Origin of the sequence: Variovorax sp. J31P179, assembly GCF_030316985.1 — a bacterium.
Classification (GTDB): Bacteria; Pseudomonadota; Gammaproteobacteria; order Burkholderiales; family Burkholderiaceae_C; genus Variovorax; species Variovorax ginsengisoli_B.
Window position 1 is genome coordinate 279042 of the sequence record NZ_JASZYL010000004.1, and the last position, 111768, is coordinate 390809.

103 protein-coding genes (2 of these 103 running past the window's edge) are annotated in these 111768 nt (G+C 69.1%); 70 read left to right on the top strand and 33 right to left on the bottom strand.

The window, feature by feature from the left end; all coding sequences use genetic code 11:
- The 3 genes in view from QTI17_RS12360 to QTI17_RS12370 are tightly spaced (at most 16 nt apart) and all read left to right on the top strand, a layout consistent with a single transcriptional unit that may run on beyond the window.
- A protein-coding gene (locus QTI17_RS12360) for a cytochrome c oxidase subunit 3 family protein (RefSeq protein ID WP_286533450.1) crosses the window boundary here: on the top strand, positions 1-187 show its 3' end. 437 nt of this gene lie to the left of the window's left edge; only the last 187 of its 624 coding nucleotides appear in the window; its start codon lies beyond the left edge, outside the window; the stop codon is at positions 185-187.
- A 16-nt stretch (positions 188-203) separates the two neighbouring features.
- The gene (locus tag QTI17_RS12365; RefSeq protein WP_286519804.1) at positions 204-902 is read left to right on the top strand and encodes a heme-copper oxidase subunit III family protein; all 699 of its coding nucleotides are present in this window, start codon (positions 204-206) and stop codon (positions 900-902) included.
- A gap of 8 nt (positions 903-910) precedes the next feature.
- A complete protein-coding gene (locus QTI17_RS12370; protein ID WP_286533452.1) occupies positions 911-1228 on the top strand; it encodes a cytochrome C oxidase subunit IV family protein in 318 nt (105 codons plus the stop codon).
- Positions 1229-1249: 21 nt separating this feature from the next.
- Here QTI17_RS12370 and QTI17_RS12375 read toward each other — a convergent pair whose 3' ends face one another.
- Together QTI17_RS12375 and QTI17_RS12380 are read right to left on the bottom strand one after the other, a co-directional pair.
- On the bottom strand, positions 1250-2875 hold the full coding sequence (locus tag QTI17_RS12375; RefSeq protein ID WP_286533453.1) for an MFS transporter: 1626 nt from the start codon (positions 2873-2875) through the stop codon (positions 1250-1252).
- Between the two features lie 6 nt (positions 2876-2881).
- A complete protein-coding gene (locus tag QTI17_RS12380; RefSeq protein ID WP_286533454.1) occupies positions 2882-3400 on the bottom strand; it encodes an Lrp/AsnC family transcriptional regulator in 519 nt (172 codons plus the stop codon).
- Positions 3401-3571: 171 nt separating this feature from the next.
- Between QTI17_RS12380 and QTI17_RS12385 the strand changes: the two genes are divergently transcribed.
- The 5 genes from QTI17_RS12385 to QTI17_RS12405 all read left to right on the top strand — a co-directional run bounded on the left by QTI17_RS12385 (position 3572) and on the right by QTI17_RS12405 (position 13092).
- Positions 3572-7180, top strand: coding sequence for an indolepyruvate ferredoxin oxidoreductase family protein (locus tag QTI17_RS12385; protein ID WP_286533456.1), 3609 nt, complete (start codon positions 3572-3574; stop codon positions 7178-7180).
- 201 nt (positions 7181-7381) lie between these two features.
- Complete coding sequence (gene yajC / locus QTI17_RS12390) at positions 7382-7711, top strand: preprotein translocase subunit YajC (RefSeq protein ID WP_286509705.1); 330 nt, start codon at positions 7382-7384, stop codon at positions 7709-7711.
- Between the two features lie 52 nt (positions 7712-7763).
- Positions 7764-9641, top strand: coding sequence for a protein translocase subunit SecD (gene secD / locus QTI17_RS12395; protein ID WP_286533458.1), 1878 nt, complete (start codon positions 7764-7766; stop codon positions 9639-9641).
- A gap of 12 nt (positions 9642-9653) precedes the next feature.
- The gene (gene secF / locus QTI17_RS12400; RefSeq protein WP_286519811.1) at positions 9654-10607 is read left to right on the top strand and encodes a protein translocase subunit SecF; all 954 of its coding nucleotides are present in this window, start codon (positions 9654-9656) and stop codon (positions 10605-10607) included.
- Positions 10608-10707: 100 nt separating this feature from the next.
- Positions 10708-13092, top strand: coding sequence for a DUF1631 family protein (locus tag QTI17_RS12405; protein WP_286533459.1), 2385 nt, complete (start codon positions 10708-10710; stop codon positions 13090-13092).
- Here the strand turns inward: QTI17_RS12405 and QTI17_RS12410 are convergent, their stop codons facing one another.
- Positions 13093-13608, bottom strand: coding sequence for a Smg family protein (locus QTI17_RS12410; RefSeq protein WP_286533460.1), 516 nt, complete (start codon positions 13606-13608; stop codon positions 13093-13095).
- 393 nt (positions 13609-14001) lie between these two features.
- On the opposite strand from QTI17_RS12410, the gene QTI17_RS12415 reads away from it, so the two are divergent.
- The gene (locus QTI17_RS12415) at positions 14002-14697 is read left to right on the top strand and encodes an outer membrane protein (protein WP_286533461.1); all 696 of its coding nucleotides are present in this window, start codon (positions 14002-14004) and stop codon (positions 14695-14697) included.
- 37 nt (positions 14698-14734) lie between these two features.
- Here the strand turns inward: QTI17_RS12415 and dprA are convergent, their stop codons facing one another.
- Both dprA and QTI17_RS12425 read right to left on the bottom strand, forming a co-directional pair.
- Positions 14735-15889, bottom strand: a complete 1155-nt coding sequence (gene dprA / locus QTI17_RS12420; protein ID WP_286533462.1) for a DNA-processing protein DprA — start codon at positions 15887-15889, stop codon at positions 14735-14737.
- An 18-nt stretch (positions 15890-15907) separates the two neighbouring features.
- A complete protein-coding gene (locus QTI17_RS12425) occupies positions 15908-17128 on the bottom strand; it encodes a LysM peptidoglycan-binding domain-containing protein (protein ID WP_286533463.1) in 1221 nt (406 codons plus the stop codon).
- A gap of 160 nt (positions 17129-17288) precedes the next feature.
- Here QTI17_RS12425 and def point away from each other — a divergent pair, with 160 nt between their 5' ends.
- The 5 genes from def to QTI17_RS12450 are packed head-to-tail and all read left to right on the top strand — an operon-like array spanning position 17289 to position 20353.
- Complete coding sequence (def, locus tag QTI17_RS12430; protein WP_286519816.1) at positions 17289-17822, top strand: peptide deformylase; 534 nt, start codon at positions 17289-17291, stop codon at positions 17820-17822.
- A 2-nt stretch (positions 17823-17824) separates the two neighbouring features.
- A complete protein-coding gene (locus QTI17_RS12435; RefSeq protein ID WP_286533465.1) occupies positions 17825-18313 on the top strand; it encodes a hypothetical protein in 489 nt (162 codons plus the stop codon).
- On the top strand, positions 18310-19269 hold the full coding sequence (gene fmt / locus QTI17_RS12440; RefSeq protein WP_286533466.1) for a methionyl-tRNA formyltransferase: 960 nt from the start codon (positions 18310-18312) through the stop codon (positions 19267-19269). The genes QTI17_RS12435 and fmt overlap by 4 nt, the downstream gene beginning before the upstream one ends.
- Positions 19269-20006 (top strand): AzlC family ABC transporter permease, encoded by a 738-nt coding sequence (locus QTI17_RS12445; RefSeq protein ID WP_286533468.1) that lies wholly within the window; start codon positions 19269-19271, stop codon positions 20004-20006. Before fmt ends, QTI17_RS12445 begins: the two co-directional genes overlap by 1 nt.
- Positions 20007-20017: 11 nt before the next feature.
- Positions 20018-20353: an AzlD domain-containing protein gene (locus tag QTI17_RS12450; protein ID WP_286533820.1), complete on the top strand. Its 336-nt coding sequence runs from the start codon at positions 20018-20020 to the stop codon at positions 20351-20353.
- A 22-nt stretch (positions 20354-20375) separates the two neighbouring features.
- Here QTI17_RS12450 and QTI17_RS12455 read toward each other — a convergent pair whose 3' ends face one another.
- The 5 genes from QTI17_RS12455 to QTI17_RS12475 are packed head-to-tail and all read right to left on the bottom strand — an operon-like array spanning position 20376 to position 24879.
- Positions 20376-21335: an MBL fold metallo-hydrolase gene (locus QTI17_RS12455; protein WP_286533469.1), complete on the bottom strand. Its 960-nt coding sequence runs from the start codon at positions 21333-21335 to the stop codon at positions 20376-20378.
- Positions 21332-21565, bottom strand: a complete 234-nt coding sequence (locus QTI17_RS12460) for a DUF2783 domain-containing protein (protein WP_286533470.1) — start codon at positions 21563-21565, stop codon at positions 21332-21334. Before QTI17_RS12460 ends, QTI17_RS12455 begins: the two co-directional genes overlap by 4 nt.
- Positions 21562-23202, bottom strand: coding sequence for an FAD-dependent oxidoreductase (locus QTI17_RS12465; protein ID WP_286533471.1), 1641 nt, complete (start codon positions 23200-23202; stop codon positions 21562-21564). The genes QTI17_RS12460 and QTI17_RS12465 overlap by 4 nt, the downstream gene beginning before the upstream one ends.
- Before the next feature lie 8 nt (positions 23203-23210).
- A complete protein-coding gene (locus tag QTI17_RS12470) occupies positions 23211-24332 on the bottom strand; it encodes an alpha/beta hydrolase family protein (protein ID WP_286533472.1) in 1122 nt (373 codons plus the stop codon).
- Complete coding sequence (locus QTI17_RS12475) at positions 24325-24879, bottom strand: VOC family protein (RefSeq protein ID WP_286533473.1); 555 nt, start codon at positions 24877-24879, stop codon at positions 24325-24327. The genes QTI17_RS12470 and QTI17_RS12475 overlap by 8 nt, the downstream gene beginning before the upstream one ends.
- Before the next feature lie 159 nt (positions 24880-25038).
- Between QTI17_RS12475 and QTI17_RS12480 the strand changes: the two genes are divergently transcribed.
- The 7 genes from QTI17_RS12480 (at position 25039) to QTI17_RS12510 (ending at position 32430) form a co-directional block, all read left to right on the top strand.
- Positions 25039-25950 carry a LysR family transcriptional regulator gene (locus QTI17_RS12480; protein ID WP_286533475.1) on the top strand — a complete coding sequence of 304 codons (912 nt, stop codon included), beginning with the start codon at positions 25039-25041 and terminating at the stop codon, positions 25948-25950.
- Between the two features lie 57 nt (positions 25951-26007).
- Positions 26008-27204, top strand: coding sequence for a phosphoglycerate kinase (locus QTI17_RS12485; protein WP_286533476.1), 1197 nt, complete (start codon positions 26008-26010; stop codon positions 27202-27204).
- 119 nt (positions 27205-27323) lie between these two features.
- On the top strand, positions 27324-28772 hold the full coding sequence (pyk, locus tag QTI17_RS12490; protein ID WP_286519829.1) for a pyruvate kinase: 1449 nt from the start codon (positions 27324-27326) through the stop codon (positions 28770-28772).
- A gap of 106 nt (positions 28773-28878) precedes the next feature.
- Complete coding sequence (fba, locus tag QTI17_RS12495; protein WP_286533477.1) at positions 28879-29943, top strand: class II fructose-bisphosphate aldolase; 1065 nt, start codon at positions 28879-28881, stop codon at positions 29941-29943.
- 106 nt (positions 29944-30049) lie between these two features.
- The gene (locus tag QTI17_RS12500) at positions 30050-30955 is read left to right on the top strand and encodes a phosphoribosylaminoimidazolesuccinocarboxamide synthase (protein WP_286533478.1); all 906 of its coding nucleotides are present in this window, start codon (positions 30050-30052) and stop codon (positions 30953-30955) included.
- A gap of 118 nt (positions 30956-31073) precedes the next feature.
- Complete coding sequence (locus tag QTI17_RS12505; protein ID WP_286533480.1) at positions 31074-31742, top strand: helix-turn-helix transcriptional regulator; 669 nt, start codon at positions 31074-31076, stop codon at positions 31740-31742.
- Between the two features lie 40 nt (positions 31743-31782).
- Entirely contained in the window at positions 31783-32430 is a 648-nt protein-coding gene (locus QTI17_RS12510; RefSeq protein ID WP_286533481.1) for a Crp/Fnr family transcriptional regulator, read from the top strand.
- A gap of 10 nt (positions 32431-32440) precedes the next feature.
- Here the strand turns inward: QTI17_RS12510 and QTI17_RS12515 are convergent, their stop codons facing one another.
- Both QTI17_RS12515 and QTI17_RS12520 read right to left on the bottom strand, forming a co-directional pair.
- Entirely contained in the window at positions 32441-32890 is a 450-nt protein-coding gene (locus QTI17_RS12515) for an META domain-containing protein (protein WP_286533482.1), read from the bottom strand.
- Between the two features lie 88 nt (positions 32891-32978).
- Positions 32979-33905, bottom strand: coding sequence for a tetratricopeptide repeat protein (locus tag QTI17_RS12520; RefSeq protein WP_286533483.1), 927 nt, complete (start codon positions 33903-33905; stop codon positions 32979-32981).
- 36 nt (positions 33906-33941) lie between these two features.
- On the opposite strand from QTI17_RS12520, the gene purE reads away from it, so the two are divergent.
- From purE to QTI17_RS12535, 3 genes are read left to right on the top strand one after another with little or no spacing between them, the layout of a single operon-like run.
- Complete coding sequence (gene purE, locus QTI17_RS12525; RefSeq protein WP_286533484.1) at positions 33942-34484, top strand: 5-(carboxyamino)imidazole ribonucleotide mutase; 543 nt, start codon at positions 33942-33944, stop codon at positions 34482-34484.
- A 55-nt stretch (positions 34485-34539) separates the two neighbouring features.
- A complete protein-coding gene (locus tag QTI17_RS12530) occupies positions 34540-35706 on the top strand; it encodes a 5-(carboxyamino)imidazole ribonucleotide synthase (RefSeq protein ID WP_286533485.1) in 1167 nt (388 codons plus the stop codon).
- A gap of 14 nt (positions 35707-35720) precedes the next feature.
- On the top strand, positions 35721-36722 hold the full coding sequence (locus tag QTI17_RS12535; protein WP_286533821.1) for an L-threonylcarbamoyladenylate synthase: 1002 nt from the start codon (positions 35721-35723) through the stop codon (positions 36720-36722).
- Here QTI17_RS12535 and QTI17_RS12540 read toward each other — a convergent pair.
- Complete coding sequence (locus tag QTI17_RS12540) at positions 36719-38266, bottom strand: alpha/beta hydrolase family protein (RefSeq protein WP_286533486.1); 1548 nt, start codon at positions 38264-38266, stop codon at positions 36719-36721. The genes QTI17_RS12535 and QTI17_RS12540 overlap by 4 nt on opposite strands.
- A 95-nt stretch (positions 38267-38361) precedes the next feature.
- Positions 38362-39801 carry a D-alanyl-D-alanine carboxypeptidase/D-alanyl-D-alanine endopeptidase gene (gene dacB, locus QTI17_RS12545; protein ID WP_286533487.1) on the bottom strand — a complete coding sequence of 480 codons (1440 nt, stop codon included), beginning with the start codon at positions 39799-39801 and terminating at the stop codon, positions 38362-38364.
- A 78-nt stretch (positions 39802-39879) separates the two neighbouring features.
- Here dacB and QTI17_RS12550 point away from each other — a divergent pair, with 78 nt between their 5' ends.
- The 8 genes from QTI17_RS12550 to QTI17_RS12585 all read left to right on the top strand — a co-directional run bounded on the left by QTI17_RS12550 (position 39880) and on the right by QTI17_RS12585 (position 47793).
- Positions 39880-40887, top strand: a complete 1008-nt coding sequence (locus QTI17_RS12550; RefSeq protein WP_286533488.1) for a DMT family transporter — start codon at positions 39880-39882, stop codon at positions 40885-40887.
- Positions 40880-41557, top strand: a complete 678-nt coding sequence (gene tsaB, locus QTI17_RS12555) for a tRNA (adenosine(37)-N6)-threonylcarbamoyltransferase complex dimerization subunit type 1 TsaB (RefSeq protein WP_286533489.1) — start codon at positions 40880-40882, stop codon at positions 41555-41557. Before QTI17_RS12550 ends, tsaB begins: the two co-directional genes overlap by 8 nt.
- Complete coding sequence (gene rimI / locus QTI17_RS12560) at positions 41554-42135, top strand: ribosomal protein S18-alanine N-acetyltransferase (protein ID WP_286533491.1); 582 nt, start codon at positions 41554-41556, stop codon at positions 42133-42135. The genes tsaB and rimI overlap by 4 nt, the downstream gene beginning before the upstream one ends.
- On the top strand, positions 42132-42923 hold the full coding sequence (locus QTI17_RS12565) for a uracil-DNA glycosylase family protein (protein WP_286533492.1): 792 nt from the start codon (positions 42132-42134) through the stop codon (positions 42921-42923). The genes rimI and QTI17_RS12565 overlap by 4 nt, the downstream gene beginning before the upstream one ends.
- Before the next feature lie 37 nt (positions 42924-42960).
- Positions 42961-43785 carry an orotidine-5'-phosphate decarboxylase gene (gene pyrF / locus QTI17_RS12570; protein ID WP_286533493.1) on the top strand — a complete coding sequence of 275 codons (825 nt, stop codon included), beginning with the start codon at positions 42961-42963 and terminating at the stop codon, positions 43783-43785.
- A 179-nt stretch (positions 43786-43964) separates the two neighbouring features.
- Entirely contained in the window at positions 43965-45770 is a 1806-nt protein-coding gene (locus tag QTI17_RS12575; RefSeq protein ID WP_286533494.1) for a DUF1800 domain-containing protein, read from the top strand.
- 11 nt (positions 45771-45781) lie between these two features.
- Positions 45782-47257 carry a DUF1501 domain-containing protein gene (locus QTI17_RS12580; RefSeq protein WP_286533495.1) on the top strand — a complete coding sequence of 492 codons (1476 nt, stop codon included), beginning with the start codon at positions 45782-45784 and terminating at the stop codon, positions 47255-47257.
- 44 nt (positions 47258-47301) lie between these two features.
- A complete protein-coding gene (locus tag QTI17_RS12585; RefSeq protein ID WP_286533496.1) occupies positions 47302-47793 on the top strand; it encodes a GFA family protein in 492 nt (163 codons plus the stop codon).
- Here the strand turns inward: QTI17_RS12585 and QTI17_RS12590 are convergent.
- Positions 47774-48601: an IclR family transcriptional regulator gene (locus QTI17_RS12590; RefSeq protein ID WP_286533497.1), complete on the bottom strand. Its 828-nt coding sequence runs from the start codon at positions 48599-48601 to the stop codon at positions 47774-47776. The two genes, QTI17_RS12585 and QTI17_RS12590, sit on opposite strands and share 20 nt — an antisense overlap.
- A gap of 119 nt (positions 48602-48720) precedes the next feature.
- Here QTI17_RS12590 and QTI17_RS12595 point away from each other — a divergent pair, with 119 nt between their 5' ends.
- From QTI17_RS12595 to QTI17_RS12620, 6 genes are all read left to right on the top strand, one after another.
- Entirely contained in the window at positions 48721-49680 is a 960-nt protein-coding gene (locus tag QTI17_RS12595; RefSeq protein WP_286533498.1) for an MBL fold metallo-hydrolase, read from the top strand.
- Positions 49681-49684: 4 nt separating this feature from the next.
- Entirely contained in the window at positions 49685-51364 is a 1680-nt protein-coding gene (locus QTI17_RS12600; RefSeq protein ID WP_286533499.1) for an FAD-dependent oxidoreductase, read from the top strand.
- A 6-nt stretch (positions 51365-51370) separates the two neighbouring features.
- Positions 51371-51562: a DUF2783 domain-containing protein gene (locus QTI17_RS12605; protein WP_286519852.1), complete on the top strand. Its 192-nt coding sequence runs from the start codon at positions 51371-51373 to the stop codon at positions 51560-51562.
- Positions 51563-51581: 19 nt separating this feature from the next.
- The gene (gene hmgA / locus QTI17_RS12610) at positions 51582-52886 is read left to right on the top strand and encodes a homogentisate 1,2-dioxygenase (protein ID WP_286533500.1); all 1305 of its coding nucleotides are present in this window, start codon (positions 51582-51584) and stop codon (positions 52884-52886) included.
- Positions 52883-54154, top strand: coding sequence for a fumarylacetoacetase (gene fahA / locus QTI17_RS12615; protein ID WP_286533501.1), 1272 nt, complete (start codon positions 52883-52885; stop codon positions 54152-54154). Before hmgA ends, fahA begins: the two co-directional genes overlap by 4 nt.
- Positions 54155-54232: 78 nt before the next feature.
- Complete coding sequence (locus QTI17_RS12620) at positions 54233-55174, top strand: hypothetical protein (RefSeq protein WP_286533502.1); 942 nt, start codon at positions 54233-54235, stop codon at positions 55172-55174.
- A 16-nt stretch (positions 55175-55190) separates the two neighbouring features.
- Here the strand turns inward: QTI17_RS12620 and QTI17_RS12625 are convergent, their stop codons facing one another.
- Positions 55191-55637 (bottom strand): acyl-CoA thioesterase, encoded by a 447-nt coding sequence (locus QTI17_RS12625; protein ID WP_286509763.1) that lies wholly within the window; start codon positions 55635-55637, stop codon positions 55191-55193.
- 102 nt (positions 55638-55739) lie between these two features.
- Between QTI17_RS12625 and QTI17_RS12630 the strand changes: the two genes are divergently transcribed.
- The 5 genes from QTI17_RS12630 (at position 55740) to QTI17_RS12650 (ending at position 61184) form a co-directional block, all read left to right on the top strand.
- Complete coding sequence (locus tag QTI17_RS12630; RefSeq protein WP_286533503.1) at positions 55740-56723, top strand: Bug family tripartite tricarboxylate transporter substrate binding protein; 984 nt, start codon at positions 55740-55742, stop codon at positions 56721-56723.
- Positions 56724-56785: 62 nt separating this feature from the next.
- Complete coding sequence (locus tag QTI17_RS12635) at positions 56786-57766, top strand: Bug family tripartite tricarboxylate transporter substrate binding protein (RefSeq protein ID WP_286519858.1); 981 nt, start codon at positions 56786-56788, stop codon at positions 57764-57766.
- On the top strand, positions 57763-59109 hold the full coding sequence (locus QTI17_RS12640; protein ID WP_286533504.1) for an FAD-dependent oxidoreductase: 1347 nt from the start codon (positions 57763-57765) through the stop codon (positions 59107-59109). Before QTI17_RS12635 ends, QTI17_RS12640 begins: the two co-directional genes overlap by 4 nt.
- A gap of 78 nt (positions 59110-59187) precedes the next feature.
- A complete protein-coding gene (locus QTI17_RS12645; RefSeq protein WP_286533505.1) occupies positions 59188-60075 on the top strand; it encodes an acyl-CoA thioesterase in 888 nt (295 codons plus the stop codon).
- Positions 60072-61184 (top strand): NADH:flavin oxidoreductase/NADH oxidase, encoded by a 1113-nt coding sequence (locus QTI17_RS12650; protein ID WP_286533507.1) that lies wholly within the window; start codon positions 60072-60074, stop codon positions 61182-61184. Before QTI17_RS12645 ends, QTI17_RS12650 begins: the two co-directional genes overlap by 4 nt.
- Positions 61185-61198: 14 nt before the next feature.
- On the opposite strand, the gene atpE is transcribed toward QTI17_RS12650, so the two are convergent.
- From atpE to QTI17_RS12670, 4 genes are all read right to left on the bottom strand, one after another.
- Positions 61199-61438 (bottom strand): F0F1 ATP synthase subunit C, encoded by a 240-nt coding sequence (atpE, locus tag QTI17_RS12655; protein ID WP_286509773.1) that lies wholly within the window; start codon positions 61436-61438, stop codon positions 61199-61201.
- Positions 61435-61695 carry a hypothetical protein gene (locus QTI17_RS12660; RefSeq protein ID WP_286533509.1) on the bottom strand — a complete coding sequence of 87 codons (261 nt, stop codon included), beginning with the start codon at positions 61693-61695 and terminating at the stop codon, positions 61435-61437. The genes atpE and QTI17_RS12660 overlap by 4 nt, the downstream gene beginning before the upstream one ends.
- 197 nt (positions 61696-61892) lie before the next feature.
- Positions 61893-64937 (bottom strand): excinuclease ABC subunit UvrA, encoded by a 3045-nt coding sequence (uvrA, locus tag QTI17_RS12665; RefSeq protein WP_286533511.1) that lies wholly within the window; start codon positions 64935-64937, stop codon positions 61893-61895.
- 47 nt (positions 64938-64984) lie between these two features.
- Positions 64985-66355, bottom strand: coding sequence for a chloride channel protein (locus QTI17_RS12670; protein WP_286533513.1), 1371 nt, complete (start codon positions 66353-66355; stop codon positions 64985-64987).
- An 87-nt stretch (positions 66356-66442) separates the two neighbouring features.
- Between QTI17_RS12670 and ssb the strand changes: the two genes are divergently transcribed.
- Both ssb and QTI17_RS12680 read left to right on the top strand, forming a co-directional pair.
- The gene (gene ssb / locus QTI17_RS12675) at positions 66443-66970 is read left to right on the top strand and encodes a single-stranded DNA-binding protein (RefSeq protein WP_286533514.1); all 528 of its coding nucleotides are present in this window, start codon (positions 66443-66445) and stop codon (positions 66968-66970) included.
- A gap of 103 nt (positions 66971-67073) precedes the next feature.
- Positions 67074-68300: an MFS transporter gene (locus QTI17_RS12680; protein WP_286533515.1), complete on the top strand. Its 1227-nt coding sequence runs from the start codon at positions 67074-67076 to the stop codon at positions 68298-68300.
- 9 nt (positions 68301-68309) lie between these two features.
- Here QTI17_RS12680 and QTI17_RS12685 read toward each other — a convergent pair whose 3' ends face one another.
- Entirely contained in the window at positions 68310-69041 is a 732-nt protein-coding gene (locus QTI17_RS12685) for a carbonic anhydrase family protein (protein ID WP_286533516.1), read from the bottom strand.
- Positions 69042-69270: 229 nt separating this feature from the next.
- On the opposite strand from QTI17_RS12685, the gene QTI17_RS12690 reads away from it, so the two are divergent.
- Genes QTI17_RS12690 through QTI17_RS12705 form a run of 4 tightly spaced genes read left to right on the top strand, consistent with a single transcriptional unit; the run spans position 69271 to position 71814 of the window.
- Entirely contained in the window at positions 69271-70701 is a 1431-nt protein-coding gene (locus QTI17_RS12690; RefSeq protein ID WP_286533518.1) for a basic amino acid/polyamine antiporter, read from the top strand.
- Between the two features lie 13 nt (positions 70702-70714).
- A complete protein-coding gene (locus tag QTI17_RS12695) occupies positions 70715-71125 on the top strand; it encodes an SH3 domain-containing protein (protein WP_286533519.1) in 411 nt (136 codons plus the stop codon).
- Between the two features lie 38 nt (positions 71126-71163).
- Entirely contained in the window at positions 71164-71388 is a 225-nt protein-coding gene (locus QTI17_RS12700; protein WP_286519871.1) for a LapA family protein, read from the top strand.
- 48 nt (positions 71389-71436) lie between these two features.
- Complete coding sequence (locus QTI17_RS12705) at positions 71437-71814, top strand: SHOCT domain-containing protein (RefSeq protein WP_286533520.1); 378 nt, start codon at positions 71437-71439, stop codon at positions 71812-71814.
- A gap of 18 nt (positions 71815-71832) precedes the next feature.
- On the opposite strand, the gene QTI17_RS12710 is transcribed toward QTI17_RS12705, so the two are convergent.
- Complete coding sequence (locus QTI17_RS12710; protein ID WP_286533521.1) at positions 71833-73401, bottom strand: phospholipase D-like domain-containing protein; 1569 nt, start codon at positions 73399-73401, stop codon at positions 71833-71835.
- A 76-nt stretch (positions 73402-73477) separates the two neighbouring features.
- Between QTI17_RS12710 and QTI17_RS12715 the strand changes: the two genes are divergently transcribed.
- Positions 73478-74473, top strand: a complete 996-nt coding sequence (locus tag QTI17_RS12715; RefSeq protein ID WP_286533523.1) for an LLM class flavin-dependent oxidoreductase — start codon at positions 73478-73480, stop codon at positions 74471-74473.
- A gap of 52 nt (positions 74474-74525) precedes the next feature.
- On the top strand, positions 74526-75629 hold the full coding sequence (mnmA, locus tag QTI17_RS12720; RefSeq protein ID WP_286533524.1) for a tRNA 2-thiouridine(34) synthase MnmA: 1104 nt from the start codon (positions 74526-74528) through the stop codon (positions 75627-75629).
- Between the two features lie 7 nt (positions 75630-75636).
- Here the strand turns inward: mnmA and QTI17_RS12725 are convergent, their stop codons facing one another.
- Genes QTI17_RS12725 through QTI17_RS12735 form a run of 3 tightly spaced genes read right to left on the bottom strand, consistent with a single transcriptional unit; the run spans position 75637 to position 77852 of the window.
- Positions 75637-76101 (bottom strand): NUDIX hydrolase, encoded by a 465-nt coding sequence (locus QTI17_RS12725; RefSeq protein WP_286533526.1) that lies wholly within the window; start codon positions 76099-76101, stop codon positions 75637-75639.
- Positions 76102-76103: 2 nt separating this feature from the next.
- Positions 76104-77132: a sensor histidine kinase gene (locus tag QTI17_RS12730; RefSeq protein WP_286533527.1), complete on the bottom strand. Its 1029-nt coding sequence runs from the start codon at positions 77130-77132 to the stop codon at positions 76104-76106.
- The gene (locus QTI17_RS12735) at positions 77133-77852 is read right to left on the bottom strand and encodes a response regulator transcription factor (protein ID WP_286533528.1); all 720 of its coding nucleotides are present in this window, start codon (positions 77850-77852) and stop codon (positions 77133-77135) included.
- Between the two features lie 229 nt (positions 77853-78081).
- Between QTI17_RS12735 and QTI17_RS12740 the strand changes: the two genes are divergently transcribed.
- The 10 genes from QTI17_RS12740 to QTI17_RS12785 all read left to right on the top strand — a co-directional run bounded on the left by QTI17_RS12740 (position 78082) and on the right by QTI17_RS12785 (position 89243).
- Positions 78082-79212: a Re/Si-specific NAD(P)(+) transhydrogenase subunit alpha gene (locus tag QTI17_RS12740; protein WP_286533529.1), complete on the top strand. Its 1131-nt coding sequence runs from the start codon at positions 78082-78084 to the stop codon at positions 79210-79212.
- Between the two features lie 28 nt (positions 79213-79240).
- A complete protein-coding gene (locus tag QTI17_RS12745; protein WP_286519879.1) occupies positions 79241-79576 on the top strand; it encodes an NAD(P) transhydrogenase subunit alpha part 2 in 336 nt (111 codons plus the stop codon).
- The gene (locus tag QTI17_RS12750) at positions 79573-81060 is read left to right on the top strand and encodes an NAD(P)(+) transhydrogenase (Re/Si-specific) subunit beta (protein WP_286533530.1); all 1488 of its coding nucleotides are present in this window, start codon (positions 79573-79575) and stop codon (positions 81058-81060) included. Before QTI17_RS12745 ends, QTI17_RS12750 begins: the two co-directional genes overlap by 4 nt.
- Before the next feature lie 117 nt (positions 81061-81177).
- Complete coding sequence (locus QTI17_RS12755) at positions 81178-82857, top strand: long-chain-fatty-acid--CoA ligase (protein WP_286533532.1); 1680 nt, start codon at positions 81178-81180, stop codon at positions 82855-82857.
- Positions 82858-82910: 53 nt separating this feature from the next.
- A complete protein-coding gene (locus QTI17_RS12760; protein ID WP_286519883.1) occupies positions 82911-83915 on the top strand; it encodes an ABC transporter permease subunit in 1005 nt (334 codons plus the stop codon).
- Positions 83912-84811 carry an ABC transporter permease subunit gene (locus QTI17_RS12765; protein WP_286533533.1) on the top strand — a complete coding sequence of 300 codons (900 nt, stop codon included), beginning with the start codon at positions 83912-83914 and terminating at the stop codon, positions 84809-84811. The genes QTI17_RS12760 and QTI17_RS12765 overlap by 4 nt, the downstream gene beginning before the upstream one ends.
- Position 84812: 1 nt before the next feature.
- The gene (locus QTI17_RS12770) at positions 84813-85832 is read left to right on the top strand and encodes an ABC transporter ATP-binding protein (RefSeq protein ID WP_286533534.1); all 1020 of its coding nucleotides are present in this window, start codon (positions 84813-84815) and stop codon (positions 85830-85832) included.
- Complete coding sequence (locus QTI17_RS12775; protein ID WP_286533535.1) at positions 85829-86830, top strand: dipeptide ABC transporter ATP-binding protein; 1002 nt, start codon at positions 85829-85831, stop codon at positions 86828-86830. Before QTI17_RS12770 ends, QTI17_RS12775 begins: the two co-directional genes overlap by 4 nt.
- A gap of 14 nt (positions 86831-86844) precedes the next feature.
- Positions 86845-88467, top strand: coding sequence for an ABC transporter substrate-binding protein (locus QTI17_RS12780; protein ID WP_286533537.1), 1623 nt, complete (start codon positions 86845-86847; stop codon positions 88465-88467).
- A complete protein-coding gene (locus QTI17_RS12785) occupies positions 88464-89243 on the top strand; it encodes a 5'-methylthioadenosine/adenosylhomocysteine nucleosidase (RefSeq protein WP_286533538.1) in 780 nt (259 codons plus the stop codon). Before QTI17_RS12780 ends, QTI17_RS12785 begins: the two co-directional genes overlap by 4 nt.
- Here QTI17_RS12785 and corA read toward each other — a convergent pair.
- Positions 89236-90222: a magnesium/cobalt transporter CorA gene (gene corA, locus QTI17_RS12790; protein WP_286519890.1), complete on the bottom strand. Its 987-nt coding sequence runs from the start codon at positions 90220-90222 to the stop codon at positions 89236-89238. The two genes, QTI17_RS12785 and corA, sit on opposite strands and share 8 nt — an antisense overlap.
- A gap of 209 nt (positions 90223-90431) precedes the next feature.
- Here corA and QTI17_RS12795 point away from each other — a divergent pair, with 209 nt between their 5' ends.
- From QTI17_RS12795 to hprK, 4 genes are all read left to right on the top strand, one after another.
- Positions 90432-92552 (top strand): ATP-dependent helicase, encoded by a 2121-nt coding sequence (locus QTI17_RS12795; protein ID WP_286533539.1) that lies wholly within the window; start codon positions 90432-90434, stop codon positions 92550-92552.
- Positions 92553-92906: 354 nt separating this feature from the next.
- Complete coding sequence (gene hpf, locus QTI17_RS12800) at positions 92907-93236, top strand: ribosome hibernation-promoting factor, HPF/YfiA family (RefSeq protein WP_093381418.1); 330 nt, start codon at positions 92907-92909, stop codon at positions 93234-93236.
- A 90-nt stretch (positions 93237-93326) separates the two neighbouring features.
- Positions 93327-93794: a PTS sugar transporter subunit IIA gene (locus QTI17_RS12805; protein WP_286372102.1), complete on the top strand. Its 468-nt coding sequence runs from the start codon at positions 93327-93329 to the stop codon at positions 93792-93794.
- Positions 93795-93822: 28 nt separating this feature from the next.
- Complete coding sequence (gene hprK, locus QTI17_RS12810; protein ID WP_286510392.1) at positions 93823-94782, top strand: HPr(Ser) kinase/phosphatase; 960 nt, start codon at positions 93823-93825, stop codon at positions 94780-94782.
- 22 nt (positions 94783-94804) lie between these two features.
- Here hprK and fur read toward each other — a convergent pair whose 3' ends face one another.
- A complete protein-coding gene (fur, locus tag QTI17_RS12815; protein ID WP_286533540.1) occupies positions 94805-95224 on the bottom strand; it encodes a ferric iron uptake transcriptional regulator in 420 nt (139 codons plus the stop codon).
- An 87-nt stretch (positions 95225-95311) separates the two neighbouring features.
- Between fur and QTI17_RS12820 the strand changes: the two genes are divergently transcribed.
- From QTI17_RS12820 to QTI17_RS12835, 4 genes are all read left to right on the top strand, one after another.
- Entirely contained in the window at positions 95312-95872 is a 561-nt protein-coding gene (locus QTI17_RS12820; protein WP_286533541.1) for an outer membrane protein assembly factor BamE, read from the top strand.
- A 73-nt stretch (positions 95873-95945) separates the two neighbouring features.
- Complete coding sequence (gene dapB / locus QTI17_RS12825) at positions 95946-96776, top strand: 4-hydroxy-tetrahydrodipicolinate reductase (protein WP_503011044.1); 831 nt, start codon at positions 95946-95948, stop codon at positions 96774-96776.
- A gap of 78 nt (positions 96777-96854) precedes the next feature.
- A complete protein-coding gene (locus QTI17_RS12830; protein WP_286533542.1) occupies positions 96855-97553 on the top strand; it encodes a MotA/TolQ/ExbB proton channel family protein in 699 nt (232 codons plus the stop codon).
- A 17-nt stretch (positions 97554-97570) separates the two neighbouring features.
- Entirely contained in the window at positions 97571-98029 is a 459-nt protein-coding gene (locus tag QTI17_RS12835) for an ExbD/TolR family protein (RefSeq protein ID WP_286533543.1), read from the top strand.
- Here the strand turns inward: QTI17_RS12835 and QTI17_RS12840 are convergent.
- From QTI17_RS12840 to QTI17_RS12865, 6 genes are read right to left on the bottom strand one after another with little or no spacing between them, the layout of a single operon-like run.
- Entirely contained in the window at positions 98001-100514 is a 2514-nt protein-coding gene (locus tag QTI17_RS12840; RefSeq protein WP_286533544.1) for a glycogen/starch/alpha-glucan phosphorylase, read from the bottom strand. The two genes, QTI17_RS12835 and QTI17_RS12840, sit on opposite strands and share 29 nt — an antisense overlap.
- Positions 100511-101983 (bottom strand): glycogen synthase GlgA, encoded by a 1473-nt coding sequence (gene glgA, locus QTI17_RS12845; RefSeq protein ID WP_286533545.1) that lies wholly within the window; start codon positions 101981-101983, stop codon positions 100511-100513. The genes QTI17_RS12840 and glgA overlap by 4 nt, the downstream gene beginning before the upstream one ends.
- Positions 101984-101988: 5 nt before the next feature.
- On the bottom strand, positions 101989-103281 hold the full coding sequence (gene glgC / locus QTI17_RS12850; protein WP_286533546.1) for a glucose-1-phosphate adenylyltransferase: 1293 nt from the start codon (positions 103279-103281) through the stop codon (positions 101989-101991).
- Between the two features lie 59 nt (positions 103282-103340).
- Positions 103341-105380 (bottom strand): glycogen debranching protein GlgX, encoded by a 2040-nt coding sequence (glgX, locus tag QTI17_RS12855; RefSeq protein WP_286533548.1) that lies wholly within the window; start codon positions 105378-105380, stop codon positions 103341-103343.
- 16 nt (positions 105381-105396) lie between these two features.
- Positions 105397-107556, bottom strand: a complete 2160-nt coding sequence (glgB, locus tag QTI17_RS12860; RefSeq protein ID WP_286533549.1) for a 1,4-alpha-glucan branching protein GlgB — start codon at positions 107554-107556, stop codon at positions 105397-105399.
- Positions 107546-109168, bottom strand: a complete 1623-nt coding sequence (locus tag QTI17_RS12865) for an alpha-glucosidase (RefSeq protein ID WP_286533550.1) — start codon at positions 109166-109168, stop codon at positions 107546-107548. Before QTI17_RS12865 ends, glgB begins: the two co-directional genes overlap by 11 nt.
- Positions 109169-109338: 170 nt before the next feature.
- On the opposite strand from QTI17_RS12865, the gene leuS reads away from it, so the two are divergent.
- On the top strand, positions 109339-111768 hold the 5' portion of the coding sequence (gene leuS / locus QTI17_RS12870; RefSeq protein ID WP_286533551.1) for a leucine--tRNA ligase. The gene runs 210 nt beyond the window's last position; the window shows 2430 of its 2640 coding nt (coding positions 1-2430); it begins with the start codon at positions 109339-109341; its stop codon lies off the right edge, out of view.

The window sequence follows — 111768 nt, forward strand, 5'->3', positions numbered from 1 at the left end:
GATGGGCGGGCTGGCCGCATGGGCCTGGACGGTGCACGCCGCCTGGCCCGACCCCGCCGCGGCCGCCTGGCGGATCGCGCTGTGCGCGCGCTACTGGCATTTCCTGCTGGCGGTGTGGGGGGTGCTGTTCGCCCTCTTGGGCTGGGTGACGCCGGAGGTGGCGCGTGCCATCTGCGGCACGCCGTGAAGAGTAGGAGGCCGCGATGAACGCCGTGTCGATCGCACCAGGGATGCCGAGTGCTGCCACGCCGGCCACCGGATGGCGCGGGCTGATCGCCGACTGGTCGTCCGACCGCCAGGCCTTCCACGTCTCGTGGGGCAAGGCGATGATGTGGATCTTCCTGTTGAGCGACACCTTCGTCTTCAGCTGCTTCCTCACCGGCTACATGACGGTGCGGGTCTCGACCACCGTGCCGTGGCCGAACCCGAGCGAGGTGTTCGCGCTGCATGTGGGCGGGGCCGACATTCCGCTGCTGCTGATCGCGATCATGACCTTCGTGCTCATCAGCAGCAGCGGCACGATGGCGATGGCGGTCAATTTCGCCTACCGCCGCGACCGCGTGAACGCCGCCACGCTGATGCTCGTGACCGCCACCTTCGGCGAGCTCTTCGTCGGCATGCAGGCCTTCGAATGGTCCAAGCTGATCCTCGAAGAGGGCGTGCGGCCCTGGGGCAACCCGATGGGGGCGGCGCAGTTCGGCTCGACCTTCTTCATGATCACGGGCTTCCACGGGCTGCATGTGTCGGCCGGTGTGGTGTTCCTGTTCATCGTCGCCTTCAAGCTGGTCCGCGGCGACTACGAGAAGACCGGCAACTACCAGATCGTCGAGATCGCCGGCCTGTACTGGCATTTCGTCGACCTGGTGTGGGTGTTCATCTTCGCGCTGTTCTATCTCTGGTGAGGTCGATCATGAATCCCGGCACCGCCCAGCAACAACATCCGATCAGCCTCTACCTCAAGATCTGGGGCCTGCTGTTCGTGCTCAGCACGCTGTCGTACCTGGTCGACTACTTCCACTTCCAGGGCTATCTGCGCTGGGGCCTGATCATCCTCTTCATGCTGCTGAAGGCGGGCCTGATCGTCTCGGTCTTCATGCACATGGCCTGGGAGCGGCTGGCGCTGGTCTATGCGATCTTGCTGCCGCCGCTGTGCCTGCTGGTGCTGGTGGGACTGATGTTCGCCGAGGCCGGCCACACCTTGCTGACGCGGCTGCTTTTCTTCCACTAGGAAGGCGCTGGCCCGACGCGCTCAGCGGTGCACGATGTAGCGCGTCACCACCGGCAGCGTCTCGCCCACGTGGAACGCCAGCCGCCGCTCGCGCAGCGCCATGTCGGCCGCGGTCGCGCGATGGAATCGCCGCAGGTGCTCGGTCCAGGTCTCGTCGACGATCTGCTCCAGGTAGCGGCCCGGTTCCCCGATGTCGTGCAGCAGTTCCCAGGCGATCGCGCCCTGGCTCAGCCGCGCGCGCCGGGTCTGGTGCATCACCAGGTGGAAGGCGGCGGCGCGCGCCGGGTCGATCAGGTACTCGACGGTGACGACCACCCGGCCGGCCTCGTCCGGCGCGCTGGCCGGCGGACCGGCGGCCCAGCCGTGCTGCGCCGGGCGGGTGTCGTCGTCCTCGCCCGCGCCGTCGGTCACGTAGCGCAGCGCCAGCCACATGCACAGGACCCCGGTGGTCGCGGCGACGCCCAGGCTGACGTAGATCGAGCTGAGCTCGGCCACCTGGCCCCAGAGCGCCGCGCCCAGGGCGCTGGCGCCCATGATCGCCATCTGGTACATCGACATGCCGCGGGCCCGCACCCAGTCCGGCAGTGCCAGCTGGGCCGACACCGAGAGCGAATTGGCGACCGTGATCCAGGCCATGCCGCCGAGGAACATCGCCGGCACCGCCACCCAGGCGTTGGGCGCGACCGCCATCACCGCGGTGGCGCCGGATTGCAGCAGGGTGCCGCGCATCACCAGCTGGTCGCGCACCAGGGCCTGGCGCAGCCGCGGCAGGAACAGCACGGCCACGATGGCGCCCGAACCCATGGCGGCCAGCAGCAGCGTGAAGGTGCCGGCGCCGCCGCCCTGGAGATTGCGCGCCAGCAGCGGCAGCAGGGCCAGCACGGCGGTCGAGTGAAGGAAGAAGATCGAGATCCGCGTCAGCACGGCGCGCATGCGCGGCGACTGCCGCACGAACTGCACGCCGACCCGCATCGCGCTGATCAGCCGCTCGCGGCCCAGGGGGTTGGGCGTGTGCTCGCGCCGCCAGTGCAGCACCACGAAGCCCGAGGCCACGCAGAGCACGGCGTTGAGCGCGAACACCCAGACCGTGCCGGCGCTTGCGATCAAGGTGCCGGCGACCAGCGGGCCGATGATGCGCGAGGCGTTCATCGAGATGCCGTTGAGTCCGAGCGCGGCCGGCAGGTGGCTGCGCGGCACCAGCTCGGGCACGATGGCCGAGAACACCGGCCAGCGCAGCGCCAGCCCGATGCCGTTGGCGAAGGTCAGGGCCAGCAGCAGCGGCGCGCTCATGAGGTCGAAGACCACCGCCGCGCACAGCACCACGGCCGAGCCGGCGAGCCAGAACTGGGTGGCGACCAGCCAGCGCCGGCGGTCGAGGATGTCGGCCAGCGCGCCGCTCGGCAGCCCGAGCAGGAACACCGGCAGGGTCGAGGCCGACTGCACCAGCGCGACCCAGATCGGCGAGGTGGTCAGCGAGGTCATCATCCAGGCCGCCGCGACGTCGTTCATCCACATGCTGACGTTGGCGATCAGCCAGGTGCTCCACAGCATGCGGAACACCGGGATCCGCAGCGGCTCCAGCGGGCCGACCCGGGAGGCTGGGACGGGCGGCGTGACGGGAGTTTCCTGGGGCGAGATCGGCGGCATCGCGGCCTATTGTCTTCGGCCCGGCCGCGCCGGCGTGTCGGCCGGGCGCCCGGGCGCCAGATGCTCGAGCGGCAGGGCCCGGCTGGCCTTGACCTCGCCGAGCGAGAAGCTGGTGTGCAGGTCCTTCACGTTGGGCAGGCTCATCAGGTGCTGCAGCGCGAAGCGCGAGAAGCTGTCGAGGTCCTGCGACACCACCTGCAGCTCGAAGGTGCCGGTGCCGCTGATGTAGTGGCAACTGGTCACCTCGGGCAGCCTGCGGATGGCGTCCTCGAGCTTGCGCGTGGCGTCGACCGTGACCCGCTCGGTGTCGACGCGCACGAAAGCGAGCACGCCGAGCCCGATCTTGTGGCGGTCGATCTCGGCGTGGTAGCCCTTGATGTAGCCGGCTTCCTCGAGGGCGCGCACCCGGCGCCAGCAGGGGGCCGCCGACAGGCCCACGCGCTGCGACAGCTCGGCATTCGTCAGGCGGCCGTCGGCCTGCAGTTCTTGCAGGATCGCGAGGTCAAACTTGTCGATGCCTTCCATTTGGTGCCATTTTAAGCAAGAGTCTTTCAAGAAGGTGGCTTGAATGGGTACAAAACGCAAACACCTGTCGAGACAGCAGGCATACACTTTGCGTCATGATGGCCGAGGGGCAGCCGACCCGGCTGCCCCGCAAAGCCACGCCCACAAGGCCCAGCCCTGGAGACAGACACGATGAACGCCCCCCTGCCCGAGCACATCCGCCGCGCCCTCGAAACGGTCACGCTCGACGACAAGTACTCGCTCGACTACGGCCGCGCCTTCATGAGCGGCGTCCAGGCGCTGGTCAAGCTGCCGATGCTGCAGCGCCTGCGTGACCAGCAGCAGGGCAAGAACACGGCCGGCTTCATCAGCGGCTACCGCGGCTCGCCGCTGGGCGGCTACGACCAGGCGCTGTGGAAGGCCAGCAAGTTCCTGAAAGAGCAGAACATCGTCTTCCAGCCCGGCGTCAACGAAGAGCTGGCCGCCACCGCGCTATGGGGCACCCAGCAGCTGGGTTTCTCGCCGGCGGGCACCAACAAGTTCGACGGCGTCTTCGGCATCTGGTATGGCAAGGGCCCGGGCGTGGACCGCTGCTCGGACGTCTTCAAGCACGCCAACATGGCCGGCACGACCGAGTTCGGCGGCGTCATCGCGGTGGCCGGCGACGACCACATCTCGAAGAGCTCGACCGCGGCGCACCAGAGCGACCACATCTTCAAGGCCTGCGGCACGCCGGTGTTCTTCCCGGCCAACGTGCAGGAAATCCTCGACCTCGGCATCCACGCCTTCGCGATGAGCCGCTTCGCCGGGATCTGGTCGGGCATGAAGACGATCCAGGAGATCGTCGAATCCAGCGCCACCGCGATGATCGACCCCGAGCGGGTCGACATCGTCATCCCGACCGATTTCCAGATGCCGCCCGGCGGGCTGCACATCCGCTGGCCCGACCATGCGCTCGAGCAGGAAGCGCGGCTGATGCACTACAAGTGGTACGCCGCCCTCGCCTACATCCGCGCCAACCGGCTCAACCACAACGTGATCGAAGGCCCGAACGACCGCTTCGGCATCATGGCCAGCGGCAAGGCCTTCAACGACACGCGCCAGGCCCTGATCGACCTCGGCCTCGACGACGCCGCCTGCCGCCAGCTCGGCATCCGGCTGCACAAGGTGGCCGTGGTGTGGCCGCTCGAGGCGCAGCTCACGCGCGAATTCGCCACCGGCCTGCAGGAGATCCTGGTGGTCGAGGAAAAGCGCCAGGTCATCGAATACCAGCTCAAGGAAGAACTCTACAACTGGCGCGGCGACGTCCGGCCCAACGTGGTCGGCAAGTTCGACGAGGGCGAGGTGCACGAGGCCGAGGGCTATTCGGGCGGCGAATGGTCGATGCCGAACCCGACCGCGCACACGCTGCTGCGCGCCAACGCCGACCTGAACCCGGCGCTGATCGCCAAGGCGATCGCCCAGCGCCTCAAGAAGACCGGCCTGCTGGCTGCGGCCGGCGCCGACATGGCGGCTCGCATCGACGCCCAGCTGGCGATCCTCGAGGCCAAGGAGCGCGCGATGGCCGCGCCCAAGTCGCTCGGTGCCGCCGACGCCACCCGCCAGCCCTGGTTCTGCTCGGGCTGCCCGCACAACACCAGCACCGTGGTGCCCGAAGGCTCGCGCGCGATGGGCGGCATCGGCTGCCACTTCATGGCGACCTGGATGGACCGCTCGACCATCGGCTTCACGCAGATGGGCGGCGAGGGCGTGCCGTGGGTCGGCCAGCAGCCCTTCACCACCGACCAGCACATCTTCGCCAACCTCGGCGACGGCACCTACTTCCACAGCGGCCTGCTGGCGATCCGCCAGAGCATCGCGGCCGGCGTCAACATCACCTACAAGATCCTCTACAACGACGCGGTCGCCATGACCGGCGGCCAGCAGGTGGGCGAGCGGCCCGAGGGCCATTCGGTGCTGCAGATCGCCGAGAGCCTGCATGCCGAAGGCGCGGTCAAGGTGGTGGTGGTCACCGACGAACCCGAGAAGTACCAGGGCGTCAACGTGCCGGGCGAGAACGTCAAGGTGCGCCACCGCGACGAGCTCGACGAGATCCAGCGCGAATTCCGCGAGATCAAGGGCACCACCGCCATCATCTACGACCAGACCTGCGCCACCGAGAAGCGGCGCCGCCGCAAGCGGGGCACGGCGGTCGATCCGGCGGTGCGGGTGGTCATCAACGAGCTGGTCTGCGAAGGCTGCGGCGATTGCAGCGTCAAGAGCAACTGCCTGTCGGTGGAGCCGCTGGAGACCGAATTCGGCCGCAAGCGCACCATCAACCAGAGCACCTGCAACAAGGACATGAGCTGCCTGAAGGGCTTCTGCCCCAGCTTCGTGACGGTCGAGGGCGGGCAGCTCAAGAAGAAATCGAAGAGCAAGGGCGCCTCGCCGGCCGAGCTGGGTGCGCTGCCCGACCCCGAGATTCCGGTGCTGGGCGAGGGCCAGGTCTGGGGCGTGGTGGTGGCCGGCGTCGGCGGCACCGGCGTCATCACCATCGGCCAGTTGCTCGGCATGGCGACCCACATCGAGGGCAAGGGCATCGTCACCCAGGACGCGGCCGGCCTGGCGCAGAAGGGCGGCGCCACCTGGAGCCACGTGCTCATCGGCGAGACCCAGGACGCGATCCGCACCACCCGCGTCGGCACCGCCGCGGCCGACCTGGTGCTGGCGGCCGACCCGCTGGTGGCGGTCAATGCCGAAACCACGGCGCGCATGCGCGAAGGCCGCACGCGGGTCGCGCTCAACAGCCACAGCACGCCGACCGCCGCTTTCGTGCGCAACGCCGACTGGGTCAACCCGCAGCAGGATTGCGCCAACGAGATCGCGCGGGTGGTCGGCGCCGATGCGGTCGGCGCCTTCGACGCCGATGCCGCCGCCACCGCGCTGATGGGCGACAGCCTGTACGCCAACCCCATGCTGCTGGGCTTCGCCTGGCAGAAGGGCTGGATTCCGCTGGACCACGCGTCGCTGATGCGGGCGATCGAGCTCAACGCCGTGGCCATCGACAACAACAAGCAGGCCTTCGAGTGGGGCCGCCAGGCGGCCGAACGCCCGGCGGAGCTGCAAAAGCGGGTGCAGCCGGGGCAGGTCATCGAGTTCAAGCGGCGCGAGACCGTCGAGGCCCTGGTGGCGCGCCGCGCCGAGTTCCTCACCGGCTACCAGAACGCCGCCTACGCCGACCAGTACAAGGCCTTCGTCGCCCGGGTGCAGCAGGCCGAATCGGCGCTCGGCAAGAGCAGCCTGACCGAGGCCGTGGCCCGCTACCTGTTCAAGCTGATGGCCTACAAGGACGAATACGAAGTGGCGCGGCTGCACGCCGACCGCAGCTTCCTCGACCGGGTCGAGGGCATGTTCGAGGGCGACTTCAAGCTCAACTACCACCTGGCGCCGCCGATCATCGCGAAGAAGAACGCCAAGGGCGAGCTGCAGAAGCAGAAGTTCGGCCCGGCGATGCTGACCGGCTTCAGGCTGCTGGCGAAGCTCAAGGGCTTGCGGGGGACCGCGCTCGACATCTTCGGGCGCACCGAGGAGCGCCAGACCGAGCGCGCGCTGATCGGCGAATACCGCGCCAGCATCGAGGAAGTGATCGCCGGCCTGACGGCCGCCAACCACGCCACGGCGCTGGAAATCGCCGGGCTGCCCGAGCAGATCCGGGGCTACGGCCACGTCAAGGAGCGCAACCTGGCCGCGGCCCGGGTGCGCTGGGCCGAGCTGATGGCCAAGTGGCGCCATCCCGAGGCGGCCGCCCGCGCCGCCGCCTGAAGCACCGGCGCCAGGGGCCGCAAAGCCCCGAAAACCCCAAGCACGGCCCCGGAATAGGGTCGTCTGCCCTCTATACAATGCCCGGTGCTGTGCGCGGCCAGGTTCCGCGCTGCGTGGCCGCTGGGTGCGGCCGCGGATGCACCGGTCCTTTCCCATCCGGAGGGCCGGCGCTCCTCTTCTTTCCCTCTGTTGGAGACTCCCTTGTTCATTTCTTCTGCTTTCGCCCAGGCCGCACCCGCCGCCGGTGGTGGCGACATGATGTCCTCGCTCGGCAGCATGCTGCCGCTGGTGCTGATGTTCGTGGTCCTGTACTTCGTCATGATCCGCCCGCAAATGAAGCGCCAGAAAGAAGCGCGCGCCATGATCGAGGCCCTGGCCAAGGGCGATGAGGTCGCCACCTCGGGCGGCATGCTCGGCAAGATCACCCAGCTCGGCGAGCAATACCTGACGGTCGAGATCGCCAAGGGCGTCGAAGTCCAGATCCAGCGCAGCGCCGTGATCCAGGTCTTGCCCAAGGGCGCGATCAAGTAAGTAGTGCCACAACACGGGCGCCGGACACCGCGCGCCCCCGAAGGTTGAATCGATGAACCGATATCCGGTCTGGAAGTACGCGATCATCGTGGTCGTGCTGCTGGTGGGGCTTGTCTACGCCTTGCCCAATTTCTTCGGCGAGGCGCCCGCGGTGCAGGTGTCGTCGGCCAAGTCAACCGTCAAGGTCGACGCCGGCACCCAGGCCCGCGTGGCCGAGGCGCTGAAGGTCGCCGGGCTGGTGCCCGACCTGCTGACGCTCGACGCCACCTCGGTGCGGGCCCGCTTCGCCTCCACCGACGACCAGCTGAAGGCGCGCGACACCCTGCAGCACGCCCTGGTGCCCGACCCGAGCGACCCGCCGTACACGGTGGCGCTCAACCTGGTGTCGCGTTCGCCGAGCTGGCTCACTGCGCTGCATGCCTTCCCGATGTACCTGGGCCTCGACCTGCGCGGCGGCGTCGACTTCCTGCTGCAGGTCGACATGAAGGGCGCCATCGACAAGCGCGCCGAATCCTTCGCCAGCGACCTGCGCACCGGCCTGCGCGACAAGAGCGTGCGCGGCAGCGCGGTCAGCCGCAACGGCCAGACCATCGAGATGCGCTTCCGCGATGCCGCCGGCCTGGATGCCGCCAAGCGGCTGCTGCAGGACCAGTTTCCCGACCTCACGGCGGTCGAAAGCCAGGAAGGCACCGACTTCAAGCTGGTCGCCTCGATCAAGCCCGAGGCCGTGCGCCGGCTGCAGGACGCGGCCCTGAAGCAGAACATCACGACCCTGCACAACCGGATCAACGAACTCGGCGTGGCCGAACCCGTGATCCAGCAGCAGGGCCTGGACCGCATCGTCGTCCAGCTGCCCGGCGTCCAGGACACGGCCAAGGCCAAGGACATCCTGGGCCGCACCGCCACCCTCGAGATGCGCCTGGTCGACGAGAGCGCCGAGGGCCGTGCCGCCGAATTGGGCACCGGCCCGGTCCCCTTCGGCTCGGAGAAGTTCCTCGACCGCCAGGGCCGCCCGGTGATCGTCAAGAAGCAGGTGCTGGTCACCGGCGAGAACCTCACCGACGCCCAGCCCGGCTTCGACTCCCAGACCCAGCAGCCCAAGGTCGACCTGACCATGGACGCCAAGGGCGGGCGCATCATGCGCGACGTCAGCCGCGAGAACTTCCGCAAGCGGATGGCGATGCTGATCTTCGAAAAGGGCAAGGGCGAGGTGCTGACCGCGCCGTCGATCAACGGCGAGCTCGGCAACCGCTTCCAGATCTCGGGCTCGATGAGCGTGGTCGAGGCCAACGACCTGGCGCTGCTGCTGCGCGCCGGTTCGCTGGCGGCGCCGATGGAGATCATCCAGGAACGCACCATCGGCCCGAGCCTGGGTGCCGACAACATCAAGAAGGGTTTCGACAGCGTGATGTACGGCTTCGCCGCGATCATGGTGTTCATGTGCCTGTACTACGCGCTGTTCGGCGTCTTCTCGTCGATCGCGCTGGCGGTCAACCTGCTGCTGCTGGTGGCGATCCTGTCGATGCTGCAGGCCACGCTGACCCTGCCCGGCATCGCCGCCATGGCGCTGGCCATCGGCGTCGCGATCGACTCCAACGTGCTGATCAACGAGCGCATCCGCGAGGAACTGCGCGCCGGCGCCTCGCCGCAGGCCGCCATCCACGCCGGCTACGAGCGCGCCTGGGGCACGATTCTCGACTCCAACGTCACCACGCTGATCGCGGGTGTCGCGCTGCTGGCCTTCGGCTCCGGGCCCATCCGCGGCTTCGCGGTGGTGCATTGCATCGGCATCGTGACCTCGATGTTCTCGGCCGTGTTCTTCTCGCGCGGGCTGGTGAACTTCTGGTACGGCAGCAAGAAGAAGCTCAAGACGGTGTCGATCGGCACCGTCTGGAAGCCCGACACCACCGCCGTGGCCAACGCGAAATAAGGGACACGACAAATGGAATTCTTCCGGATCCACAGGACCATCCCGTTCATGCGCCACGCGCTGGTGCTGAACGCGGTGTCCTTCGTCACCTTCGCCCTGGCGGTGTTCTTCCTGTTCCATCGCGGGCTCCACCTGTCGGTCGAGTTCACCGGCGGCACGGTGATGGAGGTCGCCTCCCAGCAGTCGGTCGACGTCGGCCGGGTGCGCGAGACCATCGCCAAGCTGGGCTACCAGGACGTGCAGGTGCAGAACTTCGGCACCTCGCGCGACGTCCAGATCCGCCTGCCGGTGCAGAAGGGCCAGACCTCGGCCCAGCAGAGCGAGCAGGTCATGGCCGCGCTGAAGGCGGTCGACCCGACCGCCATCCTGCGCGGCAACGAGTTCGTCGGCCCGCAGGTCGGCGAGGAGCTCACCACCAACGGCCTCAAGGCCCTCGGCATGGTGGTGGTCGGCATCATGATCTACCTGGCCTTCCGCTTCGAATGGAAGTTCGCGCTGGCGACCGTGCTGGCCAACCTGCACGACGTCGTGATCATCCTGGGCTTCTTCGCCTTCTTCCAGTGGGAGTTCTCGCTGGCGGTGCTGGCGGCGGTGCTGGCGGTGCTGGGCTACTCGGTCAACGAGTCGGTCGTGATCTTCGACCGCGTGCGCGAGAACTTCCGCCGCTTCCGCAAGCTGAGCACCCCCGAGGTGATCGACAGCGCCATCACCTCGACCATCAGCCGGACCATCATCACCCACGGCTCGACCCAGCTGGTGGTGCTGTCGATGTTCTTCTTCGGCGGCCCGACCCTGCACTACTTCGCGCTGGCCCTGACCATCGGCATCTGCTTCGGCATCTACTCCTCGGCTTTCGTGGCGGCATCGATCGCGATGTGGCTGGGCGTCAAGCGCGAGGACCTGGTCAAGACGCCGACCAAGCGCGAGGGCGATCCGGACGACCCGAACGCCGGCGCCACCGTCTGATCTTGGGGTTGCCGAGCATGGAGAGCCCTTGTGCGGTTACGCTTCCCGATGCAAGCTCGTCCTTGTCGTCGAATCGAATCCATTGCCGTCCTGACCATCCATGATCCAGCGGTCCCATGCAGCCTCCCTTCAACTCTCCCGAGAGACGCGCGAGCGTTTCGTCGCCGCCACCGAGCCGCTGATCGCGCCGGTCGCCCGGGCCATCGGCGAACGGCTGACGGCCCTGGCCTCCCAGACCGGCAATGCGCGCGAGATGCAGGAGAACCGCGACGGTTTCCTGGCCTTCCAGACCCACGGCGCGAACTGGGTGGCGCAGTCGCAGGCGGCCTGGCGCAAGGCGCTGGCCAGCAGCGCGATCGAAGGGGCGTCCTCCAACTCGCTGTCGCGCCTCGAATTGATCGGCGACGAGGTGGTCGAGACCGGCATCTTGTCGTCGCGGCTCGCGCAGGCGATCCAGGACAAGGCCAGCTTCGAGCTCAACGACCTGCGGCTGCGCATCCAGCATCTCGAAGGCACCCATGAACTGGACGCCAGGGACATCCTGAAGCCCGAGGCACTGGCCAAGGTCCTGGTCGACCAGTGGCTGGCGACCGGCCTGAGCCGCGGCCTCTGGACCAAGGTCCAGGAGCAGGTCCAGCAGCACATGGTCGAGCCGGTGGTCAAGGCCTACAAGGACGCCAACGCCTTCCTGGTCGGCAAGGACGTGATGCCCGAGATCGATCTCAAGAGCTTCGTGCGCCGCACCGGATCGGTCGGCTCCGGCAGCGCGCCGCTGGGTGGCAGCTTCGCGGGCGGCGCGAGCGCCAGCGCTTCGATGGGCATCGGCCAGACGCGGATGGTGCCGGGCGGCTTCGGCGCGCCGGCCGGCAGCTTCGCGCCGGCGGCGATCGGCGTCGGCCGCGGTCAGGCCGGCATGGGCCAGCAGGCGGGTGGCGACACGCTGGTGGCCACCGGCGGCTCGCCGCTGCTGATGGCGCGCCAGCGGGCCCAGGGGGTGCTGCTCAATCTCAAGCGCTTCGTGACCGCGCGCATCGGCGGCGACATCACGCTGCCGCGCGGCCAGGGCGGCGGCGAGATGGCGGGCGGAGCCGGCGGCGCCGCCTCTCCGGCCTTCGTCGCCGCGATCGCCGACGCCGAGGCGGCCTACCAGGTCGCGGCCTCGCAGTACGTGGTCGGTGAAGAGGCCACGGCCATCCACAACGCATCGGCCGAACTGCGCCGGCGCACCAGCGAACTCAAGAAGAAGGCGCCCACCACCGCCGACAAGGCCACGGTCGAGATCGTGGCGCTGATGTTCCAGGCCATCCTGGCCGAAGAGCGGATCCCGTTCTCGGCCCGCGTCTGGTTCGCGCGGCTGCAGATGCCGGTGCTGCGCGTGGCCATCGCCGAGCCCGAATTCTTCGGCACCTTGCAGCATCCGGCGCGCATGCTGATCGACCGCATGGGCTCCTGCGTGATGGGCTTCGATGCCGCCGCCATTTCGGGCAGCGCGCTCGAGGGCGAGATCCGCCGCGTGGTCCAGGTGATCGAGCAATATCCGGAAACCGGCCAGCGGGTGTTCAAGCTGGTGTTCGACGAATTCGTCGCCTTCCTCAACAAGTACCTCACGCAGAGCGACACCACCCAGCGGGTGATGAGCGTGGCGCAGCAGGTCGAGCAGAAGGAGACGATGGCGATCCAGTACACCATCGAGTTGCGCAAGATGCTCAACGACATGCCGGTGCGCGAGGAGATCCGCGAGTTCCTGTTCAAGGTCTGGGCCGAGGTGCTGGCCATCGCCGCGCTGCGCTACGGCGCCCAGGACGAGCAGACCGTGACGCTGAAGCGGGTCGCCTCCGACCTGGTCTGGGCGGCCAGCGCCAAGCCGAACCGCAACGATCGCACCCGCGTCATCCAGGACCTCCCCAAGCTGCTGCAGCGGCTGCGCCAGGGCATGACGCTGCTCGGCATCGTGGGCGAGCCCCAGGAAGCGCACATCAAGACCATCGGCGCGACGCTGTCCGATGCCTTCCTGTCGAAGACCGAGGCGATCCCGCCGGCCAAGATCGAAGCCATGGCCAAGCGCCTGGCCAACCTCGAGGACTTCGTCTCCGACGAGGGCACCACCGACCTGCCGCTGGACGCCGCGAGCATCGAGCTGCTGCTCGGCGTCGATGCCGCCTCGATCGAGGTCGTGCCCGACACCGGCACCAAGGTCAGCGAGGACATGCTGGCCTGGGCGCACGAGCTGCAGGTCGGCACCTGGTTCATGCTCGACCACAACGACCGTGTGAGCCAGGTCCAGTTCGTCTGGCGCAGCGACCGCAAGCAGCTGCACTTGTTCGCGTCCAGCGACGGCCGCAGCTTCCTGATCCAGGTCGGCCGCCTGGCGTCCTACCTGCAGGCCGGCCTGCTGGTGCCGGCGGAAGAAGAAACCTTGACCGTGCGGGCCACGCGCGAAGCGCTGGCAAAACTCGACGCCAACCCCGAGCGTCTGCTGAATTAGCTAGTGCGCGACGCGGTCGCTCGAAGCGTCGCAGAGCTCGTCCAGCACCAGCGCGTCGGGTTCGACGCCAGTGCTCCAGTGCACCATCAGCACGATGATCTTGAGTTCGTCGAGCGCCAGCGGCTCGCCCGGCGTGGCCATGGCGCGCTCGACCACGATCTCGCGCATGCCGCCCGGCAGCACGCTCGCGGATTCGAGGAAGCTGATGAAGCCCAGGCACTCGGCGCCGATGTGCTCCTGCTCGGCACTGGAGTAGACGCGCATCGCATCGGCCGACTGGGGCAGCGCGGCGTCGGCCGCGATGCCCGGCAGCACGGTGGCGCTGGTGCCGTCGGCATGGCGCTCGAGCTGGACGCCCCGGGTCGCCAGGCTCAGGCCGTCGAGCCAGTGCAGCGCCTCGCGGATTTCGTCCGCATCGAAGCCTTGCGCGCTGAGCTTGCGCCCCAGCTGCTCGGGTTCGGGGCAGGCGTCGCCGCGCCAGTAGTTTTCGTAGACATACACGAGCACTTCGAACATGGGTTCAATATAGCCCACTGGAAGCGCCGGCCGTCGAAAGTTGCGCCGACACGACGTTGACCGGTCCGGCGTCCGGCCGCGCAAGGCGGCCTGCGGCCCCTCGGGAGCTGCGACGCACACGCGGACGGACCCTGGTTGATGCCCCAGGAAATGTTGCAAGTCTTCCTTCGCTTGCTGCTCGGCATTCGGAAGAAACTGCCAATTCTGTCGTGATCAATTCCTGCGGACGCTCCGTAGTATTACGGACTCTTCGCGTATTCGCACGAGTATCGGTGCAGCGCCTTCTTCGAAACAATTCTGATCGGCCTTGACGTCTTGCTTTCAAAAGACGATGCGTCGGCAAGGCCGTGGCCACGATGGCATGTTCAATCAGAAAACAGGGAAGGCATCTCCGTGAAGATAAAAATGACGCTGTCCGCAATCAGCGCAATATGTGGAATTCTGGCAGCTCCGGTTGCCATCGCAACGCCAAACGAGGAGTTGGGCTGGTATGGCTCCATCAAGGCCGCACAAACTTCCCAGCGCGTCAGCGACATGGAAGATTCGTTGCGTCCGGCAGGCGCGGTGCTGCCGCAGGAGACGAGGCAAGAATTTGTCAATGGCTCCTTGGGGATGGGTTACCAGTTTGGCGCTGGCTGGCGTGCCGAGGTGGAATACACCTTGCCCCAGAAACAGGAGTACACCAGCGACGTCGCAGGGCGATTTCGTGGCAGCCTGAATCACCATGAAGTGGATGCCGAGCGCATGATGGCCAATGCCTATTACGATTTGCCCGTCAAGGAAGATATCGCCGTGTTTGCTTCTGCCGGTCTTGGCTGGGCCAAAGTCAAGTCTTCCGGTTGGCAGGGCAATGTCGCCCGTCAATTCGAAAGCAAAACTGTCAATAACCTGGCCTACTCGGTAGGCGCAGGGGTGACGTATTCTCCCGTGAAGAAAATCTCGCTCGACGTGGGTTACCGCTATGTTGATATGGGCCGCATTGAAAGCGGCTTGAACAACTTCGCCAATGCTCGTGGTTTGCGCGATGAAAAAATGAAGGCCAAACTGGTCAGCCACGAGATTTATATTGGCGGCCGTTATCGCTTTTGATGGCGGCCTGCGGCTCCTTCGGGGCCAGTGGCGCCATTCAACCAACCGCGATGCGCTGAAACAATCCGCCCGGCAGCCGCGCGACGTGGCCGGAAAGCTCGAGTTCGAGCAGACGGACTTGCAGCATGGCTGGAGAAAAACCGGTGCGGGCGCACAAGGCGTCGAGGCTGACCGGGTCGAAGCCTACAGCGCGCAGCAGCGCCGGTTCGGCCGCCTCGGCGTCGGCACCGGAATCGGCGGAATTGGCGGAGACGAAGGGGCGGGGCCGCGCAGGCTCGTCGGCCAGCCGCAACTCCTCCAACACGTCGGCCACCGATTCAACCAGCTTGGCGCCTTGCCGGATCAATTCGTGGCAGCCCCGCGATTGCGGCGAGTGGATCGAGCCCGGAATCGCGAAGACCTCCCGCCCCTGCTCGGCCGCGAGCCGGGCCGTGATCAGCGAGCCGGAGCGCAGCGCGGCCTCGATCACCAGAGTGCCGCGCGCGAGCCCGGCGATGATCCGATTGCGCTTGGGGAAGTTCTGGTTCAGCGGCGGCGTGCCCAGCGGGTACTCGCTCACGATCAGGCCACGCCCGGCGATCCGGTGCGCGAGCTCGCGATGGCGGGCGGGGTAGACGCGGTCGAGTCCGGTGCCGACCACCGCCACCGTGGCCAGCCGGTCAGGTCCGCCGGCCTCGAGTGCACCTTCGTGGGCGGCACCGTCGATGCCGAGCGCCAGACCCGAGACCACGGGAATCCCGGCTTCGCCGAATGCGCGTCCGAAGGCTCTTGCATTCTGGGTGCCTTGCGCCGTCGGATTCCGGCTGCCGACGATCGCGATGCTGGGGTCCAGCTGCGCGAGCTCGAAGCCGGGCGCACCGAGCAGATAGAGCAGCAGCGGCGGATCGCCCGTTTCCAGCAGCGAGGCCGGGTAGCCCGGGTCGCCGAGCGTCAGGAGACGGCGGACGGCACCCTGGTCGTCGCTGCCCTGAAGCCAGTCGAAGGTGCGCTCGAGCAGCGGGGCCAGCGTGGCAGGCAAGCGCTGCAGCGCCCCGGCCTGCGCGTTGCCGACGACCTGCAGCAGGGCCTCGTGCGATTGCGTGAAGATCGCGGCCGGCAGTCCGAAGGCCGCGAGCAGCGTGCGGGCGGTGGCGTTCCCGATGCCTGGCGTCAGCGAGAGGCGGAGCCAGCTCGCGAGTTCCTCACGTTCCACGCCAAGATGACGCTCGCGTCAGGGGTTGACCAGCAGGTCGCCGACCCGCGGGGTGTCGTTGATCTCGAGCACCAGCGCGTAGGAGGCCTTTTCGAACGGCCGGAACACCATCAGCAGGCCGATGCGCTCGTTCGGCAGCTTGAGCACTTCCTTGCCGGTGTCGTTGGGCGCGCCGGCGCGGTCGACGATGGTGTCGCCGTTCTTCAGGATGGCCAGCACGTGGCCGGACTCGATGCCGTCGCGGGTTCCCTTGTTGATGACCACCACCTGGTTCTGGGCCGCGAACTGCACCGCGTTGCCGTAGACCGAGACGATGCGCCCGTCGATGATCTGCTCGGGCGCGCGCGGTGCATAGCTGAGCAGCTGGCGCGTCGGCTCGGGCAGCAGGCGGTCGCCCGCGCGCATCTCCTCGCGCGCGGCCACGATGTCGATGGTCGCGGGGACCACGTTGACCACGTCCTTGCCCTCGACCAGTTGGGTGGCGACGGTCTGGCTGCGCTTGAGCTGGGCCTTGCCGAGGTAGGCCGCCTCGTAGCCGAGCAGTTCGCCGGTGGCGGGGTCCTTCAGCGGCGTCGCGTTGCGGAAGATGCGGTAGGTCTTGATCGGGCCGGCGGTCTCGATCAGCTGTTCGTCGGCCTGGCCCAGTGCGTAGGCGCGGTCGCCGCGGGCCAGCAGCACGCGGCTGTCGTTGCCGGCCACGATGTGGGGCGCGGCCTTGAGGGTGTCCTCGTCGACGATGATCGGCTCGCTCAGGAAAGGCTCGATCAGGCTCGGGTTGAGGGTCGGCAGCGCCATCCCCGACAGCGACTCGTAGCGAGCGCGCGGCGACAGCTTGATGGTGCCGTCGGAGGCGCCGCCGCGGCGGGTGCTGAGGCGGGCCCGGCCGCCGCTCTTTTCCAGGTAGAGCACCTGGCCCGGGTAGATCCGGTGCGGGTTCGAGATCTCCTTGATGTTCATGCCCCAGAGCTCGGGCCAGCGCCAGGGGCTGCGCAGGAACAGGCGGGAGATGGCCCACAGCGTGTCGCCGGGCTTGACCGTGTATTCGTCAGGCGCGTTGGGCGCCAGTTCGCCGATCGGGATGCCGGCCTGCGAGGTCTGCTGTGCCACCGCCCGCTGTTGTGGCGTGACCGGATAGTTCTGCGCGAAAGCGGTCGTCGCGCCAGCGGCCCCGAGGGCGACGGCCGCCAGGGTGGCCAGAAGGCTGGGTCGCAGGCTATCGTTGATTCGGAGTTTGGTCATGGTTTATGGTGTGCACACACTACGCCACGCAGGATGTACGAATCCTCACAATTTGCTACGAATTTTGCGCTGAAGCCCTTGATAGGGCAACGTATTCGGGCTGTTCCCCGGCAGGGCGTCGCGGAAATGGCGAAAATAGCGACAACTTCTCCTCGCTTTCATGGCAAAAAGAACCATTTTGAGTTACCCGGATCCCCGCCTGCACACGGTGGCCAAGCCGGTCCAGGGCGTCGATGCGCGCATCAAGACGCTGGTCGCCGACATGCTCGAGACCATGTACGACGCCAGCGGCATCGGCCTTGCGGCGACCCAGGTCGACGTCCACGAGCGGCTGGTGGTGATCGACATCTCCGAAGAACGCGACAAGCCGATCGTCCTGATCAATCCCGAGATCGTCTGGGCCAGCGACGAGAAGGTGCTCAATGAAGAAGGCTGCCTCTCGGTGCCGGGCATCTATGACGGCGTCGAACGCTCGACCTCGGTGCGCGTGACCGCGCTCGATGCCGACGGCGAACCGCAGACGATCGAGGCCGAGGGCCTGCTCGCGGTCTGCATCCAGCACGAGCTGGACCATCTGCTGGGCAAGGTGTTCGTCGAATACCTGTCGCCGCTGAAGCGCAACCGGATCAAGAGCAAGCTGCTCAAGCAGCAGCGCGAAGACCAGAAATCGGAACAGCGCGAAGGGCGGCGTTGAGCATGCGGGGCCTGTGGCCGGCGGCGGCGGCGCTGCTGGTGGCGCTGTCCGGCTGCGCGCTCGACCCGACGCGGCTGCCGCTCGGCAGCACCCGCGCCGAGACGTTCCAGAAGCTCGGCCAGCCGACCGCCACCTATGCGATGCCGGGCGGCGGCGAGCGGCTCCAGTATTCGCGTGCGCCATCGGGCTTCGCGGTCAACAACGTCGACCTCGACGCCGGCGGCCGGGTGGTCTCGATCCGCCAGGAGCTCGAAGACGGCATGTTCGACATCACGATCAAGCCCGGTGTCTGGCGGGTCGACGACGTCCTGCGCAGCTACGGCCGGCCGTTCGAGATTTCGCAGGTGCGGCCCTTCGACGGCGATGTCTGGGCCTGGCGCTTCAAGTCGCAGAACAACCCGCGGCTGCTCTATATCTATATCGACCTGGACGGCGTGGTCGACCACTACCACACGGCTGACGACCTGCGCCAGCTGATGACGGACCAATGAGCTCACTGAAAGTCGCGTTCGCGGGCACGCCCGAGTTCGCCCGGGTCGCCCTGGAGGCGATCGCGGCGGCCGGATTCGAGATCGTCCTGGTGCTGACCCAGCCGGACCGTCCCGCCGGCCGCGGCATGAAGCTGCAGGCTTCGCCGGTGAAGCAGTTCGCGGTCGGCCGAGGCTGGCCGGTGGCGCAGCCGCGCAGCCTGAGGCTCGACGGCAAGTATCCGGACGACGCGGCCGCCGCGCGCGAGGCCATCGCGGCCGCGGGGGCCGACGTGATGGTGGTCGCCGCCTACGGCCTGATCCTGCCGCAGTGGGTGCTGGATGCGCCGCGGCTCGGCTGCCTGAACATCCATGCCAGCCTGCTGCCGCGCTGGCGCGGCGCGGCGCCGATCCACCGGGCCATCGAGGCCGGCGACGCGCAGACCGGCGTCACGATCATGCAGATGGACGCCGGCCTCGACACCGGCGACATGCTGCTTCGCGAAGCGCTCGAGATCGGCGCAGACAGCACCGCGCGGCTGCACGACCGGCTGGCCGGAATGGGCGGCCGGTTGATCGTCGATGCCTTGAGGCAGGCGGCGGCCGGCACGCTGAAGGCCGAGCCGCAGCCGACCGAAGGCGTGACCTACGCCCACAAGGTCGAGAAGGCCGAGGCCCAGATCGACTGGTCGCTGGACGCCGCGGCGATCGCGCGCCGGGTGCGCGCCTTCGACCCCTTCCCCGGCGCCAGCAGCCTGCTCGACGGCGAGACGATCAAGCTGTGGGCCGCCGAGGCCGAGCCGGGCGGGCCCGTGGAGGCGCCCGGCACGGTGCTGGCCGTGACGCCTTCGGGCATCGCCGTCGCGGCGAAGGACTCCGTGCTGCGGGTCACCGAACTGCAGCGCGCCGGCGGCAAACGCCTGGCGGTCGCCGACTTCCTGCGTGGATTCGACGTCAAGCCCGGCCAGCGCTTCCACTGATGTTTCTCTCCTCCGCGATCCGGCGCCAGCCGGAATTCCGCCAGGGCGTGAGAGACATGTCCACGGTCGCCGTGGGCATCGGCGCCTGGGGCCTGATGACCGGCGTGGCGATGCTCAAGTCGGGCATGAGCGTGTTCGAGTCGGTGGCGATGACGCTGCTGGTCTACGCGGGCAGTTCGCAGCTGGCCGCCATCCCGTTGCTGATGGCGGGCGCGCCGGCCTGGGTCATCCTGGCCACGGGCTTCTGCGTCAACCTGCGCTTCGTGGTCTTCAGCCTGCACCTGCGGCCCTATCTGATGCACATGCCGCGCTGGCGCCGCATCACCCACGGCTATCTCACGGCCGACATGAGCTATGCGCTGTTCACCCGCAAGTACGCGCAACCGCCGCGCACCCGCGCCGAGGAGCAGGCCCAGGAGGCCTACCTCACCGGCAACTACTGCGTGACCTGGTGCGCCTGGATGAGCATGAGCCTGCTCGGCATCGTGCTGGCCAACATGATTCCGCAGAGCTGGGGCCTGGGCTTCGCCGGCGTGCTGAGCCTGGTGGCGATCGTCTGCTCGATGGCGACCACGCGGCTTCGGCTGCTGGCGGTGCTGATCGCCTCGGCCACCGCGGTGGCGGCCTATGCGCTGCCGCTCAAGCTCAACATCGTGGCCGCCATCGGCGTCGCGGTGCTGGCCTGCTTCTGGCTCGAGAAGCAGTTCGGGCTGGATGTCGATGCGGAGGATGACTAGTGAGCGCAGTAATCGAGGGCACCGACCTCTGGACGCTGGCCGTGATCCTCGGCCTGGCCGGCGTCACCGTGCTCACGCGCTGCTTCTTCTTCATCCTCGACCGGCCCTGGGGCCTGCCGGAGTGGGCCCACCGGGCGCTGCACTACGCGCCGGCGGCGGCGCTGGCGGCGGTGATCGCGCCCGAGATCGTCATGACGCAGGGCCACCTGATCTCGACCCTGCACGACGCCCGGCTCTACGGCGCCGTCGCCGGCACCGCCTATTTCTTCTGGCGGCGCGGCGTGCTCGGGACGATGCTGGCGGGGATGGCGGTGTACCTGCCGCTGCACCTGGGGCTGGGCTGGTAGCAGGTCCGCCGCCGGGCCGCCCTCAGCCGCGCAGCGTCTGCCACAGTTCGCGGTCGCGCTCCGCGGTCCAGACCACCGGGTGCTCGATGCCGCGCAGCTCGTCATAGGCGCGCGACACGTCGAATGGCAGCACGTGCTGGAACACTGGCCAGTCGCCGAAGCGCGGCTTCATCGCCAGCTCGGCGCGCTCGAAGCAGCCGCGCAGGCTGTCGCCGGCAACGATGCCCGAGCGCACGCTGGCCAGCAGCGTCGACAGGAAGGCTTTCGTGAGTTCGATCGCCTCGGCGCAGCCCGCCGCGCCTTTCACCACCGCGCCGCGACCCGGCACCAGCACCTCGGGGTTGAGTGCGGCGACGGCATCGAGCGTGCCGGCCCAGTCCTGGATGTAGGCGTCGCCGGCATACACGCCGCAGCGGTTCTCGACCACGTCGCCCGAGAACAGCACGCCGCAGTCGGGCAGCCAGGCGACCGTGTCGCCGCCCGAGTGGCCACGGCCCAGGCACATCAAGCGCACCTCGCGCGGGCCGAGCCACAGGCTCATCTCGCGCTCGAAGCTCATCGTCGGCACCGTGAGTCCGGGGATCTCCTCGACGCCGGCAAAGAGGCGCGGAAAGCGCCCGACCTCGGAATCGAAATCGGCCTGCCCGCGCTCGCGCACCCAGTCGAGCGTGCCCTGGCTGGCGATGATGGCCTGGACCTCGTCGAAGGCGCTGGCGCCCATCACGCGCACCGCGTGGTAGTGCGTGAGCACGATGAACTTGATCGGCTTGTCGGTGACCGCGCGGATGTCGGCCAGGAAGTCGCGCGCCATGCGCGGCGTGGGCCGCGTGTCGATCAGCACCACATGCGCATCGCCGACGATGAAGCCGCAGTTGGGATCGAAGTCGCTGATGTAGCCGTACACGTTGGGCGCGAGTTCGCGCACCTGCGGCTTCTGCTCGCGGGTGTCGGAGGCGGAGGCGAAGGAAACGGAAGCGGTCATGCGGGGCTTCGAGGTGGGGTTTCGGACGGCGTGCCGGCTTCTCGCGCGGCATCGATGCAGGCCAGCAGCACGGCCTGGTCGCCGCACTGGTTGGCCAGCAGCAGCACGAGGCGGGCATTGAAGTCGGCGCTCTGCGCCTCGGTCAGCCCTTCATGGGCGCCGACCCAGGCCGCGTAGAAGCCGTCGGGATGGGGATGTGGGGTTCGGTGATCATGTCTTGTGACCTTCAACGGTGCGCCAGCGCGGCGTGGACCGCGGCCGAGATCGACGCCGGCGTGGGCTTGTCCAGCAAGGTGGCGCGATAGGCGTCCGGACGCACCAGGCACAGGCTGCCGGGCGTCGCGTTGCCGAGGTGGCGCGCCAGTGCCTCGTCGGGCTGCAACGTGGCCAGGTCGCTGTCGCCGCCCACCGCGACCAGCCGCAGCGGCAGCGAGGCCGCGACATCGGCCGCGGCTTCCGCCTGCGCGCGCGTCGGCGCGAACCACAGGCCCAGGCAGCGGGTGCCGTCGGCCAGCAGTTCCATCAGCGTGGTCGGCGTGCCGTCGAGGTGGCGCAGCGGCAGGTTCTGCACGCTGCGTCCGCCCTCGGGCAAGTGAGGTGCCGCAGGGTAGTCGTTGGCGACCGACATGCGGCCCGTGTTCACCAGTGCGCGGGCGAAGGAATGGCGCGATGCGAGCGCGACCACGGCCCGGCGGAGCGTGTGCTCGGCCGGCGTCCGCGGTGCGAGGAAGCGTGCCGAGCGGCTGGTGACGCGGAGGTTCTCGATCGCCGCCGGGCGGCGTTCGGCGTCGTAGGTGTCGAGCAGCGCATCGCCGGCAAGACCCTGCGCGACCAGCGCCAGCTTCCATCCGAGGTTGGCCGCGTCCTGGATGCCGCTGTTGCCGCCGCGGGCGCCGAACGGGCTCACGACGTGGGCCGAATCGCCGATGAACAGGATGCGCCCGTGCCGGAAGTTGTCGAGCAGATGATCGCGGTAGCCGTACGGGCCGATCCAGACGAACTCGAATTCCACGCCGGGGCCGAGTTGCTCGCGCAATCGCGCACCGGCCACTTCGGGCCGGCTGATGTGGGCCGTGTCGCAGTCCTCGGGCATCTGGTAGTCGATGCGCCAGACGCCGTCGCCCATCAGGTGCTGCCACACGGCGCGGCCCTCGTTGAAGGGCGCATCGACCCAGGTCCAGCGCTCGGTCGGCAGCGGCTTCTTGAAGCGCACGTCGCTGATGCACCAGCGGTCGGTGCTGCGCGATGGGTGCGCGTCGATGCCGAGCCGGGTGCGGATCGGGCTGTTGGCGCCGGTGGCGTCGATCAGGTGGTCGGCTTCGATCGTGTAGCGGCCGGCGGGTGTTTCGACCTCGATGCGCACGCCGTCGGCGAGCGGCGTCACGTCGACCACGCGGTTCTTCCAGCGCAGGTCGGTCAGGCCGAGTTCGATGATGCGCTCGACCAGGAACCACTCGATGTAGAACTGCTGCAGGTTGATGAAGGGCGGCTGCGCCGAGACGCTGTCGGTCTTCAGGTTGAAGTTGTAGACCTCCTGCTGGTCCGAGAAGGTGCGGCCGAAGGACCAGGTGATGCCCTTCTCTGCGACGCGCTCGTAGATGCCCAGCCGGGCGAATATTTCCAGGCTCTTCTGCGCATAGCAGATGCCGCGCGACGAGGCGCCGCGCACGCCGACCGTGTCGTCCTCGTCGAGCAGCAGGGCGCGCACGCCGCGGCGGGCGAGATCGCAGGCCAGCGTGAGTCCCGCCGGGCCAGCGCCGACGATCACGATCGGGTGGCGCGCGACGCTGTCGCTGCCGAGTTCGGGCGGCGCCACGAAGGGCCAGCTTGGCAGTTCGTAGGCGGGGGCGAACTTGTACCTTTCCATGGCAATGCTCACAGCGCGTGCGCCCATTCGGCGATCGCATCGGCGGCTTCCTGCACCAGTTGCGGCTGGCCCGCCAGGTAATGGTTGCCGCCGACGATGTCGACGTTGCGGATGCGCGCACCGCCGGCGGCCAGCCAGGCATCGCGGGTGCTCGGGAAGGTCGACTGGTCGCCGGTGTAGGTCAGCAGCAGCGTGGGCACCGTGGTGCGCGCCAGGTTCGACGGGCCGTCGGCCTGAGAGCGCGACGACCACTGCGAGAGAAACGCGGTCAGCGAGGTGGTGCGCCCCATCGCGTTGGCTGAATAGTTGACCTGCCGCGCATCGCCCCAGACGCTGCCGGGCGCGCGGTCGTTGGCGTCGATCGACAGGTCGACGCAGCGCGGATCGGCATGGGTGCGGTAGACGATGAAGGCCTGGTCGCGCGGCGCGCCCGGGGTGCTGCGCAGCTGGCGAAGCCGTTCGAGCGACCAGCGCTCGATGCGCTCGAGCCGGGCCTGCTGGGCGGCGCTGAAGCGGGCCAGGAATTCGTCGCTGTACGGCAGCGCGTGGCGGGTGTCGTACATGTCGAGTTCGGGGTCGACCGACAGCGGGTCGTGCTCGTCGGTCACCGAGGGATCGATCCAGTCACGCATCAGCTTCGAGCGGCCCTGGTGCGCTGCGCAGAGCGAGATGCCGTCCACCGGCGGCAGGTCGTCCGGGTGCAGGTGGGTCGGGTCGCCGTCGGCGAAGCGGTGGGCCGTGAGCTGCTCGGCCTGCGCCTGGTAGAAGCTGGCCAGCGCGGCGCCGCCCGAGTTGCCGATCAAGACGACCTTCTCGTAGCCGGCCGCGCGCAGGAACTGCACGCCGGCGCCGAGGTCCTGGATCGCGCGCTCCATCAGCAGCACCGTGTCGTTGCCCATGTAGCGCGAGTTGAGCCCCATGCAGCAGATACCGCGCGCGGCCAGCGGGCCGATCAGGTAGTGGCCCATGAAGTTGCTCGTGGGATGCATCACGATCGCGGCGACCTTCTTGGGGCCGGCCGGCGCCTGGTAGGCGCCATAGATGCGCGGGCGCAGCATCTGCAGGCCGGACTGGCTTTCGAGCGAGGCGCCGGGCTTGACGTCGATGACGGCGAGTTGCAGCTCAGGCATGCGCAGCCTTTCCGGCGGCGGCCGCGCGCAGCCCGGCCTTGCGCTGCGTCCAGGCGTCGAGGTCGGCGCGCGCATGCAGCGCGTGGGCGTCCATCTCGGCCTGCGGAACGGTCGGCGTCGTCAGCTCGACGCGGATGCCGTTCGGATCGAAGAAATAGATCGATTCGATGATGTGGTGGTCGGTCGGGCCCAGCACCTCGATGCCGGCAGCTTCGAGCCGGGCCTTGGCGGCGCGCAGCTCGGCCTGCGAATCGACCCGCAGGGCAATGTGGTTGACCCAGGCCGGCGTGTTCGGCGAAGGCAGCGCCGCGATGTCGTCGCCGAGGTCGAAGAAGGCGATGTACGAGCCATCGCGCATCTGGAAGAAGATGTGGACGTAGGGGCAGTACTCGCCGGTGCTCGGCACGTGGTCGCTCTTGATCACGTGCACCAGCGGCAGGCCGAGCAGGTCTTCGTAGAAGCGGCGGGTCTCCTCGCTGTCGCGGCAGCGCCAGGCGAAGTGGTGCAGGCCGCGCACGGGCACGGGGGGGGGTGGGGGGTGGGGCATGGTGCGTCTCTCTTTAGTCAGTTGAGGACAGAGCAAAAACTGCTGCGCAGTTTCTTGGTCTGTCCCGCAAGGTCTCAGGCTTGCAGGGTCGGAGCGATTGGGCCGCCATTCTTCTTATGATTCAATCGAAATAAATTCATCGATTGATGAAGCGAGGCCATGAATCTGACCCTGCGCCAACTGCGCGCCTTCGCCGCCGTGGCCGAGACCGGCAGCTTCACCGCTGCCGCCGCCACCCTGCACCTGACCCAGTCGGCGCTCAGCGTGCTGGTGCGCGAGCTCGAACGCGAAATGGGGGTGCAGCTGTTCGACCGTCACACCCGGCGCGTGCTGCTGTCCGAGGCCGGGCGCGAATTCCAGCCCTCGGTCCAGCGCCTGCTGGCCGACCTGGCGGGCGCGGTGGCCGGCGTCACCGACCTGCGCGACAAGAAGAAGGGCGTGCTGCGGCTGGCGGCGCCGCAGCTCATGGCCTGCACGCTGATGCCGCGCGTGATCGCGGCCTATCGCGAGCGGCATCCCGACGTCGATGTCCGGCTGGCCGACACGCTGCCCGAGCACCTGCTCGACGGCCTGCTGTCGGGCGAGGTCGAGCTGGCGGTCGGCCAGGATGTGGCGGTGGACGCCGCGCTGGTCGAGCGGCGGACGCTATTTCGCGACCGGCACTGGCTGATCTGCCCGCCGGGCCATGCGTTCGCGCGCCGCCGCCAGGTCCGCTGGAGCGAACTCGGCCCCTACGTCTTCATCGCGCCGACGCGCGACTTCCGCCAGCGCGTGCTGCCCGAACTCGCCGCCGACACGCGCGACTTGATGCTGCGCGCCAGCACGCAGGAGGTCTCGTATATGACGACCGCGCTCGGCATGGTCGCCTCCGGGCTCGGGCTCACGGTGTGCCCCACCTATTCGGCCTCGCTGGTGCGGGCCCACGGGCTGCAGATGGTGCGGCTCGACCGGCCCGACTTCCACCGCGAGGTCTGCGTCTACGGGGCGGCGAAACGCTCGCTGTCGCCGGCGGCGGCCAGCTTCGTCGAACTGCTCCAGCAGGTCGCCCGCGAGCCGGGCCTGGCGGGCTGAAACCTACAATGGCGCTGCCCGTTGTGGCCCCCTCCATCCGCTTTCAGATTGCCACCCATGAACGTCCTTCGATTCACCGACCTCTGTGCGCAAGGCAAAGTCGCCGGCCAGCGCGTTTTCATCCGAGCCGATCTCAACGTGCCGCAGGACGACACCGGCCGCATCACCGAGGACACCCGCATCCGCGCCTCGGTGCCCTGCATCCGCGCGGCGCTCGACGCCGGCGCTGCCGTGATGGTCACCTCGCACCTCGGCCGGCCCACCGAAGGCCAGTTCAAACCCGAGGATTCGCTGGCCCCGGTCGCCGCCCGCCTGGGCGAACTGCTCGGCCGCGAAGTGCCGCTGGTTTCCAACTGGGTCGATGGTGTCCAGGTGCAGCCGGGCCAGGTCGTGCTGCTCGAAAACTGCCGCCTCAACAAAGGCGAGAAGAAGAACGACGAGGCGCTGGCGCGCAAGCTGGCCGCGCTGACCGACATCTACGTCAACGATGCCTTCGGCACCGCGCACCGGGCCGAGGCCACCACCTATGGCATCGCCCAGTTCGCCAAGGTCGCCTCGGCCGGCCCGCTGCTGGCGGCCGAGATCGATGCCATCACCAAGGCCCTGGCGCAGCCGCAGCGGCCGCTGGTGGCGATCGTCGCCGGCTCCAAGGTCAGCACCAAGCTGACCATCCTGAAGAGCCTGGCCGAGAAGGTCGACCAGCTGATCGTCGGCGGCGGCATCGCCAATACCTTCATGCTGGCTGCCGGGTTGAAGATCGGCAAGTCGCTGGCCGAGCCCGACCTGATCGACCAGGCCAAGGCCGTGATCGATGCCATGCGCGCGCGCGGCGCGGCGGTGCCGATCCCGGTCGACGTGGTGACGGCCAAGGCCTTCGCGGCCGACGCGGCGGCGACCATCAAGGACGCCACCGACGTCGCCGATGACGACCTGATCCTCGACATCGGCCCGAAGACCGCCGAACTGCTGGCCGCCCAGCTGCGCGAAGCCGGCACGATCGTCTGGAACGGCCCGGTGGGCGTGTTCGAGTTCGACGCTTTCGCCAACGGCACCAAGACCATCGCCCAGGCCATCGCCGAGAGCAAGGCGTTCTCGATCGCCGGCGGCGGCGACACGCTGGCGGCCATCGCCAAGTACGGCATCGAGGACAAGATCGGCTACATCTCGACCGGCGGCGGCGCCTTCCTGGAAATCCTCGAAGGCAAGACACTCCCCGCCTTCGAAATTCTTGCCAAGCGCGCAGCGGGTGGATAAAGCTCTTCCGGTACTCCTATAAAGTGTATACAGTACGGCATACAAACACTTTGCGGGACAGACCAAGAAACTGCCCGGCAGTTTTTGCTCTGTCCTCAACTGAATAAATGGAGACAACGATGAGCACGCCCCGCCTGCCCCGCCACGCCACCAAGATCGTCGCGACCCTCGGCCCCGCCTCGAACACGCTCGAGCTGCTCGAGCAGATGATCCACTACAAGGTCAGCGTGGTGCGGCTCAACTTCAGCCACGGCACGGCGCAGGACCATATCAACCGTGCCGCGATGGTGCGGGAGGCGGCCCGGCGCAGCGGCCGGGAGGTGGCGATCATGGCCGACCTGCAGGGCCCGAAGATCCGGGTCGGCAAGTTCGCCGAGGGCAAGGTCTGGCTCGAGCCCGGCGCCAAGTTCATTCTCGATGCCTCGCGCACCGAGCCGGGCGACGTCGACGCCGTCGGCCTCGACTACAAGGACCTGCCGCGCGACGTCAAGCCGGGCGACAGCCTGCTGCTGAACGACGGCCTCATCGTGCTGACGGTCGACGCGGTCAAGGGCGATGCGGTCCACACCACGGTGCGCCTGGGCGGCGAGCTGTCCAACAACAAGGGCATCAACAAGCAGGGCGGCGGGCTCACCGCGCCGGCGCTGACCGCCAAGGACATGGAGGACATCAAGACAGCGATGAGCTTCCAGGCCGACTACGTGGCGGTGAGCTTCCCCAAGAACGCGACCGACATGGAGATGGCGCGCCAGCTGTGCAACGTGGCGGCGGCCGAGTTCGGCCACAAGCCCGGCATGATCGCCAAGATCGAGCGCGCCGAGGCGATCCCCAAGCTCGAGGAGATCCTGCGCGCCAGCGACGGCATCATGGTGGCCCGCGGCGACCTGGCCGTCGAGGTCGGCAACGCCGCCGTGCCGGCGCTGCAGAAGAAGATGATCCGCATGGCGCGCGAGATGGACAGGGTGGTCATCACAGCGACCCAGATGATGGAGTCGATGATCACCAATCCGGTGCCGACGCGGGCCGAGGTCAGCGACGTCGCCAACGCGGTGCTCGACGGCACCGACGCCGTGATGCTCTCGGCCGAGACCGCCTCGGGCCGCTACCCGCTCGAGACGGTGCAGGAGATGAGCAAGATCTGCGAGGCCGCCGAGGCCGCCGAGGACCTGCAGCTCGACGCCGACTTCAGCGGCAAGAACTACAGCCGGATCGACCAGTCGATCGCGATGGGCGCGCTGTTCACGGCCCACCACCTGGGCGCCAAGGCGATCGTCGCGCTGACCGAATCGGGCTCGACCCCGCTCTGGATGAGCCGCCACCGGGCGCACATCCCGATGTACGCGCTGACCTCGCGGCTCTCGACCCAGCGCAAGATGGCGCTGTATCGCAACGTGCGGCCCTTGCTGATGGATTCAGAGAGCGATCGGGACACGGCGCTGGAGCAGGCCGAGGCGCATCTGAAAAAGCGCGGCATCGTGCAGACCGGCGATGTCTACGCGATCACCTGCGGCGAGCCGATGGGCGCGCCCGGCGGCACCAACATGCTGAAGATCTGCCGCGTCAGCTAGCGCGTCCTCGCGGTTGCACGGGCCATCGGAGCCGTCCTACAAGGGCCCTCGGTAGAATCCCGGGAGTTCTTTTGTCTTCATCCCTAGATTCCCGCGAGGTATTTCCATGGCACTCGTCTCGATGCGCGAACTGCTCGACCATGCCGCCGCCAACGGCTACGGCATTCCGGCTTTCAACGTCAACAACCTCGAACAGGTGCAGGCCGTGATGGAGGCCGCCAAGGAAGTCGGCGCCCCCGTCATCCTGCAAGCCAGCGCCGGCGCCCGCAAGTACGCCGGCGAAGCCTTCATCAAGCACCTGATCCAGGCCGCCATCGAGGCCTATCCCACGGTGCCGCTGGTGATGCACCAGGACCACGGCCAGAGCCCCGATGTCTGCCGCGGCGCGATCGACCTCGGCTTCAGCTCGGTCATGATGGACGGCTCGCTCGAAGCCGACGGCAAGACCATCGCCAGCTACGACTACAACGTCGACGTCACGCGCAAGGTGGCCGACATGGCGCACAAGGTCGGCGTCACGGTCGAAGGCGAACTCGGCTGCCTGGGCTCGCTCGAGACCATGAAGGGCGACAAGGAAGACGGCCACGGCACCGACGACACCATGACCCGCGAGCAGCTGCTGACCGACCCCGAGCAAGCCGCCGACTTCGTCAAGCGCACCCAGATCGACGCCCTGGCGATCGCCATCGGCACCAGCCACGGCGCCTACAAGTTCACCCGCGAACCCACCGGCGACATCCTGGCGATCGACCGCATCAAGGAAATCCACCGCCGCATCCCGAACACCCACCTGGTGATGCACGGCTCGTCGAGCGTGCCGCAGGAGCTGCTGGCGATCATCCGCCAGTACGGCGGCAACATGAAGGAAACCTACGGCGTTCCGGTCAAGGAAATCCAGGAGGCCATCAAGCACGGCGTGCGCAAGATCAACATCGACACCGACATCCGCCTGGCGATGACCGGCGCGGTGCGCAAGTTCCTGGCCGAGAACCCCGAGAAGTTCGACGCTCGCGAATGGCTCAAGCCGGCGCGCGAAGCCGCCCGCCTGATCTGCAAGCAGCGCTACCTCGAGTTCGGCTGCGAAGGCCAGGGCCCGAAGGTCAAGGGCGACACCCTGCAGGTGGTCGCCGCCAAGTACGCCAAGGGCGAGCTCGCGCAGCAAGTGGTCTGACCCTTCGCTTGCGCCTGAAAGCCACCTTCGCGGTGGCTTTTTTCTGCGCCCGCCGCTGCGCGCGCACAATCTCCGGCGTCACCCGCCCCGCTTCATCCATTTCGCCATGACCACCGTCCATACCTCCTCCATCAAAAGCCTTCCGCTGCTGGCGCGCGGCAAGGTGCGCGACAACTATGCGGTCGGCACCGACCGCATCCTGATGGTCGCGAGCGACCGCCTGTCGGCCTTCGACGTGATCATGGGCGAGCCCATCCCTGGCAAGGGCGTGATCCTGACGCAGATGGCGCTGTGGTGGTTCGACCGGCTCGGCCACCTGTGCCCGAACCATCTGACCGGCGACGCGCCCGAAAGCGTCGTGACGCCCGAGGAGGTCGCGCAGGTCGAAGGCCGCTCGATGCTGGTCAAGCGGCTGACGCCGATCCCGGTCGAGGCCGTGGTGCGCGGCTACCTGGCCGGCAGCGGCTGGAAGGAATACCAGGACAACCGCGCCGTCTGCGGCGTCCCCCTGCCCGAGGGGCTGACCAACGCCAGCAAGCTGCCGCGGCCGATCTTCACGCCCGCCGCCAAGGCGGCGGCCGGCGCGCACGACGAGAACATCAGCTACGACAAGGTGGTCGAGGTGGTCGGCCCGAAGCTGGCCCAGCAGATCCGCGAGACCAGCATCGCGATCTACGAGGCCGCGGCTGCGATCGCGCTGACCAAGGGCATGATCATCGCCGACACCAAGTTCGAGTTCGGCCTCGACGAGGCCGGCACGCTGGTGCTGATGGACGAGGTGCTGACGCCCGACAGCTCGCGCTACTGGCCGGTCGAAGGCTACGAGGCCGCGCTGGCCGCCGGCACCAACCCGCCGAGCTACGACAAGCAGTTCGTGCGCGACTGGCTCGAGGCCACGAAGATCAACGGCAAGCCCTGGGACAAGACGCCGCCGGCGCCGCGCCTGCCAGCCGAGGTGATCGAGAAGACGGCCGCGAAGTACCGCGAAGCCCTTCAGCGGCTCACAGGCTGACTGCTGCCTGATCCGGCCGCGGAATGTAAATAGATCACAAAATCCGCGGCAATACTCACCGCACGCCAGCCTCGCAGTCTTCCAAACTCTTTTCATCCCCCCAGATGAGGAGAGCACCATGGAAACCGCAGCAGATTTCGAGATCACCTACCTGGAGCGCTTTGGCCGCGACGTCACCGCCTCGCCGCCGGACGCGCTGCAGCCCGGCATGCTGGCCCGGGTGCTCGACGAGATCGACCATGGCCTGCTGCTGCTGGACCTGACCGGCCGCATCCTGCATGCCAATTTCCCGGCCCGGCGCGAACTGGCCGCGGCGCGCGCGCTGCGCAGCGGCGAGGGCATGCTCTGCGCCGGCAACGCCGCCTCCCAGGCGAAGATCCGCCAGGCCCTCAAGGATGCCGAGCGCGACTGCCGCAGCATCGTCGAGCTCGAGGACGGCGAGGATTCGCTGTCGGTGGCCTTCATTCCGCTGGCCGCGGTGCACGGCAGCGGTACCGTCGACACGGTGCTCGTGATGTGCAGCCGCCGTCCCGGCTGCGAGACGCTGACGATGCAGATGTTCGCCCGCGCCCGGCACCTGACGCGGGCCGAGCAGAACGTGCTGGCCCGGCTCTGCGCCGGCCATGGCGCCGAGGAGATCGCCTGCCTCGAAGGCATCCGGATGTCCACGGTGCGCACCCACATCAAGAATGTCCGGCAGAAGACCGGCAGCAGCAGCATCCGCGAGGTGGTGCACCGCGTCTCGCGGATGCCGCAGATCGTGTCGGCGCTGAGATTCGGCGAGTGACGGCCGGCGGGGGCGGCCCCGCTGACCTTATATTCGACGGATGCCCGCTGCCTCCGGTGTCGAAAACGTCCCACTCCCGCCCGCCCTGCTGCAACTCGCCCAACGCGGCATCCAGCGCCGCTACCGAACGCGGGCGCGGCTGATCGAGGAAGGCGAGCAGGGCGGCTCGATCTACATCGTGCTGTCTGGACGGCTGCGGGCCTTTCTCTCGGACGCGCGCGGCCGCGAGATCACGCTGGGCCTGCACGGGGCGGGCGAATATGTCGGCGAGATGTCGCTCGACGGCGGCCCGCGTTCCGCCAGCGTGGAAGCGGTCGAGCCGACCGTCTGCGCCGTCGTCACCCGCGAAACCATGTTGCAGCACATCGCCGACCATCCCGATTTCGCGCTGGCGCTGATCGTGCGGCTGATCCGCCGCGCCCGGCTGGCCACCGAGAGCGCGCGCAGCATGGCGTTGCTCGACGTCTACGCGCGCCTGAAGCGCCTGCTCGAGGAACGCGCGTCGGCGCCGGCGGCGGACGGCAGCCGGCCGATCGCCGAGCGGCTGACGCACCAGGCGATCGCCAGCGAGATCGGCTGTTCGCGGGAAATGGTGAGCCGGCTGCTCAAGGACCTCGAGCAGGGGGGCTACGTGGCGGTCGCGCAGCGCCAGCTGACGCTGCTGCGGGAGTTGCCGGCGCGCTGGTAGCCGGGGGGTCTCAGCGCGCCGCGCTCAGCGTCGCCACGGTGCGACCGCTCGCATCGAGCAGGGCCAGCCGGGTCGGACTCTGCAGCCGGTAGCTGGCGGTGGCCTGCAGGGCGGCAAAGAACTGTTGCTCCTTGGTGCCGAGCGCCGGGTCGGCGCAGGCCATCCGGGTCGAGGCCAGCTGGCTCAGCTTGAGCGTGCTGCCGCTGCGCTCGAATGTGCCCGACAGCTGGTTGCAGCCGCCCGAGCCGCTCACGCGTCCGCTGCTGCGGTTGAACACCACCTGCGGATCGCGCCGCGGATCGCTGCCGGCGGCCACCGGCTCGCCGCCGAGCTGGTCGAGGCGCCAGACCGGGCCTTCGATCGGTTCGTCGAGCGGGATGCCGCTGCCGCAGCCGGCCGTCAGCATCGCTGCCAGCAGGGCGGCCGTGAAAAGGGGGATGGCGGCAGGGCGGGAGCGCATGGGCTGTGTGTCCTTCTGCAACAAATTGATATTTGCGCCATCGTATGCGACCGCGCCCGGCGCGCCAACGCCTCGCGCTTCTTGGACCTCAGCTGAGGACCACGCTGCTCAGTCGACGCCGGTAGCTGGCCACGGTCGGGTCGTCCGGCGGAATCTGGCCGTCGGCGACCTTGACCTTCGGCGGTTCGATGATGTCGAGCACCGCGATGTAGGTCTTGCGCGCCAGGTCCTCGTTCCAGCTCTTGTCACGCATCAGGATGTCGAGCAGCTCATCCATGGCGTCGGTCCAGCGCCGGGCGGCCATCAGCAGGCGGGCGCGGTCGAAACGGGCGTCGAAGTCGCGCTTGTTGGCGGCGATCCGGCCGTCCAGGTCGGCCAGCGCGGGTGCCGCCGCCCCCGTGGCCGGGGCCGCGAAGTCGATCGCGTCCATCCAGCGCTGCAGCGAATCGAAGCGGCGCACCAGCGAGGTCTTGGCGATCACCGGGGCGAACGCGACCTTGGCGTCGTCGGTGCGGCCTTCCTGCAGCAGCAGCTTGACGTAGTCGAAGCGGGCGTCGTCGTTGGCCGGGTCGGCGGCGACCGCGTGCTGCAGCTTCTCGAGCGCGCCCTGGGTGTCGCCCTCGGCCAGCGCCTGCTGGGCCGAGACTTCTTCGTCGAGCGGCGGCGCGTCCTCGTCGCCCGGCGGCACGTGCTTGTCGAGGAAGGTGCGGATCTGGTCGGCCGGGATCGCGCCGACGAAGCCGTCGACCGGCTGGCCGTCCTTGAACATGACGCAGAACGGGATGCTGCGCACGCCGAACATCTGGCTCAGCTGCTCGGAGATCTGCGGCACCTTGTCGGCATCGAGCTTGGCCAGCGTGAAGCGGCCGGCGTACTCGACTTCGAGCTTTTCGAGCACCGGCCCGAGCTGTTTGCAGGGCCCGCACCATTCGGCCCAGATGTCGAGCAGGACCGGCGTGGTCATCGAGCCGTCGATCAGCTCGGACTGGAAATTTTCGAGGGTGATGTCGATCATCGCGGGAAGGTGGGGGTGAAACGTAAAATTGGAACCATGAAGCAAGCAATTCAGGTCGGCGTGGTGATGGGCTCGAACTCCGACTGGGAGACGATGCGCAACGCGGTCGAGATTCTCCAGCAATTCGGCATCGCCCACGAAGCCCGGGTGGTCTCGGCCCACCGGATGCCCGACGATTTGTTCGCCTACGCCGAAAGCGCCGCGCCGCGCGGGCTGGCGGCGATCATCGCCGGTGCCGGCGGGGCCGCCCACCTGCCGGGCATGCTGGCGGCCAAGACCACGGTGCCGGTGCTCGGCGTGCCGGTCGCCAGCCGGCACCTGCAGGGCCTCGATTCGCTCTACAGCATCGTCCAGATGCCCAAGGGGGTGCCGGTGGCGACCTTCGCGATCGGCAATGCCGGGGCGGCCAACGCGGCGCTGTTCGCGGTCGCCATGCTGGCGGTCGGGGATCCGGCGCTGCGGGCGCAGCTCGACGCCTTCCGGCTGCGGCAGACCGAGGCCGCGCAGGCCATGACCTTGCCGCCGGGCGATGCCGAGCCGGTGTCGCCGTTCTCGCCGCAGGGCGGGGGGGCATTGTGAGCCGCCGGGCCGCTCCCAAGGCGAACACCGCAGCGCGCAGCGCGGAGGTGTCGAAATGAGCGTCGTGTTGCCGGGCGCCACGCTGGGGGTGCTCGGGGGCGGCCAGCTGGGGCGGATGTTCGTGCATGCGGCCCAGACCATGGGCTATTTCACCGCGGTGCTCGACCCCGACGCCGACAGCCCCGCCGGGCGGGTGAGCCACCACCACATCCACACCGACTACACCGACGTCGACGGCCTGGCGCGGCTGGCCGGCCTGGCCGACGCCGTGACGACCGAGTTCGAGAACGTGCCGGCGCCCTCGCTCGCGCACTTGGCGACGGCCCGGCCGGTGTCGCCGGGCGCCGACGCGGTGGCGATCGCCCAGGACCGGATCCGCGAAAAAAGCCACTTCGTGCGCTGCGGCGTCGAATGCGCGCCTTACGCCGTGATCGAGACCGACGAGCAGCTGGCGGCCGTGGCGGACGAAGTGCTGCCCGGCATCCTCAAGACCGCGCGGCTCGGCTACGACGGCAAGGGCCAGCGCCGGGTGGCGACCCGGGCCGAGCTGCAGGCCGCCTGGCACGACGCCGGCGACGTGCCTTGCGTGCTCGAGCAGCTGCTGCCCCTCGACTTCGAATGCTCGGTGATCGTCGCCCGCGGCGAGGACGGGCAGATGGTGAACTTCCCGGTGCAGCGCAACCTGCACCGCGACGGCATCCTGGCCGTCACCGAGGTCCATCCCCACAACATGCCCGAGTCGACCGCCCGCCGCGCCGTGGCCGCGGCCCGCTCGATCGCCGAAGGGCTGGCGTACGTCGGGGTGCTGTGCGTCGAGTTCTTCGTGCTCGGCGACGGCCGGCTGGTGGTCAACGAGATGGCGCCGCGCCCCCACAACAGCGGCCACTGGACGGTGGACGCCAGCGATGTCTCGCAGTTCGAACTGCAGGTGCGCACGCTGGCCGGCCTGCCGCTCAATCCGCCGCGCCAGCACAGCGTGGCGATCATGCTGAACCTGCTGGGCGACCTGTGGTTCGTCGACGGCGAGACGCCGCAGGAGCCGCGCTGGGCCGACGTGCTGGCCCTGCCCGGCACCCACCTGCACCTCTACGGCAAGACCGAGGCGCGCCGCGGCCGCAAGATGGGCCACCTCAACATCACCGGCGACGGCATCGAGACGGTCCGCAGCACCGCCGACTTCGCGGCGGCGTTGCTGGGGCTGGCGATCCCGTTGTCCGAATGAGCGGGGGCGCCGGGATGATCCGCGATGGCCGCCTGCCCGAGGCGATCGCCGAGGCGTCGCAGGTCCTGCGCGCCGGCGGCCTGGTCGCCTTCCCGACCGAGACCGTCTACGGACTGGGCGCCGACGCCGGCAGCGATGCCGCGGTTGCCGGCATCTTCGCGGCCAAGGGCCGGCCCAGCGACCACCCGCTGATCGTCCACGTGGCGGCGGGCGCCCGGGGCACCGAGGCGCTGGCGCATTTCGCCCGGCCCCTGCCGGCCTTCGCCCAGAAGCTGGTGCGCGCCTTCTGGCCCGGCCCGCTGACGCTGATCGTCGAACGCCAGCCCGGCGTCGGCGCCGCGGCCGCCGGCGGCCAGGACACCATCGGCCTGCGTTGCCCGGCGCATCCGGTGGCGCAGGCCCTGCTGGCCGCCTGCGCCGAACAGGGCGTGCTGGGCGTCGCCGGGCCGAGCGCCAACCGTTTCGGCCGCGTCAGCCCGACCACCGCGCTGCACGTGCAGCAGGAGTTCGGCGACACGCTGCTGGTGGTCGACGGCGGACCGTGCGAGGTCGGCATCGAATCGACCATCGTCGACTGCAGCCGCGGCGCGCCGGTGCTGCTGCGTCCCGGCGCGATCACGCGCACGCAGATCGAGGCCGCCGGCGGCGAGCCGCTGCGCGACAAGGACTCGCTCGGGGCGCCCGACCCGCGGGCCTCCGGCACCCTCGAAGCGCATTACGCGCCGAGCGCCAAGGTGCGCCTGATGGACGCCAAGGCCTTGCAGGCCGGCCTCGACGTTCTGGGGGCGAGCGCCGCCAACATGGCGATCTGGTCGCGGACCGTGTTGAACAGCCGGTCGCAGCGCCTGCTGCAGCGGCGCATGCCCGACGACGCAAGCGCCGCGGCGCAGCAGCTTTTCGCGGTGCTGCGCGCCTTCGACGCCGAGGGCGTCAAGCTGATCTGGGTCGAGACCCCGCCGCCCGGCCCCGAGTGGGAAGGCGTGCGGGACCGGCTGACGAGAGCGTCGAAGGGTTAGCCCCCCGAAGCCAGCACCCCTACAAAAAACCCCCGCGCCGCCGCAATGCAGAACGGCGGCACCAGCGTGCCGTGATAAGCCTGCACCACCGCCTGCTGCTGGTTCGCGGTCGTTCCGCCGGCGCTGGTCGCGGCGCCGATCTTGGCCTGCGCGAAGCCGGCCCGCGCGGCCGAGAAGGCGTCGGTGGCGTTGATGTCCTCGAGGTCGACGACGGTCAGCGCCGAGGCCGGCATGCCGCTGGCGCGGAAGTAGCCGGCCGTGGCCCGGGTGCTCAGGAAGTTCACGGTCGGGTCGTTGGCGCCGCCGCACATCAGCACCGGGCGCGTCGGCAGCCAGTTGCGCAGGTCGTTCGCCAGCGCCGCCCTGCGGAAGCCGAGCAGCGGCTGGCAGCCCAGCGGCGACGCGTTGTTGAGCGAGGCCGGCGTCGCCGGCAGCGCATTGCCCGGGCAGGGGTTGACCTGGATGTCGGTGGCGGCCTGCGTCAGGTAAGTCTGGCGGACCAGGTTGTTGGGCGCATAGAACATGGCGAACGAGGGATCGACCGGGCCCGGCACCGCGTTCGGCGGAAAGAGCGCCAGCGGTGGCAGCTTGCCGGTGGTGTAGAGCGTGTTGCTCGGCGTCAGGCTCGGCAGCAGGGTGTCGATGCCGGCGGCGTACTGGGTTTCGTAAATGTCGGCGGTGTTGTTGTAGACGTAGCCGAACTGCTTCTGCCAGCTGGTCGACAGCAGCGGCGTGAACAGCGTGCTGCCCAGCGCCGGCCAGCCGCTGAAGGTGTAGTCGGTCAGCAAGCTGATGGCGGCCGGCGCGGACAGCGGCGCCGACGCCGCCACCTTCGCGCCGATGGCCTGCAGCTCGCGGTGCGCCGCCAGGGCGACATAGCCGCCCTGCGAATAGCCCGTCACGAACAGCGCGCCGGCGTCGCTGGCGTCGATGAAGGGGAAAGTCTTGCGCGCCGCGGTCAGCGCATCGACCATGTCCTTGCCCTGCTGGTTGCCGTTGAGGTAGGGGTGGTAGGTGAGGGTCGACTTGTCGTAGCCGGCGTAGTTCGGCGCCACCACGATGAAGCCCTGGGCCGCGAACATCGCCGCCACGATCACCCCTTCGGCTGCCGCCGGCTGGCTGGTGTCGGTCCAGCGGGCGATGTTGTAGCTGCGTTCCACGGCGGTGCCGTGCGCGTACAGCACCACCGGGCGGGGACCGTTGCAGGCCGGGTCGGTTCCGGCCGGCACCATGATCGCGGCGGTCGCGTTGGTGGCCTCGCCCTGGCCGCCGATGGTGCGGTATTCGAGGTAGCGCAAATCGACGCCGCACTTCGGCGTGCCGGCGATGGTCTGCAGCGAACGGCCCTGCGCAGTGACCTGCAGCAACGCCGTGAACTGGTCGGTCGTGAGCCGCTGCACCCGCTCCGGCGGCTGGGTCACGACCGAGCCGCGCCCGGTGTCCGCCGGCACGTTGACGGCGAAGCCGTCGTTGCCGCCGCCTCCACAGCCGGCGAGGATCATCAGGGCGACGCCCGAGAGGGCGAGGGCTGGGAGTCTGTTCATGGGATGCGTCTCCTGCGGGGTTTCGACCGGCAATCGATTCTGGTCACCGCCCGCCCCATGCGCAAGCGGCCGCCGCCTACACGGCGAGCGCGGGGTCAGTCCTGGGCGGCCCAGTCGACCAGGGCGTCGAAGGCCGGACGCGCCGCGACCGCATTGGCGTGGTTGGCGATCGCGACCACCACCCAGCGCCGGCCGCTGGCTCCGTGCACGTAGCCGGCCACGCCGGCGGCATCGCGCAAGGTGCCGGTCTTCAGGTGCGCGGCACCGCCCGAGCGCAGCGCGCGCTTGCGCAGGGTGCCGTCGACGCCGGAGGCCGGCAGCGAGGACGCCAGCTCCGGCATCAGAGGAGAGCGCCAGGCCACCTGCAGCATCCTGCCCAGCGCGGCGGCGCTGATGCGCTCGTCGCGCGACAGGCCCGAGCCGTTGTCGATCACCGGCTGGCCCTCGCCGGTGCCGATGCGCTCGTTCCACCACTGGCGCAAGGTGGCGCGCGAGGCGTCGAGCGTGCCGCGCTTCTTCTGCTGCAGCCCGAGCGTCAGGAAGAGCTGCTGCGCCATCACGTTGTTGCTGTACTTGTTGATGTCCCGGATCACTTCGGCCAGCGGCGGCGATGCCGCCTCGAACGCCGGCCGCAACCCGGCGGGGACCCGGCCGTCGCGCACCTGGCCCTGGAGCCGGCCGCCCATCTCGGCCCAGAGGCCGCCGACGGCGCGCTCGGCGTAGCTGCGCGGATCGGCATAGGCCACGGCCCAGGTCTTTTCGCCGCAGGCGGCCGGAAAGCTGCCGGCGAATCCGAGCCGCGCCGGATCGGCGAAGTCGCTGCCCAGGGCGCTGCGCCAGTCGCCGCACTCGCCGGCCGCCAGCGGCACCGCCGCCTGCATCGCGACGCCGGCCAGCGGGGGTTCGTAGCTCACCCGCGCGGTCTGCGCGCCGCGGTCGGGCACGAAGGTCATGACCACCGACTTGAAGTTCACCAGCAGGGCGTCCGGGGCGGCGTTGTAGGGGCGCTGGCCCTCGCCGTCGAAGGAATTCGGATCGCTGGCGGCCACCTCGAAGGCGCTGCGATCGAGCACGATGTCGCCCTGCACGGCCTGGATGCCGAGCCCTTTCACCCGGCGCAGCAGCAGCCACAGCCGTTCGATCACCAGCTTCGGGTCGCCCTGGCCCTGGATGTAGAGATTGCCCTCGAGCACGCCATTGCGCACCGGGCCGTCGACGTACACCGGCGTCTGCCAGGTGAAGGCCGGGCCCAGCAGGTCGAGCGCCGCATAGGTGGTGACCAGCTTCATGATCGACGCCGGGTTGACCGGCACCTGGGAGCGCCAGGCGAGCCGCGGCGGCTGTACGCCCTCGGCATCCACCACCAGCATCGTGACCGCGTCGCGCGGCACCTTGGCGCGGGCCAGCGCCGCCTCGACCTCGTTCGGCAGACCCTGGGCCAGGACCGGCGCCGCGGCGGCGGCGAGTGCGAGGACGAAAGCCAGGGGGCGGGCAAGGCGCGAGCGGCGGTGCTCGGACGGCGGGGCGACGGTCATGCCGGGATTATCCCGGGCCGGCGCCGGCTCTCGCGGCCGGCGGCTGCAGGCCGGCCGCCCACCCTGGATAATCCCCCGATGCCCGCAGCCCCCCGTTTCTCAGCCCGCACCATCGGCATCGGCGCGGCCGTCGTCACGGTGGGGGTCTGGACCGCGTTCATCGTCATCGCGCGCGCTTCCGCCGGGCGCTCGCTGACGCCCTTCGACCTCGCCTTCGCCCGCATCTGCGGCGCCAGCCTGGTGCTGCTGCCCTGGGGCGCCTGGCTGGTCATGCGCGCCCGCGCCGAAGGCTCGGCCCGCGACTCCTTCTTCGGCCTCTCGCCGCTGCCGCTGCGACTGACCGCGCTGGCCGGCGTCTGCGGCGGCCTGGCCTACGCGCTCCTGGCCTATACCGGGTTCTTCTTCGCGCCGGCCAGCCACGCCTCGGTGCTGATGCCCGGCAGCCTTCCTCTGTGGACCACGCTGCTGGCGGCCCTGATCCTGCGCGACCGCATCACGCCGCTGCGCGCGCTCGGGCTGGCGCTGATCGTCCTCGGCGACCTGTTCGTCGGCGGCGCCAGCCTGCTGCACGCGCTCGAAGGCGGCCAGATCTGGAAGGGCGACCTGCTCTTCATGAGCGCGGCCTTCAGCTGGGCCTGCTACAGCATCGTCGTCCGGCGCCACGGGCTCGAGGCGGTGCGCGCCACCATCGCCATCACCGTGTTCGCCTTCGCGGCCTTCGTGCCGGCCTATGCGCTGCTGACCGCGGCCGGCCTCGTCCGCAGCCACCTGGCCAGCGCGCCGGTCGGCGAGATCCTGTTCCAGATGGCTTTCCAGGGCCTCGGTTCGGTGGTGATCTCGGGCATCGCCTTCACGCGGATGATCCAGTACTTCGGGCCGGTGCGCTCCACCATGATCACGGCGCTGGTGCCGGGGCTGTCCGCGTTCGGCGCCGTGATCTTCCTCGGCGAACCGCTGAGCTGGAGCCTGTTCGCGGGCCTCATGCTGGTGACCGCCGGCATCCTGTTCGGCGTCCAGCGCAGCCGGGCGCCGGGTGTGCGGCCGATTCCCGGGGTGGCCGTGGCCGGAGGGCGTGCCGATGGCTAGGCTGCTCGCCTTCGACACCAGCACCGAGGCGCTGTCGATCGCGGTGCGCCACGGCGACCTGCTGTTGGAGCACAGCGGGACCGGCGGTGCGCAGTCGTCGGCCAGCCTGATTCCCCTGATCCAGCAGCTGCTCGGGGCCGCCGGCCTGAGCTTGCGCGAACTCGACGCCATCGCCTTCGGCCGCGGACCGGGCTCGTTCACCGGGCTGCGCACGGCCTGCTCGGTGGCGCAGGGGCTCGGCTACGGCGCCGGCGTCCGGCTGCTGCCGATCGACACCCTGCATGCCGTGGCCGAGGAAGCCCACGACCGCTTCGGCGCCACCCGCGTGGTGGCGGTGCTCGATGCGCGCATGGACCAGGTCTATGCGGCCGGCTACGACTTCGGGGTCGAGTGGGTCGCCAGCGAGGCCGAACTGATGGCACCCGAAGGCGTCGTGGTGCCGGAGGGCTGGGCGCTCGCCGGCAATGCCTTCGCCGCCTATGGCGAGCGCCTGCCGCGCGCGGTGGCGCGCCACGAGGTGCTGCCCACCGCGGCCGCGATGCTGCGGCTGGCGCCGGCGCTGCTGGCCGCCGGCCGGACAGTGGCGCCGGCCGAGGCCTGGCCGCTGTACGTGCGCGACAAGGTGGCGCAGACGACCGAAGAGCGCGCGGCGCTGAAGGGAACAGCGTGAGCGCCGTCCTGTCGTCGCCGCGCGAGGCGCGCCTCGAGCCGATCACGCTCGAACGGGTGCCGGCCGTCTGCGCGATCGAACGCAGCGCCTTCACCCATCCCTGGACACCGGCCAACTTCACCGATTCGCTGGCCGCCGGCTACCACTGCCAGTGCCTGGTGGCGCCGCCGCCCGAGAGCGATCCCGCCGAGGCCCCGCGGGGCGCCCGCGCCCTCTGGCACCGGGTGGTGGCGCGCGAGCCCGGCGAGACGCTGATCGGCTATTTCGTCGCCATGAAGGGCGTCGACGAAGTGCATCTGCTCAACATCACCGTCGCGCCGGCCTTCCAGGGCCAGGGCTGGGCGCCGCTGATGCTGGAGGCCCTGGCCGGCTGGTCGCGCGGCCAGAACGCGCAGTGGCTGTGGCTCGAGGTGCGGGCCAGCAACCTGCGCGCGCTGGCGGTCTACGAGCGCAACGGATTCCGGCGCGTGGGCATGCGCAAGGGCTACTACCCGGCGCAAGGCAGCGCCCGCGAGGATGCGGTCGTGATGAGCCTGCGCCTGCACGAATCAACGAGCGCCTGGGGCGGACTGAAATGACTTCCGAAGCTTTGACACTCGATGCGCGCCAGCGCGCCATGCTCGACGAAATGGGCATCAAGCTCTTCTGGTGGCGCCAGCCGGAAGCGGTCGAAGCGCCGGTGCCGGAAGCCCCCGCGGCCCGGACGGCGCCCGCCATCGAGGCCGAGGCACCGGCGCTCCCCGCCGCGGCGCCCGCGCGAGCGGCACCGGCCGTCGCCGCACCGGCGCCCGTCGTCCAGCGCGCACCCGCGGCGGCGGGGCACGGAGCCGCCGTGCTGGCCGAGGCGCCACGTCGCCTCGCCGGCGATCCGGCCGCGGCCCAGGGAGGCTGGCTGATCGTGGCCGACATGCCGCCGGCGCTGGATGGCCGTCATGGCGATCCGTTCGACGGCGATGCCGGCCGGCTGCTCCACAACATGCTGAACGCGCTCCAGTTGCATGGCGGCGCGCTGCCGGTGCACCTGATGCGCACCCACCGCGGCGTCGCCTCGGGCCAGCCCGGCAGCCCGCGGCCGATCGACGAAGCGCTGGCGGAGGGCGCCGCGGCGCTGGCGCCGAGCGTGGTGCTCGCCATGGGGCCGCTGGCGGCCCAGAGCCTGATGCAGACCAGCGAGCCGCTCGGCAAGCTGCGTGGCCGCGTGGTGCCAATGGACCTGCCGGGCCTGCCGGCGCTGCCGGTGGTCGCGAGCTACCACCCCGCCTACCTGCTGCGCAATCCGGCCGACAAGGCGCGCGCCTGGGCCGACCTATGTCTCGCCGCGGAACGGGTGTCGGCAGAGCGCGCCGGCCCCAGCCCCGACGCCTGAGTCGAGCCAGCCAGCGGGCCGACCTAAAATTCGGCCCATGACCTTCCTGGACAAGCTGCGCGCCGCCGAGCGCCAAAACGGCTCGCTGCTGTGCGTCGGACTCGATCCCGAGCCGACCAAATTCCCCGCCGCCCTGAAAGGCGACGCCAGCCGGATCTACGACTTCTGCGCCCGCATCGTCGACGCCACGGCCGACCTGGCGATCGCCTTCAAGCCGCAGATCGCCTATTTCGCCGCCCATCGTGCCGAAGACCAGCTCGAACAGCTCATGGAGCACATGCGCCGCAACGCGCCGCACGTGCCCACCATCCTCGACGCCAAGCGCGGCGACATCGGCTCGACCGCCGAGCAGTACGCCCGCGAGGCCTTCGAGCGCTACGGCGCCGACGCCGTCACCTTGTCGCCGTTCATGGGCTTCGATTCGGTCGAGCCGTACCTGCGCCACCAGGGCAAGGGCGCCTTCCTGCTGTGCCGCACCAGCAACCCGGGCGGCGCCGACCTGCAGGGTCAGCGGCTGGCCGACGTCGACGGCCAGCCCTTCCTCTACGAGCACGTGGCCAGGCTGGCCCAGGGCCCGTGGAACCTCAACGGCCAGCTGGGCCTGGTTGTCGGCGCCACCTACCCGGCCGAGATCGAACGCGTGCGCGCGCTCGCGCCCACCGTGCCGCTGCTGATCCCCGGCGTCGGTGCGCAGGGCGGCGACGCGGTCGCCACGGTCCGCGCCGGCTGGCGTCCGGACGCGCCGATCGTGGTCAACTCCTCGCGCGCCATCTGCTACGCCTCGGCCGGGGATGACTTCGCCGAAGCGGCCCGGCGCGAGGCCCTGCGCACCCGCGACGCACTCCAGGCCGCCAGGCCCTGAGCGACATTCCGCGTCAGTCCGCAAGCCGTCGGTTGTATCGATGTGACGAAAAAAGTCACATTTGTTCACAACTGTCGTACTAAACACTTCTACTGGCCGCATCCACCCGCCCGAAAACGGCGGGCATGGCACTTGCCTGATGAGGGTCGGCGCGTCCGCGTCGAGGAGTGAGGCATCCCATGGTGGAAGACATCGCAACCGGCCGCGACACGGCGGCCGACGAAAGCGCGCGCGTGCCCGAGACGGCCGCGCCGATCCCGGCGGGCGCAAGGTCTCGCCCCCTGCCCCTCGCGGCCGCCCTGGCCGCGTCGGCGGCGGCGCTGGCGGCCTGTGGTGGCGGCGGCGGTGGAGGCGGCGGCGCGGGCTTCGCGGCGGTCGCCGAGTCGCCCCCGGCCACCGTCCAGGCCGGCTCGCTGAGCGCGCTGGCCAGCACCCCGACCGCGCAGACCTATGTCTACACCCAGGCCAAGACCGACGAGGAGGCCGCGCGCTTCCTGCTGCAGTCGCAGTTCTCGGCCTCGGAAGCCGACATCGCCGCTGTCCGCAGCAAGGGCTACCTGCCCTGGCTCGGCGAGCAGGTCGACCGCCCGGCCGAGCAGGGCGGGCGCGACTGGATCCTGGGCAAGGCCGCCAACACGGTCAACGCCGACGACATGATCTGGAACCAGCTCATGACCGCGCCGGACGGCTTCCGCAAGCGCATGGCGCTGGTCTTCAGCGAGATCTTCGTGGTCTCGCGCAACGACATCGGATCGAGCTGGCCCGATCTCATGATGGCCCAGTACTGGGACATGCTGGTGGCCGGCGTCACGACCAACTTCCGCAAGCTGCTGGAGGACGTGACGCTCAATCCGGCGATGGGCTACTACCTCAACACCAGGGGCAACCAGAAGGAGAACGCCCAGGGCCGCCAGCCGGACGAGAACTATGCGCGCGAGGTCATGCAGCTCATGACGATCGGGCTCTACCAGCTCAACGGCGACGGCAGCGTCAAGACCGGCGGCGACGGCACGCCGCTCGACACCTACAGCCTGGACGACGTGACCAACCTGGCGCGCGTCTTCACCGGCTACGACCTCGACATCCGGGCCAGCGACGTCGACACCAGCGCCTGGACCGCGCGGCCGATGGCGCTCACGGCGGCCCGGCATTCGGTGCTCGAGGCCCGGTTCCTGGGCGCCTCGGTGCCGGCCGGCACCGAAGGCAAGGCGGCGCTGAAGATCGCGCTCGACACGCTCTTCAACCACCCCAACGTCGGCCCGTTCATCGGCAAGCAGCTGATCCAGCGGCTGGTCACCAGCAACCCGAGCCCGGCCTACGTGAAGCGGGTGTCGGATGTCTTCGCCGACAACGGGGCCGGCGTGCGCGGCGACATGAAGAGCGTCTTCGCCGCGGTGCTGCTCGACAACGAGGCGCGCAGCCCGGCCGGCCTGTCGGACCCCGGCTTCGGCCGGCTGCGCGAGCCGATGCTGCGCTTCACGCAGTGGGGCCGCACCTTCGGTGCCGGCTCGACCAGCGGCAACTGGAAGATCGGCGACCTCTCGCGGCCCAACGACCAGCTCGGCCAGAGCCCGCTGCGCTCGCCGTCCGTATTCAATTTCTTCCGGCCCGGCTACGTGCCGCCATCGACCTCGATCGCCGCCGCCAGGATGGTCGCGCCCGAGTTCCAGCTGGTCAACGAGACCAGCGTCGGCGGCTACCTGAACTTCATGCAGAACAGCGTGCTGCCGAAGAGCACCGGGCGGGATGTCAACGCCGCCTATGCGCGCGAGCTGGCGCTGGTGCTCGACCCGGCGGCCCTGGTGCAGCGGCTCAACCTGCTGCTGACCGCCAACCAGTTGTCGGCGGCCACCCAGGCGCTGATCGCCGGTGCGCTGGCCAATCCCGCGGTGTCCGTCAACAGCACCGACGCGGTCAAGCTCAACCGGGTCTACGCGGCGGTGCTGCTGGTGATGGCCTCGCCCTCCTACCTGATCCAGAAATAAGGGACCGCGCGATGTACCTGATCGATCCTGCCGCGCACACGCGACGTGCCTTCCTGCGCCGCTCCGGCCAGCTGGCGATGGCCGGCACCGCGCTGCCCTTCGCCCTCAACCTGGCCGCGATGGGCGAGGCGGCGGCGCAGGCCGCCCCCGCCGACGACTACAAGGCGCTGGTCTGCGTCTTCCTGTTCGGCGGCAACGACTACGCGAACACCGTCATCACCTACGACGACCCGAGCTACAACGCCTACAGCACGATCCGCGTGCCGCAGGGCGCGGGCGGGGTGGCGATCGCCAAGGACGCGCTCGCCGCCACGCTGCTGGTGCCGACCGTGGCGCTGCCCGACGGCCGCCAGTACGCTCTGCACCCGTCGATGACGCAGCTCGCCGGCCTGTTCAACACCGACGGCAAGGTCGCGGTGCAGCTCAACGTCGGCCCGCTGGTGGTGCCGCTGACCCGCGCCCAGTACAACAACAGCAACAAGAAGCTCTACCCGCAGCCGCCCAAGCTGTTCTCGCACAACGACCAGCAGTCGACCTGGCAGTCGTCCTCGCCCGAGGGCTCGACCGTGGGCTGGGGCGGCAACGTCGGCGACCTGGTGCTGGACCAGCGGCAGAACACCAACGCGCTGTTCACCTGCATCTCGGTCGCCGGCAACGCCGTGTTCCTGTCGGGCGACCAGGCCCTGCAATACCAGGTCAGCACCAGCGGCGCGGTCGGCATCCGCAGCATCAAGGACGGCACCACCTACGGCTCCAGCAGCGTCAAGGCGGCGATGGCGCAGCTGGCGCAGGAAACCCGCGGCCACACGCTGGAGAACGAATACAACAAGGTGACCCAGCGCGCGGTCCAGGCCGAGACCACGGTCACCAGCGCGATCCAGACCGCGACCTTCGCGACCGACACCTTCGGCTCGCTCAACACCGGACTCGCGAACCAGCTCAAGATGGTCGCGCGGCTGATCCGCGGCCGCAGCACCCTGGGCGCCAAGCGGCAGGTGTTCTTCGTCTCGATGGGCGGCTTCGACCTGCACGACAACCTGATCGCCAACCAGCCAGGCCTGATGCAGCAGCTGAGCGATGCCATGGCCGCCTTCCATCGGCAGATGGTCGCCCAGGGCCTGGCCGACAAGGTCACGGCCTTCACCGCCTCGGACTTCGGCCGCACGCTGGCCAGCAACGGCGACGGCTCCGACCATGGCTGGGGCGGCCATCACTTCGTGGTCGGGGGCGCGGTCAACGGCAAGGCGTTCTACGGCACGCCGCAGGTGGTCAGCATCAACAACGACCCCAAGCTGGCGGGCTACGAAGGCCACGTGGGGCAGGGCCGCCTGATCCCGACCACCTCGGTCGACCAGTACGGCGCCACGCTCGCCAAGTGGTTCGGCGTGCCCGACGCCGAGCTGCCGGGCATCCTGCCGAACCTGAAGAACTTCGGCGGCAATTTCAACGGCATCGAGTATCCGAAGAACGTCGGCTTCATGGCCTGAGGCCGCGGTGTAATCTGCGGGTCCCAGCGCCGGAGACTTGCCCGATGACCGATCCCGTCCACCCGGATTCCTTTCCGATCGAGGGCGGCTGCACCTGCCGTGCGGTCCGCTACCGCATGGCCAGCGCGCCGCTGTTCGTGCACTGCTGCCATTGCCGCTGGTGCCAGCGCGAGAGCGGCTCGGCGTTCGCGCTCAACGCGATGATCGAGGCCGACCGCGTGCAGTTGCTCGCAGGCGAAACCGAGCGCGTGCAGACGCCGTCGGCCAGCGGCAAGGGCCAGTCCATCGTGCGCTGTGCCCGCTGCCGCATCGCGCTCTGGAGCCACTACGCCGGCAGCGGCGACGCGGTCAGCTTCGTGCGCGTCGGCACGCTCGACGACCCCGACCTGCTGCCGCCCGACATCCACATCTTCACGATGTCGAAGCAGCCCTGGGTGCTGCTGCCGCCGGGCACACCGGCCGTGGCCGAGTACTACCGCCGCTCCGAGCACTGGCCGGCGGCCAGCATCGATCGGCTCAAGGCCTTGAAGGGGTAGCCCCGAGACGCTGCGACACCTGGTCGGCGCAGGCCTTGAGCGCCACGGCGATCTCGCCGTCCCAGCGGGTGTCGAAGATCGCTGCCGGTCCGATGGCGGTGACCGCCAGCACGATCGCGCCCGTGCTGTCGAACACCGGCGCCGACATCGCGCTGATGCCCGGCAGGATCTCGCCTTCGGAGCGGCTCAGGCCGTGGGCCCGCACCTCGTGCAGCTGCGCCTCGAAGGCCGGCCAGCCGGGCAGCCGCTGGGCCGGCGGCATGCCACGCTGTGGCGGCTGCGCGGCGCCTTTCTGCTCGCGCTGGCGCTCCTGCTCCAGCAGGCCGCGCACCACTTCCGGGTCGAGGTAGGCGCCGAAGAGCCGCCCCGAGGCCGTGTGGGTGAGCGAGAACACCGTCCCGTGGCGCATGTTGACGTGCAGCGGGGCCGGCGATTCGGCGATCCGCACGATGGTCGCGCCGCGGTCGCCCCAGACCGCGATCGCCACCGTGTGGCCGATCTGCTGCGCCAGCTCGGCGATCAGCGGTGTCGCGATGTGCACCGGATTGGCCTGCTGCAGGCTGATCAGTCCCAGTTGCAAGGCCAGCGGTCCGAGCAGATAGTGGCCGGTGGTGCGGTCCTGCTCGATCAGCCCGAGGCGGCCGAAGCTGACCATGTACGGGTGCGCCTTGGCGGCGGACATCTCGGCCTCGCGCGCCAGGTCCTTGAGCGCCATCGGCCGGCCATGGTGCACCAGGGCGCGCAGCAGCTGGCCGCCCACCTCGATGCTCTGGATGCCGCGCTGGGCGCGATCGGAGTCAGCCGCCATGGGATTTCGTCATTCGTTGATACAGAAGGCATTAGACATTAACTGATCCTCGATTTACACTGCACGCATTCGTCCCATGCGAATTCATTCACTTTAGACAAATTTCAGGAGACTCCGCGATGTCAGAGACCAAGAAGTTCGCCAGCCAGGCCGATCTCGAAGAAAAGAAGATCACCTTCAGCCAGATTTCGGAGCACGCCTGGGCCTACACGGCCGAGGGCGACCCCAACACCGGGATCGTCATCGGCGACGACTGCGTGCTGGTTGCCGACACCCAGGCCACGCCGGCGATGGCGGCCGACGTGATCCGCCGCATCCGCGAGGTGACCGACAAGCCGATCAAGTACGTGGTCCTGACCCACTACCACGCGGTGCGCGTGCTCGGGGCCAGTGCCTACGGCGCCGACCACATCCTCGCCAGCCAGGACACCTACGACCTGATCGTCGAGCGCGGCGAGCAGGACAAGGCGAGCGAGATCGGCCGCTTCCCGCGCCTGTTCGCTGGCGTCGAGACCGTGCCGCCCGGCATGACCTGGCCGACCATGACCTTCACCGGCAAGATGACGCTGTGGCTGGGGAAGCTCGAAGTGCAGCTGCTGCAGCTGGGCCGCGGCCATACCAAGGGCGACACGGTCGTCTGGCTGCCCGGGGAAAAGGCGCTCCTGTCGGGCGACCTGGTGGAATTCGGCGCCACGCCCTATGCCGGCGACGCCTATTTCAAGGACTGGCCGAAGACGCTCGAGAACCTCGCGGCGCTGAAGCCCAAGGCGCTGGTGCCCGGCCGCGGCGCCGCGCTCACCACGCCTGATGAAGTGGCCAAGGGCCTGGACGAAACACGCGCGTTCATCTCGGACATGTACGCCAATGTCCAGAAGGGCGTCGCCGCCGGCAAGGACCTGAACGCCGTCTACAAGGATACCTACGCGGCGTTGAAGCCCAAGTACGGCCACTGGGTGATCTTCGACCACTGCATGCCCTTCGACGTCACGCGCTGCTACGACGAAGCGACCAAGTACACCGATCCGCGCATCTGGACCGCCGAGCGCGACATCGAAATGTGGAAAGCCCTCGAAGGCTAAGGTCATGCAGGGCCTCGCATCGCACGACGCGGCATCGCTCGACTACCAGTCGCTGCGCTTCGACTACAAGCGGCACCCCGACCAGGATGCCGCGACACCGGCCCACCATCCAGTGGTGGTGGTCGGCGCCGGCCCCGTGGGCCTGGCGCTGGCGATCGACCTCGCCCAGCGGCAGGTCCCGGTGGTGCTGCTCGACAACGACTGCACCCTGTCGACCGGCTCGCGCGCGATCTGCTTCGCCAAGCGCACGCTGGAGGTGTTCGACCGCCTGGGCTGCGCCGGGCGCATGGTCGACAAGGGCGTGTCGTGGAACGTCGGCCGGGTGTTCTTCGGCGACGAGCAGGTCTACAGCTTCGACCTGCTGCCCGAGGCCGGCCACGAGCGCCCGGCCTTCATCAATCTGCAGCAGTACTACGTCGAGGGCTATCTGGCCGAGCGCGCCGCCGAGCTGCCGCTGATCGACCTGCGCTGGAGCAACAAGGTGGTCGGCATCGAACAGGGCGCCGACCAGGCGCTCCTGACCATCGAGACGCCCGAGGGAGAGTACCGCCTGGCGGCCGGCCACGTGGCCGCCTGCGACGGTTCGCGCTCCAGCCTGCGGCAGCTGCTGGGCCTGGAGGCCAAGGGCCGGGTGTTCCGCGACCGCTTCCTGATCGCCGACGTGAACATGGACGCCCACCTGCCGACCGAGCGGCGCTTCTGGTTCGATCCGCCCTTTCACCCGAAGCAGAGCGTGCTGCTGCACAAGCAGGCCGACAACATGTGGCGGGTCGACTTCCAGCTCGGCTGGGACGCCGACCCGGTCGAGGAGCGCAAGCACGAGAACATCATCCCGCGGGTGCGCGCGCTGCTCGACAGCATCGGCCACCGGGGCGTGCGCTTCGACATCGGCTGGGCCAGCGTCTACACCTTCGCCTGCCAGCGCATGGAGCGCTTCCGGCACGGCCGCGTGCTGTTCGCGGGCGATTCGGCGCACGGCGTGTCGCCGTTCGGCGCCCGGGGTGCCAACTCCGGCGTGCAGGACGCCGACAACCTGGCCTGGAAGCTGGCCGCGGTGCTGCGCGGCGAGGCGCCCGACGCCCTGCTCGACAGCTATGCCAGCGAGCGCGAGTACGCGGCCGACGAGAACATCCGCAACTCGACCCGCGCCACCGACTTCATCACGCCCAAGAGCGAGGTCAGCCGGCTGTTCCGCGACGCCGTTCTGGAGCTGTCGAAGCGCCACGCCTTCGCGCGGGCGCTGGTCAACAGCGGCCGGCTGTCGGTGCCGAGCACCCTGCGCGAGTCGACGCTCAACACGCCCGACGTGGATGCGTTCGAAGGCCCGATGGTGCCCGGTGCGGCGGCCGCCGACGCGCCGCTGGCCGGCGCCGATGGCCGCGCCGGCTGGCTGCTGCGCGAACTGAGTCCGCCCGCCGGCGCGGCCACGCGCTTCACGGCACTGGTCTTCGGTGACGGCGCCGAGGCCGAGCGCAGCGTCGCTGCGCTGGCCCGAGCCGACGTCGCCCTGCACATCGTGCGGGTGCCCCCGGGCAGTACGGGCGAACTCGCCGCCCGGCGCTACGACGCCCGGTCCGGCACCGTCTACCTGCTTCGCCCCGACCAGCATGTCTGCGCGCGCTGGCGCGCACCCACACCCGAGGCCGTGCGCGCCGCGCGCGACCGCGCACTCGCCAAGGGCTAGACCGCCATGGACCTGATCACCACCCCCAACCTCGACGCCCCCGACGACTTCTACGAGGCCCTGATCGAAGCCCACCAGGGCCTGTCGAGCGACCAGAGCCACGCCTTCAACGCCCGCCTGGTGCTGGTGCTGGCCAACCATATCGGCTCGACCGCCGTGCTGCGCCAGGCCTTCGAGGCGGCCGCGGCTTCCCGTTGAACCCTCAGAGAGACTCCCCATGACGATCGCATCCGCGGCCGAGCGCCGCTACCAAAGCGGCTTCGGCAACGAGTACGCCACCGAAGCCGTCGCCGGCGCGCTGCCGCAGGGCCGCAACAGCCCGCAGCGCGCGCCCTTCGACCTCTACCCCGAGCTGATCTCGGGCACCGCCTTCACGGCGCCGCGGCACCAGAACCGGCGCACCTGGATGTACCGGCGCCAGCCGTCCGTGGTCGCCGGGCGCTACCAGGCGTATGCGCAGTCGCACTGGACCACCGGCGCCGACCGCGAGATGGCGCTCGCGCCCGAACCGCTGCGCTGGGCCCCGCTGCCGCTCGACGGTGCCGACTACGATTTCGTCGACGGCATGCGCACGCTGGCCGCCAACGGCGATGCCGAGGCACAGAGCGGCATCGGCGCCCTGGTCTATCTCGCCAACCGCTCGATGGAACGCCGCGCCTTCGTCAACGCCGACGGCGAGATGCTGGTGGTGCCGCAGCAGGGCCGGCTGGTGGTCACCACCGAGATGGGCGTGCTCGACGTCAAGCCCGGCGAGATCGTGCTGCTGCCGCGCGGGGTCGTGTTCAAGGTCGATCTCCCCGACGGAGCGTCGCGCGGCTACGTCTGCGAGAACTACGGCGCCCAGTTCCGGCTGCCCGAGCTGGGCCCGATCGGCTCCAACGGGCTGGCCAACGCGCGCGACTTCCAGGCCCCGGTGGCGGCCTTCGAGGACGCGACGGGGGCCTACGAACTGGTGAAGAAGTCGGGCGGGCGCTTCTGGTCGGCACCGACCTCGCACTCGCCCTTCAACGTGGTCGCCTGGCACGGCAACCTGGCGCCGGTGAAGTACGACACCGCGCACTTCATGACCATCGGCTCGATCAGCTTCGACCATCCCGACCCGTCGATCTTCACGGTCCTGACCTCGCCCTCCGACACGCCCGGCACGGCCAATTGCGACTTCGTGATCTTCCCGCCGCGCTGGCTGGTGATGGAAGACACCTTCCGTCCGCCCTGGTATCACCGCAACCTGATGAGCGAGTTCATGGGGCTGGTCTACGGCGAATACGACGCCAAGCCCGGCGGCTTCAAGCCGGGCGGGGCCAGCCTGCACAACTGCATGGTGCCGCACGGCCCCGACGAGGAAGCCTTCGACAAGGCGAGCCACAGCGATCTCAAGCCGCAGAAGCTCGACAACACGCTGGCCTTCATGTTCGAAAGCCGGTTCCGATTCATCCCGACCGCCTACGCGATGCAAAGCCCGGCGCTCGACCAGAACTATGCCGACTGCTGGGCCGGCCTCAAAGATCAATTCAAGCCATGACATCCATCGACGCCACCCACGACCCGAAGCTGCGCAGCTGGGTCGCCTCGGCCAACCAGGCCGGCTGCGACTTTCCGATCCAGAACCTGCCCTTCGGCCGCTTCAGCCATGGCGCCGATGCGGCGCCGCGCATCGGCGTCGCGATCGGCGACCGGATCCTCGACCTGCGCCGCGCCGGCCTGATCGACAGCGACGACATGAACGCGCTGATGGCGGCCACGCCCGAGAAGCGCGCGGCGCTGCGGGCGCTGATCTCCCAGGGGCTGGCCGAAGGCAGCGCGCGGCAGGCGGAATGGGAGTCGGCCCTGGTCAGCCAGTCGGCGGCGACGATGCACGTGCCCTGCCGCATCGGCGACTACACCGACTTCTACACCAGCGTGCACCACGCGACCACGGTCGGCAAGCAGTTCCGACCGGACAACCCGCTGCTGCCGAACTACAAGTGGGTCCCGATCGGCTACCACGGGCGGGCCTCGTCGATCGGCGTCAGCGGCCAGCGCTTCAAGCGGCCGCAGGGGCAGACCAAGGCGCCGGACGCCGCGGTGCCAAGCTTCGGTCCTTCGAAGCGGCTGGACTACGAACTGGAGCTCGGCTGGTTCGTCGGCCAGGGCAATGCGCAGGGAGAGCCCGTCGGCATCGGTGCGGCCGAGGCCCATCTCTTCGGCGTGACACTGTTCAACGACTGGTCGGCGCGCGATATCCAGGGCTGGGAGTACCAGCCGCTGGGCCCGTTCCTGTCGAAGAACTTCGCCAGCACGCTGTCGCCCTGGCTGGTCACGACCGAGGCGCTGGCGCCCTTCCGCGCCGCCTTCGAGCGCCCGGCCGACGATCCGCAGCCGCTGCCCTACCTGGACTCGGAGGCCAACCGCGCCCAGGGCGCGTTCTCCATCGAGCTGGAGGTGCTGCTGCAGACCGCGAAGATGCGCGAGGCGGGCGAGGCGCCGCATCGCCTGTCGAAGACCAACAGCACCCGCGCCGCCTACTGGACGCCGGCCCAGCTGATCGCCCACCACACGGTGAACGGCTGCAACCTCCAGCCCGGCGACTTGCTCGGCTCGGGCACGCTGTCCGGCCCGGAGGCGGTCGAGGCCGGTTCGCTGATGGAGCTCACGAACGGCGGCAAGCAGCCGATCGTGCTGCCCAACGGCGAGCAGCGCAGCTTCCTTGAAGACGGCGACACGCTGGTGATGCGCGGCTGGTGCGAGCGTGCGGGCGCGGTGCGCATCGGCCTCGGCGAAGTCAGCGGGACGGTGCTGGCGGCAGGCTGATCCGAAAGCGGTGCGGGGTCGCGGCCCCTCACCAAAGGGCAATTGCGCATCGTCGGGCGGCGGGCACCATCGAGACCGATGAAACCGCACGAGGCGTTCGCGCTGCTGATGGCTGGCGCATTGGGTCCCGCGACCGCCTGTGCGCAGGGGCTGGACATCGTCGGCTCGCGCATCCAGGAGCATGCCAACGGGGTGCTGGCGCTGATGGCCTACCAGGCGGTGCCGGACCTGACCTCGAGCAGCCTGTCGATCACCAACCCGACCAGCGGCAACCCCGGCATCGTGATGTCGCAGCTGGGCGGCGGTTTCACGGTGAGCAAGAGCCTGCCGCTGTACCTCGAGGGCGCGATCGCCTACAGCCGCTACGACCCGGTCTTCGTCGCCAGCAACGGTGTCGACGCGCGCCAGCTGCCGACGCGCTGGAATTCGTTCAGCGGTACCGCCGGCATCGGCTGGGACTTCCCCATCGCACCGGAGCTCGCCTTCCGTCCGATCTTCAATTTCTCGCTCGGCAAGGTGGCGAGCGACCTGCAGATCGCCAGGGCCTATCTCCGGAACGTCACCGACCGCCAGCTCGACTTCCTCGACGGCGGCTCGCTCAACGCCTATGGGCTCGGCGGCGCCGTGATGCTCGACTGGGAGCACTACCGCCAGGACTACGAAGTCGATGTCGAGCTGCGCTATTCGGACATCGAGCTCAAGTCCTACGGCAGCAGCAGCGCCGCGGTGGAGGGCAGCGCCTCGGCACGCACCGCCAACCTGTGGGCCCGCTGGCGCGCTCCGACCGGGCTGCAGGCCTTCGACCGGCCGCTGCGCTACGTGCTGGAGTTCTCCCATTCGCGCTACCTGGGCAGCCAGGCCGACGTGCTGGGCTTCGACCGCCTGACCACGCTGGGCACCGGGCTCGAACTGGACACCAGCGCCCACGACATCTTCATCACCCGGATCCGGGCCGTGGTGCGCTATGTGTTCGGCAACAACGTGTCGGGGTTCTCGCTGGGGCTGGCCGTGAGTTTTTGAGGCGACGTCGATCGGCCTAGGCCCCGGTCGCCGCCCGGGTGGCCTCCAGGTGCAAGCGGGCCCGCTCGGCCAGCGCCATCTCTCCCGGCGTGCCGGGCGTGAAGCTGTCGACCGGCAGGGTGCGGCCGTGGGAGTCGACCGAGACGAAGACCACCAGGCATTCGGTGGTCTTGTGCATCTCGCCGCCCTTCATGTCGCCGCTGCGCACCTCGACCGAGATGTTCATGCTGCTGTTGCCGGTGTAGGCGAGGCGGGCCTCGACCTCGACCAGGTCGCCGATCATGATCGGGCGATGGAAGCGGATGCTGCCGATGAAGACCGTCACGCAGTAGCGCTTGGACCAGCTGGTCGCGCAGGCGTAGCCGGCCTCGTCGATCCATTTCATGACGGTGCCGCCGTGGACCTTGCCGCCGAAGTTGACGGTGCTGGGTTCGGCCAGGAAGCGCAGGGTGATGGACGACATGGAGGGCCTGGGCGTGGAGTGGATCGAGGACGCCGATTATGCGAGCGCCACGGCGACCTGATACAAATGCGCCGGCCTGTCTTAACAATCGCGAGACAAAAAATGAAATCCCTCCTGTCGTTGATCGCCGCCGGCGCCGCGGCCCTGCTGTCCACCACGGTGGCGGCCCAGGCGCCGGCCACGGACTTCCCGAGCAAGCCGGTGACCATCGTCACGCCCTTCGCCGCCGGCAGCGGGCCCGATGCGGTGCTGCGGCTGATCTCCGACAAGCTCGGCCGGCTCTGGAACCAGCGCGTGCTGGTCGACAACAAGCCCGGCGGCGGCGGCTTCATCGCGATCGAGCAGGCCCGGCGCGCCGCACCCGACGGCTACACGCTGCTGCAGCTCGACAGCGAGCACATCGCCGCCCTGCCGCACCTGTACAAGTCGCGCAACTTCGTGACCTTGCAACACTTCGATCCGGTGGCCTCGCTGTTCCGCACGCCCTTCTTCGTCGCGGTGCCGACCGATTCGAAGTGGAAGACCATGGGCGACCTGGTCGCCGCCGCCAAGGCGCAACCGGGCCAGATCAGCTACGGCTCGTGGGGTGTCGGCAGCCCAGGCCACCTGGGCGGCCAGCAGCTCGAGTCGCTGACCGGCACCCACATGCAGCACGTGCCCTACCGCGAGGTCTCGCAACTGTTCGCCAACGTGGGTTCGGGCGAGGTGGCGTGGAGCTTCGCCAGCCTGCCGTCGAGCCAGGGCATCTACAAGGCCGGCAAGCTGCGCTACATCGCGATCGCGGCGCCCAAGCGCATCCCGCAGATGCCCGACGTGCCGACCATGGCCGAATCCGGCGGCCCGGCCGGGCTGGAGGTGAACTCCTTCGTCTCGCTGCTGACGCCCAAGGGCGTGCCGGCGGCGATCCGGGCCCGGATCAACGCCGATGTCGCCAAGGTCATCGCCGACCCCGAGATCCGGGCCCGCTTCGATGCCTTCGCCTTCGAGCCGCTGGCCTGGTCGCCCGAGGAGATCGAACGCAACGCCGAAGTCAAGTCGAAGATCTACGGCGAGCTCGTGCGGCGGGGGAACATCAGCCTCGAATGACGTCTCGTTACAAGACAGGGCTATCCTCGGGTTCTCGTTCGTTCCTCATTCCTCCTTCCCCCATGCATCCCTCCAAGAGAGCCCTCCTGATCGCTGCCGCCTGCGGCATCGCCACCGCTGCCCTGCCGTTCGCCGCCTCGGCGCAGGGCGCTGCCTGGCCCACCAAGCCGATCCGGCTGATCGTCGGCTTCCCCGGCGGCTCGACGCCCGACATCGCGGCCCGCGCCATCGCCGAGCCGCTGTCCAAGGCGCTCGGCCAACCGGTGGTGGTCGACAACAAGCCGGGCGCCTCGGGCAACATCGCGGCCGACCAGGTGGCCAAGGCGAGCGACGACCACACGCTGGGCATCGTCATCAACGGCAACCTGACCTCGTCGAAGATGCTGTATCCGAAGCTGCCCTACGACCCGGGCAAGGACTTCACCTACCTGTCGCTGATCGCCACCGCGCCGCTGGTGCTGGTGGGCCAGGCGAGCCTGCCGACCGGCGCCGCCTTCTTCGACGCCGCGCGCAAGGGCGGCGACAAGTGGAGCTACGGCTCGGTCGGCGTCGGCTCGGTCGGCCACCTCGGCATGGAGCTGCTCAAGAGCAAGGTGCCGGGCCTGAAGGCCGAGCACGTGCCCTACCAGGGCAACCCGCAGGTCATGACCGACCTGATCGGCAACCAGATCCAGATGGCGCTGATCCCGCCCGGCGTGGCGCTGCCGCAGATCAAGGCCGGCAAGGTCAAGGCGGTCGGCCTCACCAGCGGACGCAGCACGCTGGCGCCCGACGTGCCGGCGCTGGCGGACGCGGGCGTGCGCGACTTCAACCTCGAAGTCTGGACCGCGCTGGTCGGCCCGGCCAACCTGTCGAAGACGGCGCAGGACCGCATCACGAAGGAACTGGCGATCATCATGAAGTCGCCCGACGTGCGCCAGAAGCTGTTCGAGCAGGGCTGGCAGGCGGTCGGCACCTCGCCCGACGGCATGCGCGCGCGGGTGAAGGAAGAGGCCGCGATCATGACCAAGATCATCTCGACCAACGGCATCAAGCTCCAGTGAGCCAGCCAGTCGTCGAGCCGCAACGCACGCTGCCGGTCTTCGGCGAGTACGACGTCGTCGTGGTCGGCGGCGGGCCGGCCGGCATCGCTGCCGCGGTGAGCGCTGCGCGCCACGGCGCCCGCACCTTGCTGGTCGAGCGCTACGGCTTCCTCGGCGGCATGGGCACCGCGGGCGGCGTCACCAACTTCGCCGGCCTCTACGGCCGGCGCGACGGCGAGATGACCCAGCTGGTGCACGGCGTGGCCGACGAGCTGCTGGCGCGCATCGACGCCCTGGGCGGACTCAACAAGCCGCAGGACGGCATGCAGGGCCGCATCCGGGTGCGCTCCTACGACACCTCGGTCTACAAGTGCGCGGCCGACCAGCTGCTGCTGGGCGCTGGAGTGGAACTGCTGTTCCACGCGCTGGCTGCCGCGGTCGTGATGGATGGCGCGCGCATCGCGGCGCTGGTGGTCGAGACCAAGTCGGGGCGCCAGGCGATCCGCGCCAATGCCTTCGTCGACGGCAGCGGCGATGCCGATGTCGCGGCCTTCGCCGGCGTTCCCTTCGCGGTCGGCGATGGCCACGGCAGCGGCCTGTTCCCCTCGACCATGTTCCGGGTCGGCCATGTCGAGGCGGCGCGCGCATTGGCCGCGGTGGGCGAGTTCAAGGCCATCAACGACCTGATGGCGCAGGTGCGCGAACGCGACCCGGAGGCCTACCGGTTTCCGCGCGAGGGCGCGATCCTGCGTCCGCAGATCGACCCGCGCGAATGGCGCGCCAACGTGACGCAGATCCGCAATGCCGAAGGCGGCGCGATGAACGGCGTCGATGCCCGCCAGCTGAGCGACGGCGAGGTCGAGGGCCGGCGCCAGATCGGCGAGTTCTTCAGGTTCCTGAAAGCCGAGGTGCCGGGCTTCGAGCAGTCGGCCATCGTCGAGATCGCGCCCCAGGTCGGGATCCGCGAGACCCGGCGCATCGAGGGGCTGTACGCGCTGAGCGGCGAAGACATCCTGTCGTCGGCGCGCTTCGACGACAGCATCGGCATCAATGCCTGGCCGATGGAAATGCACGCGGCGGGCCGGATCGAGTGGGCCTTTCCGCGCGACGAGCGGCGCACCTTCAACCAGCTGCCCTGGCGCATGCTGGTGCCGCGCGGGGTCGACAACCTGCTGGTGGCCGGCCGCTGCGCCTCGATGACCCACGAGGGCCAGTCGGCGGCGCGCGCCAGCGGCGGCTGCTTCGTGATGGGGCAGGCCGCGGGCACTGCCGCGGCGGCCCTGGGCGCCGGGCGCTTCGCCGAGGTCGAGGTGCCGGCGCTGCAGCGCAAGCTGGCGGCCGACGGCGCCGACCTGGATCGCTGACATCCGCTGACCGTTGCGGGACAGCGCGGCGGCCGGGTCTTTGCTATCGTGGCAGGCTCCCGTTTTCCCGCCTCCCCGATGATTGATCCTTCCACCGCCGCCCGCGTCGTCGCCGACCTGGTCGATCTCATGCGCCTCGAAACCCTGGGCGCCGACCGCTTCCTGGCCCAGAGCGAGGACATCGGCACCCCCGCCGTCTTCGGCGGCCAGGTGCTCGGCCAGGCCCTGATGGCCGCCAGCCGCACGGTCGAAGCCGACCGGCCGGCCCACTCGATGCACGCCTATTTCCTGCTGCCCGGCGAGCATGCGCCGATCGAATATTCGGTCGACCGCGTGCGCGACGGCCGCAGCTTCACCACCCGCCACGTGGTGGCGCGCCAGGGCGAGCGCATCATCTTCGAGATGTCGGCCTCGTTCCAGACCGTCGACGACGGCGTCGAGCACCAGCTGCCGATGCCCGCCGCGGCCGGCCCGGAGGGCCTGGCGAGCGAACTCGAGCAGCGCATCGCGATGGGCGAGCGCCTGCCCGCGCGCTGGCGCGACAAGGGCCTCGTGCCGCACGGGCTCGAATACCGCCGGGTCGACCCCGACGACCTGCTCGCGCCCGCGGTGCGGCCCTCCGAGAGCGCGCTCTGGATGCGTGCCATCGCGCCGCTGCCCGACGACCCCAACGTGCACCGTGCGCTGCTGGCCTATGCCTCGGACCATGGCCTGCTGGGCGCGGCCATGCGGCCGCACGGGCTCAGCTTCATGAGCGGCCAGGTGCGGCCCGCGAGCCTCGACCACGCGATGTGGTTCCATCGCGATTTCCGGCTCGACGACTGGCTGCTGTACAGCCTCGATTCGCCGAGCGCGAGCGGTGCCCGCGGCTTGTGCCGCGGCAGCATCTTCGCGCGCGACGGCCGGCTGGTCGCTTCCACCGCCCAGGAGGGGATGCTGCGGGTGCGGCGCCCCGAAAGCGCATGAGTCTTCTCTTCTCGCCTTTCTCGCTCGGCCCGCTGGCGCTGCGCAACCGCATCGTGATCGCGCCGATGTGCCAGTACTCGGCCGAAGACGGCAACGCGGCCGACTGGCACCTGATCCATCTCGGGCAGCTCGCGCTGTCGGGCGCCGGGCTGCTGATCATCGAGGCGACCGCGGTCGAGGCGCTGGGGCGCATCACGCTCGGCGACCTCGGCCTCTACACCGACGACAACCAGGCGGCGCTGGCGCGGGTGCTGGCGGCGATCCGGCGCCATTCGCGCATCCCGGTCGCGATCCAGCTCGGTCATGCCGGGCGCAAGGCGTCCAGCCATGTGCCATGGGCAGGCGGCCAGTGCCTGGCGCCGGCGGAAGGCGCCTGGCAGACGGTCGCGCCTTCGGCCCTGCCGCACGCGCCCGGCGAGCCCCCGCCCACGGCGCTCGATGCCGACGGCCTGGCGCGCGTCAAGGCGGCCTTCGTGCGGGCGGCGCAGCGCGCCGACGCGCTCGGGCTCGATGCCATCGAGCTGCACGCGGCGCACGGCTACCTGCTGCACCAGTTCCTGTCCCCGATCGCGAATCGCCGCGAGGACGAATTCGGCGGCTCCCTCGAGCGGCGCATGCGCTTCCCGCTGGAGGTCTTCGAGGCCGTGCGTGCCGCCGTGCCGCAGCGCATGCCTGTCGGGGTCCGGATCTCGGCCACCGACTGGGTCGAGGGCGGGTGGGACGTCGACCAGAGCATCGCCTTCGCCCAGGGGCTCGCGCAGCGCGGCTGCAGCTTCATCCACGTGTCGTCGGGCGGCGTCTCGCCGCAGCAGAAGATTCCGGTCGGCCCTGGCTACCAGGTGCCGCTGGCCGAGCGCATCCGCGCCGCGGTCGACATGCCGGTCATCGCGGTCGGACTGGTCACCGAGCCGCAGCAGGCCGAAGCCATCGTCGCGGCCGGGCAGTCCGACCTGGTGGCGCTGGCCCGTGCCATCCTGTTCGAGCCGCACTGGCCCTGGCGCGCCGCCGCCGAGCTCGGCGCCCAGGTCGAGGCGCCGCCGCAGTACTGGCGTTCGCAGCCGCGCGAGCTGAAGGCCCTGTTCGGGGACGCCCGCATCGGCCAGCGCTGACTTCGCAGTGGCCGCTACCTGAACGGGTTGGCGGTCGCGAACCACAGGCCGATGCCGGTGGCGATGATGAAGGCGCCGTCGGTGACGCCGGCGATCAGGAAGAACAGCGTCTGCAGCGTGTCCTTGAGCTCGGGCTGCCGTGCCGTGCCTTCCAGCAGCTTCGCACCCACGATGCCGATGCCGATGCACGAACCCACGGCGGCGATGCCGATGAGGAGGGCCACTGCGAGGGGGAGGATGTCGAAGCCGGTCATGATGCGCTTTCGTTGGCCTTGAAGGTTCGGCCTGGTGGCTGCCGGTGCCACCCTGGCCCCGGCTCGCATCCAATGTCGCCGAGCCCCTGCGCGGCGTCGATGACCTCGCAGGTCATGGCGCGGCCGATGGTCAGCTTCCGCACTGCTTGCCGCAGCAGCGCTTTCGGATTGATCTCATGGTGACGGGGCGCCGCGCCTGTCCCAATAAGGGGCTGCGCTCGGATTCCGGCGTCGTCAAACCTTTTTTGCTTCACCATGTTCCCTCAGTTCTTCGGGTTGGCTGGCAGTCAGACGCCCTTGCTGCTCGTTCTATTCGATGTCTCTTGCGCCTTGTTCACGGGTGGGTCGGTCTCCAGGATCCTGAGTCGCGAGCGACGCCGACGCCAGCGCCGCGAGGCGACGTGGCGTCACTACGCCCGGTCGATGGAAGATTTTCCCGAGCTGGCGCGATGATCTAACCACCCAGCAGGCGCTTCAGGTAGCGCCCGGTGTGGCTGGCTTCGTTGGCGGCGATGTCTTCCGGCGTGCCCACCCCCACCACGGTGCCGCCGCCGGCACCCCCCTCGGGGCCCATGTCGATCACCCAGTCGGCGGTCTTGATGACGTCGAGGTTGTGCTCGATCACCACGATCGTGTTGCCGGCATCGCGCAGCTGGTGCAGCACCTTCAGCAGCAGCTCGATGTCGGCGAAGTGCAGCCCGGTGGTCGGCTCGTCGAGGATGTAGAGCGTGCGGCCGGTGTCGCGCTTGCTGAGCTCGAGCGCCAGCTTGACGCGCTGCGCTTCGCCGCCCGACAAGGTGGTCGCCGACTGGCCGAGCTTGATGTAGCTGAGGCCGACGTCGAGCAGGGTGCGCAGTTTGCGCTCGATGGTCGGCACCGCCTTCAGGAAGTCGTGCGCGGTCTCCACCGTCATGTCGAGGATCTGCGCGATGTTGCGGCCCTTGTAGAGCACCTCCAGCGTCTCGCGGTTGTAGCGCTGGCCGTGGCAGACCTCGCAGGGCACGTAGACGTCGGGCAGGAAGTGCATCTCGACCTTGACCACGCCGTCGCCCTGGCAGGCCTCGCAGCGGCCGCCTGCGACGTTGAAGCTGAAGCGGCCCGGCCCGTAGCCGCGCTCGCGCGCGGTGTTGGTCTCGGCCATCAGCTCGCGGATCGGCGTGAAGAGACCGGTGTAGGTCGCCGGGTTGCTGCGCGGCGTGCGGCCGATCGGCGACTGGTCGACGTTGATCACCTTGTCGAAGTACTCGATGCCCTCGATCGCCTCGTGCGCGGCCGGCTCTTCATGCGCGCGGTACAGCGTGCGCGCGACCGCGCTGTAGAGCGTGTCGTTGACCAGCGTCGACTTGCCCGAGCCCGAGACGCCGGTCACGCAGGTCAGCAGGCCGACCGGGAACGCGACGCTGACGTCCTGGAGGTTGTTGCCGCTGGCGCCGATGACGCGGATCTCCTGCAGGTCGGTCTGCGAGGCCAGGTGCGCCGCTTCGCGCGCCGCGCGGCGCTCGGCGGCGGGGCTGGGCGGAAAGCGCGGCGGCTTCTTGCCTTCGTGGAAGGCCCGCGTCGCCACCACCGGCAGCCACGGCGTGCGGCGCGCCGGCACCTCGATCTTCTTCGCGCCCGAGAGGTACTGGCCGGTCAGCGAATCGGCGCTGGCTGCGACCTCGGCGTAAGTGCCCTGCGCCATCACCCGACCGCCATGGATGCCGGCGCCCGGCCCCATGTCGATCACGTGGTCGGCGGCATGGATCATGTCCTCGTCGTGCTCGACCACGATCACGCTGTTGCCGATGTCGCGCAGATGGCGCAGGGTGCCGATCAGCCGGTCGTTGTCGCGCTGGTGCAGGCCGATGCTGGGCTCGTCGAGCACATACATCACGCCCGTCAGGCCGGAGCCGATCTGAGAGGCCAGCCGGATCCGTTGGGCTTCACCGCCCGACAGCGTCTCGGCGCTGCGGTCCAGGCTCAGGTAGTTGAGCCCGACGTCGTTCAGGAACTTGAGCCTGAGCCCGACCTCGCGCACCACCTTGTCGGCGATCTCGGCCTTGGCGCCGCGCAGCTGCAGCTGCTGGAAGTAGGCGAGGCTGTCGCGCAGCGTGGCGCGGCTGATCTCGTAGATCGCCATGCGCTTGGGCTCGGGCCCGGACTCGTCGACCAGGAACACGTTGCGCGCCTCGGGCCGCAGGCGGCTGCCTTCGCAGTCGGGGCAGGGCTGCATGTTGCGAAAGCGCGAGAGGTCTTCCCGCACCATCGTCGAATCGGTCTCGCGGTAGCGCCGCGCCATGTTCGGGATGATGCCTTCGAAGGGGTGCTTGCGCACCAGCTTCTTGCCGGCCTGCTGGCCGCTGTCCATCACGTAGCTGAACTTGATCTCTTCCTGCGCCGAGCCGTGCAGCACGGCCTGCTGGACCGAGGCCGGCAGCTCCTCGAAGGGCTTGTCGATGTCGAACTTGTAGTGCTTGGCCACGCTCTCCAGCATGCTGAAGTAGTAGCCGTTGCGCCGGTCCCAGCCCTTGATCGCGCCGCTCGCGAGGCTCAGCGACGGGAAGGCGACGACCCGCGCCGGGTCGAAGAACTCGCGATGCCCCAGGCCGTCGCAGCTCGGGCAGGCGCCCACCGGCGAGTTGAACGAGAACAGCCGCGGCTCCAGCTCGGCCAGCGAGTAGTGGCAGATCGGGCAGGCGAACTTGGCGTTGAACAGGTGCTCGCGCGGCGCGGCGGGCGTGCTGCCCTCGGCCGCCGGCGTTGCCATCTCGAGCGCGATCGCGCGGCCGTCGGCCAGCCGCAGCGCGGCCTCGAAGCTCTCGGCCAGCCGCTGCTGCATGTCGGGGCGGGCGCGCAGGCGGTCGATGACCACGTCGATGTCGTGCTTCTCGGTCTTCTTGAGCTTTGGAAGGTCGTTGTATTCGTATGTCTGGCCGTCGACCCGGAAGCGGATGTAGCCCTGGGCCTGCATCTCGGCGAACAGTTCCAGGAACTCGCCCTTCTTCTCGCGCGCCACCGGCGCCAGGATCATCAGCCGCGGCTCGTCGGGCAGCGCGATCACGGCATCGACCATCTGCGACACGGTCTGCGCCTGCAGCGGCAGGTGGTGTTCGGGGCAGTAGGGCGTGCCGGCGCGGGCGTACAGGAGGCGCAGGTAGTCGTGGATCTCGGTCACCGTGCCGACGGTCGAGCGCGGGTTGTGGCTGGTCGCCTTCTGCTCGATGCTGATCGCCGGCGACAGGCCCTCGATCATGTCGACGTCCGGCTTGTCCATCAGCTGCAGGAACTGCCGCGCATAGGCCGACAGGCTCTCGACGTAGCGGCGCTGGCCCTCGGCGTAGAGCGTGTCGAAGGCCAGGCTCGACTTGCCCGAGCCCGACAGGCCGGTGATCACCACCAGCTTGTTGCGCGGAATGTCGAGGTCGACGTTCTTGAGGTTGTGCGTGCGCGCGCCGCGGATGCTGATGCGCTGCTGCGCCAGCACGGCGCCGAGGTAGGCGTCTTCGGGGGGGAGATTCACGGGGCGGTCGATTTTGGGCAACCGGACATGATAAGTCCCCGGAGCTTTCAGGGCACGGGCGGGGAATCTTCCGATTCCGCGGGCTCTTCCTGCCGCGGCGGCAACGGTGCCCCGATCGCCTGGCTCACCATGAAGTCGGCCAGCACCTCGTAGAGCGGCCGGGTGATCATCCGCGCCACCAGGCTGGCGCCCATCGCGCAGGCCATCAGGCTCAGCACCATCGAATGGCCGTCGACCATCTCCATCACGATGATGAAGGCGGTCAGCGGCGCCTGGGTCACGGCGGCCAGGAAGCCGGCCATGCCCATCGCGATCAGGGCCGGCCGCAGCGCTGGGCCGGCCAGCTGCGACAGGCCCTCGCCGATGCCGGCACCGATGGTCAGCGAGGGCGCGAAGATGCCGCCCGGCACGCCGCACCAGGCGGTGAGCCAGGTGGCGATGAACTTGAGCAGGGTCTGCAGCGGCGTGAAATCGCCCTGGCCGGCCAGCAGCTCCTTGACGGTCTCGGAGCCCGAGCCGAAGGTCGCGCCGCCCGAGGCCAGGCCGATCACGGCCACCGCCAGCCCGAGCCCGGCCGCGAATCGCACCGGCCAGCGCTGGCGCCAGCGGTTCAGCCGCTCCGGCGCAGCGGTCAGCGAACTGGCCATCAGCTTGGAGAACAGACCGCCCGCCACGCCCGCGACCAGTGCCACCCCCAGGCCCGGGCCGAGGACGTCGATGCCCAGGCGGGGCACCTTGATGACGCCGAAGTAGCTGAAATTGCCGAACACCGAGACCGCCACCAGGCCGGCCAGCACGATGGCCGTGATGATCAGGCCGCTGGCCTTGGCCTCGATCCGGCCCGACAGCTCCTCGATCGCGAACACCACGCCGGCCAGGGGCGCGTTGAAGGCGGCGGCGATTCCGGCCGCGCCGCCGGCCAGGATCAGCGAGCGCCGGTTGATCGTGGTGCCCGGCGAGAGCCAGCGCCGCGAATGCTGCAGCAGGCCGGCCGCGACCTGCACCGCCGGCCCTTCGCGACCGATCGACAGCCCGGCGCCGAAGCCGGCGACCGCCAGGCCGATCTTGGCCAGCGTCAGGCGCAGCGACACGAAACGGCTGCGCAACCCGTGCGGCAGCGCCGGGTGCAGCGCGGCCTTGACCTGCGGAATGCCCGAGCCGCTGGCGGCCGGGGCCCAGCGGCGCGTGGCCCAGACGATCGCCGCGGTGGCGGCGGGCGTCCACAACAGCACCGCCCACGGATGGCTGCCGTACAAGCCGCGGAACAGCGCGAAAGCCCGGTCGCTGGCGATCGTGAACCCGACCACGAACAGGCCGGCGGCCACCGCATAGCCCAGCACGATGGCGCGGTCCAGCCACTGACGGCCGCCGGACAACTCGGCGCGCAGGTTCTCGAGGAAGTCGGGTTCGCGATTCATTGGGAAAGTGGAGCGATTGTCTCAGGCGGCATGCGGCACAATCCTGGGTTTTCCTTCTCCTTCACCACTTCATCAGGGGCAGTGCATATGGCATCGGTCAATAAAGTCATCCTCGTCGGCAATCTGGGACGCGATCCCGAAACCCGCACCTTTCCCAGCGGCGACCAGGTCTGCAACGTGACCCTCGCCACCACCGACAAGTGGAAAGACAAGCAAAGCGGCGAAATGCGCGAGGCTACCGAGTGGCACCGCCTCGTGTTCAACGGCCGGCTGGCCGAGATCGCCGCGCAGTACCTGCGCAAGGGCTCGCAGATCTACGTCGAAGGCCAGATCCGCACGCGCAAGTACAACGACAAGGACGGCGTCGAGAAGTACGCCACCGACATCCGCGTCGACCAGATGCAGATGCTGGGCAGCCGCCAGGGCCAGGGCGGTCCGTCGGGTGGCGGTGACGACGACGGCGGGTACTCGCAGGGCGGCGGCGGTGGCGGTGGCGGCTACTCGCGCCCGCCGGCAGCGGCGCCTCGCGCGCCTGCGGCGGCACCGGCAGCGCGCCAGGCGCCGGCCAAGTCGTCGTCGGGCTTCGACGACATGGACGACGACATCCCGTTCTGATCTCGACCTCCGTCGATCCGCAGACCCAAGGGCCGGTTCTCCACCAGAACCGGCCCTTCGCATTTCGGCGATGATCTGACGCCCCCCGCCAGGAGCCGGAGCCATGTCGATCCCCCCATCGCCGCCGTCCCGCGCCAAGGTCCGCTCGCTGGCCATCCTCCTGCTGTGCCAGGTCGGCGCCATGACCGTCTGGTTCTCCTCCGCCTCGGTGGTCGCGACCGTCAAGCAGACCCAGGCGGTGAGCGCCCAGGCGGCGGCGCTGCTGACCAGCGCGCTGCAGGTCGGCTTCGTCGCCGGCACCATCTTCAGCGCCGTGCTCTCGCTGGCCGACCGCTTCGATCCGAGGCGCCTGTTCATGGCCTCGGCGCTGGTCGCGGCCGCCGCCACCGCCTGGCTGGTGTTCCTGCCGCCGACCGGCCCGCTTGTGTACGCCTTGCGCTTTCTCACCGGCGTCTGCATGGCCGGCGTGTATCCGGTCGGCATGCGGCTGGCGGCGACCTGGGCCCAGGGCGACCTCGGCTTGCTGATCGGCCTTCTGGTCGGAGCCCTGACGCTGGGCTCGGCCAGCCCGCACCTGCTGGCGGCCAGCGGCGGGCTGGACTGGCGCCTGGTCTACGGCGTCGCCGCGGCCTGCGCCGCGCTCGCGGGCGTCGCCGTGCTGGCCTGCGGGATCGGCCCGCAAATGGCCCGCGCCGCCCGGCTCGACCCGACGAAGTTCATGCAGGCCTGGCGCGACCCGGCGGTCCGGCTGGCCAACCTGGGCTACCTGGGCCACATGTGGGAGCTGTATGCGATGTGGGCCTGGCTGGCCGTGTTCCTGCAGGCCAGCTTCGCGCTCAGCGGCCGGCCCGATGCCGCCCACCAAGCCAGCCTCTGGACCTTTGCCGCGGTGGCGTCGGGCATGCTGGGCGCCTGGGGCGGAGGCCTGTTGGCCGACCGCATCGGCCGGACCGCGGTCACCATCGGCGCCATGGCCGCCAGCGCCAGCTGCGCGCTGCTGATCGGATGGCTGCTGGGGGCCTCGCCCTGGATCGTGGTTCCGGTGGCGCTGCTGTGGGGCGTGACCGTGATCGCCGACTCGGCCCAGTTCTCGGCCAGCATCGCCGAACTCGGCGACCCGGCCTCGGTCGGCACCCTGCTGACCATCCAGACCTGTACCGGCTTCCTGCTGACGCTGGTCAGCATCCACCTGGTGCCCGACGTGGTGGCCCTGGCCGGCTGGCCCGGCGCCTTCAGCATGCTGGCCGTCGGGCCGCTGCTCGGCTGCGTGGCGATGTACCGGCTGCGGCAGCGGCCGCAGGCGCTTCGGCTGGCCGGCGGGCGGCGCTGAAGCCTTGCCCTAGCCCAGGAAAGTCACGGCACCGTTCGACAGGTCGTACATCGACCCGACGATCTTGATCTGCCCTTTCTTCTCGAGGTCCGAGAGGGTCGGGCTGCCGCTGCGCAGCGTGTCGATGGTCTGCTGCACGTTGGTTCGCGCCACTGCGTCGACGAAGGCCGCGTTCTTGCTGGTTCGCTCGCCCGCGTAGGTCGTTGCCGCCACGGCCGGCTTGATGGTGTCGAGCAGGCCGGTCAGGTTGCCGAGCTGCACGTTGTCGATGGCGCCCTTGATCGCGCCGCAGGCGGTGTGGCCCATCACGAGCACGACCTTGGCGCCGGCGGCCGCGCAGGCGAACTCCAGGCTGCCCATCAGGTCCTTGTTGGCGATGTTGCCGGCGATGCGGGCGTTGAAGGTGTCGCCGATCCCCATGTCGAGGATGATCTCCGCCGGCGCGCGCGAGTCGATGCAGCTCAGGATCACCGCCGCTGGGAACTGGCCCGATGCGCTGGACCGCTTCTGCGCCAGGTAGTCGTGCTGCGTCGTCTTGCCGGATCGGAAGCGCTGGTTGCCCCGCTTCATCATCTCGATGATCTGGTCGGGGGTCAGCGCGTCGCGCTGGGCCTGGCTCAGCGAGGCGGCCTGGGCGTCCTCGGTGCGCAGGCCGATGCCGGCCATCAGCACGGCGGCGCCGGTGCCGGCGCCGGCCTTCAGCCAGCTCCGCCGGCCGCAGCAATCCTGGATCGATGTCATGGGCGCTCCTCTGTGGTTGTCCGGCCGATGATGCGGCGATCGATGCCGAAAATCCAGCCGGCGCGCGGCGCTAGAAGACGCGCTTGACAAAGGTTGGCGAGCCATCGATGCTCGCCGCCGGATGTGTTCCATGGACTCGGCCGACGCGCACGACACATCGTGGGAACCCATGAGAACAACAAAATCTGGAGGTTGGACGGGCACTTCGGTTCCGCCCTGTTGACCCTGCATGAGCACTTCGCAAGACCAGAAGCTTTCGCGTGGCGCCCTGATCGCGCTCGTCGTCGGGTCCATGATCGGTTCGGGCATCTTCGCGCTGCCTTCGGCCTTCGGCCGTTCGACCGGCGGCCTCGGCGCACTGATCGCATGGGCCATCGCCGGCACCGGCATGCTGATGCTCGCGCTGGTCTTCCAGACCCTGTCGATGCGACGGCCCGACCTCGACACCGGCATCTATGCCTATGCCAAGGCCGGCTTCGGCAACTACCTCGGCTTCGCGTCCGCGGTGGGCTACTGGATCGGCTGCTGCCTGGCCGACGTCGCCTGCCTGGTGCTGATCAAGGCCACGCTGGGCCAGTTCTTCCCGGTCTTCGGCGACGGCTCGACCGCGGTCGCAATCGTCTCGGCTTCCGTGATCTTGTGGGGCGTGCATGTGCTGGTGCTGCGCGGAGTCAAGGAGGCGGCGGCGCTCAACACCATCGCGACCGTGGCCAAGATCGTGCCGATCGCGGTCTTCCTGGTGGTCGCCGCCGTCGGCTTCAAGGCCGACATCTTTGCCTGGAATTTCTGGGGCGGCGAGGAGCGCAGCCTGTCGAGCGTCGCGGGCCAGGTCCGCAACACCATGCTGGTGACGGTGTTCGTTTTCGTGGGCATCGAGGGCGCCAGCGTCTATTCGCGCCACGCCAAGAAGCGCGAGGACGTCGGCGCCGCCACCGTGCTCGGATTCCTGGGCGTGCTGTGCCTGCTGATTCTGGTCACGATGTTCTCGTACGGCGTGCTGCTGCGGCCCGACCTGCAGGCCCTGCCGACACCCGCGATGGCTGGCGTGTTCGCCTCGATCGTCGGCCCGTGGGGCCTGGTCTTCATCAGCGTCGGGCTGCTGATCTCGATCCTCGGCAACTATCTGTCGTGGTCGCTGCTGGCGGCCGAGGTGCTGCATTCGGCGGCCAAGAACCAGACCATGCCGAGCTTCCTCGCGCGCGAGAACGCCAACAAGGTGCCGTCCGCCGCGCTGTGGCTGACCAACATCGTGATCCAGCTCTTCCTGCTCGTGACCTGGTTCGCCGAGTACGCCTTCACGATGGCGCTGAAGATGACGAGCTCGATGACGCTCATCCCCTATCTGCTGGTCGCCGCCTACGGGCTCAAGCTCGCATGGACCGGCAAGACCTACGAGCAGGACAGCCGCAGGCGCACGGGCGACTGGGTGCGCGGCGCCATCGCGACGCTCTACGCCGCGGGCATGCTGTATGCGGGCGGCCTGAAGTTCCTGCTGCTCTCGGCGATCCTCTACGCGCCGGGCACCATCCTGTACTTCCTCGCCCGGCGCGAGCAGAAGGAGCGGATCTTCACCGGGCCCGAGACGCTCGTCTTCGGCGTGCTGGTGCTCGCTGCGCTGGCGGCGCTGTGGGCGCTGGTGTCCGGCTCGATCACGGTGTAGTGTGAGGGTGACCATGCCGATCCCCGTCTCGACCCGATGGCTCGCCGCATTGTCTTTGCTGCTGCCGCTGGCGGCACTGGCGCAAACGGCCTCCACCTTGCAGGCGGTCAACATGCGGGCCGGTCCCGACCGCGTTTTCCCGGTCGTGAGCTGGCTGCCGGCGCGCACGCCGGTGCGGGTGTTCGGCTGCACCACGCGCTGGCGCTGGTGCGATGTCGCCGCCGGCCGCAACCGCGGCTGGGTCGATTCGCGCTATCTCTCGAATGCGGTGCGGCGGGCGCCGATCGTCAATTTCTCGGTGCCGACCTACTGGGACCGGCACTACCGCGGACGGCCCTGGGACGTCGATCGCAACCAGTGGTCGAACTGGCGTTCGCCCGGGTTCCGGCCGCCGCCACCGCCGCCGATGCGGCCGCCTCGATGAACCACGCCGCTTCGCATTTCACCAAGGAGAGACCCCTCATGCACCGCTTCGTCTACATCGTGCTGATCGTGATCCTGGCCGGCATCGTCCTGCTGTTCAAGTTCCAGAACCTGGAGTCGGCGACCGTCTCGCTGTTCTCCATGAGCATCACGCTGCCGATCTCGGTGCTGGTGCTGCTGATCTACGTGCTGGGCATGTTCACGGGCGGCTTCGTGCTCAGCCTGCTGCGCTCGCTGGCGCACGGCGCCACGCGCCGGCCCTGAAGCCGCGCCTCTCATTTCTCGATTTCTCAACAAGCTAGAAAGACCTCCATGAGCAATTTTTGGGACCTGATTCAATTGCTGCTGTCGACCTTCGTCCTGATCGTCTACCTGCTCATCCTGTTCCAGATCATCGGCGACCTGTTCCGCGACTCGGAGATGGGCGGCGGATCGAAGGTGCTGTGGATCATCGGCCTGGTCGTGATCCCGGGCCTCACGGCGATCCTCTACATCGTGATCCGCGGCCGCGGCATGGCGGAGCGGCAGCGTGCCAGCCTGCAGCGCGCCAAGTCCGACACCGACGCCTACATCCGCGAAGTGGCCGGCAAGTCGCCGGCCGAGCACATCGCGGATGCCAAGGCGCTGCTGGACGCCGGCACCATCACGCCGGAAGAATTCGCCAGGCTCAAGGCCAAGGCCCTGGCCTGAGCGGCGCGCCGACGCGCGTCAGAGCAGGTCCTCGGGCACCAGCGGCTGCAGCAGCAGCCGCTGCAGCGCGCTCCATGGCGACACTCCGGGCTCCGTTTCGACGCCCTTGTCGTCGTCCTCGTTCGGCGACACCCACGCGAGCGCGCTGCCCTGCGTCTCCAGCCGCAGCGCGTAGGCCTCGTTCTTCATCGCGTCGATCAGGCGCAGCGCTTCCCTGGCCAGTGCCGGGCTGTCGATCGCGACCCCGAGCTCGGTGTTGCGTCGCGCCGAGCGGGGGTCGAGGTTGAGCGAGCCGAGCAGCACCACTTCCTGGTCGATCACCATCAGCTTCGCGTGCAGGCGACCGTGCGACGAGCCGCTGAAGAAGGGCTGGCTCGCATTGGCGGAGGGCTGGGCGCTGATCTCGTACAGCCTGACGCCGGCGCGCAGTATCGGCCGCCGGTAGCGCGCATAGCCGATGTTGACCAGGGCCGAGTCGTTGGCCGACAGCGAGTTGGTCACCAGCGTCATCTCGACGCCCTTGCGCCGCAGGCTGTGCATCACCGCCATGCCGCGCGTGCCGGGCACCAGGTAGGGCGAGCTCACCACCAGTTCGCTGCGGCTGCCGAGCATCTGGCCGACGGCCCCGGTCATCAGGCTGCCGTCCTCGAGCTCGTCGCCGATCTGCAGCCGCTTGGACGGCTGGTCGGCGACGCCGTAGGCGAGGCCGGGAACCAGGCTCAGCCGATTCGCCGCCAGCTCCTTGCCGACCGGCTCGCGTCCCAGCAGGTCGCGCGCGGGCAGTCCGGAATCGATCGGTGCCGCGCCGTCGGGCAGGAGGCGCGCGAGCGCGGCCATGCGCGTGGACTCGGGGCCAAGGGGGCGCACCAAGAACTTGGCCGGAAAGGACTCCTCGCTGTTCCAGTAGCGGTCGAAGAGCACGCCGAGCTGGGGCACCACGCGGCCCGCGGCGATGGCGTCGAGGTCGATGAAGTTCGCCACCGGATCGCGGCCGAAGTAGGCGTCGGCGATGTTGCGGCCGCCGACGATCGCCAGCGCGCCGTCGGCGATCATCAGCTTGTTGTGCATCCGGTGATCGAGCCGGGGCAGGTCGCCGAGCGAGGTCACGATGCGCCCGGCCAGGCTCTGGCGGGCGCAGCAGAACGGGTTGAACAAGCGGATCTCGAAGTTCGGCAGGTCGACCAGCGCCGCCAGCAGCGGCTCGGCGCTCGCGCTGTTGAGATCGTCGAGCAGCAGCCGCACGCGCACCCCGCGCTGGGCGGCGTCGCGCAGCGCGGCGAACACGGCACGCCCGGACTCGTCGTTGTCCATGATGTAGACCTGCAGGTCCAAGGTGCGCGTGGCGCGGCCGATCAGCGCCAGCCGGGCATCGAGGCCGTAGGCGCCCAGCGGCAGCAGCCGGAAGCCCGACTGGGCGCTGGGCGGCAGCGCGGACTCGGCCAGCCGGGCCAGCGGGCTCTCGTCCGGCGCGGCGGGAAGACTGGTCGACACCGGCCGCTCCACGCCTGCCGGCAGCGAGCCGCAAGCGCCCAGGGCCAGGGCCAGCGCAAAACCAAGCATGCAGGAACCGAAGCGTCGCCAATTCATGGCCGCAAGCCTACCCGGTGGCGGGCCAATATCCCTTCGGCGCTTGAATCCGGCCGATCCGCGCCAAGATAGCGGCATGATTCCGTTTTCAATCCTCGATCTCTCCCCCGTCACCGAAGGCAGCGATCCCGCGCAGTCCTTTCGCAATTCGCTGTCGCTGGCGCGGCATGGCGAGAAGCTGGGCTACCGCCGCTACTGGCTGGCCGAGCACCACGGCATGCCGGGCATCGCGAGCGCGGCCACGGCGGTACTGCTGGCCCACATCGGCGCCGGCACCTCGACGATCCGGATCGGCGCCGGCGGCGTGATGCTGCCGAACCACTCGCCGCTGGTGATCGCCGAACAGTTCGGCACCCTGGAATCGCTGTACCCGGGGCGCATCGACCTCGGCCTCGGCCGCGCGCCCGGCTCCGACCAGCGCACCGCGCAGGCGCTGCGGCGCGACCTTCAATCCGATTCGGACCAGTTCCCGCAGGACGTCGTCGAACTGATGGACTTCATGTCGAAGGAACCGCGCCAACCGGTGCTCGCGGTGCCCGGCCGGGGGCTCGAGGTGCCGGTGTGGATCCTCGGATCGAGCACTTTCGGTGCCCAGCTCGCGGCCCATCTCGGCCTGCCCTATGCCTTCGCCTCGCACTTCGCGCCGCAGCAGCTGATGCAGGCGATCCGCATCTACCGCGAGACCTTCAAGCCCTCGGCGCAGCTGGCCAAGCCTTACGTGATGCTGGGCTTCAACGTGTTCGCGGCCGAGACCGACGAGGAAGCCGCGTTCCGCGCCACATCCTGGCAGCAGGCCTTCGTCAACCTGCGCAGCGGCCGGCCGGGGCGCCTGCCGCCCCCGGTCGCCAACTATCGGCAGAAGGTCGGCCCGGCCGAGAACGCCTTGCTCGATTCGGTGCTGTCGTGTTCGGCGGTGGGGTCGCGCGACACCGTGCGCGCCGGCATCCAGGCCTTCGTCGAGCGCACCGGTGCGGACGAGCTGATGATCACCTCGCAGGTCTTCGACCACGACGCGCGGCTGCGCTCCTACGAGATCCTGGCCGAACTCCGCGACCAGCTGCCCGCGCGCTGAATTGACCCGCCGCCGGCACCGGCTTGGCCGGTGCTGGGACAATGCCAGCCCTATGGAAAAGCAGCGCATCGTGGTGGGCCTGAGCGGCGGAGTCGACTCCGCGGTCACAGCGCACCTGCTGAAGCAGCAGGGCCACGAGGTGGTCGGCATCTTCATGAAGAACTGGGAAGACGACGACGACAGCGAATACTGCTCGTCGAACATCGACTTCGTCGACGCCGCCAGCGTGGCCGACGTGCTAGGCATCGAGATCGAGCACGTCAATTTCGCCGCCGACTACAAGGACCGCGTGTTCGCCGAATTCCTGCGCGAGTACCAGGCCGGCCGCACGCCGAATCCCGACGTGCTGTGCAATGCCGAGATCAAGTTCAAGGCCTTCCTCGACCACGCGATGCGGCTCGGCGCCGAGAAGATCGCCACGGGGCACTACGCACGCGTGCGCCTCAATGCCGCCACCGGCCTGCACGAGCTGCTCAAGGGACTCGATCCGGCCAAGGACCAGAGCTACTTCCTGCATCGCCTGAACCAGCAGCAGTTGTCGAAGACGCTGTTCCCGGTCGGCGAGCTGCACAAGACCGAGGTGCGGCGCATCGCCGACGAGATCGGCCTGCCGAACGCGAAGAAGAAGGACTCCACCGGCATCTGCTTCATCGGCGAGCGCCCTTTCCGCGAGTTCCTCAACCGCTACATCTCGAAGGAGCCGGGCCCGGTGCGCGACGAGCGCGGCCGCCAGATCGGCGAGCACCAGGGCCTGAGCTTCTACACGCTGGGCCAGCGCCAGGGGCTGGGCATCGGCGGCATCAAGGCCAAGGGCGCCCGGCGCGGCGCCGGCGACCACGCGCCATGGTTCGTGGCGCGCAAGGATGTCGCCGACAACACGTTGTGGGTGGTGCAGGGCCACGACCATCCGTGGCTGCTGTCGTCGGGGCTCGAGGCCGACGATGCGAGCTGGGTCTCGGGCCAGGCGCCGGCGCCCGGCGCGCTGGCCGCCAAGTCGCGTTATCGGCAGGCCGACGCGTCCTGCCGGATGGGCGAGGGGCGCGATGGCGCCTTCCGCCTCGAATTCGACGAACCGCAATGGGCCGTCACACCGGGCCAGTCGGCGGTGCTGTACGACGGCGAGGTCTGCCTCGGCGGCGGCGTGATCGCGAACTGATCGCCAACTAGATCACCGACGGATCGATCCGCACCAGCTCCAGCGGGTAGCGCTTGCCGGCCGCGTGGTCTTCGACGCCTTGCAGCAGCAGCGGGCTGCGATGCCGCGCCACGCTGGCGCGGATTTCATCGATCGTCATCCACAGCGTGCGGACGATGCCGTGGTCGAGCGGCCGCGCCGGCTCGAAGGCGCCGAGCGTGCCCGTGAAGGCGAAGCGCAGGTAGGTGATGTCTTCGGGCTGCCGGGTGCGGGCCAGGTAGATGCCGACCAGGGCGGTGGGGCTGAAGTGGTGGGCGGTTTCTTCCAGTGTTTCGCGCACGCAGCCCTGGACGGGCGATTCGCCGCGGTCGAGATGCCCGGCCGGGTTGTTCAGCCGCAGGCCGTCGGCCGTGTCTTCTTCGACCAGCAGGTAGCGGCCCTGCCGCTCGATCACGGCGGCCACCGTGACGTTGGGTTTCCAGCGCTTCGCCATGCTCATGACTCCGTGAAAGGCGCCGCCAGTTCGGCCGCGGTCGGCCTGGGCAGCACCAGCGTGACGGTGCAGCCGGCATCGGCCGCGTGTTCGATGTCCAGGCTACCACCATGGCGCTGTGCCACGGTGCGGGCCAACTGCAGCGCCTGTTGCACAGGTGGGCCCGCGGCAGGTTCCCGCAGGGCGACGCGCCACTGCCCGCCGTCCGTCGTGACGGCGCACGACAGGACCGAGCCGGGTGGCGAGCGACCGAGCGCATGGTCGAGCATCGCGCCCAGTGCGCGCGTGAGCATGCCGCGATCGGCGACGCAAGGCGCGTCGTCGGGCAGGGGCCGCAGCAGGATCCGGACGCGTTGGCGGTCCGCCGTGGACCAGGCCGCGTCGACCACCATCCGCAGCAGCGCGGCGAGGTCCAGCAACTCGGTCTGCAGCGGCCGCGCCTGCGTCCTTGCCAGCCGCACGAAGCGGTCGGAGCGGTCGAGGCCGGCCTGCGCCTCGCGCTCGATGCCCTGCAGCAGCCGGCCGTCCGTCTGATCCGCTTCCGGCCGCTGGCGCGCCAGGTCGAGCATGGCGAGGATCGTCGTCGCGGATTGGCGGGCGTCGTGGGAGAGGAATCGCAGTGCGTGGTCGCGTTGCGCCTCGGCCAGCCACAGGAGCGTGACATCGACCAGCACGACCAGCCAGCCGTGCAAGCCCTGACCCTCGTCGACCAGCGGCAGGCAGCGCAGCAGCCAGCCGCGGCCCTGCGCGTCCTCGCCCTCGCCGCAGGTCGCTCGCGGGCCGCCGCGCAGCGCGGCCCGGGGCAGCAGCGGCGCACCGTCGCCACGGCGGCGAAGGCCGCTGAGCAGGCTGTCCGCAGGCTGGCCCTGCAGCGGCGCCCCGCCGCCTTGCCACTGGCCCTGTGCCGCCAGGTTGGCGACCGCCACGCGGCCTTCGGGGTCGAGCAGCAGCGCCGCATCCGGCCAGTGGTCCAGGCTGTCGCGCAACCGGCGCCAGTCGGGCGGCGGCGGCGTGCGGGCGTGCCGCTTCATTCAGGTGCGCCGGCCATCGAGCGCCTCGATCTGCTCCGACTCGAGAGGCTCCAGCCTGTAGCCCATGCCATAGACGGCGGACAGCAGGAAGCCGTTGGAAGGCTGCAGGTCGAGTTTCTGCCGCAGTCGCGAAATGTGGGTGTCGAGCGATCGCGACGGCGTCTCGGTGTCGAGGCCCCAGACCGCCTCGCGCAGGTGGTCGCGCGACAGCAGGCGGCCCAGGTTGCGGAACAGGAACAGCGCCAGCGCGTGCTCGCGGCGGCTGAGTTCGACCAGTCTGCCGGCGATCCGAAGGGTGCGCGTCGCCGCATCGAAGCGATAGTCGCGAAACACGAGCACGCTCTCTTGCTGGCCCGGGTAGGTGCGGCGCAGCAGGGCGCGCACGCGGGCCTGGAGCTCGGCCACCCGGATGGGCTTGGTCATGAAGTCGTCGGCGCCGGCCGCCAGCCCTTCGACCAGGTCTTCTTCCTCGCGCCGGTTGGTGACGAACAGGATCGGCATGGCGCTCTTGAGGTCGTCGCGGATCCGTTTGACCACCCGCGGGCCCTCGATGTCGGGCAGTCCCCAATCGAGGATCAGCAGGTCGTAGGTTTCGCGGTGCAGGTCGCGCAGCAGCGACTTGCCGTCGCCATAGCCGTGGCACTCGTGGCCGATGACCTCCACCGCATGGCGGATCAGTTCGAGCTGAACCCCCTCGTCGTCAAGCGCAGCGATACGCATTCGATCCCCCTGAATCTTGTTGTCATGCGAAGCCGGCGTTCTTCGATCCGGTCATCGCGCCGACAGTGTACCCAGCGAAGCAGGTTCTGGAGTGCTATCGGTTTGATAGCAAGATGGACAGTCCGGGCGCTCCGAGGCACCGCTGGCGTCGGCACCTGGGGGACAACTTCCGGCTGGCGTCTTCGGGTAAGCTCGGCCCGAATTCCAATGCTGCCCTGAGGAGAAGTCCATGCTGATAGGCGTGCCGGTTGAAACCGTGCCAGGCGAAACCCGCGTCGCCGTGACCCCGGAGACCGCGAAGAAGCTGGTGGCGCAAGGCCATGTCGTTCGTGTGCAATCGGGCGCCGGCGTGGCCGCCAGCGTGACCGATGCGGCCTACCAGGCTGCCGGCGCCGAGATCACCGATGCCGCGGGCGCCTTCGGCGCCGACATCGTGCTCAAGGTGCGCAGCCCCGACGACCGGGAGTGCGCGCTGATGAAGCCCGCCACGGTGCTCATCGGCATGCTCAACCCCTTCGATGCCGCCGGCCTGCAGCGCCTGGCGACCGCAGGCCTCACGGCCTTCGCATTGGAGGCCGCCCCGCGCACCACCCGTGCCCAGAGCATGGACGTGCTGTCGTCGCAGGCCAACATCGCCGGCTACAAGGCCGTCATGATCGCCGCCGACCGCTACCAGCGCTTCTTCCCGATGCTGATGACCGCCGCCGGCACCGTGAAGGCGGCCCGGGTCGTGATCCTGGGCGTCGGCGTGGCCGGCCTGCAGGCCATCGCCACGGCCAAGCGCCTGGGGGCGGTGATCGAGGCCTCGGACGTCCGCCCGAGCGTCAAGGAGCAGATCGAGTCGCTGGGCGGCAAGTTCATCGAGGTGTCCTACGACACCGACGAAGAGAAAGAGGCTGCGGTCGGCGTCGGCGGCTATGCCAAGCCGATGCCCCCGAGCTGGCTGGCCCGCCAGCAGGTCGAAGTCGCCAAGCGCGTCGCGCTGGCCGACGTCGTGATCAGCACCGCGCTGATCCCGGGCCGCGCGGCGCCCACCCTGATCACCGAGGACATGGTCAAGGCCATGAAGCCGGGCTCGGTCATCGTGGACATCGCCGCCGGCAAGGGCCCTGACGGAGTGGGCGGCAACTGCCCGCTGTCGGAGGCCGACAAGACGGTGGTCAAGCACGGCGTGACGATCGTCGGCGAGACCAACCTGGCGGCGCTGGTGGCGGCCGATGCGTCGGCGCTCTATGCGCGCAACGTGCTCGACTTCCTGAAGCTGATCGTGGCCAAGGAAGGCACGCTCAAGATCGACCTCGAGGACGACATCGTGGCGGCCTGCCGCATGGCGCAAGACGGCCAGGTCACCAGGAAGTAAGACAAGAAACCCCCGGAGGAGCATCGCCATGGATCCCGTATCCCATACCGTCATCAACCTGATCATCTTCGTGCTGGCGATCTACGTCGGCTACCACGTGGTGTGGACCGTCACGCCGGCGCTGCACACGCCGCTGATGGCGGTCACCAACGCGATCTCGGCGATCGTGATCGTGGGCGCCATGCTGGCGGCCGCGCTGACCGAGACCGGTCTCGGCAAGACCATGGGCGTGCTGGCCGTGGCGCTGGCCGCGGTCAACGTCTTCGGCGGCTTCCTGGTCACCCGGCGCATGCTGGAGATGTTCAAGAAGAAGGACAAGAAGGCGCCTGCGGCTGAAGCGAGCGGCAAGGGGAACGCAGCATGAGCATGAACGTCGTCACGCTGCTGTACCTCGTCGCCAGCGTCTGCTTCATCCAGGCCCTGAAGGGCCTGAGCCATCCCACCACCTCGATCCGCGGCAACCTCTTCGGCATGGTCGGCATGGCGATCGCCATCCTGACCACCGCGGCGCTGATCGTGCAGCTGTCCGGCGGCAAGGCCATGGGAATGGCCTGGGTGCTGCTCGGGCTGGTGGTCGGCGGCGGCTACGGCGCCTACCGGGCCAAGACGGTCGAGATGACCCAGATGCCCGAGCTGGTGGCCTTCTTCCACAGCATGATCGGTATGGCGGCGGTGTTCATCGCGGTGGCCGCGGTGGTCGAGCCCTGGGCCTTCGGCATCACGCCGCCGCCGGTGGCGGCCGCGGTCGGCGTGCAGACGCCCGAGGGCGCCGCGATCATCGACGGCTTCCTGCGTTATGCCATCCCCGCGGGCAACCGGCTCGAACTGTTCCTGGGTGCGGCCATCGGCGCGATCACCTTCAGCGGCTCGGTGATCGCCTTCGGCAAGCTCTCGGGGAAGTACAAGTTCCGCCTGTTCCAGGGCGCGCCGGTGCAGTTCAAGGGCCAGCACATGCTCAACCTGGTGCTGGGCCTGCTGACCATCGCGCTGGGCCTGGTCTACATGGCGACCGAGAGCTGGGCGGCCTTCCTCGCGATGCTGCTGCTGGCCTTCGTGATGGGCGTCTTGATCATCATCCCGATCGGCGGCGCCGACATGCCGGTGGTGGTGTCGATGCTCAACAGCTACTCGGGCTGGGCGGCCGCGGGCATCGGCTTCAGCCTGAACAACGCGATGCTGATCGTGGCCGGTTCGCTGGTGGGCTCCTCGGGTGCGATCCTGAGCTACATCATGTGCAAGGCGATGAACCGCTCGTTCTTCAACGTGATCCTGGGCGGCTTCGGCGGCGAGGCGGCCACGGCCGGCGGCGGCGCCAAGGAGCAGCGCCCGGTCAAGAGCGGCAGCGCCGACGACGCGGCCTTCGTGCTCAGCAACGCCGAGACCGTGATCATCGTGCCGGGCTACGGCCTGGCGGTCGCCCGTGCCCAGCATGCCGTCAAGGAACTCGCGGCCAAGCTCACCGAGCACGGCGTGACGGTCAAGTACGCGATCCACCCGGTGGCCGGGCGCATGCCGGGCCACATGAACGTCCTCCTGGCCGAGGCCGAGGTGCCTTACGACCAGGTGTTCGAGATGGAGGACATCAACGGCGAGTTCGGCCAGGCCGACGTGGCGATCATCCTGGGTGCCAACGACGTCGTGAACCCGGCGGCGCTGCAGAAGGGCACGCCGATCTACGGCATGCCGATCCTGGAGGCCTACAAGGCCAAGACCGTGATCGTGAACAAGCGCTCGATGGCCGCGGGCTACGCAGGTCTCGACAACGAGCTCTTCTACATGGACAAGACCATGATGGTCTTCGGCGACGCCAAGAAGGTGGTCGAGGACATGGCCAAGGCGATCGAGTAGCACTCGGCCGCGCCATGAAGACCACGGGCCGCGCAGTGTCGCGGCCCGTGCCGCATCCGACGCTCAAGTTACGATGGCGGCAGATTTCCCCACAAGATTTCGTTCTGGAGACTGACAGTGATTGATCGACCCTGGCTCGGCAGCTATCCGCAAGGCGTGCCCGCCGACATCGATGCCTCGCGCTACGCCTCGCTGGTGGCGCTGATGGAAGAGAGCTTCACCCAATACGCCGACCGCACGGCCTACAGCTTCATGGGCAAGGACGTCAGCTACGCCGACGTCGACCACCAGAGCCGCGCCTTCGCCTGCTACCTGCAGGGCCTGGGCCTGGTCAAGGGCGACCGGGTGGCGATCATGATGCCGAACTGCCCGCAGTACCCGATCTCGGTGGCTGGCGCGCTGCGGGCCGGCCTGATCGTGGTCAACGTCAATCCGCTCTACACGCCGCGCGAGCTCGAGCACCAGCTGAAGGACTCGGGCGCGACCGCGATCGTGCTGATGGAGAACTTCGGCACCACGCTGCAGCAGTGCATCGGCGCCACGCAGGTCAAACACGTGGTGCTGGCCTCGATGGGCGATCGGCTCGGCATGCTGAAAGGCGCGCTGGTCAACTACGTGGTGCGCAGCGTCAAGAAGATGGTGCCGGCGTTCAGCCTGCCCGGCGCGGTGCGCTTCAACGATGCGCTCGAGAAGGGTGCCACCCGCACCTTGAAGGCGCCCGCGCTGGGCCCGGACGACGTCGCAGTGCTGCAATACACGGGCGGCACCACCGGCGTGTCGAAGGGCGCGGTGCTGCTCAACCGGAACGTGATCGCCAACGTGCTGCAGTCCGAGGCCTGGAACGACCCCGTGATGCAGAAGGTGCCGCCCGGCGAGCAGCCGACCAGCATCTGCGCGCTGCCGCTCTATCACATCTTCGCTTTCACGGTGAACATGATGCTCAGCATGCGCACCGGCGGCAAGCTGATCCTGATCCCGAATCCGCGCGACATCCCGGCGGTGCTGAAGGAACTATCGAAGCACACCTTCCACAGCTTCCCGGCGGTCAACACGCTGTTCAATGGCCTCGCGAACCACCCGGACTTCAACACCGTCAACTGGAAGAACCTCAAGGTCTCGGTCGGCGGCGGCATGGCGGTGCAGGCCGCGGTGGCCAAGCTCTGGCTCGAGAAGACCGGCTGCCCGATCTGCGAGGGCTACGGCTTGTCGGAGACCTCGCCCTCGGTGACCTGCAACCCGACCACCAGCATCGCCTACACCGGCACCATCGGCGTGCCCTTGCCGAGCACCGAGGTCAAGCTGCTCGACGACGACGGCCGGGAGGTCCCGCTCGGCAGCACGGGCGAACTCGCGGTCCGCGGGCCGCAGGTCATGGCCGGCTACTGGCAGCGCCCCGACGAGACGGCCAAGGTCATGACCCCCGACGGCTACTTCAAGACCGGCGACATCGCGATCGCGGACGAGCGCGGCTACTTCAAGATCGTGGACCGCAAGAAGGACATGATCGTGGTCTCGGGCTTCAACGTGTATCCGAACGAGATCGAGGACGTGGTCGCGCTGATGCCGGGCGTGCTCGAATGCGCCGCCGTGGGCATTCCGGACGAGAAGACCGGCGAGGGCGTCAAGCTGGTGATTGTCAAGAAGAACCCCGACCTCACCGAAGCCGAGGTTCGGGCCCACTGCCGCGCCAACCTGACCGGCTACAAGCAGCCGCGGGTGATCGAGTTCCGCACCGACCTGCCCAAGACGCCGGTCGGCAAGATCCTGCGGCGCGAACTGCGCGACGTTAAAAAGTAGTAAGGGTTCGGCCGGGGACCATAGCCGGCATCGCTCTTGCATATTGGGCATGAATGTTCAGATTCATCCTGACCCGCGCCAGCCTGCTCGTGCCGACCTTCATCGGCATGACCTTGCTCGCCTTCTTCCTGATCCGTCTGGTGCCGGGCGACCCGATCGAGACCCTGGCCGGCGAGCGCGGCATCGACCCGGTGCGCCACGCGGCGCTGCTCAAGGACTACGGGCTCGACAAGCCGCTATTCACCCAGTACGGCATCTACATCGGCCGCGTGCTGCATGGCGACCTCGGCAAGTCGGTCATCACGCAGGAGCCGGTGATGAGCGAGTTCCTGGCGCTGTTTCCGGCCACGGTCGAGCTGGCGCTGTGCGCCATCGCGTTCGCACTGCTGCTGGGCATTCCGGCCGGCATCCTGGCGGCGGTCAAGCGCAATTCGCTGTTCGACCATGGCGTGATGGCGACCTCTCTCACCGGCTACTCGATGCCGATCTTCTGGTGGGGGCTGCTGCTGATCCTGTTCTTCTCGGTGCAGCTCGGCTGGACGCCGGTCTCGGGCCGGATCTCGGTGCAGTATTTCATCGAGCCGGTCACCGGTTTCCTGCTGATCGACACCCTGCTGTCCGATGAAAAGGGCGCCTTCGTCTCGGCGCTGCAGCACCTGATCCTGCCGGCCATCGTGCTCGGCACCAACACGCTGGCGGTGATCGCGCGCATGACGCGATCGGCCATGCTCGAAGTGCTCGGCGAGGACTACATCCGCACCGCCCGCGCCAAGGGCCTGGCGCCGCTGCGCGTGATCGGCCTGCATGCGCTGCGCAACGCGATGATCCCGGTGGTCACCGTGATCGGCCTGCAGGTCGGCGTGCTGTTCACCGGCGCGATCCTGACCGAGACCATCTTCTCCTGGCCCGGCGTCGGCAAATGGCTGATCGAGGCCATCGGCCGGCGCGACTACCCGGTGCTGCAGGGCGGCATGCTGCTGCTCGGCGTGATCGTCATGACGGTCAACGTGGCGGTGGATGTCGCCTATGGGCTCATCAATCCGAGGATCCGCAGATGAGCGCCAGCGCCGTCGTGACCGACAAGAGCACCGCGCCACCCGGCCCGTGGCGCGAGTTCTGGGGCGCGTTCTCGGCCAACCGCGGCGCGGTCATCGGCCTGGCCGTGATCGTCTTGCTGCTGCTGGTGGCGCTGTTCGCGCCGTGGATCGCGCCGCATGCGCCCAACCAGACCGACAGCAGCGCCTTCCTGCGGCCGCCGGCCTGGCAGGAGGGCGGCACCGCCGCGCACCTGCTGGGCACCGACGCGATCGGGCGCGACATCCTCTCGCGGCTGATGTTCGGCGCCCGGCTGTCGCTGTCGATCGGCATCGCCGTGGTGGCGATCTCGGCCGCGGCGGGCATCGCGCTGGGCCTGATCGCGGGCTTCTTCCGCGGCGTGCTCGAGATCGCGATCATGCGGCTGATGGACGTCGTGCTGACCTTGCCCAGCCTGCTGCTGGCGATCGTGATCGTCGCCATCCTCGGTCCGGGCCTGACCAACGCGATGCTCGCGGTGGCCGTGGTGGTGCTGCCGCACTACGTGCGCATCACGCGGGCCGCCGTCATCTCCGAAGTCTCGCGCGACTATGTCACGGCGGCCCGCGTGAGCGGCGCCGGCACGCTGCGGCTGATGTTCCGCGAGGTGCTGCCCAATTGCGCCGCACCCCTGATCGTCCAGGCCTCGCTGGGCGTCTCGACCGCCATCCTCGACGCCGCGGCGCTGGGCTTTCTCGGCCTCGGCGCGCAGCCGCCGTCGCCCGAGTGGGGCACGATGCTCGCCGATGCGCGCGAGTTCGTGCTGCGCGCCTGGTGGGTCGTGACCTTCCCGGGCCTGGCGATCCTGGCCGCGGTGCTGGCCTTCAACCTGCTGGGCGACGGGCTGCGCGACGCGCTCGACCCCAAACTCAAGCGCTGACATGCCTCTTCTCGACATCCGAGACCTCCATGTGGAGTTCCCGACCCAGGGCGGCACGCTGCATGCGGTCGACGGCGTCAGCCTGCGGCTGGAGCAGGGCGAGGTGCTCGGCATCGTCGGCGAATCCGGCTCGGGCAAGAGCGTCACGATGATGGCGCTGATGGGCCTGATCGGCTGGCCTGGCCGCGTGCGGGCGCAGCACCTTCGCTTCGACGGCCACGACCTGCTCGGCCTGTCGGACAAGGCACGGCGCGGACTGGTCGGCAAGGACGTCGCCATGATCTTCCAGGAGCCGACCACCAGCCTGAACCCCTGCTTCACGATTGGCTGGCAGCTGATGGAAACGCTGCGCCTGCATCTCCATCTCGACAAGCGCGAAGCGAAGAAGCGGGCCATCGGCCTGCTCGAGCAGGTCGGCATCCCGGCGGCGTCCACGCGCCTGGGCAGCTACCCGCACCAGCTGTCCGGCGGCATGAACCAGCGCGTGATGATCGCGATGGCGATCGCCTGCAACCCCAAGCTGCTGATCGCCGACGAGCCCACCACCGCGCTCGACGTCACGATCCAGGCCCAGATCCTCGACCTGCTGCGCAGCCTGCAGAAGGAGCGCGGCATGGGCCTGGTGCTGATCACCCACAACATGGGCGTGGTGAGCGAGATGGCGCAGCGCGTGGCCGTGATGTACGCGGGCCAGGTGATGGAAGAGCGCGGCGTGGCCGAGCTGTTCGCCGCGCCCCAGCATCCCTACACCGCGGCGCTGCTGGCGGCGCTGCCCGAGCGCGCGGCCGGCGAAGGCCGGCTGGCCACCATCTCGGGCGTGGTGCCGGGCCTGCACGATCGTCCCACCGGCTGCCTGTTCGCGCCGCGCTGCAGCTACGCGACCGCGCATTCGCGCGCCGTGCGGCCCGAGCTGCGCGACTGGATGGGCGGCCAGGTGCGCTGCCACTATGCGCTCGGCGATCCGCAGCGCGACGCGGCGCTGGCGCGCGATGGCGCGCGGGTGGTGGAGTTCGTGCGATGACCGAATGGGTGGTCGAGGCCCAGGACCTGCAGCGCGTCTACACGGTGCGCCGCGGGCTGTTCCGCGCACCGGCGCAGCTGCAGGCGGTCGGCAACATCTCGTTCAAGGTCGAGAAGGGGCGCACGCTGGCGGTGGTCGGCGAATCCGGCTGCGGCAAGTCCACCTTGGCGCGCATGGTGGCACTGATCGAGAAACCGACCGCGGGCTCGCTCCGGCTGGTCGGCCACGACGCGGTCGATCCGCCGCACGAGCGCCGACGCGAGCTGCGCCAGGCGGTGCAGCTGGTGTTCCAGAACCCCTACGGCTCGCTCAACCCGCGCAAGAAGATCTCCTCCGTGCTCGAGGACCCGCTGGCGATCAACACCACCCTCGGCAAGACCGAGCGGGCCGCCAAGGCGCGCGACATGCTGGCCCGGGTCGGCCTGCGGCCCGAGTACGCCAACCGCTATCCGCACATGTTCTCGGGCGGCCAGCGCCAGCGCATCGCGATCGCGCGGGCCCTGATGCTCGACCCGCGCCTGCTGGTGGCCGACGAGCCGGTGTCGGCGCTCGACGTCTCGATCCAGGCCCAGGTGCTGAACCTGCTGGCCGACCTGCAGGCCGAGCTCGGCCTGTCCTATCTCTTCATTTCGCACGACCTCGGCGTGGTGCGCCACATCGCGCACGAGGTGCTCGTGATGTACCTGGGCCATGCGGTCGAGCAGGGCCCCAAGGCGCGCATCTTCGCCCGGCCGCTGCACCCCTACACCCAGGCGCTGCTGGCATCGACGCCCGGTCTTGCCGCCGAACGCATCGTGCTCAAGGGCGAGCTTCCCTCGCCGCTGGCACCGCCGCCGGGCTGCGTCTTCAACACCCGCTGCGCGCATGCCACCGAGCGCTGCCGCAGCGAGCGGCCGCTGCCGCGCCTGCTCGACGAGCGCATGGTGGCCTGCCATCACGCCGAAAAATTCCTGCCAGCCGAAGTTTCCCCATCCGCGTCCGCGCGGCCTCAACCTTGAAGGAGTCGAACGACATGCCCACCACGTCCCCTCTCTCGCGCCGCTTCCGCGCGGCCGCGCTGCTGGCACCGGCCGCGCTCGCGCTGGCCTGCGGCGCCGCGTCGGCCAAGACCCTGGTGTTTTGCTCCGAAGGCAGTCCCGAGAACTTCTACGCTGCCGTGAACACCACCGGTACCTCGTTCGACGTCACCACGCAGGTCTACAACAACCTGGTCGAGTTCGAGCGCGGCGGCACCAAGGTCGTGCCCGGCCTGGCCGAGAGCTGGACCATCTCGCCCGACGGCACCGAGTACACCTTCAAGCTGCGCCAGGGCGTCAAGTGGCACAACACGTCCAAGAGCTTCAAGCCGACGCGCGACTTCAACGCCGACGACGTCATCTTCATGATGGAGCGGCAGTGGAAGGAGAACGATCCCTACTTCAAGGTCACGAGCACAAACCACTCGTACTTCAACGACATGGGCATGCCGAAGCTCTTGAAGTCCATCGACCGCATCGATGACTACACGGTCAAGTTCGTGCTCAACAAGCCCGAGGCGCCCTTCCTCGCCAACCTCGCGATGCCCTACGCGGGCATCCAGTCGAAGGAATACGCGATCGCGATGCTCAAGGCCGGCACGCCCGAGAAGATCGACCAGGACCCGATCGGCACCGGCCCGTTCTACCTCGTCCAGTACCAGAAAGACGCGATCGTGCGCTTCAAGGCCTTCCCGCAGTACTGGGGCGGCAAGGCCAAGATCGATGACCTGATTTTCGCCATCACGCCCGATGCCTCGGTGCGCTGGGCCAAGCTGCAGAAGGGCGAATGCCACGTCATGCCCTACCCGAACCCGGCCGACCTCGACGCGATCCGCAAGGACTCGAACGTGCAGGTGCTCGAGCAGGCCGGCCTCAATGTCGGCTACCTGGCCTACAACACGCAGAAGAAGCCCTTCGACGACGTGCGGGTGCGCAAGGCCATCAACATGGCGATCAACAAGAAAGCCATCATCGATGGCGTCTACCTGACCACCGGCGTCGCCGCCAAGAACCCGATCCCGCCGACCATGTGGTCCTACAACGACGCCATCAAGGACGACCCCTACGATCCCGAAGCGGCCAAGAAGCTGCTGGCGCAGGCCGGCTACCCGGACGGCTTCACGACCGACCTGTGGGCGATGCCGGTGCAGCGGCCCTACAACCCGAACGCCAAACGGATCGCCGAGCTGATGCAGGCCGACCTGGCCAAGGTCGGCGTCAAGGCCGAGATCAAGAGCTTCGAATGGGGCGAATACCGCAAGCGCATGCAGGCCGGCGAGCACCAGATGGGCATGCTGGGCTGGACCGGCGACAACGGCGATCCGGACAACTTCATGTATACGCTCCTGGGCTGCGCTTCGGCGCAGTCGAACGGCAGCAACGTCGCCAAGTTCTGCTACCAGCCCTACGAGGAACTGGTCGTCAAGGCCAAGAACGTGCCCAAGCAGGCCGAGCGCGACGCGCTCTACAAGAAGGCGCAGGTGGTCTTCAAGGAGCAGGCGCCCTGGTTCACGATCGCGCACGCGGTGCAGTTGAAGCCGGTGCGCAAGGAGGTCGTGGACTTCAAGCTGAGCCCCTTCGGGCGCCACACCTTCTACGGGGTCGACATCAAGCAATGACGATCGCCATCGTCGCCGCGATGCACGAGGAACTGGCTGCGCTGCTGGCGCAGATGCCGGACGAGCAGCGCGTGCGCGTGGCGGGGCGCGACTTCTGGGTCGGCCATCTGCAGGGGCAGCCGGTGGTGGCGGTGCTGTCGCGCATCGGCAAGGTCGCGGCGGCGCTCACGGCCACCGTGCTGCTCGAGCGCTTCCAGGCGCAGGCGATCGTCTTCACCGGCGTCGCCGGCGGGCTGGCGCCGGGTGTCCGGGTCGGCGACGTGGTGGTCGCGACCCGGCTGCTGCAGCACGACCTCGACGCCTCGCCGATCTTCCCGAAGTACGAGGTGCCGCTCACCGGCCATGCGCGCTTCGCGGCCGACACCGCGATCAGCGACGCGCTGGCCGCGGTGGCCGCCGGCGTGCTGGCCGACACGGTGGGCCTGCTGGGGCAGCAGGTGGTCGAGGATTTCGGGCTGGCCGCGCCCGCGGTGCACCGCGGCCTGCTGGTGAGCGGCGACCGCTTCGTGTCGTCCGCCGCCGAAAGCAGCGCGCTGCGCAACGACCTGCCGGACGCGCTGGCGGTCGAGATGGAAGGCGCAGCGGTGGCCCAGGTGTGCCACGACTTCGGAGTGCCCTTCGCCGCGGTGCGCACCATTTCCGACCGCGCCGACGACGAGGCGCACGGCGACTTCACGCGCTTCGTCTCGGTGGTCGCGAGCCGCTACAGCCTGGCGCTGATCGATGGGTGGCTGGCGACCCTGCCGCCGGCCGCCGAGCAGGGCGAGGCTACTTGAGCCACCCCCGCCGGCGGAAGTACCACATCGGCCCCAGCGCGCTGATGATCATCAGCACGATCGCATACGCGTAGCCGTAGCTCCAGTCGACTTCGGGCATGAACTTGAAGTTCATGCCGTAGACGCTGGCGATCAATGTCGGCGGCAGCAGCGCGACGCTGGCCACCGAGAAGATCTTGATGGTCTTGTTCTGGTTGATGTTGATGAAACCGACGGTCGCATCCATCAGGAAGTTGATCTTGTCGAACAGGAAGGCCGTGTGGTTGTCGAGCGATTCGATGTCGCGAAGAATCTGCCGCGCCTCCTCGAACTGCTCGGCGTTGAGCATCCGGCTGCGCATCATGAAGCTCACGGCGCGGCGGGTGTCCATCACGTTGCGGCGGATGCGCCCGTTCAAGTCTTCCTGGCGCGCGATCAGGCCCAGCACCTCGCCGGCCAGCTCGTCGCTGACGTTGCCCGACAGCACCTTCCGGCCGGCGATCTCGAGCTCGTCGTAGATGTTCTCGAGCGTGTCGGCCGAGTACTCGGCGTCGGCGTCGAACAGCTTCAGCAGCACTTCCTTGGCATCCTCGATCAGCCCCGGGGCACGCCGCGCGCGCATGCGCAGCAGCCGGAACACCGGCACGTCCTCGTCGTGGATCGAGAACAGCACGCCGCGGCTGCGCAGCTCGGTGTTGTGCTGGTTCAGGATGAAGGCGACGCGCACCGAGCGCGGGTTCTCGTCGTCGGCGATCAGGAAGTCGCTGCGGATGTGGAGCTCGCCGTTGTCTTCCTCGTAGAAGCGGGCCGACTCCTCGATGTCCTCGTCCATCGCGTCTTCGGGGATCGACAGGCCGTAGTACTGCTTGATCCAGCGCTTCTCCTCGACCGTCGGCGATTCGAGGTCGACCCAGATCGGCTGGAACTTGGACAGCTCTTCCAGGGCCTCGATCTCTTCCTGGACGAGGCGGCCGTTGGCAAGCGTGAAGATGTTGAGCATGGCTCACTCCCTTGAAATGTCTGGCGTTGGGGCGAGGGGCGGGGCGCTTTCAACTCCCTCGCCAACGGCGCGTCAGAGGGGAAGTGAAAGCTGCCGAGACGGATCGATTTCCATGCGCGAGTCTCCGGTTGCAGCGAGGCGCGATTATGTCATCCGGTCCCCGGCGCCGCCGCTGTCCGACTGGACGGACATACAGTACAGTTGCGTCGATGCAGCGCCTTGCCACCCCTCTTCCCACCGCGGCCGGAAGCCAGGCCGAGCGGCTGGCTGAAGCGCTCGCGACCCTCAACGAGGCCCAGCGCGCCGCGGTCCTGCACGGCGTCGACGCCGCCCTGGACCCGGGGCAGCAGGACCCGCGCCCGCTGCTGGTGATCGCCGGCGCCGGCTCGGGCAAGACCAGCACGCTGGCGCACCGCGTGGCGCACCTGATCGCCGGCGGCGCCGACCCGCAGCGCCTCCTGCTGCTGACCTTCTCCCGCCGCGCGGCGCAGGAGATGGAGCGCCGCGCCGGCCAGGTGCTGCAGCGCGTGCTGGGCCTGGCCTCGCAGACGCCGCCGGCACTGCCCTGGGCCGGCACCTTCCACGGCATCGGCGCCCGGCTGCTGCGCGCGTACGCGGCGCAGATCGGCCTGAGCGAGAACTTCACCATCCATGACCGCGGCGACGCCGAGGACCTCATGGGATTGGTGCGCCACGACCTCGGCCTGTCGTCCAGCACGCGGCGCTTTCCGCAGAAGGGCACCTGCCTGTCGATCTATTCGCGCACGGTCAACACCTGCGCGCCACTGGCCGAGGTGCTGAAAGAGGCCTTCCCCTGGTGCGCCGAATGGGAGGCCGAGCTCAAGCGGCTGTTCGGCGCCTACGTCGAGGCCAAGCAGCAGCAACAGGTGCTCGACTACGACGACCTGCTCCTCTACTGGTCGGCGATGGTCGCCGAGCCCGCGCTGGCCGAGCAGGTGGGGGGCCGATTCGACCACGTGCTGGTCGACGAATACCAGGACACCAACCTGCTTCAGGCCGCCATCCTGCGTGCCATGAAGCCCGATGGCCGCGGCCTGACCGTGGTCGGGGACGACGCCCAGTCGATCTATTCGTTCCGTGGCGCCACGGTCCGCAACATCCTCGACTTCCCGCATCAATTCGGCCAGCCGGCGCGGATCGTCACGCTGGAGCGCAACTACCGGTCGACCCAGCCGATCCTCGACGTCTCCAATGCGCTCATCGCCGGCGCCGCCGAACGGCACGCCAAGACCCTGTGGACCGACAAGCCCTCGGCCGGCAGGCCGCAGCTGGTGCTGGTGCCCGACGAAGCGCAGCAGGCCTGCTGGGTCGCCGACCGGGTGCTGGCCCACCGCGAGGGCGGCCTGGCGCTGAAGTCGCAGGCGGTGCTGTTCCGCACCTCCAGCCACAGCGCCGCGCTCGAGCTGGAACTGGCGCGGCGCAACATCCCCTACGTGAAATACGGGGGGCTCAAGTTCCTGGAGGCGGCCCACGTCAAGGACCTGCTCGCGGTGCTGCGTTTCGCCCAGAATCCGCGCGGCCGGATGGCCGGCTTCCGGGTCACCCAGATGATCCCGGGGATCGGCCCGGTCAGCTCGGCGCGGCTGCTCGATGCCATGGACCGGGCGGGCGATCCGGGCGCCGCAGTGCAGGACTTCGTGCCGCCGGCCGCGGCGCAGGTCGAATGGACCCGTTTCGCGGTCACCTACGCCGCGCTGCGCGCCCCGGGGCTGTCCTGGCCGGCCGACATGGAACTGGCGCTCGACTGGTACCTCCCGCACCTGGAGCGGCTTCACGACGATGCCGCCGTGCGGCGCGGCGACGTCGAGCAGCTGGCCCGGCTGGCCGCCGGCTACGGCTCGCGCGAGCGCTTCCTGACCGAGCTCACGCTCGACCCGCCCGAGGCCACCAGCGACCGCCCCGGCCCGCCGCTGCTCGACGAGGACTACCTGATCCTGTCGACCATCCACTCCGCCAAGGGCCAGGAGTGGAAGTCGGTCCACGTGCTCAACGTGGTCGACGGCTGCATCCCGGCCGACGTGGCGCAGGGCGCCCGCGAGCTCGAAGAAGAGCGCCGGCTGCTGTACGTCGCCATGACCCGTGCCCGCGACCACCTGCACCTGCTGGTGCCGCAGCGCTTCTACGTGACGCAGCAGGCGGCGCGCGGCGACCGCCACCTGTACGCGGGCCGCACCCGCTTCATTCCCGCCGCCGATGCCCAGCGCTTCGAGCAGCAGACCTGGCCGCCGCCGCCCGAGCGCGCGCCCCACGTGCCGCCGCCGGCCGCCACGATCGACCTGCTGAGCCGGATGCGCGCCGCCTGGCGCTGAACGCGTGTCCGGCGGCGGCTTCCTGTCCCTTCGGACTGCGGGGTCGAAAGCCCCTTCGCCGGAGCCTGGGTTTGTTTCCAGTGGCGCCGGTCGGCCGCGCCGCCCGGCGCTTGTTGGCTATCAAATCGATAGCGTGTGACAAACTGCATTTGATCTGGCGCAGACCCCTGGCACGAAGGGATTGCAATTCGATGACAGCATGGGCATAGTGACCCGAAGCCTCTCTCTCCCTCCCCCTCTTTCCCTTCTTTCCCCTCTCTCTCCCTCCCCTCATTCCCCTCTCGTTTCCCCGGCCACGCCTCTACTTCCAGGGGCGCGGCTATTTCCCCAACCGTCAATTCCAGGAGGTCATTCATGAATTTGACGATCAGCGGTCATCACCTCGACGTCACACCTGCTTTGCGCAACTACGTTACGAGCAAGCTGGACCGGATCACCCGGCATTTCGACCAGGTGGTCGATGTGAAGGTGATCCTCACGGTGGAAAAGCAGAAGGAAAAGGAACGCCGGCAACGGGCCGAATGCAATATCCACGTCAAGGGCAACGACATGTTCGCGGAATCGAGCCACGCTGATCTCTATGCCGCCGTCGACGAACTGGTCGACAAGCTCGACCGCCAGGTCGTGCGCCACAAGGACCGCCTGCAGGATCACCACCACGCCGCCCCCAAGCGCGTGATGTAGTTCCGCTGTTCGGGCAAATACTCTTGCGGGCCGCCATCAGGCGGCCCTTTGCTTTTTTCAGGGTGGGTGCATAATCGCCCCCGCCCCAACATGAACCGACTCGCGTCCATCCTGCCGCCCGCTCAAGTGCTCGTGAGCGTCGACGCCACTAGCAAGAAGCGTGCTTTCGAAGAAGCAGGGCTTTTGTTCGAGAACCTGCACGGTCTCGGGCGTGCCCTGATCACCGACAGCCTGTTTGCGCGCGAGCGCCTGGGCTCGACCGGTCTCGGCCACGGCGTGGCGATCCCCCACGGCCGCATCAAGGGCCTCAAGTCGCCGATGGCCGCTGTGTTCCAGCTCGCCAACGCGATCGGCTTCGACGCCCCGGACGAACAACCGGTCGTGCTGCTGATCTTCCTTCTGGTGCCGGAAGCCGCGACCCAGAAACATCTGGAAATACTCTCGGAAATCGCCGAGCTGCTGAGCGATGCCAATCTGCGCGAGCAGATCAAGTCCAGCACCGATGCGGCGGCACTGCACGCCCTGATCGCCGGATGGCAGTCCGCACAGGTGGCTTGAACCTCTTCGGCGCCGGACGGGTTCGGACATGAAGCCGACCGTCATCAGCGCCGATGCGATGTTCGAGGAGTTCCGCGGCTCGCTGCGCTGGGAGTGGCTGGCCGGGCTCGGCGCCTCCGAACGGCAGTTCGACCCCGACGTCATCAGCCGCGCCCAGTCGGCCGCCGACCTGGTCGGCTATCTCAACTACATCCACCCGTACCGGGTCCAGATCCTCGGCGCCCGCGAAGTCGCCTACCTGACCCGCGGCACGCTCCAGGACACCGCCCGGCGGATCGCGCGCATCGTCACGCTGGAGCCGCCGATGCTGGTGCTGGCCGACGGCCAGCCGGCGCCCGACGAGCTGCTGTCGATCTGCGAGCGCGCCCAGCTGCCGCTGTTCGCGACCCGCGAGTCGTCGGCCTTCGTGATCGACCTGCTGCGGGCCTACCTGTCGAAGCATTTCGCCGAGCGCACCTCGATGCACGGCGTCTTCATGGACATCCTGGGCCTGGGCGTGATGATCACGGGCGAATCGGGGCTCGGCAAGAGCGAACTCGGCCTGGAGCTGATCTCGCGCGGCAACGGGCTGGTGGCCGACGACGCGGTCGACCTCTATCGCATCAACCAGACCACGCTGGAGGGCCGCTGCCCCGAACTGCTGCAGAACCTGCTGGAGGTGCGCGGCATCGGCCTGCTGGACATCCGGGCGATCTTCGGCGAGACCGCCGTGCGCCGGAAGATGCGCCTCAAGCTGATCGTGCACCTGGTGCGGCGCGACAGCTTCGAGCGCGACTACGAGCGCATGCCCTCGGCGCCGCTGACCCAGGACGTGCTGGGCATCCCGGTGCGCAAGGTGATCATCCAGGTGGTGGCCGGGCGCAACATCGCGGTGCTGGTCGAGGCCGCGGTGCGCAATTCGATCCTGCAGCTGCGCGGCATCGATACCTATGCCGATTTCGTCGCCCGCCACCACAAGGCGATGGAAAGCGCACGCGACGACGATTGACCCGTCCGGGGGCGAACGAGAGTCAGCGCTTGCTTACGCAATCGGCGCAGAGGCCGTAGAGCGACATGGCGTGGTCCTGCAGGATCCAGCCCTTGTCCTTGGCGATCATTTGCTGGCGCCGCTCGATCTCGGCGTCGTAGAACTCCTCGACCTTGCCGCAGCCGGTGCACACCAGGTGGTCGTGGTGCTTGCCTTCGTTGAGCTCGTAGACCGCCTTGCCGCTCTCGAAGTGGCTGCGCTCCAGGATGCCGGCCTGCTCGAACTGCGTCAGCACGCGGTAGACCGTGGCCAGGCCGATGTCGGAGTGGTCGTTGAGCAGCACGCGGAAGACGTCTTCCGCGGTCATGTGGCGCTGGTTGCCGTTCTGGAAGATCTCGAGGATCTTCAGGCGTGGCAGGGTGGCCTTGAGGCCGGTGTTCTTGAGTTCGTCGATGTTGCCCATGGGTCGTTCCTCCGCCGGCCAGGCGGGCGAGGCCCGCCGGGGGCCAGCCGCTACAATGATTCGATCATATCGCCCAACCCTTTTCCCATGCCCGCCATTTCCCAACGCCGCCCATGGCTGCTCCTCGGCGCCGTCGCCGCGAGCCTGTGCCTGGGCGCCTGCAGCAGTGTCGGCGACAGCGCGCGCGGTGCACTCACGGCCGTCACGCCCTACAAGGTCGAGGTGGTCCAAGGCAATTTCGTGTCCAAGGAGCAGGTCGCAGCCCTCAAGCCCGGCATGTCGCGCCAGCAGGTGCGCGAAGTCCTCGGCACCTCGCTGCTGACCGACGTCTTCCATTCCAACCGCTGGGACTACGTATTCACGATCCGGCGCCAGGGCGTCGAGGCCCAGCAGCGCCGCCTGACGCTGTATTTCAACGGCGAACTGCTCGAGCGCTTCGAGGGCGACCCGATGCCGAGCGAAGAGGAATTCGTCGCCCAGCTCGACACCCGCAAGCGCCGTGGCTCGGTGCCGCCGCTCGAGGCGACCGACGACCAGCTCAAGAAGTTCGATCCGCCCAAGGAAAAACCGGCGGAAGGCCAGCCGGCACCCGCCGCGCCGCAGCCGCCATTGCCGGCGGTCTACCCGCCGCTCGAACCGACGCGCTGAGCGCGCACCCTGGCCGGGACCACCGGCCTGCCTGCTCCTTTCCGTTCTTCCGCATTTCCAGAGGCTGAAACGCGTGACCGACTCCTCCGCTTCCAATTCCCCACTCCGGCGCGTGGCGATCGCCGGCGCTTCCGGCCGCATGGGCCACATGCTGATCGAGGCCGTGCGCCAGACGCCCGATTGCCGCCTGGCCGGTGCGCTGGATGTCGCCGGCGGCCCGGCGATCGGCACCGACGCCACGGCCTTCCTCGGTGCCGCGAGCGGCGTGCCGATCGTCTCCGACCTGCGCGCCGGCCTCGCCGATGCACAGGTGCTGATCGATTTCACGCGGCCCGAGGGCACGCTCGCGCACCTGGCGGTGTGCCGCGAACTCGGGGTGCAGATGGTGATCGGCACCACCGGCTTCAGCGACGCCCAGAAGGCCGAGATCGCCGATGCCGCCCAGGACATCGCGATCATGATGGCGCCCAACATGAGCGTCGGCGTCAATGTCACGCTGAAGCTGCTCGAGATGGCGGCCAAGGCGCTCGCCACCGGCTACGACATCGAGATCATCGAGGCCCACCACCGCCACAAGGTCGATGCGCCCTCGGGCACCGCGCTCAAGATGGGCGAGGTGATCGCCCAGGCGCTGGGCCGCGACCTCAAGGACTGCGCGGTCTACGCGCGCGAGGGCATCACCGGCGAGCGCGATCCCTCGAGCATCGGCTTCTCGGCGATCCGCGGCGGCGACATCGTCGGCGATCACACCGTGCTGTTCGCCGGCACCGGCGAGCGCATCGAGATCAGCCACAAGTCGTCCAGCCGCGCGACCTACGTCCAGGGCAGCCTGCGTGCGGTGCGCTTCCTGGCCGGCCAGAAGGCGGGCCTGTTCGACATGTTCGACGTCCTCGGCCTGCGCTGAGGACCGAGCCGGCATGAGCCCGCGCCCGGCCGTTCCGAAGGGGGCTCGCACCGCAGTGCGAAGCACGGAGGTCATTCAATGAGCATCCTCGAGTTGCTCCGCCATGGCGACGGGGTCAGCCGCGCGGTGGCGGCGCTGCTGCTCGCGATGTCGGTGGCGAGCTGGGTCGTGATCCTCTGGAAGGCCTGGCTGCTGCGCGGGGGCACGCGCGACGTGCTGCGCAGCATTGCGGCCTTCTGGCAGTCGGCTTCGCTGCAGGACGCCGAGGCGCGCCTGCAAGCCTTCGACCGGGCATTGATGGTGCTGCCGGCGGTGCGCGCCCTGAACCGGCTGGCGCTGCCGGCCGAGAGCGCGACGCTCGGCGGCAAGGTCGACCGCACCCAGCGCCTGACACGGATCCTTCGCGACGCCCTGCACGCGGCCCTGCGCCGACTGCAGGCCGGTCAGATCCTGCTGGCCACGGTCGGCGCCACGGCGCCCTTCGTGGGGCTGCTCGGCACCGTCTGGGGCATCTACGGCGCGCTGGTGGCCATTGCCGCCGAGACCGGCGGCTTCACCATCGACAAGGTGGCGGGGCCGGTCGGCGAGGCACTCATCATGACCGCCTTCGGCCTGGCGGTCGCGATCCCGGCGGTGCTGGCGTACAACGTCTTCGGCCGGGTGGTCGGCCGCATCGAGGCCGAGCTCGAGGGCTTTGCCCACGACCTGCTCGGCATGTTCGGCGAGCCTGCATCGCGGGAGGCCCCCCTGCCGCCGGCGCGGCCGATGCCGGCCTAGGCGCCAGGAGCCCGCACATGGCCTTCGGTCGCACCTCGCTCGGCAGCGCCGCCAGCGGCGGCCGCTCGACCGGCGCCGGCGGCCAGCGGCCGCTGTCGGACATCAACGTCACGCCGCTGGTCGACGTGATGCTGGTGCTGCTGGTGATCTTCATCATCACTGCGCCGCTGATGGCCAGCTCGATCAAGCTCGACCTGCCGCGCACCGACGCCGGCCAGCCCAACGACACGCCCAGGTTCGTCACGCTGGTGGTCGATGCGGCGGGCAAGGTGTACCTGAACGACCAGGCGGTCAGCACCGACGAACTCGCCGCCGGCCTGGCCAAGGCCGCGGCCGGCAGCCGCGACACCGAGGTGCAGCTGCGTGCCGACCAGAGCGTGCCTTACGGCCGCGTGGTCGAGCTGATGGGCATCGCCAACAAGGCCGGCTTGAGCCGCATCGGCTTCGTCACCGAGGCGCCGCCGAAGAAGCCGTAGCGGCCTCCGAGGCCGGCCCCAGCGTCACTGGCCTGGTCTTCCAGATCTCGTGCGCGTACTGCGCGATGGTGCGGTCCGACGAGAACTCGCCCATGCCCGCCACGTTGAGGATCGCCATCCGGGTCCAGGCATCGGCGTCGCGGTACAGCGCATCGACCCGGGCCTGGGCCGCGATGTAGCTCGCGTAGTCGGCCAGCAGCAGGTAGTGGTCGCCCCAGCTCACCAGGGCGTCGAAGATCTGCTGGTAGCGTGCCGGCTCGGCGGGCGAGAACAGGCCGTCGCGGATGCTGTCCAGCGTGCGCTGCAGTTCCGGGTCGGCTTCGTAGATGCCGCGCGGGTGGTAGCCGGTGGCGCGGATCTGGGCCACCTCCGGCGTGGTGTTGCCGAAGATGAAGAAGTTCTCGGCGCCGACGTTGTCGCGCATCTCGACGTTGGCGCCGTCCAGCGTGCCGATGGTCAGCGCGCCGTTGAGCGCGAATTTCATGTTGCCGGTGCCGGACGCCTCGGTGCCGGCGGTCGAGATCTGCTCCGACAGGTCGGCCGCGGGCATGATGATCTCGGCCAGGCTGACGCTGTAGTTCGGCAGGAACACCACCTTCAGCAGCTTGCCGACCCGCTCGTCCTCGTTGATCACCTTGGCCACGTCGTTGATCAGCCGGATCACCAGCTTGGCCATCTGGTAGGCCGAGGCCGCCTTGCCGGCGAACACGATCACGCGCGGCACATGGCCGGCCGTCGGATCGGCAAGGATGCGGTGGTAGCGCGTGACCACGTGCAGCACGTTGAGCAGCTGCCGCTTGTACTCGTGCATGCGCTTGACCTGGACGTCGAACAGCGCGTCGGTGTCGATGTCGATGCGCAGGTGCTCGTCGACCCAGTTGGCCAGCCGCAGCTTGTTCTCGCGCTTGGCATGGCGAAAGGCCCGCACGAAGGCCGGCTGCTGCGCCATCGGCCGCAGCGCCTGCAATTGCGTCAGGTCGCGCCGCCAGCCGCGGCCGATGCGGGCATCGAGCAACGCGGCCAGCGGCGGATTGGCCTGCGCCAGCCAGCGCCGCGGCGTGACGCCGTTGGTCTTGTTGTTGAAGCGCTCGGGAAACAGGGAGTTGAAGTCGGCGAAGATCGACTGTTTCATGAGCTCCGAGTGCAGCCCCGAGACGCCGTTGATCGAGTGGCTCGCGAGCACCGCCACGTAGGCCATGCGCACCCGCCGCTCGCCCGATTCGTCGATCAGCGAGAGCCGCCGCAGCAGCTCGACATCGTGCCCGTGGGCCTGGGTGACTTCGGCCAGGAAGCGCGAATTCATGTCGAACAGGATCTGCAGGTGGCGCGGCAGGATGCGGCCGAACATCTCGACCGGCCAGGTCTCGAGCGCCTCGTGCATCAGCGTGTGGTTGGTGTAGCTGAACACCTTCTGCGTGTGGGCCCAGGCGGTGTCCCAGGGCAGGTTGTGCTCGTCGATCAGGAGGCGCATCAGCTCGGGCACCGCCAGCACCGGATGGGTGTCGTTGAGATGGATGCTGACCTGGTCGGGCAGGTCGTCGAAGGTGGTGTGGTTGCGCAGGTAGCGGCGCAGCAGGTCCTGCACGCTGGCGCTGACGAAGAAGTATTCCTGGTGCAGCCGCAGCTCGCGGCCGGAGGGCGTGGAGTCGTCGGGATAGAGCACGCGCGAGACGTTCTCGGAGTGGTTCTTGCTCTCCACGGCCTCCATGTAGTTGCCGCGGTTGAAGGCCGACAGGTCGATCTCCTCGGTGGCCTTGGCCGACCACAGGCGCAGCGTGTTGGTGGCCTGGGTGCCGTAGCCCGGGATGATGGTGTCGTAGGCCATCGCCAGCACGTCGTGGGTGTCGACCCAGTTGGCCGCGCCATAGGGCGCGTGGATGCCCTCGCGCCGCTGCACGTGGCCGCCGAAGCGCACGCGGAAGGTGACTTCGGGCCGCTGGAACTCCCAGGGGTTGCCGCGCGTGAGCCAGTAGTCGGGCTGCTCGACCTGCTGGCCATCGACGATGCGCTGGCGGAACATGCCGTATTCGTAGCGGATGCCGTAGCCCATGCCCGGCACGCCGAGCGTGGCCATCGAGTCGAGGAAGCAGGCCGCCAGCCGGCCGAGGCCGCCGTTGCCCAGGGCGGCGTCGGGTTCGCGCTCGGACAGCGCCTGGATGTCGACCCCGAAGTCGGCCAGCGCCTGCTTCACGGTGCCCTGCAGCTCGAGCGCCAGCAGCGCGTTGGTGAAGGTGCGCCCGATCAGGAACTCCATCGACATGTAGTAGACGCGCTTGAGCTTCTGCGCGTACTGCGCCCGCGTGGTGCCCATCCAGCGCTCGACCAGCTGGTCGCGCACCGCCAGCGCGGTGGCGTGCAGCCAGTCGTCGGGGCTGGCGGCGAACGGGTCCTTGCCGACCGCATAGATGAGCTTGTTGGCGACCGCGCGCTTGAAGGCTGCGACGTCTCGGTCGGGGTGGTCGTATTTGAAGTCTTCGATGTTCATGGTGATTCGCGTGGGAGGGCTTCGGCATAGACGCCGAGGTATTCGGCGGCGGCGCTGCCCCAGTCGGCGGGGCGGCGCATGGCGCTGGCGCGCACGGCGCGCCAGTCGGCCGGGCGCTGGAAGAGGGCGAACGCGCGGCGCACCGCGCGTGCGTAGCCTTCGTTGCCGAAGGTGTCGAACGAGAAGCCGGTGGCCAGGCCGCCGGCCATGTCCTCGAGCGTGGCGTCGACCACCGTGTCGGCCAGGCCGCCGATCCGGTGCACCAGCGGCAGGCTGCCGTACTTCAGCCCGTACATCTGGGTCAGGCCGCAGGGCTCGAACAGCGAGGGCACCAGCGTGACGTCGCCGGCGCCGAACAGCCGGTGGGCGGTCGCTTCGCTGTAGCCCAGCGTGACGCTGACCGACTGCGGCGCGTGGGCCGCGCGTTGCTTGAACGCCGCCTCGAGCCAGGCGTCGCCGCTGCCCAGCAGGGCCAGCTGGCCGCCTTGTGCGAGCAGCCCGTCGAGGCCTTCGAGCACCAGGTGCAGGCCCTTCTGCTCGGTCAGCCGGCTGACCAGCACGAACAGCGGGGCATGGGTCTGGGGCGCGAGGCCGAGCTCTTCCTGGAGCGCCGCCTTGTTGCGCACCTTGCCGGTCATCCGGCGCAGGTCGTAGCGGTGCGGAATCAGCGCGTCGGTGGCCGGGTTCCAGACCTGGTCGTCGACCGCGTTGAGGATGCCGGTCAGCACCTCGGCCCGGCTGCGCAGCAGGCCGTCGAGGCCGCAGCCTTGCTCGGGCGTCTGGATCTCGCGCGCGTAGGTCGGGCTGACGGTCGTGAGGCGGTCGGCGAAGCACAGGCCGCCCTTCATGAACGACAGCTGCCCGTGATATTCAAGGCCGTCGATCGAGAAGGCCGCGGGCGGCAGGCCGAGCTCGGCGAAATGCGAAGCGGCGAACAGGCCCTGGTAGGCCAGGTTGTGGACCGTGAAGACGCTGCCGGCGCGCGGCCGGCGCCCGCGCGGCGCGAAGGCCATGTAGGCCGGCGCCAGGGCGGCGTGCCAGTCGTGCGCATGCACGATGTCGGGCTGCCAGCCGGGGTCGAGCCCCTGGGCCAGCTGTGCCGCGGCCCAGCCGAGCAGCGCGAAACGCCGGTGGTTGTCGGCATAGGGCTGGCGGCGCGGGTCCTCATAGGGATTGCCGGGGCGGTCGTAGAGCGCCGGCGCATCGATGACGTAGGCCGGCGTGTCGGGCGCGCCGGTGGTGGCGATCCGGCCGAGCAGCAGCCGTGCCCGTTCGCCCCAGGGCGCGGTCAGCTCGGCCACCGGCGCCGCATCGGCGACGCCGGCGAGGATGGCCGGGAAGCCCGGAAGCAGCACCCGCGCCTCCTGGCCGGCCGCCATCAGCGCCAGCGGCAGGGCGCCGGCGATGTCGGCCAGCCCTCCGGTCTTGAGCAGGGGAAACAGTTCGGCGCTGACCTGGAGGATCCTCATCGTCGTCAGGAGGCCAGTCGCTTGAGCATCTCGCGCGTCACCAGCACCACCCCGCCCTCGGTGCGCTCGAAGCGTGCGGCGTCGGCGACCGGGTCCTCGCCGATCACCATCTCGTCGGGGATCACGCAGGCGCGGTCGATCACGACCTTGTTGAGCCGGCAGGCGCGGCCGACCTCGACGTCGGGAAGCAGCACGGCTTCGTTGATGTCGCAGAACGAATGGATGCGCACGCCCGAGAACAGCACCGAGCTGCTGACCTTGGAGCCCGAGACGATGCAGCCGCCCGAGACGATGGTGTTGACCGTCATGCCGTGCTTGCCGTCGCGATCGAGCACGAACTTGGCCGGCGGCAGCTGCCGCTGGTAGGTCCAGATGGGCCAGTCGGTGTCATAAATGTCGAGCTCCGGGGTGATCGAGGCCAGGTCGAGGTTGGCTGCCCAGAATGCATCAATCGTGCCCACGTCACGCCAGTAGGCGGCCGCGTCGGGGCCGCGGCTGGCCCGGGTCACGCAGGACATGCCGAAAGGATGGGCCAGCGCCCGCCCTTCGGCGACCGCGCGCGGGATGATGTCCTTGCCGAAGTCGTGGTCCGAGACGGGGTTGGCGCTGTCCTCCTCGAGCAGTTGGTAGAGGTATTCGGAATCGAAGACGTAGATGCCCATGCTGGCCAGCGCCATGTCGGGCTTACCCGGCATGGCCGGCGGGTCGGCGGGCTTCTCGAGGAAGGCCGTGATGTTGCGGTTCTCGTCGACATCCATCACGCCGAAGGCCGTGGCCTCCATGCGCGGCACCTCGATGCAACCGACCGTGCAGCCGCGGCCGCTGGCGACGTGGTCGGTCAGCATGATCGAGTAGTCCATCTTGTAGACGTGGTCGCCGGCCAGCACCACGACGTAGTCATGCGGCGTCGAGCGGGTCTGGATGATGTCGAGGTTCTGGTAGACGGCGTCGGCCGTGCCGCGGTACCAGTGCTCGTCGCCGACGCGCTGCTGGGCCGGCAGCACGTCAACCATCTCGTTGAGTTCGGCGCGCAGGAAGCTCCAGCCGCGCTGCAGGTGGCGCATCAGCGAGTGCGACTTGTACTGCGTCACCACGGCCATCCGCCGGATGCCCGAGTTTAGGCAGTTCGACAGCGCGAAATCGATGATGCGGAACTTGCCGCCGAAATAGACCGCCGGCTTGGCCCGCCGGTCGGTGAGCTGCTTGAGCCGGGAGCCCCGGCCGCCGGCCAGCACCAGGGCGATGGTGCGGCGAACGAGTTGGTGGGCCTGCAGGGTGGGTTGCGCGATGTTTTCCATCAGATGTCTCCGTTGGTTTTCTCGGGTGATTCCAGCCTAGCACCGTGGTGCCGGCGCCTTCATGTTTTTGCGACCCAGAGGCTGCCCGGCGCCAGGGTCTGGGTCGCATCGAGGGGCTGGGCCGCGGCCTCGTCGTCGGCCGCGTCGCTGGCCAGCCGGCAGGTCCAGCGCCCCGGCGGCAGGGTGAATGCGACCGGGGCGGTGCCGGCATTCAGCATCACCATCCAGCGCTCGGCGGGCGACGGCGCCTCGAACAGGATGGCCATTGCACGGCGCTCGCCGGCCTGCCAGTCTTCATTGCGCATCGCGTCGCCCTCCGGGGCCAGCCAGCGCAGCGCGGTGGTGCCGGGCGCGGGCTCGGCCGGCCACCACAGCGTGCTGCGCAGGGGAGCGGCTTCGCGGCGCAGCGCCAGCAGGCGGGCGACGAAGGCTGTCATGGCGCCGTCGGCACGGTCCCAGTCGAGCCAGGTGATGTCGTTGTCCTGGCAGTAGGCGTTGTTGTTGCCGCGCTGGGTATGGCCGATTTCGTCGCCGGCCAGCAGCATCGGCGTCCCCTGCGACAGCAGAAGCACGGCCATCAGCACCCGTTGCAGGCGCCGCCGCTCGGCGCGCACGGCGGGGTCGTCGGTCTCGCCCTCGACGCCGCAATTGCGGCTCAGGTTGTGGCCGCTGCCGTCGCGGTTGCCCTCGCCGTTGGCCAGGTTGTGACGCTCGTTGTAGCTCAGCAGGTCGCGCAGCGTGAAGCCGTCGTGCGCGGTGATGAAGTTGACGCTGGCCGTGGGCGCGCGGGCGTTGCGCCTGAAGTCGTCGCTCGAGGCCGCGAAGCGATGGGCGAATTCGCCGAGGCCCTCGCTGCCCTGCAGCCAGAAGCCGCGCTGCACATCGCGGAAGCGGTCGTTCCATTCGAGCCAGCCGGCCGGGAACTCGCCGAGCCGGTAGCCGCCTGGGCCGATGTCCCAGGGTTCGGCGATCAGCAGGGTGCGCGCCAGCACCGGGTCCTGCGCGATGGCCGCGAGCAAGGGCGCGCGAGGATCGAAGTCGCCGTCGGCGCGGCGCGCGAGCACCGGTGCGAGGTCGAAGCGGAAGCCGTCGACGCCGAGCTCGCAGACCCAGTAGCGCAGGCTGTCCATCACCAGCGCGAGCACCCTGGGCTCGGCCAGGTTGAGGCAGTTGCCGCAGCCGGTCCAGTTCTGGTAGAGCGCCCGGTCGTCGGGGCGCAGGTGGTAGTAGAGCGCGTTGTCGATGCCGCGCAGGCTCAGCGTCGGCCCGAGCTCGTCGGTCTCGGCGCTGTGGTTGTAGACCACGTCGATCACCAGTTCCATGCCGCGTGCATGGACGGCATCGGCCAGGGCCCGGAACTCGCTCGCCGGCGTGGTGCCGGCGCGGCCGCTCCAGTAGCGGACCTCGGGCACGAACCAGCCGATCGTGCTGTAGCCCCAGTAGTTGCTGAGGCCCAGGGCGAGCAGGCGCGACTCGTCGGCGCGCTGCTGGACCGGCATCAGGCTCAGCGTGGTGACGCCAAGGCGCTGCAGGTGGTCGAGCACCACCGGCTCGGCGAGGCCGGCGTAGCTGCCGCGCAGGGCCTCGGGGACGCCCGGGTGGCGGCGGGTCTGGCCGCGCACATGGACCTCGCACAGCACCCGTTCGCCGGCCGGGATGCGGCTGCGCCCCGGCGGCGCCGCGGGCAGCGGGGTCGTGACGCGGGCCTTGAGCGCGATGGCCGCGTTGTCGCGCGCATCGCGCTGCAGCGGCTGCGCGGGGTCGTGGCCGAGGAACAGGTCTTCGCCGCCGTAGCTGCCGACGATCTCGCGCGCGTAGGGGTCGAGCAGCAGCTTGGCGGGGTTGAAGCGCAGCCCCTCGGCGGGCGACCAGGGGCCATGGACGCGCCAGCCGTAGACCAGGCCGGGCCGGGCGCCCGGCAGGCGGGTGTGCCAGACGCCGTCGGTCCGGGCCTGCAGCCTCAGGCGCTGCTGCTCGTGGGCGCCGGTGCCGTCGAACAGGCACAGCTCCACGGCCGTGGCGTTGGGTGCGGCGAGCGCGAAATTGACGCCTTCTGGGCTCGCCGTGGCGCCGAGCGGCAGGGGCGTGCCGTCGTTCATGCGCGCTGCCCCGGCCTCACGCCAGCACCCACATCACGGTTCCGAGCGGCGGCACCGACATCACCATCGAGCGCGCCCGGCCATGCCAGGGCACGGGCTCGCTGGCAACCGGCCCGTTGCCGACGCCGCTGCCGCCGTAGACGTGGTTGTCGGTGTTGATGAGTTCGCGGTAGGTGCCGTCCGCCGGCATCCCGAGCCGGTAGCCCATCCGAGGCACCGGCGTGAAGTTGCACACCGCCACCACGAAGCGGCCGTCGCGCGCTCGCCGCACGAAGGAGAACACCGAGTGGTCGGCGTCGTCGTGGCAGATCCACTCGAAGCCTTCGCCCTCGCAGTCGAGCTCGTGCAGCGCCGGGAAGTGCCGGTAGACGTTGTTGAGGTCGCGCACCAGCCGGCGGATTCCCTGGTGCGCCGGCTGGTCGAGCAGGTGCCAGTCGAGGCTGCGGTCGGCGTTCCATTCGGCGAACTGGGCGAATTCGCCGCCCATGAACAGCAGCTTCTTGCCCGGGTAGGCCCACAGGTAGCCGTACAGGTTGCGCAGGCCGGCGAACTTCTGCCAGTTGTCGCCGGGCATGCGCCCGATCATCGAGCCCTTGCCGTGCACCACCTCGTCGTGCGACAGCGGCAGCACGAAGTTCTCGCTGAAGGCGTACATCAGGCCGAAGGTGATCCGCTGGTGATGGTGCTTGCGGTAGATCGGGTTGATCCCGGCATAGGCCAGGGTGTCGTTCATCCAGCCCATGTTCCACTTGTAGTGGAAGCCGAGGCCGCCGTTCTCGGGCGGTCGCGTCACACCCGGGAAACTGGTCGATTCCTCGGCCAGGGTCATGGCGCCCGGCCGCTCGACGCCGACCACGCGGTTCATGCGGCGCAGGAACTCGATCGCCTCGAGGTTCTCGCGGCCGCCGAGCGCGTTCGGCACCCATTCGCCGGCCTTGCGGCTGTAGTCGCGGTAGAGCATCGAGGCCACCGCGTCGACCCGCAGGCCGTCGACGCCATAGCGCTCGAGCCAGTACAGCGCGTTGCCGACCAGGTAGTTGCGCACCTCGACCCGCGCATAGTTGAAGATCAGCGTCTGCCAGTCGTTGTGGAAGCCCTCGCGCGGGTCGGCGTACTCGTAGAGCGCGGTGCCGTCGAAGTTGGCGAGCCCGTGGACGTCGGTCGGGAAATGGGCCGGCACCCAGTCGAGGATCACGCCCAGGCCCGCTGCATGGGCGGCTTCGACGAAGTGGCGGAAGTCGCCCGGCGTGCCGAAGCGCGAGGTCGGCGCATAGAGGCCGATCGGCTGGTAGCCCCAGGAACCGTCGAACGGGTGCTCGCTGACCGGCAGCAGCTCGATGTGCGTGAAGCCCATGTCGCGGGCATAGGGCACCAGGGTGTCGGCCAGTTCGCGGTAGTCGAGCCATTCGTGGCCGTTCTTGCGCCGCCAGGAGCCCAGGTGCACTTCGTAGATGCTGATCGCGGCGTCGCGCGCGTTGGCTTCGGCGCGTCCGGCCGGCAGGGCCACGGGGGCCGGCAGCGGCTGCACCACGCAGGCGGTGTCGGGCCGCAGGCGGGCCGAGAAGCCGAAGGGGTCGGCCTTGCGCAGCACCTGGCCCTGGGCCGAGAGCAGCTCGAATTCGTAGGCGTCGCCAGGTGCCACGTGCGGCGCGAAGATCTCCCAGACCCCGCACTCGCGCCGCAGGCGCATCATGTGCCGCCGGCCGTCCCACTGGTTGAAGTCGCCGACCACCGAGACCCGGCGCGCATTCGGCGCCCAGACCGCGAAGGCGACGCCGCGCACGCCGTCGATCTCGCGCAGGTGGGCGCCGAGCTGCTCGTAGGGCCGCAGGTGGGTGCCCTCGGCCAGCAGCCAGACGTCGGTCTCGCCGAGCACCGGCGGGAATCGATACGGGTCTTCGAGCGCCGATCTGTGCGCGCCCCAGTCGACCTCGAAGCGATAGCCGAGCCGGGCCTCCGAGGCCGGCACCAGAGCGGCGAAGAGGTCGCTGTCGCCCTGGCGGTCGAGTTGGGCCAGCGGCCAACCCGAGCCCGAGTGCAGCACGGCCACGGACTGGGCGCCCGGCAGCAGGGCGCGGACCCACAAGCCCTCGTCCGTCTCGTGCGGACCGAGCACGGCGAACGGGTCGCCATGTTCGGCGCGCATCAGTGCGCGGACTTCGGCTTCAGGCAGCATGCGGGGGTTCTCCCATGAAAACGCCATAGGGCGGCAGCGTCAGCATGCGGCCGTCGAGCCCGGCGCCGCCGAACGGCGATCCGGACAGCGGCACCAACGGCGCGTCCAGTTGCAGCGTCGCCGGTGCGTCGGACAGATTGAACACCGCCTGCAGCGCCTTGTCACCTTCGCGCCGCTCGAACCACAGCAAGGGTTCGGGCGCATCGAAGAAGCGCATGCCGCCGGTCCGCAGCAGCGGCTGGGTGCGGCGCCAGTGCAGCAGGGCGCGGCTGTAGTGCAGCATCGAGCGCGGATCGCCGGCCTGCTGGTCGATCGCCAGTGCCAGGTGGGCTTCCGATACCGGCAGCCAGGGCAGCCCGTCGGTGAAGCCCCCGTGCGGCTGGTCGGCCCGCCAGGGCATCGGGGTGCGGCAGCCGTCGCGGCCCTTGAATTCGGGCCAGAAGGCGCGGCCGTACGGGTCCTGCAGCAGCTCGAAAGGCACTTCGGCCTCGGGCAGGCCGAGTTCCTCGCCCTGGTAGACGCTGGCGCTGCCGCGCAGGGACAGCAGCAGCGCCAGCCAGAGCCGGTCGCGCCGGGTGTCGGCCGAGCCGGCGGCGTTCCAGCGGCTGGCGACCCGGGGCACGTCGTGGTTCGACACCGCCCAGCAGCCCCAGCCGTCGGTCCTGGCCAGGGCGCTGTCGAGCGCCTCGACCTGGGTCCGCAGGTGGCGCGCGCTGTGTTCGCTGGTCAGCAGGCTGAAGCTGTAGGCCAGGTGCAGCCGCTTGTCGCGTTCGGTGTAGCGCGCCATCACGGGTGGCGCGTCCTCGTCGCCGACCTCGCCCAGCGCGACCGCGCCGTAGCCGTCGAGCAGCCGGCGCAGCTTTTCGAGAAACAGCAGGTTCTCGGGCTGGCTCTTGTCGTGCAGGTGCTGCTGCATCGCATAGGGGTTGTCGGCCCGCACCGTGCTCACCTCCCCACCGCTGGCCGGCGGGTTGTCGCGCAATTGCGCATCGTGGAACTGGTGGTTGCAGGCATCGAAGCGGAAGCCGTCGACGCCGCGCTCGCACCAGAACTTCACCTCGCCCAGCAGCGCCTCCTGGACAGCGGGGCAATGGAAATTGAGGTCTGGCTGCTCGGCCAGGAAACTGTGCAGGTAGTACTGGCGCCGCCGCGAGTCCCATTGCCAGGCCGAGCCGCCGAAGACCGAGAGCCAGTTGTTGGGCGGCGTGCCGTCGGGTTGGGGGTCGGCCCAGACGTACCAGTCGGCCTGCGGGTTGTCGCGGCTGGCCCGGCTGGCGGCGAACCAGGCGTGCTGGTCGGAGGTGTGCGACAGCACCTGGTCGATGATGATCCTGAGGCCCAGCCCGTGGGCCCGGGCCAGCAGGGCGTCGAAATCGGCCAGGGTGCCGAAGATCGGGTCGACCGCCCGGTAGTCCGAGACGTCGTAGCCGAAATCCTTCATCGGGGAGCGGAAGAACGGAGAAATCCAGATCGCGTCCACCCCAAGCCCCGCCACGTGGCCCAAAGTGCCCGTGATACCCGGCAGATCGCCGATGCCGTCGCCGTTGCTGTCCATGAAGCTGCGCGGGTAAATCTGGTAGATCACCGCGCCCCGCCACCAGTCCTTCGCCATGCATGCCCCCAGGAATCCGAATTCATTGTGGCATGCGAAAAGCATGCCGCTCGCCCCCAGGCAGGCGGTGGACGGGCTACATGAAGTGAGCCCAACCTGGGGGCGAGTATCAGAACCCCGCGATAATCCTTTTCCCCGGCCGCCTGGCGCCGGGCTGTTGTCGAGTGCCCATGAACCCCAGCTACAAACCCGCCGATGTCGAGTCGGCCGCCCAGGCCCACTGGACCGCCGCCGATGCCTACCGCGTGACCGAAGACACGCGCAAGAAGAAGTACTACGCCTGCTCGATGCTGCCCTACCCCAGCGGCAAGCTGCACATGGGCCACGTGCGCAACTACACGATCAACGACATGCTCACGCGCTACCTGCGAATGAGCGGCTACAACGTCCTGATGCCGATGGGCTGGGACGCCTTCGGCTTGCCGGCCGAGAACGCAGCGCTCAAAAACGGCGTTCCACCGGCGAAATGGACCTACGAGAACATCGGCTACATGAAGGGCCAGCTCCAGGCCATGGGCCTGGCGATCGACTGGAGCCGCGAGATCGCCACCTGCGATCCGAGCTACTACAAGTGGAACCAGTGGCTGTTCCTGAAGATGCTCGAGAAGGGCATCGCCTACCGCAAGACCCAGGTCGTCAACTGGGACCCGGTCGACCAGACCGTGCTGGCCAACGAGCAGGTGATCGACGGCAAGGGCTGGCGCACCGGCGCGACGGTCGAGCGGCGCGAGATTCCTGGCTACTACCTGAAGATCAGCGCCTACGCCGAGGAACTGCTCGAGCACACCCAGCACAAGTTGCCGGGCTGGCCCGAACGCGTCAAGCTGATGCAGGAGAACTGGATCGGCAAGAGCGAAGGCGTGCGCTTCGCCTTCACGCACAAGATCAAGGACGACCAGGGCCACCTGATCCAGGACGGCCGCATGTACGTCTTCACGACCCGTGCCGACACCATCATGGGCGTGACCTTCTGCGCCGTGGCGCCCGAGCATCCGCTGGCCGTCCATGCCGCGAAGACCAACCCCAAGGTGGCCGCCTTCATCGCCGAGGCCAAGGGCGGCGGCACCACCGAGGCCGAGCTGGCGACGCAGGAAAAGAAGGGCGTGCCCACCGGCCTCACCGTGACCCACCCGATCACCGAGGAGCAGGTCCCGGTCTGGGTCGGCAACTACGTGCTGATGAGCTATGGCGACGGCGCCGTGATGGGGGTGCCGGCGCATGACGAGCGCGACTTCGCCTTCGCCAACAAGTACGGCATCGAGATCATCCAGGTCGTGCTGGTCGACGACGAGCCGCACTTCGACTACCACCGCTGGCAGGACTGGTACGCCGACAAGCAGCGCGGCGTGACCATCAATTCCGACAACTTCAGCGGCATGCACCATGCCGAGGCGGTCAAGGCGGTGGCCCATGCCCTCGGCCAGAAGGGCTTGGGCGAGATGCAGACCACCTGGCGCCTGCGCGACTGGGGCGTGAGCCGGCAGCGCTACTGGGGCACGCCGATCCCGATCATCCACTGCGAAGAGCACGGCGCGGTGCCGGTGCCCGAGAAGGACCTGCCGGTGGTGCTGCCGACCGACTGCGTGCCCGACGGCCACGGCAACCCGCTGATCAAGCACGAAGGCTTCCATGCCGGCGTCGTGTGCCCGGTCTGCGGCAAGCCCGCGCGCCGCGAGACCGACACCATGGACACCTTCGTCGACAGCTCGTGGTACTTCATGCGCTACTGCGATCCGACGAACGACGAAGCCATGGTGGCCGACGGCGCCAAGTACTGGATGCCGATGGACCAGTACATCGGCGGCATCGAGCACGCGATCCTGCACCTGCTCTACGCCCGCTTCTGGACCAAGGTCATGCGCGACCTCGGCCTGGTGAAGGTCGACGAGCCCTTCAGCAAGCTGCTGACGCAGGGCATGGTGCTCAACCACATCTTCTACAACCGGGGCGAGAAGGGCGGCAAGAACTACTTCCCGCCCTCTGATGTCACGCCGGAACTCGACGCGCAGGGGCGCATCGTCGGCGGTACGCTGGCCGACGGCACGAAGCTCGAATACGGCGGCGTCGGCAAGATGGGCAAGACCGAGCGCAACGGCGTCGACCCGCAGGACCTGATCGAGAAGTACGGGGCCGACACGGCCCGGCTCTACACCATGTTCACCGCGCCGCCCGAGGCCACGCTCGAATGGAACGACGCAGCGGTCGAAGGCAGCTACCGCTTCCTGCGCCGGGTCTGGAACTTCGGCGTCGCGCAGCATGGCGCCGGCGCCGCGGCGGCACCGGCGGGCCAGCCCGTGTTCGGCAAGGAGGCCAAGGTGCTGCGCCACGAGATCCACACCGTGCTGCGCCAGATCGACTACGACTACCAGCGCATGCAATACAACACGGTGGTGTCGGGGGCGATGAAGCTGCTCAACGCGCTGGAAGGCTTCAAGCCGGCCGCGGACGACGCCGGCAACCGCGCCGCGGTGCGCGAAGGCTTCGGCATCCTGCTGCGCTGCCTGTACCCGGCGACACCGCACATCGCGCACGCGCTCTGGCATCAGCTCGGCTACGACAAGGACCAGGGCGGCCTGCTCGATGCGCCCTGGCCGGTGGTC

What these genes read in the sequence shown, in the direction of transcription:
- QTI17_RS12750 (WP_286533530.1), top strand. Translation starts at nt 79,573, where the DNA reads ATGAGCATGAACGTCGTCACGCTGCTGTACCTCGTCGCCAGCGTCTGC.
- QTI17_RS12435 (WP_286533465.1), top strand. Translation starts at nt 17,825, where the DNA reads ATGCGGGGCCTGTGGCCGGCGGCGGCGGCGCTGCTGGTGGCGCTGTCC.
- ssb (WP_286533514.1), top strand. Translation starts at nt 66,443, where the DNA reads ATGGCATCGGTCAATAAAGTCATCCTCGTCGGCAATCTGGGACGCGAT.
- hmgA (WP_286533500.1), top strand. Translation starts at nt 51,582, where the DNA reads ATGACGATCGCATCCGCGGCCGAGCGCCGCTACCAAAGCGGCTTCGGC.
- glgX (WP_286533548.1), bottom strand. Translation starts at nt 105,380, where the DNA reads ATGAACGACGGCACGCCCCTGCCGCTCGGCGCCACGGCGAGCCCAGAA.
- QTI17_RS12500 (WP_286533478.1), top strand. Translation starts at nt 30,050, where the DNA reads ATGACCACCGTCCATACCTCCTCCATCAAAAGCCTTCCGCTGCTGGCG.
- QTI17_RS12575 (WP_286533494.1), top strand. Translation starts at nt 43,965, where the DNA reads ATGGTGGAAGACATCGCAACCGGCCGCGACACGGCGGCCGACGAAAGC.
- QTI17_RS12370 (WP_286533452.1), top strand. Translation starts at nt 911, where the DNA reads ATGAATCCCGGCACCGCCCAGCAACAACATCCGATCAGCCTCTACCTC.
- QTI17_RS12660 (WP_286533509.1), bottom strand. Translation starts at nt 61,695, where the DNA reads ATGGTGAAGCAAAAAAGGTTTGACGACGCCGGAATCCGAGCGCAGCCC.
- QTI17_RS12775 (WP_286533535.1), top strand. Translation starts at nt 85,829, where the DNA reads ATGACCGAATGGGTGGTCGAGGCCCAGGACCTGCAGCGCGTCTACACG.
- QTI17_RS12485 (WP_286533476.1), top strand. Translation starts at nt 26,008, where the DNA reads ATGAACGTCCTTCGATTCACCGACCTCTGTGCGCAAGGCAAAGTCGCC.
- QTI17_RS12830 (WP_286533542.1), top strand. Translation starts at nt 96,855, where the DNA reads ATGAGCATCCTCGAGTTGCTCCGCCATGGCGACGGGGTCAGCCGCGCG.
- glgA (WP_286533545.1), bottom strand. Translation starts at nt 101,983, where the DNA reads ATGAGGATCCTCCAGGTCAGCGCCGAACTGTTTCCCCTGCTCAAGACC.
- QTI17_RS12685 (WP_286533516.1), bottom strand. Translation starts at nt 69,041, where the DNA reads ATGACATCGATCCAGGATTGCTGCGGCCGGCGGAGCTGGCTGAAGGCC.
- corA (WP_286519890.1), bottom strand. Translation starts at nt 90,222, where the DNA reads ATGCTCAACATCTTCACGCTTGCCAACGGCCGCCTCGTCCAGGAAGAG.
- QTI17_RS12695 (WP_286533519.1), top strand. Translation starts at nt 70,715, where the DNA reads ATGCCGATCCCCGTCTCGACCCGATGGCTCGCCGCATTGTCTTTGCTG.
- QTI17_RS12735 (WP_286533528.1), bottom strand. Translation starts at nt 77,852, where the DNA reads ATGCGTATCGCTGCGCTTGACGACGAGGGGGTTCAGCTCGAACTGATC.
- fba (WP_286533477.1), top strand. Translation starts at nt 28,879, where the DNA reads ATGGCACTCGTCTCGATGCGCGAACTGCTCGACCATGCCGCCGCCAAC.
- QTI17_RS12865 (WP_286533550.1), bottom strand. Translation starts at nt 109,168, where the DNA reads ATGGCGAAGGACTGGTGGCGGGGCGCGGTGATCTACCAGATTTACCCG.
- QTI17_RS12590 (WP_286533497.1), bottom strand. Translation starts at nt 48,601, where the DNA reads ATGGCGGCTGACTCCGATCGCGCCCAGCGCGGCATCCAGAGCATCGAG.
- QTI17_RS12630 (WP_286533503.1), top strand. Translation starts at nt 55,740, where the DNA reads ATGAAATCCCTCCTGTCGTTGATCGCCGCCGGCGCCGCGGCCCTGCTG.
- QTI17_RS12765 (WP_286533533.1), top strand. Translation starts at nt 83,912, where the DNA reads ATGAGCGCCAGCGCCGTCGTGACCGACAAGAGCACCGCGCCACCCGGC.
- secD (WP_286533458.1), top strand. Translation starts at nt 7,764, where the DNA reads ATGAACCGATATCCGGTCTGGAAGTACGCGATCATCGTGGTCGTGCTG.
- QTI17_RS12565 (WP_286533492.1), top strand. Translation starts at nt 42,132, where the DNA reads ATGACTTCCGAAGCTTTGACACTCGATGCGCGCCAGCGCGCCATGCTC.
- QTI17_RS12365 (WP_286519804.1), top strand. Translation starts at nt 204, where the DNA reads ATGAACGCCGTGTCGATCGCACCAGGGATGCCGAGTGCTGCCACGCCG.
- QTI17_RS12470 (WP_286533472.1), bottom strand. Translation starts at nt 24,332, where the DNA reads ATGCCTGAGCTGCAACTCGCCGTCATCGACGTCAAGCCCGGCGCCTCG.
- QTI17_RS12405 (WP_286533459.1), top strand. Translation starts at nt 10,708, where the DNA reads ATGATCCAGCGGTCCCATGCAGCCTCCCTTCAACTCTCCCGAGAGACG.
- QTI17_RS12600 (WP_286533499.1), top strand. Translation starts at nt 49,685, where the DNA reads ATGCAGGGCCTCGCATCGCACGACGCGGCATCGCTCGACTACCAGTCG.
- QTI17_RS12730 (WP_286533527.1), bottom strand. Translation starts at nt 77,132, where the DNA reads ATGAAGCGGCACGCCCGCACGCCGCCGCCGCCCGACTGGCGCCGGTTG.
- QTI17_RS12745 (WP_286519879.1), top strand. Translation starts at nt 79,241, where the DNA reads ATGGATCCCGTATCCCATACCGTCATCAACCTGATCATCTTCGTGCTG.
- pyk (WP_286519829.1), top strand. Translation starts at nt 27,324, where the DNA reads ATGAGCACGCCCCGCCTGCCCCGCCACGCCACCAAGATCGTCGCGACC.
- def (WP_286519816.1), top strand. Translation starts at nt 17,289, where the DNA reads ATGGCAAAAAGAACCATTTTGAGTTACCCGGATCCCCGCCTGCACACG.
- QTI17_RS12530 (WP_286533485.1), top strand. Translation starts at nt 34,540, where the DNA reads ATGAGCGTCGTGTTGCCGGGCGCCACGCTGGGGGTGCTCGGGGGCGGC.
- QTI17_RS12625 (WP_286509763.1), bottom strand. Translation starts at nt 55,637, where the DNA reads ATGTCGTCCATCACCCTGCGCTTCCTGGCCGAACCCAGCACCGTCAAC.
- QTI17_RS12510 (WP_286533481.1), top strand. Translation starts at nt 31,783, where the DNA reads ATGCCCGCTGCCTCCGGTGTCGAAAACGTCCCACTCCCGCCCGCCCTG.
- QTI17_RS12635 (WP_286519858.1), top strand. Translation starts at nt 56,786, where the DNA reads ATGCATCCCTCCAAGAGAGCCCTCCTGATCGCTGCCGCCTGCGGCATC.
- pyrF (WP_286533493.1), top strand. Translation starts at nt 42,961, where the DNA reads ATGACCTTCCTGGACAAGCTGCGCGCCGCCGAGCGCCAAAACGGCTCG.
- QTI17_RS12780 (WP_286533537.1), top strand. Translation starts at nt 86,845, where the DNA reads ATGCCCACCACGTCCCCTCTCTCGCGCCGCTTCCGCGCGGCCGCGCTG.
- QTI17_RS12690 (WP_286533518.1), top strand. Translation starts at nt 69,271, where the DNA reads ATGAGCACTTCGCAAGACCAGAAGCTTTCGCGTGGCGCCCTGATCGCG.
- QTI17_RS12795 (WP_286533539.1), top strand. Translation starts at nt 90,432, where the DNA reads ATGCAGCGCCTTGCCACCCCTCTTCCCACCGCGGCCGGAAGCCAGGCC.
- QTI17_RS12700 (WP_286519871.1), top strand. Translation starts at nt 71,164, where the DNA reads ATGCACCGCTTCGTCTACATCGTGCTGATCGTGATCCTGGCCGGCATC.
- QTI17_RS12595 (WP_286533498.1), top strand. Translation starts at nt 48,721, where the DNA reads ATGTCAGAGACCAAGAAGTTCGCCAGCCAGGCCGATCTCGAAGAAAAG.
- QTI17_RS12445 (WP_286533468.1), top strand. Translation starts at nt 19,269, where the DNA reads ATGTTTCTCTCCTCCGCGATCCGGCGCCAGCCGGAATTCCGCCAGGGC.
- QTI17_RS12650 (WP_286533507.1), top strand. Translation starts at nt 60,072, where the DNA reads ATGAGTCTTCTCTTCTCGCCTTTCTCGCTCGGCCCGCTGGCGCTGCGC.
- QTI17_RS12540 (WP_286533486.1), bottom strand. Translation starts at nt 38,266, where the DNA reads ATGAACAGACTCCCAGCCCTCGCCCTCTCGGGCGTCGCCCTGATGATC.
- QTI17_RS12425 (WP_286533463.1), bottom strand. Translation starts at nt 17,128, where the DNA reads ATGACCAAACTCCGAATCAACGATAGCCTGCGACCCAGCCTTCTGGCC.
- atpE (WP_286509773.1), bottom strand. Translation starts at nt 61,438, where the DNA reads ATGACCGGCTTCGACATCCTCCCCCTCGCAGTGGCCCTCCTCATCGGC.
- mnmA (WP_286533524.1), top strand. Translation starts at nt 74,526, where the DNA reads ATGGAAAAGCAGCGCATCGTGGTGGGCCTGAGCGGCGGAGTCGACTCC.
- QTI17_RS12645 (WP_286533505.1), top strand. Translation starts at nt 59,188, where the DNA reads ATGATTGATCCTTCCACCGCCGCCCGCGTCGTCGCCGACCTGGTCGAT.
- QTI17_RS12725 (WP_286533526.1), bottom strand. Translation starts at nt 76,101, where the DNA reads ATGGCGAAGCGCTGGAAACCCAACGTCACGGTGGCCGCCGTGATCGAG.
- tsaB (WP_286533489.1), top strand. Translation starts at nt 40,880, where the DNA reads ATGGCTAGGCTGCTCGCCTTCGACACCAGCACCGAGGCGCTGTCGATC.
- QTI17_RS12375 (WP_286533453.1), bottom strand. Translation starts at nt 2,875, where the DNA reads ATGCCGCCGATCTCGCCCCAGGAAACTCCCGTCACGCCGCCCGTCCCA.
- QTI17_RS12620 (WP_286533502.1), top strand. Translation starts at nt 54,233, where the DNA reads ATGAAACCGCACGAGGCGTTCGCGCTGCTGATGGCTGGCGCATTGGGT.
- QTI17_RS12770 (WP_286533534.1), top strand. Translation starts at nt 84,813, where the DNA reads ATGCCTCTTCTCGACATCCGAGACCTCCATGTGGAGTTCCCGACCCAG.
- QTI17_RS12550 (WP_286533488.1), top strand. Translation starts at nt 39,880, where the DNA reads ATGCCCGCAGCCCCCCGTTTCTCAGCCCGCACCATCGGCATCGGCGCG.
- QTI17_RS12505 (WP_286533480.1), top strand. Translation starts at nt 31,074, where the DNA reads ATGGAAACCGCAGCAGATTTCGAGATCACCTACCTGGAGCGCTTTGGC.
- QTI17_RS12515 (WP_286533482.1), bottom strand. Translation starts at nt 32,890, where the DNA reads ATGCGCTCCCGCCCTGCCGCCATCCCCCTTTTCACGGCCGCCCTGCTG.
- QTI17_RS12385 (WP_286533456.1), top strand. Translation starts at nt 3,572, where the DNA reads ATGAACGCCCCCCTGCCCGAGCACATCCGCCGCGCCCTCGAAACGGTC.
- QTI17_RS12535 (WP_286533821.1), top strand. Translation starts at nt 35,721, where the DNA reads ATGATCCGCGATGGCCGCCTGCCCGAGGCGATCGCCGAGGCGTCGCAG.
- QTI17_RS12585 (WP_286533496.1), top strand. Translation starts at nt 47,302, where the DNA reads ATGACCGATCCCGTCCACCCGGATTCCTTTCCGATCGAGGGCGGCTGC.
- glgC (WP_286533546.1), bottom strand. Translation starts at nt 103,281, where the DNA reads ATGGAAAACATCGCGCAACCCACCCTGCAGGCCCACCAACTCGTTCGC.
- QTI17_RS12785 (WP_286533538.1), top strand. Translation starts at nt 88,464, where the DNA reads ATGACGATCGCCATCGTCGCCGCGATGCACGAGGAACTGGCTGCGCTG.
- glgB (WP_286533549.1), bottom strand. Translation starts at nt 107,556, where the DNA reads ATGCTGCCTGAAGCCGAAGTCCGCGCACTGATGCGCGCCGAACATGGC.
- purE (WP_286533484.1), top strand. Translation starts at nt 33,942, where the DNA reads ATGAAGCAAGCAATTCAGGTCGGCGTGGTGATGGGCTCGAACTCCGAC.
- fahA (WP_286533501.1), top strand. Translation starts at nt 52,883, where the DNA reads ATGACATCCATCGACGCCACCCACGACCCGAAGCTGCGCAGCTGGGTC.
- secF (WP_286519811.1), top strand. Translation starts at nt 9,654, where the DNA reads ATGGAATTCTTCCGGATCCACAGGACCATCCCGTTCATGCGCCACGCG.
- QTI17_RS12740 (WP_286533529.1), top strand. Translation starts at nt 78,082, where the DNA reads ATGCTGATAGGCGTGCCGGTTGAAACCGTGCCAGGCGAAACCCGCGTC.
- QTI17_RS12680 (WP_286533515.1), top strand. Translation starts at nt 67,074, where the DNA reads ATGTCGATCCCCCCATCGCCGCCGTCCCGCGCCAAGGTCCGCTCGCTG.
- dacB (WP_286533487.1), bottom strand. Translation starts at nt 39,801, where the DNA reads ATGACCGTCGCCCCGCCGTCCGAGCACCGCCGCTCGCGCCTTGCCCGC.
- hprK (WP_286510392.1), top strand. Translation starts at nt 93,823, where the DNA reads ATGAAGCCGACCGTCATCAGCGCCGATGCGATGTTCGAGGAGTTCCGC.
- QTI17_RS12580 (WP_286533495.1), top strand. Translation starts at nt 45,782, where the DNA reads ATGTACCTGATCGATCCTGCCGCGCACACGCGACGTGCCTTCCTGCGC.
- hpf (WP_093381418.1), top strand. Translation starts at nt 92,907, where the DNA reads ATGAATTTGACGATCAGCGGTCATCACCTCGACGTCACACCTGCTTTG.
- QTI17_RS12605 (WP_286519852.1), top strand. Translation starts at nt 51,371, where the DNA reads ATGGACCTGATCACCACCCCCAACCTCGACGCCCCCGACGACTTCTAC.
- QTI17_RS12465 (WP_286533471.1), bottom strand. Translation starts at nt 23,202, where the DNA reads ATGGAAAGGTACAAGTTCGCCCCCGCCTACGAACTGCCAAGCTGGCCC.
- QTI17_RS12715 (WP_286533523.1), top strand. Translation starts at nt 73,478, where the DNA reads ATGATTCCGTTTTCAATCCTCGATCTCTCCCCCGTCACCGAAGGCAGC.
- QTI17_RS12805 (WP_286372102.1), top strand. Translation starts at nt 93,327, where the DNA reads ATGAACCGACTCGCGTCCATCCTGCCGCCCGCTCAAGTGCTCGTGAGC.
- QTI17_RS12480 (WP_286533475.1), top strand. Translation starts at nt 25,039, where the DNA reads ATGAATCTGACCCTGCGCCAACTGCGCGCCTTCGCCGCCGTGGCCGAG.
- QTI17_RS12820 (WP_286533541.1), top strand. Translation starts at nt 95,312, where the DNA reads ATGCCCGCCATTTCCCAACGCCGCCCATGGCTGCTCCTCGGCGCCGTC.
- QTI17_RS12475 (WP_286533473.1), bottom strand. Translation starts at nt 24,879, where the DNA reads ATGCCCCACCCCCCACCCCCCCCCGTGCCCGTGCGCGGCCTGCACCAC.
- QTI17_RS12670 (WP_286533513.1), bottom strand. Translation starts at nt 66,355, where the DNA reads ATGAATCGCGAACCCGACTTCCTCGAGAACCTGCGCGCCGAGTTGTCC.
- QTI17_RS12840 (WP_286533544.1), bottom strand. Translation starts at nt 100,514, where the DNA reads ATGAACATCGAAGACTTCAAATACGACCACCCCGACCGAGACGTCGCA.
- QTI17_RS12835 (WP_286533543.1), top strand. Translation starts at nt 97,571, where the DNA reads ATGGCCTTCGGTCGCACCTCGCTCGGCAGCGCCGCCAGCGGCGGCCGC.
- QTI17_RS12380 (WP_286533454.1), bottom strand. Translation starts at nt 3,400, where the DNA reads ATGGAAGGCATCGACAAGTTTGACCTCGCGATCCTGCAAGAACTGCAG.
- QTI17_RS12705 (WP_286533520.1), top strand. Translation starts at nt 71,437, where the DNA reads ATGAGCAATTTTTGGGACCTGATTCAATTGCTGCTGTCGACCTTCGTC.
- fur (WP_286533540.1), bottom strand. Translation starts at nt 95,224, where the DNA reads ATGGGCAACATCGACGAACTCAAGAACACCGGCCTCAAGGCCACCCTG.
- QTI17_RS12520 (WP_286533483.1), bottom strand. Translation starts at nt 33,905, where the DNA reads ATGATCGACATCACCCTCGAAAATTTCCAGTCCGAGCTGATCGACGGC.
- QTI17_RS12760 (WP_286519883.1), top strand. Translation starts at nt 82,911, where the DNA reads ATGTTCAGATTCATCCTGACCCGCGCCAGCCTGCTCGTGCCGACCTTC.
- QTI17_RS12710 (WP_286533521.1), bottom strand. Translation starts at nt 73,401, where the DNA reads ATGAATTGGCGACGCTTCGGTTCCTGCATGCTTGGTTTTGCGCTGGCC.
- QTI17_RS12410 (WP_286533460.1), bottom strand. Translation starts at nt 13,608, where the DNA reads ATGTTCGAAGTGCTCGTGTATGTCTACGAAAACTACTGGCGCGGCGAC.
- QTI17_RS12455 (WP_286533469.1), bottom strand. Translation starts at nt 21,335, where the DNA reads ATGACCGCTTCCGTTTCCTTCGCCTCCGCCTCCGACACCCGCGAGCAG.
- fmt (WP_286533466.1), top strand. Translation starts at nt 18,310, where the DNA reads ATGAGCTCACTGAAAGTCGCGTTCGCGGGCACGCCCGAGTTCGCCCGG.